Annotated in this window: 105 protein-coding genes, 1 tRNA gene, 1 other RNA gene and 1 pseudogene (1 of these 108 cut by a window edge); 63 read left to right on the forward strand and 45 right to left on the reverse strand. The window is 59.4% G+C overall.

Features of this window, described 5'->3' with window-relative positions; all coding sequences use genetic code 11:
• From R6X40_RS03400 to R6X40_RS03420, 5 genes are all read left to right on the forward strand, one after another.
• Nucleotides 1-711: the 3' portion of a fumarylacetoacetate hydrolase family protein gene (locus R6X40_RS03400; RefSeq protein ID WP_318410948.1), read on the forward strand. Its footprint begins 36 nt before the window's first position; 711 of the gene's 747 nt are visible here — the last part of the coding sequence; its start codon lies off the left edge, out of view; it ends in the stop codon at nucleotides 709-711.
• A 195-nt stretch (nucleotides 712-906) separates the two neighbouring features.
• Nucleotides 907-1782: a pantoate--beta-alanine ligase gene (panC, locus tag R6X40_RS03405; protein ID WP_318410950.1), complete on the forward strand. Its 876-nt coding sequence runs from the start codon at nucleotides 907-909 to the stop codon at nucleotides 1780-1782.
• A gap of 2 nt (nucleotides 1783-1784) precedes the next feature.
• On the forward strand, nucleotides 1785-2612 hold the full coding sequence (panB, locus tag R6X40_RS03410) for a 3-methyl-2-oxobutanoate hydroxymethyltransferase (RefSeq protein ID WP_318410952.1): 828 nt from the start codon (nucleotides 1785-1787) through the stop codon (nucleotides 2610-2612).
• A gap of 169 nt (nucleotides 2613-2781) precedes the next feature.
• On the forward strand, nucleotides 2782-3498 hold the full coding sequence (locus tag R6X40_RS03415; RefSeq protein WP_318410953.1) for an AzlC family ABC transporter permease: 717 nt from the start codon (nucleotides 2782-2784) through the stop codon (nucleotides 3496-3498).
• 2 nt (nucleotides 3499-3500) lie between these two features.
• Nucleotides 3501-3812 carry an AzlD family protein gene (locus R6X40_RS03420; protein ID WP_318410954.1) on the forward strand — a complete coding sequence of 104 codons (312 nt, stop codon included), beginning with the start codon at nucleotides 3501-3503 and terminating at the stop codon, nucleotides 3810-3812.
• 37 nt (nucleotides 3813-3849) lie between these two features.
• Here the strand turns inward: R6X40_RS03420 and R6X40_RS03425 are convergent, their stop codons facing one another.
• The 5 genes from R6X40_RS03425 to R6X40_RS03445 all read right to left on the reverse strand — a co-directional run bounded on the left by R6X40_RS03425 (nucleotide 3850) and on the right by R6X40_RS03445 (nucleotide 9178).
• The gene (locus R6X40_RS03425; protein WP_318410956.1) at nucleotides 3850-5685 is read right to left on the reverse strand and encodes an aminopeptidase P family protein; all 1836 of its coding nucleotides are present in this window, start codon (nucleotides 5683-5685) and stop codon (nucleotides 3850-3852) included.
• A 511-nt stretch (nucleotides 5686-6196) separates the two neighbouring features.
• Nucleotides 6197-7075 (reverse strand): 50S ribosomal protein L11 methyltransferase, encoded by an 879-nt coding sequence (locus R6X40_RS03430; protein ID WP_318410958.1) that lies wholly within the window; start codon nucleotides 7073-7075, stop codon nucleotides 6197-6199.
• 88 nt (nucleotides 7076-7163) lie between these two features.
• On the reverse strand, nucleotides 7164-8294 hold the full coding sequence (locus R6X40_RS03435) for an FAD-dependent oxidoreductase (RefSeq protein ID WP_318410959.1): 1131 nt from the start codon (nucleotides 8292-8294) through the stop codon (nucleotides 7164-7166).
• A 20-nt stretch (nucleotides 8295-8314) separates the two neighbouring features.
• Nucleotides 8315-8914 carry an SCO family protein gene (locus R6X40_RS03440; RefSeq protein ID WP_318410961.1) on the reverse strand — a complete coding sequence of 200 codons (600 nt, stop codon included), beginning with the start codon at nucleotides 8912-8914 and terminating at the stop codon, nucleotides 8315-8317.
• A gap of 105 nt (nucleotides 8915-9019) precedes the next feature.
• Complete coding sequence (locus tag R6X40_RS03445; RefSeq protein WP_318410963.1) at nucleotides 9020-9178, reverse strand: hypothetical protein; 159 nt, start codon at nucleotides 9176-9178, stop codon at nucleotides 9020-9022.
• Between the two features lie 265 nt (nucleotides 9179-9443).
• Here R6X40_RS03445 and R6X40_RS03450 point away from each other — a divergent pair, with 265 nt between their 5' ends.
• From R6X40_RS03450 to pncA, 3 genes are all read left to right on the forward strand, one after another.
• Nucleotides 9444-11417 (forward strand): methyl-accepting chemotaxis protein, encoded by a 1974-nt coding sequence (locus R6X40_RS03450; RefSeq protein ID WP_318411311.1) that lies wholly within the window; start codon nucleotides 9444-9446, stop codon nucleotides 11415-11417.
• Nucleotides 11418-11419: 2 nt separating this feature from the next.
• Nucleotides 11420-11884, forward strand: a complete 465-nt coding sequence (locus R6X40_RS03455; protein WP_113243302.1) for a chemotaxis protein CheW — start codon at nucleotides 11420-11422, stop codon at nucleotides 11882-11884.
• Nucleotides 11885-12146: 262 nt separating this feature from the next.
• A complete protein-coding gene (pncA, locus tag R6X40_RS03460; RefSeq protein WP_318410966.1) occupies nucleotides 12147-12806 on the forward strand; it encodes a bifunctional nicotinamidase/pyrazinamidase in 660 nt (219 codons plus the stop codon).
• On the opposite strand, the gene R6X40_RS03465 is transcribed toward pncA, so the two are convergent.
• The 3 genes from R6X40_RS03465 to R6X40_RS03475 form a co-directional block, all read right to left on the reverse strand.
• Nucleotides 12778-13275: a CreA family protein gene (locus R6X40_RS03465; RefSeq protein ID WP_318410967.1), complete on the reverse strand. Its 498-nt coding sequence runs from the start codon at nucleotides 13273-13275 to the stop codon at nucleotides 12778-12780. The two genes, pncA and R6X40_RS03465, sit on opposite strands and share 29 nt — an antisense overlap.
• Before the next feature lie 72 nt (nucleotides 13276-13347).
• The gene (locus R6X40_RS03470) at nucleotides 13348-14598 is read right to left on the reverse strand and encodes a GGDEF domain-containing protein (RefSeq protein WP_318410968.1); all 1251 of its coding nucleotides are present in this window, start codon (nucleotides 14596-14598) and stop codon (nucleotides 13348-13350) included.
• Between the two features lie 267 nt (nucleotides 14599-14865).
• Nucleotides 14866-15453, reverse strand: a complete 588-nt coding sequence (locus R6X40_RS03475; protein WP_318410970.1) for a dihydrofolate reductase family protein — start codon at nucleotides 15451-15453, stop codon at nucleotides 14866-14868.
• Nucleotides 15454-15831: 378 nt separating this feature from the next.
• Between R6X40_RS03475 and R6X40_RS03480 the strand changes: the two genes are divergently transcribed.
• The gene (locus R6X40_RS03480; RefSeq protein WP_318410972.1) at nucleotides 15832-16974 is read left to right on the forward strand and encodes a DUF2778 domain-containing protein; all 1143 of its coding nucleotides are present in this window, start codon (nucleotides 15832-15834) and stop codon (nucleotides 16972-16974) included.
• A 230-nt stretch (nucleotides 16975-17204) separates the two neighbouring features.
• Nucleotides 17205-18284 (forward strand): FecR domain-containing protein, encoded by a 1080-nt coding sequence (locus tag R6X40_RS03485; RefSeq protein ID WP_318411312.1) that lies wholly within the window; start codon nucleotides 17205-17207, stop codon nucleotides 18282-18284.
• 74 nt (nucleotides 18285-18358) lie between these two features.
• On the opposite strand, the gene R6X40_RS03490 is transcribed toward R6X40_RS03485, so the two are convergent.
• On the reverse strand, nucleotides 18359-20530 hold the full coding sequence (locus R6X40_RS03490) for an adenylate/guanylate cyclase domain-containing protein (protein ID WP_318410973.1): 2172 nt from the start codon (nucleotides 20528-20530) through the stop codon (nucleotides 18359-18361).
• A gap of 220 nt (nucleotides 20531-20750) precedes the next feature.
• Here R6X40_RS03490 and R6X40_RS03495 point away from each other — a divergent pair, with 220 nt between their 5' ends.
• Entirely contained in the window at nucleotides 20751-22553 is a 1803-nt protein-coding gene (locus tag R6X40_RS03495; protein WP_318410975.1) for a diguanylate cyclase, read from the forward strand.
• A gap of 205 nt (nucleotides 22554-22758) precedes the next feature.
• Nucleotides 22759-24255 carry a nucleobase:cation symporter-2 family protein gene (locus tag R6X40_RS03500; RefSeq protein WP_318410976.1) on the forward strand — a complete coding sequence of 499 codons (1497 nt, stop codon included), beginning with the start codon at nucleotides 22759-22761 and terminating at the stop codon, nucleotides 24253-24255.
• Nucleotides 24256-24495: 240 nt separating this feature from the next.
• Here R6X40_RS03500 and R6X40_RS03505 read toward each other — a convergent pair whose 3' ends face one another.
• Both R6X40_RS03505 and R6X40_RS03510 read right to left on the reverse strand, forming a co-directional pair.
• On the reverse strand, nucleotides 24496-26991 hold the full coding sequence (locus R6X40_RS03505) for an ATP-dependent helicase (protein WP_318410978.1): 2496 nt from the start codon (nucleotides 26989-26991) through the stop codon (nucleotides 24496-24498).
• A 103-nt stretch (nucleotides 26992-27094) separates the two neighbouring features.
• On the reverse strand, nucleotides 27095-27505 hold the full coding sequence (locus R6X40_RS03510; RefSeq protein ID WP_318410980.1) for a carboxymuconolactone decarboxylase family protein: 411 nt from the start codon (nucleotides 27503-27505) through the stop codon (nucleotides 27095-27097).
• A gap of 209 nt (nucleotides 27506-27714) precedes the next feature.
• On the opposite strand from R6X40_RS03510, the gene R6X40_RS03515 reads away from it, so the two are divergent.
• The 4 genes from R6X40_RS03515 to R6X40_RS03530 all read left to right on the forward strand — a co-directional run bounded on the left by R6X40_RS03515 (nucleotide 27715) and on the right by R6X40_RS03530 (nucleotide 37592).
• On the forward strand, nucleotides 27715-28938 hold the full coding sequence (locus R6X40_RS03515) for an efflux RND transporter periplasmic adaptor subunit (RefSeq protein WP_318410981.1): 1224 nt from the start codon (nucleotides 27715-27717) through the stop codon (nucleotides 28936-28938).
• Nucleotides 28935-32075 (forward strand): efflux RND transporter permease subunit, encoded by a 3141-nt coding sequence (locus R6X40_RS03520; RefSeq protein WP_318410983.1) that lies wholly within the window; start codon nucleotides 28935-28937, stop codon nucleotides 32073-32075. Before R6X40_RS03515 ends, R6X40_RS03520 begins: the two co-directional genes overlap by 4 nt.
• A gap of 226 nt (nucleotides 32076-32301) precedes the next feature.
• Nucleotides 32302-33711 carry an FAD-binding oxidoreductase gene (locus tag R6X40_RS03525; RefSeq protein ID WP_318410984.1) on the forward strand — a complete coding sequence of 470 codons (1410 nt, stop codon included), beginning with the start codon at nucleotides 32302-32304 and terminating at the stop codon, nucleotides 33709-33711.
• Between the two features lie 83 nt (nucleotides 33712-33794).
• Nucleotides 33795-37592, forward strand: a complete 3798-nt coding sequence (locus R6X40_RS03530; RefSeq protein ID WP_318410986.1) for an AsmA-like C-terminal region-containing protein — start codon at nucleotides 33795-33797, stop codon at nucleotides 37590-37592.
• A gap of 37 nt (nucleotides 37593-37629) precedes the next feature.
• Here the strand turns inward: R6X40_RS03530 and R6X40_RS03535 are convergent, their stop codons facing one another.
• From R6X40_RS03535 to ssrA, 4 genes are all read right to left on the reverse strand, one after another.
• Complete coding sequence (locus tag R6X40_RS03535; protein WP_318411314.1) at nucleotides 37630-37845, reverse strand: ribbon-helix-helix domain-containing protein; 216 nt, start codon at nucleotides 37843-37845, stop codon at nucleotides 37630-37632.
• Nucleotides 37846-37947: 102 nt separating this feature from the next.
• Nucleotides 37948-38151: a DUF4169 family protein gene (locus R6X40_RS03540; protein ID WP_318410988.1), complete on the reverse strand. Its 204-nt coding sequence runs from the start codon at nucleotides 38149-38151 to the stop codon at nucleotides 37948-37950.
• Nucleotides 38152-38176: 25 nt separating this feature from the next.
• Entirely contained in the window at nucleotides 38177-38701 is a 525-nt protein-coding gene (locus tag R6X40_RS03545; RefSeq protein ID WP_318410989.1) for an SspB family protein, read from the reverse strand.
• A 162-nt stretch (nucleotides 38702-38863) separates the two neighbouring features.
• Nucleotides 38864-39244: a transfer-messenger RNA gene (gene ssrA / locus R6X40_RS03550) on the reverse strand.
• A gap of 144 nt (nucleotides 39245-39388) precedes the next feature.
• On the opposite strand from ssrA, the gene R6X40_RS03555 reads away from it, so the two are divergent.
• From R6X40_RS03555 to R6X40_RS03595, 9 genes are all read left to right on the forward strand, one after another.
• A complete protein-coding gene (locus R6X40_RS03555) occupies nucleotides 39389-39697 on the forward strand; it encodes a DUF2853 family protein (RefSeq protein ID WP_318410990.1) in 309 nt (102 codons plus the stop codon).
• Nucleotides 39698-39801: 104 nt separating this feature from the next.
• Nucleotides 39802-40596: a thymidylate synthase gene (locus R6X40_RS03560; protein ID WP_318410991.1), complete on the forward strand. Its 795-nt coding sequence runs from the start codon at nucleotides 39802-39804 to the stop codon at nucleotides 40594-40596.
• A 62-nt stretch (nucleotides 40597-40658) separates the two neighbouring features.
• A complete protein-coding gene (locus R6X40_RS03565) occupies nucleotides 40659-41264 on the forward strand; it encodes a glutathione S-transferase (protein WP_318410993.1) in 606 nt (201 codons plus the stop codon).
• On the forward strand, nucleotides 41257-41772 hold the full coding sequence (locus tag R6X40_RS03570; protein ID WP_318410994.1) for a dihydrofolate reductase: 516 nt from the start codon (nucleotides 41257-41259) through the stop codon (nucleotides 41770-41772). Before R6X40_RS03565 ends, R6X40_RS03570 begins: the two co-directional genes overlap by 8 nt.
• Nucleotides 41773-41922: 150 nt before the next feature.
• Nucleotides 41923-43038 (forward strand): FtsH protease activity modulator HflK, encoded by a 1116-nt coding sequence (gene hflK, locus R6X40_RS03575; protein ID WP_318410995.1) that lies wholly within the window; start codon nucleotides 41923-41925, stop codon nucleotides 43036-43038.
• Entirely contained in the window at nucleotides 43038-43955 is a 918-nt protein-coding gene (locus tag R6X40_RS03580; protein ID WP_318410998.1) for a protease modulator HflC, read from the forward strand. Before hflK ends, R6X40_RS03580 begins: the two co-directional genes overlap by 1 nt.
• 8 nt (nucleotides 43956-43963) lie before the next feature.
• Complete coding sequence (locus tag R6X40_RS03585) at nucleotides 43964-44149, forward strand: DUF2065 domain-containing protein (RefSeq protein WP_318411000.1); 186 nt, start codon at nucleotides 43964-43966, stop codon at nucleotides 44147-44149.
• A gap of 3 nt (nucleotides 44150-44152) precedes the next feature.
• On the forward strand, nucleotides 44153-44539 hold the full coding sequence (locus tag R6X40_RS03590) for an ACT domain-containing protein (RefSeq protein WP_318411001.1): 387 nt from the start codon (nucleotides 44153-44155) through the stop codon (nucleotides 44537-44539).
• Between the two features lie 209 nt (nucleotides 44540-44748).
• Nucleotides 44749-46284, forward strand: a complete 1536-nt coding sequence (locus tag R6X40_RS03595) for a Do family serine endopeptidase (protein WP_412178310.1) — start codon at nucleotides 44749-44751, stop codon at nucleotides 46282-46284.
• Nucleotides 46285-46338: 54 nt separating this feature from the next.
• Here the strand turns inward: R6X40_RS03595 and R6X40_RS03600 are convergent, their stop codons facing one another.
• Both R6X40_RS03600 and serB read right to left on the reverse strand, forming a co-directional pair.
• The gene (locus R6X40_RS03600; RefSeq protein ID WP_318411003.1) at nucleotides 46339-46896 is read right to left on the reverse strand and encodes a GNAT family N-acetyltransferase; all 558 of its coding nucleotides are present in this window, start codon (nucleotides 46894-46896) and stop codon (nucleotides 46339-46341) included.
• Nucleotides 46893-47780, reverse strand: coding sequence for a phosphoserine phosphatase SerB (gene serB, locus R6X40_RS03605; protein ID WP_318411005.1), 888 nt, complete (start codon nucleotides 47778-47780; stop codon nucleotides 46893-46895). Before serB ends, R6X40_RS03600 begins: the two co-directional genes overlap by 4 nt.
• Between serB and miaA the strand changes: the two genes are divergently transcribed.
• Nucleotides 47779-48684, forward strand: coding sequence for a tRNA (adenosine(37)-N6)-dimethylallyltransferase MiaA (gene miaA / locus R6X40_RS03610; protein WP_318411007.1), 906 nt, complete (start codon nucleotides 47779-47781; stop codon nucleotides 48682-48684). The two genes, serB and miaA, sit on opposite strands and share 2 nt — an antisense overlap.
• Nucleotides 48685-48701: 17 nt before the next feature.
• Here the strand turns inward: miaA and R6X40_RS03615 are convergent, their stop codons facing one another.
• Entirely contained in the window at nucleotides 48702-50747 is a 2046-nt protein-coding gene (locus R6X40_RS03615; RefSeq protein WP_318411317.1) for an ATP-binding protein, read from the reverse strand.
• Nucleotides 50748-51068: 321 nt separating this feature from the next.
• Here R6X40_RS03615 and R6X40_RS03620 point away from each other — a divergent pair, with 321 nt between their 5' ends.
• Nucleotides 51069-52862, forward strand: a complete 1794-nt coding sequence (locus R6X40_RS03620; RefSeq protein ID WP_318411009.1) for an acetolactate synthase 3 large subunit — start codon at nucleotides 51069-51071, stop codon at nucleotides 52860-52862.
• Nucleotides 52863-52885: 23 nt separating this feature from the next.
• Entirely contained in the window at nucleotides 52886-53458 is a 573-nt protein-coding gene (gene ilvN, locus R6X40_RS03625) for an acetolactate synthase small subunit (RefSeq protein ID WP_113316728.1), read from the forward strand.
• 66 nt (nucleotides 53459-53524) lie between these two features.
• On the opposite strand, the gene R6X40_RS03630 is transcribed toward ilvN, so the two are convergent.
• Entirely contained in the window at nucleotides 53525-54370 is an 846-nt protein-coding gene (locus tag R6X40_RS03630; protein ID WP_318411012.1) for an aldo/keto reductase, read from the reverse strand.
• A 196-nt stretch (nucleotides 54371-54566) separates the two neighbouring features.
• On the opposite strand from R6X40_RS03630, the gene R6X40_RS03635 reads away from it, so the two are divergent.
• From R6X40_RS03635 to R6X40_RS03655, 5 genes are read left to right on the forward strand one after another with little or no spacing between them, the layout of a single operon-like run.
• Complete coding sequence (locus R6X40_RS03635; RefSeq protein ID WP_318411014.1) at nucleotides 54567-55160, forward strand: LysE family translocator; 594 nt, start codon at nucleotides 54567-54569, stop codon at nucleotides 55158-55160.
• Nucleotides 55161-55198: 38 nt separating this feature from the next.
• Nucleotides 55199-55996 (forward strand): hypothetical protein, encoded by a 798-nt coding sequence (locus R6X40_RS03640; RefSeq protein ID WP_318411015.1) that lies wholly within the window; start codon nucleotides 55199-55201, stop codon nucleotides 55994-55996.
• Between the two features lie 27 nt (nucleotides 55997-56023).
• Complete coding sequence (gene nthA, locus R6X40_RS03645) at nucleotides 56024-56650, forward strand: nitrile hydratase subunit alpha (RefSeq protein ID WP_318411017.1); 627 nt, start codon at nucleotides 56024-56026, stop codon at nucleotides 56648-56650.
• Complete coding sequence (nthB, locus tag R6X40_RS03650) at nucleotides 56647-57306, forward strand: nitrile hydratase subunit beta (protein ID WP_318411018.1); 660 nt, start codon at nucleotides 56647-56649, stop codon at nucleotides 57304-57306. The genes nthA and nthB overlap by 4 nt, the downstream gene beginning before the upstream one ends.
• Complete coding sequence (locus R6X40_RS03655; protein WP_412178311.1) at nucleotides 57293-57658, forward strand: nitrile hydratase accessory protein; 366 nt, start codon at nucleotides 57293-57295, stop codon at nucleotides 57656-57658. The genes nthB and R6X40_RS03655 overlap by 14 nt, the downstream gene beginning before the upstream one ends.
• Nucleotides 57659-57737: 79 nt before the next feature.
• Here the strand turns inward: R6X40_RS03655 and R6X40_RS03660 are convergent, their stop codons facing one another.
• The 4 genes and pseudogenes from R6X40_RS03660 to R6X40_RS03675 form a co-directional block, all read right to left on the reverse strand.
• A complete protein-coding gene (locus R6X40_RS03660; protein WP_318411021.1) occupies nucleotides 57738-58535 on the reverse strand; it encodes an anti-sigma factor in 798 nt (265 codons plus the stop codon).
• Nucleotides 58532-59086 (reverse strand): RNA polymerase sigma factor, encoded by a 555-nt coding sequence (locus R6X40_RS03665; protein ID WP_318411022.1) that lies wholly within the window; start codon nucleotides 59084-59086, stop codon nucleotides 58532-58534. Before R6X40_RS03665 ends, R6X40_RS03660 begins: the two co-directional genes overlap by 4 nt.
• On the reverse strand, nucleotides 59070-59444 hold the full coding sequence (locus R6X40_RS03670; protein ID WP_318411024.1) for a hypothetical protein: 375 nt from the start codon (nucleotides 59442-59444) through the stop codon (nucleotides 59070-59072). Before R6X40_RS03670 ends, R6X40_RS03665 begins: the two co-directional genes overlap by 17 nt.
• Before the next feature lie 106 nt (nucleotides 59445-59550).
• Nucleotides 59551-60650 (reverse strand): annotated as a pseudogene (locus R6X40_RS03675) (AbrB family transcriptional regulator).
• 217 nt (nucleotides 60651-60867) lie between these two features.
• Here R6X40_RS03675 and R6X40_RS03680 point away from each other — a divergent pair.
• A complete protein-coding gene (locus R6X40_RS03680; protein WP_318411026.1) occupies nucleotides 60868-61998 on the forward strand; it encodes an ATP-dependent RecD-like DNA helicase in 1131 nt (376 codons plus the stop codon).
• 3 nt (nucleotides 61999-62001) lie between these two features.
• Here the strand turns inward: R6X40_RS03680 and R6X40_RS03685 are convergent, their stop codons facing one another.
• Both R6X40_RS03685 and R6X40_RS03690 read right to left on the reverse strand, forming a co-directional pair.
• On the reverse strand, nucleotides 62002-62682 hold the full coding sequence (locus tag R6X40_RS03685) for a MerR family transcriptional regulator (RefSeq protein ID WP_412178312.1): 681 nt from the start codon (nucleotides 62680-62682) through the stop codon (nucleotides 62002-62004).
• Between the two features lie 350 nt (nucleotides 62683-63032).
• The gene (locus R6X40_RS03690; protein ID WP_318411030.1) at nucleotides 63033-64148 is read right to left on the reverse strand and encodes a hypothetical protein; all 1116 of its coding nucleotides are present in this window, start codon (nucleotides 64146-64148) and stop codon (nucleotides 63033-63035) included.
• 374 nt (nucleotides 64149-64522) lie between these two features.
• Between R6X40_RS03690 and R6X40_RS03695 the strand changes: the two genes are divergently transcribed.
• Nucleotides 64523-65275 carry a pyridoxine 5'-phosphate synthase gene (locus R6X40_RS03695; RefSeq protein ID WP_318411319.1) on the forward strand — a complete coding sequence of 251 codons (753 nt, stop codon included), beginning with the start codon at nucleotides 64523-64525 and terminating at the stop codon, nucleotides 65273-65275.
• A gap of 54 nt (nucleotides 65276-65329) precedes the next feature.
• Here the strand turns inward: R6X40_RS03695 and R6X40_RS03700 are convergent, their stop codons facing one another.
• Nucleotides 65330-66217 carry an SDR family oxidoreductase gene (locus R6X40_RS03700; RefSeq protein ID WP_318411032.1) on the reverse strand — a complete coding sequence of 296 codons (888 nt, stop codon included), beginning with the start codon at nucleotides 66215-66217 and terminating at the stop codon, nucleotides 65330-65332.
• A 210-nt stretch (nucleotides 66218-66427) separates the two neighbouring features.
• Here R6X40_RS03700 and R6X40_RS03705 point away from each other — a divergent pair, with 210 nt between their 5' ends.
• Nucleotides 66428-66778 carry a helix-turn-helix domain-containing protein gene (locus R6X40_RS03705; RefSeq protein WP_318411321.1) on the forward strand — a complete coding sequence of 117 codons (351 nt, stop codon included), beginning with the start codon at nucleotides 66428-66430 and terminating at the stop codon, nucleotides 66776-66778.
• A gap of 83 nt (nucleotides 66779-66861) precedes the next feature.
• The gene (locus R6X40_RS03710) at nucleotides 66862-68151 is read left to right on the forward strand and encodes an NAD(P)/FAD-dependent oxidoreductase (protein WP_318411034.1); all 1290 of its coding nucleotides are present in this window, start codon (nucleotides 66862-66864) and stop codon (nucleotides 68149-68151) included.
• Here R6X40_RS03710 and R6X40_RS03715 read toward each other — a convergent pair.
• Both R6X40_RS03715 and R6X40_RS03720 read right to left on the reverse strand, forming a co-directional pair.
• A complete protein-coding gene (locus R6X40_RS03715; RefSeq protein WP_318411036.1) occupies nucleotides 68094-69086 on the reverse strand; it encodes a helix-turn-helix domain-containing GNAT family N-acetyltransferase in 993 nt (330 codons plus the stop codon). The genes R6X40_RS03710 and R6X40_RS03715 overlap by 58 nt on opposite strands.
• A gap of 65 nt (nucleotides 69087-69151) precedes the next feature.
• A complete protein-coding gene (locus R6X40_RS03720) occupies nucleotides 69152-69871 on the reverse strand; it encodes an aspartate/glutamate racemase family protein (protein ID WP_318411037.1) in 720 nt (239 codons plus the stop codon).
• 174 nt (nucleotides 69872-70045) lie between these two features.
• Here R6X40_RS03720 and R6X40_RS03725 point away from each other — a divergent pair, with 174 nt between their 5' ends.
• Together R6X40_RS03725 and R6X40_RS03730 are read left to right on the forward strand one after the other, a co-directional pair.
• Nucleotides 70046-70510 carry an Lrp/AsnC family transcriptional regulator gene (locus R6X40_RS03725; RefSeq protein ID WP_318411039.1) on the forward strand — a complete coding sequence of 155 codons (465 nt, stop codon included), beginning with the start codon at nucleotides 70046-70048 and terminating at the stop codon, nucleotides 70508-70510.
• A gap of 108 nt (nucleotides 70511-70618) precedes the next feature.
• Entirely contained in the window at nucleotides 70619-71914 is a 1296-nt protein-coding gene (locus R6X40_RS03730) for an NAD(P)/FAD-dependent oxidoreductase (RefSeq protein WP_318411041.1), read from the forward strand.
• Between the two features lie 79 nt (nucleotides 71915-71993).
• Here the strand turns inward: R6X40_RS03730 and R6X40_RS03735 are convergent, their stop codons facing one another.
• Nucleotides 71994-73049 (reverse strand): SDR family oxidoreductase, encoded by a 1056-nt coding sequence (locus tag R6X40_RS03735; protein WP_318411043.1) that lies wholly within the window; start codon nucleotides 73047-73049, stop codon nucleotides 71994-71996.
• Nucleotides 73050-73145: 96 nt separating this feature from the next.
• Between R6X40_RS03735 and R6X40_RS03740 the strand changes: the two genes are divergently transcribed.
• Nucleotides 73146-74051, forward strand: a complete 906-nt coding sequence (locus R6X40_RS03740) for a LysR family transcriptional regulator (protein WP_318411045.1) — start codon at nucleotides 73146-73148, stop codon at nucleotides 74049-74051.
• A 3-nt stretch (nucleotides 74052-74054) separates the two neighbouring features.
• Here the strand turns inward: R6X40_RS03740 and R6X40_RS03745 are convergent, their stop codons facing one another.
• Genes R6X40_RS03745 through R6X40_RS03755 form a run of 3 tightly spaced genes read right to left on the reverse strand, consistent with a single transcriptional unit; the run spans nucleotide 74055 to nucleotide 75226 of the window.
• The gene (locus R6X40_RS03745) at nucleotides 74055-74414 is read right to left on the reverse strand and encodes a DUF4087 domain-containing protein (protein WP_318411046.1); all 360 of its coding nucleotides are present in this window, start codon (nucleotides 74412-74414) and stop codon (nucleotides 74055-74057) included.
• A 33-nt stretch (nucleotides 74415-74447) separates the two neighbouring features.
• Nucleotides 74448-74759 (reverse strand): hypothetical protein, encoded by a 312-nt coding sequence (locus R6X40_RS03750; protein WP_318411048.1) that lies wholly within the window; start codon nucleotides 74757-74759, stop codon nucleotides 74448-74450.
• A gap of 17 nt (nucleotides 74760-74776) precedes the next feature.
• Nucleotides 74777-75226 (reverse strand): hypothetical protein, encoded by a 450-nt coding sequence (locus R6X40_RS03755; protein WP_318411049.1) that lies wholly within the window; start codon nucleotides 75224-75226, stop codon nucleotides 74777-74779.
• Between the two features lie 274 nt (nucleotides 75227-75500).
• Between R6X40_RS03755 and R6X40_RS03760 the strand changes: the two genes are divergently transcribed.
• From R6X40_RS03760 to R6X40_RS03785, 6 genes are all read left to right on the forward strand, one after another.
• On the forward strand, nucleotides 75501-76151 hold the full coding sequence (locus tag R6X40_RS03760; protein ID WP_318411051.1) for a TetR/AcrR family transcriptional regulator: 651 nt from the start codon (nucleotides 75501-75503) through the stop codon (nucleotides 76149-76151).
• Nucleotides 76152-76199: 48 nt separating this feature from the next.
• Entirely contained in the window at nucleotides 76200-77219 is a 1020-nt protein-coding gene (gene ilvC / locus R6X40_RS03765) for a ketol-acid reductoisomerase (RefSeq protein WP_113316701.1), read from the forward strand.
• A 252-nt stretch (nucleotides 77220-77471) separates the two neighbouring features.
• On the forward strand, nucleotides 77472-78419 hold the full coding sequence (locus R6X40_RS03770; protein ID WP_318411053.1) for a glycine betaine ABC transporter substrate-binding protein: 948 nt from the start codon (nucleotides 77472-77474) through the stop codon (nucleotides 78417-78419).
• Complete coding sequence (locus R6X40_RS03775; RefSeq protein ID WP_318411055.1) at nucleotides 78416-79108, forward strand: L,D-transpeptidase; 693 nt, start codon at nucleotides 78416-78418, stop codon at nucleotides 79106-79108. The genes R6X40_RS03770 and R6X40_RS03775 overlap by 4 nt, the downstream gene beginning before the upstream one ends.
• A gap of 103 nt (nucleotides 79109-79211) precedes the next feature.
• A complete protein-coding gene (locus R6X40_RS03780) occupies nucleotides 79212-79541 on the forward strand; it encodes a hypothetical protein (protein WP_318411056.1) in 330 nt (109 codons plus the stop codon).
• A gap of 678 nt (nucleotides 79542-80219) precedes the next feature.
• Nucleotides 80220-81449: a PLP-dependent aminotransferase family protein gene (locus R6X40_RS03785; RefSeq protein WP_318411058.1), complete on the forward strand. Its 1230-nt coding sequence runs from the start codon at nucleotides 80220-80222 to the stop codon at nucleotides 81447-81449.
• Here R6X40_RS03785 and R6X40_RS03790 read toward each other — a convergent pair whose 3' ends face one another.
• The gene (locus R6X40_RS03790) at nucleotides 81450-83120 is read right to left on the reverse strand and encodes a M20/M25/M40 family metallo-hydrolase (protein ID WP_318411060.1); all 1671 of its coding nucleotides are present in this window, start codon (nucleotides 83118-83120) and stop codon (nucleotides 81450-81452) included.
• A 158-nt stretch (nucleotides 83121-83278) separates the two neighbouring features.
• Between R6X40_RS03790 and R6X40_RS03795 the strand changes: the two genes are divergently transcribed.
• Complete coding sequence (locus R6X40_RS03795; RefSeq protein WP_318411061.1) at nucleotides 83279-83695, forward strand: Lrp/AsnC family transcriptional regulator; 417 nt, start codon at nucleotides 83279-83281, stop codon at nucleotides 83693-83695.
• A gap of 15 nt (nucleotides 83696-83710) precedes the next feature.
• On the opposite strand, the gene R6X40_RS03800 is transcribed toward R6X40_RS03795, so the two are convergent.
• Nucleotides 83711-84760, reverse strand: coding sequence for an aldo/keto reductase (locus R6X40_RS03800; protein ID WP_318411063.1), 1050 nt, complete (start codon nucleotides 84758-84760; stop codon nucleotides 83711-83713).
• A 110-nt stretch (nucleotides 84761-84870) separates the two neighbouring features.
• Nucleotides 84871-86772 (reverse strand): CASTOR/POLLUX-related putative ion channel, encoded by a 1902-nt coding sequence (locus R6X40_RS03805; protein ID WP_318411065.1) that lies wholly within the window; start codon nucleotides 86770-86772, stop codon nucleotides 84871-84873.
• Between the two features lie 241 nt (nucleotides 86773-87013).
• Here R6X40_RS03805 and R6X40_RS03810 point away from each other — a divergent pair, with 241 nt between their 5' ends.
• Genes R6X40_RS03810 through R6X40_RS03820 form a run of 3 tightly spaced genes read left to right on the forward strand, consistent with a single transcriptional unit; the run spans nucleotide 87014 to nucleotide 90708 of the window.
• Complete coding sequence (locus R6X40_RS03810; protein ID WP_318411067.1) at nucleotides 87014-87994, forward strand: ABC transporter substrate-binding protein; 981 nt, start codon at nucleotides 87014-87016, stop codon at nucleotides 87992-87994.
• A 9-nt stretch (nucleotides 87995-88003) separates the two neighbouring features.
• Entirely contained in the window at nucleotides 88004-89698 is a 1695-nt protein-coding gene (locus R6X40_RS03815; protein ID WP_318411068.1) for an iron ABC transporter permease, read from the forward strand.
• On the forward strand, nucleotides 89686-90708 hold the full coding sequence (locus R6X40_RS03820) for an ABC transporter ATP-binding protein (RefSeq protein ID WP_318411069.1): 1023 nt from the start codon (nucleotides 89686-89688) through the stop codon (nucleotides 90706-90708). Before R6X40_RS03815 ends, R6X40_RS03820 begins: the two co-directional genes overlap by 13 nt.
• 4 nt (nucleotides 90709-90712) lie before the next feature.
• Here the strand turns inward: R6X40_RS03820 and R6X40_RS03825 are convergent, their stop codons facing one another.
• A complete protein-coding gene (locus R6X40_RS03825; RefSeq protein WP_318411071.1) occupies nucleotides 90713-91093 on the reverse strand; it encodes a DUF4189 domain-containing protein in 381 nt (126 codons plus the stop codon).
• 207 nt (nucleotides 91094-91300) lie between these two features.
• Between R6X40_RS03825 and R6X40_RS03830 the strand changes: the two genes are divergently transcribed.
• The 4 genes from R6X40_RS03830 to R6X40_RS03845 all read left to right on the forward strand — a co-directional run bounded on the left by R6X40_RS03830 (nucleotide 91301) and on the right by R6X40_RS03845 (nucleotide 94380).
• The gene (locus R6X40_RS03830; protein ID WP_318411072.1) at nucleotides 91301-92407 is read left to right on the forward strand and encodes an endonuclease/exonuclease/phosphatase family protein; all 1107 of its coding nucleotides are present in this window, start codon (nucleotides 91301-91303) and stop codon (nucleotides 92405-92407) included.
• Between the two features lie 20 nt (nucleotides 92408-92427).
• Nucleotides 92428-93165 carry an NUDIX hydrolase gene (locus tag R6X40_RS03835; protein WP_318411073.1) on the forward strand — a complete coding sequence of 246 codons (738 nt, stop codon included), beginning with the start codon at nucleotides 92428-92430 and terminating at the stop codon, nucleotides 93163-93165.
• Nucleotides 93166-93236: 71 nt separating this feature from the next.
• Nucleotides 93237-94154 (forward strand): PhzF family phenazine biosynthesis protein, encoded by a 918-nt coding sequence (locus R6X40_RS03840; RefSeq protein ID WP_318411075.1) that lies wholly within the window; start codon nucleotides 93237-93239, stop codon nucleotides 94152-94154.
• A 150-nt stretch (nucleotides 94155-94304) separates the two neighbouring features.
• Nucleotides 94305-94380: transfer RNA gene (locus tag R6X40_RS03845), tRNA-Lys, on the forward strand.
• A 124-nt stretch (nucleotides 94381-94504) separates the two neighbouring features.
• On the opposite strand, the gene R6X40_RS03850 is transcribed toward R6X40_RS03845, so the two are convergent.
• Together R6X40_RS03850 and R6X40_RS03855 are read right to left on the reverse strand one after the other, a co-directional pair.
• A complete protein-coding gene (locus R6X40_RS03850; RefSeq protein WP_318411077.1) occupies nucleotides 94505-95035 on the reverse strand; it encodes a ribonuclease H in 531 nt (176 codons plus the stop codon).
• The gene (locus R6X40_RS03855; protein WP_318411078.1) at nucleotides 95032-95805 is read right to left on the reverse strand and encodes an SDR family NAD(P)-dependent oxidoreductase; all 774 of its coding nucleotides are present in this window, start codon (nucleotides 95803-95805) and stop codon (nucleotides 95032-95034) included. The genes R6X40_RS03850 and R6X40_RS03855 overlap by 4 nt, the downstream gene beginning before the upstream one ends.
• A 249-nt stretch (nucleotides 95806-96054) precedes the next feature.
• Here R6X40_RS03855 and R6X40_RS03860 point away from each other — a divergent pair, with 249 nt between their 5' ends.
• From R6X40_RS03860 to R6X40_RS03870, 3 genes are all read left to right on the forward strand, one after another.
• Nucleotides 96055-97776, forward strand: coding sequence for an ABC transporter ATP-binding protein (locus tag R6X40_RS03860; protein WP_318411080.1), 1722 nt, complete (start codon nucleotides 96055-96057; stop codon nucleotides 97774-97776).
• A gap of 70 nt (nucleotides 97777-97846) precedes the next feature.
• Nucleotides 97847-98461, forward strand: a complete 615-nt coding sequence (locus R6X40_RS03865) for a DUF1236 domain-containing protein (protein ID WP_318411082.1) — start codon at nucleotides 97847-97849, stop codon at nucleotides 98459-98461.
• A 67-nt stretch (nucleotides 98462-98528) separates the two neighbouring features.
• Nucleotides 98529-98693, forward strand: coding sequence for a hypothetical protein (locus R6X40_RS03870; protein WP_318411083.1), 165 nt, complete (start codon nucleotides 98529-98531; stop codon nucleotides 98691-98693).
• A 22-nt stretch (nucleotides 98694-98715) separates the two neighbouring features.
• Here the strand turns inward: R6X40_RS03870 and R6X40_RS03875 are convergent, their stop codons facing one another.
• Nucleotides 98716-98946, reverse strand: a complete 231-nt coding sequence (locus R6X40_RS03875; RefSeq protein WP_318411084.1) for a hypothetical protein — start codon at nucleotides 98944-98946, stop codon at nucleotides 98716-98718.
• 195 nt (nucleotides 98947-99141) lie between these two features.
• Between R6X40_RS03875 and R6X40_RS03880 the strand changes: the two genes are divergently transcribed.
• Entirely contained in the window at nucleotides 99142-99381 is a 240-nt protein-coding gene (locus R6X40_RS03880) for a DUF6894 family protein (protein WP_318411086.1), read from the forward strand.
• Here the strand turns inward: R6X40_RS03880 and R6X40_RS03885 are convergent.
• The 6 genes from R6X40_RS03885 to R6X40_RS03910 form a co-directional block, all read right to left on the reverse strand.
• Nucleotides 99371-101422: an acyltransferase family protein gene (locus R6X40_RS03885; protein WP_318411088.1), complete on the reverse strand. Its 2052-nt coding sequence runs from the start codon at nucleotides 101420-101422 to the stop codon at nucleotides 99371-99373. The two genes, R6X40_RS03880 and R6X40_RS03885, sit on opposite strands and share 11 nt — an antisense overlap.
• A 275-nt stretch (nucleotides 101423-101697) precedes the next feature.
• The gene (locus R6X40_RS03890; RefSeq protein ID WP_318411090.1) at nucleotides 101698-102735 is read right to left on the reverse strand and encodes a sulfate/molybdate ABC transporter ATP-binding protein; all 1038 of its coding nucleotides are present in this window, start codon (nucleotides 102733-102735) and stop codon (nucleotides 101698-101700) included.
• 14 nt (nucleotides 102736-102749) lie between these two features.
• Nucleotides 102750-103634, reverse strand: coding sequence for a sulfate ABC transporter permease subunit CysW (cysW, locus tag R6X40_RS03895; protein ID WP_318411091.1), 885 nt, complete (start codon nucleotides 103632-103634; stop codon nucleotides 102750-102752).
• Entirely contained in the window at nucleotides 103624-104481 is an 858-nt protein-coding gene (gene cysT / locus R6X40_RS03900) for a sulfate ABC transporter permease subunit CysT (protein WP_318411093.1), read from the reverse strand. The genes cysW and cysT overlap by 11 nt, the downstream gene beginning before the upstream one ends.
• A gap of 6 nt (nucleotides 104482-104487) precedes the next feature.
• Complete coding sequence (locus tag R6X40_RS03905) at nucleotides 104488-105513, reverse strand: sulfate ABC transporter substrate-binding protein (RefSeq protein ID WP_318411095.1); 1026 nt, start codon at nucleotides 105511-105513, stop codon at nucleotides 104488-104490.
• Between the two features lie 193 nt (nucleotides 105514-105706).
• On the reverse strand, nucleotides 105707-105994 hold the full coding sequence (locus tag R6X40_RS03910; RefSeq protein WP_318411097.1) for a membrane lipoprotein lipid attachment site-containing protein: 288 nt from the start codon (nucleotides 105992-105994) through the stop codon (nucleotides 105707-105709).
• Between the two features lie 310 nt (nucleotides 105995-106304).
• On the opposite strand from R6X40_RS03910, the gene R6X40_RS03915 reads away from it, so the two are divergent.
• From R6X40_RS03915 to R6X40_RS03935, 5 genes are all read left to right on the forward strand, one after another.
• Nucleotides 106305-106865, forward strand: coding sequence for a DUF924 family protein (locus R6X40_RS03915; RefSeq protein WP_318411098.1), 561 nt, complete (start codon nucleotides 106305-106307; stop codon nucleotides 106863-106865).
• A 211-nt stretch (nucleotides 106866-107076) separates the two neighbouring features.
• Nucleotides 107077-109545 carry a mechanosensitive ion channel family protein gene (locus R6X40_RS03920; RefSeq protein ID WP_318411099.1) on the forward strand — a complete coding sequence of 823 codons (2469 nt, stop codon included), beginning with the start codon at nucleotides 107077-107079 and terminating at the stop codon, nucleotides 109543-109545.
• Between the two features lie 243 nt (nucleotides 109546-109788).
• Nucleotides 109789-112350: an FAD-dependent oxidoreductase gene (locus R6X40_RS03925; RefSeq protein WP_318411101.1), complete on the forward strand. Its 2562-nt coding sequence runs from the start codon at nucleotides 109789-109791 to the stop codon at nucleotides 112348-112350.
• A 311-nt stretch (nucleotides 112351-112661) separates the two neighbouring features.
• Entirely contained in the window at nucleotides 112662-112925 is a 264-nt protein-coding gene (locus tag R6X40_RS03930) for a hypothetical protein (protein ID WP_318411103.1), read from the forward strand.
• A 178-nt stretch (nucleotides 112926-113103) separates the two neighbouring features.
• On the forward strand, nucleotides 113104-113937 hold the full coding sequence (locus R6X40_RS03935) for a response regulator (protein ID WP_318411105.1): 834 nt from the start codon (nucleotides 113104-113106) through the stop codon (nucleotides 113935-113937).
• Nucleotides 113938-114267: the final 330 nt, after the last annotated feature.

Genomic DNA, 114267 nt, shown 5'->3' on the forward strand with positions numbered 1-114267 from the left:
GGCAAACTCGTCGTCGTCTCCAAGGATCTGACCCGCTGCTCGGAAGTCGGCCATATTGCCCGCACACTTCAGGCCGCGCTCGACGACTGGGCCCATGCCGGCCCCCGGCTGGCACGGGTTGCCATTGGCGTTGAGACCGGCGCGCAGCCGACCATGCGGTTTCACGAGCATGATGCCGCTTCGCCGCTGCCGCGCGGATTTTTCTGGGCCGGCGGCTCGGGCGGTTTTACCGGCCCCCGCGATACCATTTCCGTTCCGGACGGCGCTTCGAATGTTTCGACAACGGCCCAGCTCGCTGTGATCGTCGATGATCTGGACGTGCAGGTGGGCGCTGACGAAGCAAAGCAGGCCGTTCTTCTCGTTCTGCTTGCCAACGACGTCTCAGCCGCCGGTGCTGTCGTTGCTACGTCGTTTTCACCGGTGGCGGTCACCCCGGATGAATTGGACGACGGGGTGGATCTCTCCCTGATGGTCCGCCGGAGCGGCAAGCCGGTCGATGGTGGCAAGGGCAATGCGAAAGACTGTGCCGCTGCTGTGGCGGTTGCGGCGGGGAAGCGTTCGCTCGTCGCTGGCAGTATCGTTGCCACCGGCTCCTGCCTTGTGTCCTCGGCGCTCTCGCTTGGCGATACAGTCCGTATCGAGATGAACGACCGCACGGGTCATTCCATCTTCGGCGCGATCGAACAGAGGGTCGAAACCCGCGGCAAATAACCGCTCCGGGTTCTGGGGCAAGCCGGAACCCGATTTATCCTCAAGACAATTCTTGCCTTCAATTCTTGAATTGTCTTTTTGCACTGCACACGTTAGGAAAACCGCGCCGGGTTTCGTGCGGATGCTCGTTGCGAAAACTGGCAAGGCCAGCCGTCGTGAACAGGGCGGCATGCTTGCGGATTGGAGGATCCCGAGATGGAAACAATCACCACCATTACCGATCTGCGCGCGCGCCTGAGCGATTATCGCCGCGCCGGAAAAACCATCGGGCTCGTCCCGACCATGGGGTATCTGCATGTCGGTCACATGGAGCTGGTTGCCCGCGCACGCGCGGCTAACGACATCGTCGTCGTCAGCCTGTTCGTCAATCCCCTGCAGTTTGGCGCCAATGAGGACCTGACGAAATATCCGCGCGACCTTGCCCGCGATCAGGCGATGCTTGTTCAAGGCGGCGTCGATTTCCTCTTTGCTCCTGGTGTCGCGGATATGTATCCCCGCCCGATGGAAACCGTGGTCGATGTGCCGACGCTTGGCAGCGAACTGGAAGGTTCGGTGCGTCCTGGTCATTTCGCAGGCGTTGCCACTGTCGTCACCAAGCTCTTCAACATCGTCCAGCCGGACCGCGCCTATTTCGGCGAGAAGGATTTCCAGCAGCTGCAGATCATTCGCCGCATGGTCGAGGATATGGCACAGCCGGTCGAGGTGGTCGGTGTCGCAACCGTGCGCGAAGCCGACGGTCTGGCCTGCTCGTCGCGCAACGTCTACCTGACACCGGCGCAGCGCGCTGCTGCGGCCATCGTGCCGAAGGCACTCGATGAGGCCGGGCGGCTGATCGCCGGTGGCGTGACGGATGTGGCAGTGCTTGAAAAAGCGGTGATCGATTTTATCGGTTCTGAGCCTCTGGCGCAGCCTGAAGTGGTTGCCATGCGCGATCCGGAAACACTGCACGAATTGACGGAAATCGGCGAAAAACCGGTTCTTCTGTTGCTTTTTATCCGCTTCGGGAGCACGAAGCTGCTCGATAACAGGGTTTTCAGCCCAAAAACCACAAAATTTGCAAAGGTGGCGTGAGCATGAGTGTACAGGCAATAAAGCGGCGCCTGAGCCCCGGCAGCATCGAGGCATTGAAGGGCGAACGGCCGATCGTCAGCCTGACGGCCTATACGACGCCAATCGCCCGGCTGCTCGATCCACATGTGGATTTCATGCTGGTCGGCGATTCTCTCGGCATGGTGCTCTATGGTCTCGATTCGACCGTCGGCGTCACGCTCGACATGATGATCGCCCACGGCCAGGCCGTCATGCGCGGCTCTGAAAAAGCCTGCGTCGTCGTCGATCTGCCGTTCGGTTCCTATCAGGGATCGAAAGAACAGGCTTTCAACAGTGCTGCCCGTATCCTCAAGGAAACCGGTTGCAGTGCCGTGAAGCTTGAAGGCGGTGCGGAGATGGCGGAAACCGTCGATTTCCTTACCCAGCGCGGCATTCCGGTGCTCGGCCATGTCGGTCTGATGCCGCAACTGGTCAATACGATCGGCGGTTATCGCTCACTCGGCCGCAGCGAGAAGGAAGCGGCCAAGATTCGGCGGGACGCGAAAGCCATCGATGATGCTGGCGCCTTTGCCATCGTCGTTGAAGGCACGATCGAGCCGCTGGCCCGCGAGATCACCGAAACGCTGAGGGCGCCGACCATCGGTATCGGTGCATCGCCGGCCTGTGACGGCCAGATCCTCGTCACCGACGACATGCTCGGCATTTTCAGCGATTTCAAGCCGCGCTTCGTCAAGCATTTCGCCGAACTGGCACCGCAGATGTCGGCGGCTTTCGAGGCTTATGCCAACGAAGTCAAGGCACGCACGTTTCCGGGCATCGAGCATACGTTTCAGGTGAAGCCCAAGGGGTAAAACGCGATTTTGTTGCGATCCAGCGTTCGATCAGAAAATTGGATCACTGCATCAATCTTATTGAATTGTTCGATAGGCCCGCCGGGCCTATCTGTGCGTTTCATCATGAACGCATCTCGGCACATGTGACGTGGCCAAGGGCTGTCGTCGCTCCGGAAAGTTTCCTTCAATGACAAAAGACGATTTCTGGCAGGGCGTGCGTGGCGGTTTTCCCGTCATGGTGTCCGCAGCACCCTTCGGAGCGCTGTTCGGTGCGCTCGCGGTGGATAATGGATTTTCCGTTTTCGACGCGGTGTTCATGAGCGCCACGGTCTATGCCGGCGCCAGCCAGATGGTCGGTCTTGAGCTGTTTGGCCACAAGGTGCAGCCCTGGCTGATTATCCTGTCCATTTTCGCGGTCAATTTCCGCCATATCCTTTATTCGGCGTCGATTGCCCGGCATATCCGCCATTTCTCCGGCCTGCAGAAATTCTTCGCCTTCTTCCTGCTGGTCGATCCGCAATATGCCGAAACTGAAAAACGGGCCGAACGCGGCGAGCCGGTGACGTTTGCATGGTATCTCGGTTTCGGACTGATCATCTATCTGCCGTGGCAGGTGATGACGCTGCTCGGCGCGATCTTCGGGCAGATGATCGGTGATCCGAAGGCTATCGGTCTCGATGTGCTCTTGCCGATCTATTTCATGGGGCTGGTTCTCGGTTTCCGTAAGCGCGACAACTGGTTGCCGGTTGTCGCGGTCAGTTCGGTGGCGTCGATCGCGGCGATGCACTTCGTTGGATCACCATGGCATGTCAGCATCGGTGCAATCGCCGGCATCCTGCTTGCCGCCTGCATGCCATTGTCAAAACGGCATGAAGAACCGGTCACGCTGGAGCATGAGGTTTGATCATGGACAATGCTGAACACATGCAGTTGATCTACGTGATCCTTGCTGCCGCCGTCGCAACATTCCTGACCCGCATCGGCGGTTATGTGATGATCACGCAGATGAAGCGCATCCCGCCGCGCATGGAGGCGGCGTTGAATGCGGTGCCCGCAGCCGTTCTTTCGACACTGGTTGCGCCTGCATTTATCTCCGGTGGCTGGGATGTCGCAGTGGCCATGCTTGTTGCGCTGGTTGTTGGCCTGCGCTTTTCATCGCTCTGGATGTTGCTTGCCGGCTGGCTCGTGATCATGGCGATCCGGCATGTTGTAATGTAGTAAAAAGGCCCGCTCCTTGCGAAGCGGGCCTTTTGCTTTAGCGGCTGAGCGGCGCAGTTGCCGCCTTTAGCCAGTTTTGTACCGCTTCATCCGAGATCAACGGCAACAGCTTTTCCTGCGTTTCCTGATGATAACCGTTCAGCCAGGATAGTTCCTCTTCCGTCAGCAGCGCTGCGACGATCAGGCGGCGGTCGATTGGGCAGAAGGTCAGTGTCTCGAAACCGAGCATCGGCAGATCACCGCCCTCGACTTCGCTGGCTTCCAGCACATGGACTAGATTTTCGATCCGAATGCCGAAGGCACCGGGGCGGTAGTAGCCCGGTTCGTTCGACAGGATCATGCCGGATAGCAGTTCCTGCATCGAAGCGCGGGAAATGCGCTGCGGACCTTCGTGAACAGACAGATACGAGCCGACGCCGTGGCCGGTGCCATGGGCGAAATCGGCGCCCGCCTTCCAGAGCGCGATGCGCGCGAGCGGGTCGAGATCTACGCCGCGTGAGCCTTTTGGGAAGCGCGCGACGCTGATGGCGATCATGCCCTTCAAGACCAGTGTGAAGAAGCGGCGCTGTTCGTCCGGCACGGTGCCGATCGCGACAGTCCGGGTAATGTCCGTGGTGCCGTTGATATACTGGCCGCCCGAATCGATCAGGAACATGGTGCCATCGGCGATGGTCAGATCGCTTTCGGTGGTGACGCGGTAGTGCATGATCGCGGCATGCTCGCCCGCACCAGAGATGGTGTCGAAGGAAATGTCCTTCAGCGGGTTCTGCATCCGTTGGCCGACATTGACGCGGCAGGCTTCGAGCTTTTCGACGGCGGCAATCTCGGTGATCGTTCCGGGTTGCGTGCTGTCGAGCCAGGCGAGGAATTCGACCATGGCGGCGCCGTCCTGGAGGTGGGCACGGGCCGAGCCTTCAAGCTCAGCGGCGTTCTTGCGAGCGCGCGGCAGGCGGGCGGGGTCGATTGCCTCAAGCACCGTGCCGCCGCTGACGCGGATGCGTTCGGCGAGCGCGAACGGGGCATGATCGGGGTCGATCATGATTGTTTTGCCCGTTGCTGCAAGCGCAGCCACCTTGTCTTCGAACGATGACGGCGCTTCGAGGTTTGCCAGCTGGGTGAGGTAGGCTTCCTCCTCGATACCGGCCTTGCGCTTGTCGAGGAACAGTTCGGCACTGCCATCGGCATGGACGATAGCGCGGGCGAGGGGGTGCGGCGTGTGCGGCACGTCGCTGCCGCGGATGTTGAAGGTCCAGGCAATGGAGGACGGGTCGGTCAGTACGACGGCATCAGCACCCGCTTTGGCAATCTCTTGCGCCATCGTCGCAAGCTTGTCCTTGGCGAGAATACCGGAATGATCGAGCGGCTGGATCTTGACGCGGCCGAGCGGGGCGGCTGGGCGATCCTTCCATTGGCGATCGAGTGGATTGTGATCGAGAAACACCAGTGTGCCACCAAGCGGTTTCAGGGCTGCTTCAAGCTTGCGAACCTCGGCGCCGGTGTGCAGCCAAGGATCGATGCCGAGGCGGAAACCTTTTTTGCCGTTGTGCTCCAACCACAGATGCGGCGGTTCGCCGACGAGATCGCCGCCGGTAAACACGGTGCTGTCGACCTGCTCCTTGAGCTGGGTGACGTAACGGCCATCAACGAAGATAACCACCTGCTGCTGCGTGATCAGGGCAATACCAGCCGAACCGGTAAAGCCGGAGAGCCACAACAGGCGTTCCGACGAGGCGGGCACGTACTCGCCCTGAAACTCATCGGCCCGGGGAACGAGGAAGCCGTCGACATTCAGGTCCGCGAGCGCTGCGCGGAGTGCTGCGACCCGCTCCTTGCCGAATTGCGGGGTGGAGGTGACTTGAAAAGACTGGAACATGGGTTTTTCCTGCGATGGGAAGGAACCGGTACTGGGATCGCGCGGGGCGAGGCAGATCGATTCCTCAAAGGGTGCAGACACTCTAGCGGAAACAACCAGCGCTGCGAAAGCCCGTCTTTCTTGCTTGATTTTTGTTGAACGATTCGTTTGCGTTGTAGAACGTATGCATCATATGCATGGCACCCATGCTGCATTGCACCTAGACCGGTTTCAAGAATAGTCTATAAACCCAGTCAACGAACGCAGACGCAAATCTGTTGTTCACGCGAATGCCGTAAGGCAAAAGCTGCACAGTCTGAATATGGTTTGTCATCCTTCTCCTCCTCCCTCCGGATGGCTGATCTCAGATTGTGAAGAGTCCGCTTGAGCGCTCCTCCTCCTCAAGCTCGCGGACATGACCGGCTTGCCGGTCAGCGGGCGGTGCTTCGGCATCGCCTTCGTATTGAAAAGGCCGCTTGTCCATGACGGACAGCGGCCTTTTTCTTTTCCGAAACGTCAATTTCCTTTCCGCCTAGGGGCGGTCGAGATGGATTGTCACCCAGCCGTTGCGCCAGATGGTGCGGACATGGCGCAGATGCTGGCCGTTATAGGCCGAGAGCACCTTCCACCGCTGTGAGGCGAGGATGCCCGAGAGAATGACCGAGCCGCCCGGCGCCAGGTGGTTGGCAAGCTGCGGCGCCATCTTGATCAGTGGGCGCGCCAGGATGTTGGCGATGATCAGATCGAACGGGCCATGCGCGGCAAAAGCCGGTGAGTGAAAGCCGGGCGCAGTGACCGTGGTGACGCCAGTGGCGATGCCATTGCGTTTGACGTTTTCGGCCGCGACGCGCGTGGCGATCGGGTCGATGTCGGTTGCCAGAACCGGAACAGGCTTGATCTTGCGCGCGGCGATGGCCAGCACGCCGCTGCCGGTGCCGAGATCGAGCGCATTGCGGACCTTGCGGGCGCGCATGACCGTTTCGATCACTTCAAGGCAGCCTGCTGTCGTGCCATGATGGCCGGTGCCGAATGCCTGGCCTGCATCAATCTCGATGGCGATGTCGTTCAGCCGGACCTTGTCGCGGTCATGCGAGCCATGGACAAGGAACCGTCCGGCGCGCACCGGGGACAGGCCCTCCAGCGACTTTGCAATCCAGTCGACGTCTGGAATGACCTCACGCTCGATCTGGGCATCCGGAAACCGGTCGCCGACAACCGCGGCAAAACGTACTCGCATGTCGTCTTCTTCATCGAAGTCGAGATAGAGCGACGCTTCCCAGATGTCGTTCTTCTCGTCCATCTCCATGGTGGCGATAGCATAGCCCTCGTCCTCGAAAGCATCGGTCATCAGGTCGAGGAGGACTTCGGAGAGCTTTTCGGTCGTGGTGATGAAGAGGCGCAGGTCGCTCAATGTCTTTGTCCTTGTCGGCAAGTGCTTGCCGTGGGGACGGCTTGCGCGGCTCTAGCATGCCCGCGGATACGAGGTAAAGCGCAGCGCCCTATTGCGCGCCGGGAATCCAGGGCGGCGGCGGGGTATCCTGACCGGCAGCATTGCGAAGAAAGGCTGTCGTGATAGCGGGAATATGAGTGACCACGGGCAGCAGCAGTGATCGCAGCCCTGTCAGGATAGGGTTTTTCAGCGTGATGAAGGCCGTGTTGCGCCTGGTATCCTTGAGGACGGTTTTGACTGCCGGTATCCGCAGGCTGGAATAATCCTTTTCCCGCCCCTCCGATATCAGCCAGGCCAGCCAGCAGGCGTCCTCGATCCCGAGATTCATACCACGTGCACCGGCTGGCGAATGCACATGGGCGGCATCGCCAGCCAGAAACACATTGCCGCGGCTCATGGTCTCGACATGGCGGAAGCTGATCTTGAATTCCGAGCTCCACGTCCGCTCCTGCACCATGGCCGGATGGTCGATACGGGTCTCGAAATCCTCCTGCGTCGACAGATATCGCAACGTATCCTCGCTCACCGGTAAGCGGCCAAGCACACCGGGATTGAGGAAATTCATCTCGATGAAGCCGGTATCGACCGGTTGGGCATAGCGATAATCGGCGAGAAAAAACCGGGTCTCGATCGCATTCCCCGGAAAAGCAAACCCGAAGGCTTTCCGCACGGCGGAATGAGCTCCGTCGGCGCCGATCAGCATGTCCGGCTCAACCGTTTCCGCGCGGCCGTCCGAATGCTGAAGGGTAATCACCGGCTTTTTGACGTCACCGGACAATGACGTGAGTTCCGTAGACCATTCCGGAGCGATGCCGAAAGACGACAGTTTTTGCAGCATCAGCCGTTCCGTTTCGCCCTGCGGCAAGATCTGGATCGGGCAATAGTGGCTGCGGAAATTCTCGGTTTCGACAGTCGCCAGCGGTTTTCCGACGGACGATATCTTGAATTTCGTCAGGCGCCGGGCCTTGGCAAGGATCAAGGCGCTGACACCGGAGGCTTCCAGCAGCGTCAGGGTTCTGGCATTGACACCGAGTGCCCGGCTTTCGTGGATGGGTGTCGGCCCAGTTGCTTTCGCCACGAGGCGGGATTTTAAACCCCGCCGCGCCAGTTCGAGTGCCAAGGCAAGTCCGGTTGGCCCGGCTCCGGCGATCAGGATGGATTTTGCGCTGCCTTCACCCATCAGTCCCTCGCGACGACTGTCTATTTCTTGGTCAGGTTTTCCAGTTTCTTGACTGCGGTCTCGGGATTTTCCTCATAGGCGATCGTGCCTGAGAATTTGCCCTTGGAGTCGAGCAGGAACACCGATGCAGTATGATCCATCGTGTAGTCGCCGTCAGGTTTCTTTTCATCTAGCGGCACCTTCTTGGCATAGACCCGGAAGCCCTTGACCATTTCCATGACCTTGTCCGGTGGACCGGAAATGCCGGTAATGCGCTTGGAAACGTTGGACACGTATTGTCCGAGGATTTCCGGCGTGTCGCGCTCCGGATCGACACTGATGAAATAGGCCTGCAGCTTGGTGCCATCGGGATCGACTTTTTCAAGCCAGCCGTTCAGTTCGAACAGGGTGGTCGGGCAGACTTCCGGGCAATGGGTGAAGCCGAAGAACAGGGCTGTCGGTTTGCCGGTGAAAGCGGCCTGCGTGATCGGCTGCCCGGTCTGCGAAACCAGTTCGAAGGGGACACCGAACGGACCGGCTGCGATCTCCTCTTTACCCGTGGTCATCTGGTAGCTGATCCAGCCCAGTGCGGCTGCGACGACGGCAACGGCCGCCCAAAGAAAGATGCGTAGTGTCTTCATGATGATGTCCGCTCGAAATCTGCCAATTATTGCTGTTCAGATAGCGGTTTGGCGCGGGCCTTGCAAAACAATCACGCTGCCAGCGTCAAAATGCGGCAGGTTTGGTCAGAAACACCACGACATGCCGTTTTCGGCCATCGTCAGCAACATTTCCGGCCCCTGGATGACCCATCCGAGAAAACCGGCAACGCACAGAAGCAGGCCGATACCGCCAAGGGCGAGGATCATCAGGGAGTGCGGCTTTTTTCCATCATCGTCGTGCATGTCCTGACGATACCGTGCTGCCCTTCGCATGGAAAGCATATTTGTCGGATTTGAAGTGCCGCTTGTGCTCGGCCTGACCAGAATTTCACTATCATTTTAGCGAATGTTTAATTTGTGTTTGCCATGTTCTGTATGCGTGAAGGGGCATCAGTTCCTCTTGCTGACATGACGTCGCCGGTTTTTATCCAGTCCGGTTTTGCGCATCATCGCTCTCCCCAAATTGCGCGCCCACCGCTGCATTCAAGAACTGGATCAATGCCGCATGATGTCTCCTGCACGGATCGACCGCAAACTTTCCCTCAGCCAGCGGCTGGCGACGCTGGGGGTCGCCGCGTTTGTCGGCTTTGGCTCGATGCTCGCCGTTGGCTGGTATGAAAATTCACGGGTGGATCAGGCACTGGATCGCGCCATCATTGCCCAGGATGCGATCAAGAATGCCAGCGCCATGCGGCTCACAAGCGTCGAGCTGACCCTGGTGGCAATGGACGTCATCGTCGATCGCGGCGATCGCAAAGTGGCGCCGGAGCGGCAGACGCTGATTTCTGATTCGATTGCGATACTTCAAGCCGGAAAGCCGGCGGCGATGGAACTGGCGGCCTCCGTCGGCAAGCCGGAGATCATGGCGACGTTCGATGCCGATTTTGCCGAGATGACCAAGGTCATTCAGGTTGATTTGAAGACGATGATCGAGGATGGCGCGGCGCCTGAAGCCTTCGATGCGGTCGACAATGCGATCGACGGGGCTGGCGAGCGTATGACGACATCGCTCGGAAAGCTGTATGACGAGGCCGGGATTGCGCTTGGCGCCCGTGTCGCCGAAGCGACGGCCCGATCGGCCGAATCCATCCAGCTGCAGCTTGTCCTTGGTTCGGCCGCCATGATGTTGCTCCTCGGCCTGCTCTATTTTCACGGCAATATCCTTCGCCGCGGTGTCTTTGCCGTCCGCGACAGTATGCAGCGTATCCTTAGTGGCGATTATCAGACGGCCGTCGATGCGGTTGAGCGCGGTGACGAAATCGGCGAGATGGCGCGTTCGGTCGAGATGTTCCGGACCGCGGCCGTCGAAAAGCGCGAACTCGAACAGACCGCTGCAGCAAGCCGCAACGAAAACGAGACCGAGCGCGCGGCGCGCGAGGCGGCAAGTGCTGAAGCGGCTCGTCAGGTGCAGCACGCGGTCACCGCACTGGGGCAGGGGCTCAATCGTCTGTCCGATGGCAACCTGACTGCGACGATCGACCAGCCATTCCGGCAAGACCTCGAATCACTGCGTCAGGACTTCAACCACACCGTCGAGAAGCTTCAGGGCGTCTTGTCCAATGTTCAGGAAAACACCAGCTCTATTCAATCGAACAGCCGCCAGATGCGCGGTGCTGCCGACGATCTTGCCAAGCGGACGGAACAGCAGGCTGCCTCGCTCGAGGAAACGTCTGCCGCGCTGGATCAGATCACCGTCACAGTCCGCAGTGCGACGAAGCGCGCCGAGGAAGCCAGCCAGATGGTCGGCGAAACCCGCAACAATGCCGAGGAATCGGGCCGCATCGTCCGCGAGGCTGTCGAGGCCATGGCCCGGATCGAAAACGCATCGTCCGAAATCGGCAAGATCATCAACGTCATTGACGAAATCGCTTTCCAGACCAATCTTCTGGCGCTGAATGCCGGCGTCGAGGCCGCGCGTGCCGGTGAAGCCGGTAAGGGATTTGCCGTCGTCGCTCAGGAAGTTCGCGAGCTCGCCCAGCGGGCTGCCGGTGCTGCCAAGGACATCAAGGTGCTTGTCGGCCGTTCCAGCAGCGAAGTCGGCACCGGCGTCAAGCTGGTCCAGGCAACCGGTGAAGCACTCGGCCGGATCGGCACGGATGTGGTGCGGATCAACGAACACATGACCTCGATCGTCAATGCCGCCCGCGAACAGTCGGTCGGTCTTCAGGAAATCAACACGGCGATCGGCCAACTGGATCATATGACCCAGCAGAACGCCGCCATGGTCGAACAGACCAATGCTGCCAGCCATACCTTGGCGCAGGACGCTGAGGGTCTGACCGCTCTGATTGGCCAGTTCCAGCTCAGCGGCGCGTCTGCACGCCCCATCCACCAGCCTATTCGCGTCGCAACACCAGCGACCACGCGCCCCGCACCATCCCCCGCCAAAGCCCTGATGGGCAAGCTGGCGGGCGCCTTTAACAGCCCCGCGTCATCCGTGCCGAAAGCATCGGGTTCCGCCGAAAACTGGGAAGAATTCTGATCATGTCAAACGCAATCAAGCAGTCCGGTGCCTATCTGGAAATCGTTTCTTTCCATCTGGGCGATCAGGAATTCTGCATCGACATCATGGCGATCCGTGAAATTCGCGGCTGGGCACCGGTGACGCCGATGCCGCATACGCCGCCTTACGTTCTCGGCCTCATCAACCTGCGGGGCGCGGTGATCCCGGTCATCGACATGGCCTGCCGTCTCGGTATGAAGATGACAGAGCCGTCGGAGCGCTCGGCAATCATCGTTACCGACATCGCCGGTAAACTCGTCGGCCTTCTGGTCGAGCAGGTTTCCGATATGATGACGATCAAGAGCGAGGCTTTGCAGCCGGCACCGGAGATCATTCCAGAAGCGCAGCGCGCCTTCTGCCGTGGCATCGTTGCCCTGGAAAAGAGCATGGTCTGCTTCCTCAATCTCGATACCGTTATCGCCGACGAGCTGGCGCAGGCCGCTTAAGCCAGTCGCTTTGAACTGAAAAAGACGCCACCGGTGAACCGGTTGGCGTCTTTTTGCGTTTTGGCATCTGCGAGGTTTGCGAAATACGCCGACTGCATTGTGCGTTGCAGCAGTTGCGAATAGCATTCCTGTGCGAAGCCTAACTCTAAAGCGCGTAGCGATCCTTCAGATTCGCTCGCGCGCTTTAGGTCTTTGTTTTTACGCGTGTGGTTTGCGCAAATCCGCTGCGCACCTTTGCGCGACATGCTTTGGGAGATTGCCCGTGAAATGCCTGCTGCTCGTCGATATCCAGAACGGTTTTTGCTCCAGGGGAAACCTTGCTGTACCCGATGGCGAGGCGGTCGTGCCTGTTGCCAACCGTCTGATGGTTGAGGGCGGGTATGATCTGGTTGTTGCGTCTCAGGACTGGCATCCGGCAGATCATGGTAGCTTCGCCTCGCAGCATTCCGGCCGCCATCCCTTTGAAATGGGGACGCTTCACGGCAAGCCGCAGATGCTCTGGCCGGATCATTGCGTGCAAGGGACGGTCGATGCGGATTTCCATCCTGTGCTCGACATCAGCCGCATCGACTATGTGCAGCGCAAGGGCGAGGACAGGACTGTCGACAGCTATTCCGCTTTCCGCGACAATGATCGCGAGGCGCTGACAGGGTTGTCGAAATATCTGGTCGATGCCGCCATTGATGAACTGGATATTTGCGGTCTTGCAACAGACTATTGCGTCAAGGATTCTGTGCTTGACGCAATGCTGCTGGTTCCCGGTGTCCGCGTCCGCGTTGTTGTCGACGCTTGCCGGGGCATTGATCCAGATGGTGTGACAGCGGCGATTGCCGAGATGTCGGCAAAAGGCGCGCAGATCGTCACATCCGCTGAGGTGCTCAAGGGTGACACCGCTACTTCGGCGCACCTTTTTCCCAGGTAACCGGCTGTTCGAACAGCGGAATGGTCGAGATCGACATCTTGGCGGAACCGTCGGTCAATTCGCGCGAATGGGCGAGATAGATCAGCGTGTTGTTCTTCTTGTCGTAAACCCGCGTGACGACAAGCTTTTTCCAGATCAGCGAGAGGCCCTCGCGAAAAACTTCCTCGCCGCCTTGGTCAAGCTCGATGTCGCCGATCGTCACCGGTCCGGTCTGGCGGCAGGAAATCGAGTTGTTCGACGGATCCTCGAACCAGTTGCCGTTCTTCAAGCGGTCGATGACGCTGCGGTCGAAATAGGTGACATGACAGGTGATACCGGCGACCTTGGGATCGCTGACGGCATCGATGGTAATGTCATTCCCGAGCCAATCGACGCCGACTTCACCCACCGTTTCGGCTTTTGCTGAAAAGCCGGCAAGGCTTACTACCAGAAGAGCGCAGGCGCTGATGGAACGGATGGGAAGCGGCATTGTTGGTTCTCCGGATGCGATGCCAACTCACATAGGATGGGTTGACGGCAATGCAAGCGGCGAACGTGGAGATCAGCCCGTGTTTGACAAGGGCTGTGCCGGGCCGACGGTGGCGCGCATCTGGGCGGCCGCTCCGGCAAGGGCGCGGGCGCTCGCAACGGATGCGGCATGCAGGCTCCCGGCGATGCTCAGTCTGTCACGCCCCAATGCCTTGGCCTCGTAGAGCGCCACGTCCGCTTGCACCATGGCGTCCGCCAACGAGCCGCCCGGACTGACCATGGCAATGCCGATGCTGACCGTGAGGCTGATCTCTGTGCCCGTGTTCGCCCGCGCAGGCGTCGTTCTGACGGCGGTACAAATCGCTTCGGCGATCTCCGTCACATCCAAACGGCCGGTGCCGGCAAGGGCGATCCCGAATTCTTCGCCTCCCAGACGTCCGAGGATACCACGTCCAGCCAGCGTCTCGCGGACGATATGGGTGAAGTGCACAAGAGCGGTGTCGCCACCGGCATGGCCATGGAGGTCGTTGATCTGCTTGAACCGGTCGAGGTCCAGCAGCATGAATGCCGTCTGCCGGCCGGATACTGCAGCCGTCGAAGACATACGTTCAAATGTGGTCATGAAGGCGCGGCGTGACAGTGCACCGGTCAGGTCGTCATGGGCGATCATGTGGCGCAGGCTCGCGATCATCCAGCCATGCAGCATCAGGATGATGCCCAAAAAGAACAGCGGCGTGATCAGCAGACGTGCCACCAGATACGCCGTTGTCCAGATCGGCGGGTCAAGGATGTCGCCCACAGCATCCAGACCGGCCATGACTGTTGCGACCCGAAAGGCGTCAAGGCCGGCGACTAGGAAAGCCATGACACAGCAAAACAGCATGTAGGGACCGATCGCCCGCTCCCTTGGCCAATTGCGCAGGATGGTCGCGCCGGTGAGAAAGCATATCAGACTCAAAACGCCGGCGCCGACCGATATGCGCGCCGCATCATCGTCGGTGACATAGCTGAAGAACAGGAGCGCTGTGGTGACGCTGGCAAGGACAATGGCAACCGGCCATGCGTCGAGCGGCTTGCGGCCCAGGAATTGCTGGAAGCCTCTCAGCATCAAAAGACCGGCGGCAACCGCCAGTATCCCCTCGAGGATGGTGTGAAACCACACCGGCTCGATACTTTCCGCCATCGCGACAGATGCCGCGAGCGTTGTCAGCACACACGCGGCGCTGAAGCTGGCAATGCCCGGTACGCCGGTCTTACGCAGCGACAAGAGCACGGGAAACATGACCAAAAGGGAAATGACTGCAATGGCGGAAAGAAAGCTCATGGGCGCGGATTCCTGCCAAGTGGCGCTCAAAAAAATTGGTCCGTTCACACGGATAAGGCCGAATTCGTAATATCGGCGATTTAATTTTTTCAGCCGAAATTCGCTGCAATTTTAACCAAATGGGTTGCTGGGCCACAATTTCCACGGGTATCTCCGGAGTGGTCGCTCAAACTTGCCCGCGGGCCGTGAAAACGGTTTTTTGATTGCACTCGGGCGGCTCTCGCTGATGCCATTTTCACAGATGATTCGCAGGCAATATGCCGCCCTTCAAACTTGCCGATTGAACCGCAAATGGATCGCCAGCGGGCTCGATACGGCAGGCATCGCCTGGAGATGTGCGACATCCTGCAGGGTTTCGAACAGGCGCGTTCCCTGACCAAGAAGAACCGGAGCGATGTGAATGCGCAGTTCATCAAGCAAGCCGGCTTCGACGAACTGCCGTGCCGTCGTTGCTCCGCCCATGACGCAGACGGCCTTTCCGCCAGCTTCTGCCCGGGCTTTTGCCAGCACCGCCTGCGGCCCCTCGTTGACAAAGTTGAAGGCCGTTGGCCCCATCACGTGCTGGCCGCGCAAACGATGGGTCATGACGAAACAGGGCATGCCGAAGGCACCGTCTTCGCCCCATTCCGGTACGCCCACGTCATAGGTCGTGCGGCCGATGATGAAGGCGCCGGTTTGGGAGAACATCTCTTGCGCCGCCTGCTGATCGGTCTCGTTCGGTTGCTGCCCATCACGGCCGAACAGCCAGGCCTGCAGCGCGTCGCCACTCCTGCCGAGCGGGTGTTCATGGGAGGTATCCGGGCCAGCGGCAAAGCCATCAAGGGACAGGCTGATGTCGAGAAAAACATGGCTCATGTGAGCGTCTCCTTATTCTCGCCAAAAATAAAAGGTCTGAGACCGGACGCAAATGCAGCTTTTTGAGCTTCAGGTTGAATGCAAGCGTTGATGCGCCGGTGTTTCAGCTGATTGTCAGACCATGATGTCCTGGCGAGGGATGGCTGCCTTCTTCGCTTTTTTGCCTGCGGCAGGTGCCGCTCTCCTATGCCCACCTCGCTCCCTGATATTCTTGGAGCCCGTGTAAAGGAATTGGTTACCATACTTTGTCATTCTTTGGATCGACCGGCAGGCCCCGGCAAGCGCGCAGTTCAGCGCATCGTGGGCCTTGGACCGGCCTCGGCGGCAATTCGTCTTGTTGCTTTCCGATTGAGTAATGCGTTTCGGGTAACGAGTATCATGGCGTTTGCAGCAGAAAAATGCAGTCACCCCGCGTCTTCCGGCGGGGCGCGTCCCAGGCCATTATCACGGTTCCTTACGGTTGCGACCGTTGCCGGCATCGGCATTGCGGCCTCCGTCTGGATGGTCGCGACCTTCGCGGCGTTGCAGAATATGGGGTCTTCGCTGCCGTCCAACAAAGGTCCGCGGCTTGAGGCGTCACTGGGGCTCAACCCGATCATGCGCGCCGTGCCGCAACAGCGTGTCGTGCGCCTTTCCAAATTTTCGCGGCTCACCGTTTTGCCGCGCATGAACCTCGTCGCCACGGCCGCTCCGCAAAAGGGCATCGTTGCTGTCGCGATGGTCAAGCCTGCCGTGGATTTTGCCGAAAAGACACAGGTTGTGGCGCTGGCGAAGGCTGCTGCTGACAGAGGCGATGCTGTCATTACTGGTTCGACGCCGGTGACGGCCAATGCGCTCGTCGAGACCGTGTCGCTCAAGGAGCAGGGGCTTGGCAAGCCATTCAGTCTGGTCATGCCGGAACCGGCTTCGTCGCTGAACGGCATGTTGCCGGATCTCGGGCCGTTGCCACTGGCTAAACCGCGAAGCTTGGCCGATGCCGTCCGCAAGCCTGATGACAGGACCACGAAGCCGGCAGCCAAGGAGCTTGCCTACGCCAAGCCTGATTTCCCCATGGACGACGATAACGAGGTTCGCCCGGCGTTTCGCGGTAAAAGGGGCGTGGCCTATTACGATATCTCGGCGGGCGTGGTCTACATGCCGAGCGGCGAGAAGCTGGAAGCACATTCCGGTATCGGCAAGATGCGCGACAATCCTGACTATGTTCACGTCAAGATGAAGGGCCCGACGCCGCCCGGCACCTACAAGGTGACGATGCGTGAATCGCTCTTCCATGGCGTTGCCGCCGTGCGTCTGACGCCGGTGGATGGCGTAGCACCCCATGGCCGTGACGGCCTTCTTGCACACAGTTACCTCTTGAGAAACCGCGGCGATTCTCACGGCTGCGTTGCCTTTGAGGAATATCCCCGCTTCCTGAAGGCGTTCAAACGCGGCGAGATCACCCATATGGTCATCGTCAAGAGCATGAAGGGTTTCTCTGCACCCAAGCGCACCTTCGCCTCGCTGTTTTCCAAGGGCGCATAGACCGTCGAACTTCGATTTACGCCAGGATTTGACGATACCCATCACGGGCGCGAAACCTCAGGGCTTCGCGCCCGTGATGCGTTTTGCCGCCCAGTTCAGTCTTGGATGCCTGCAAAGTTCGGGCGGGGACGGCCACTGCCGCCAATTTCCGGGCCTCGCAGATCGGCCATTCAGGGATTGAAAGACAGGTAATTTAAGTTGTGCTAATGTACGGGCCTTGGGAGGGGGACATGTTTGCTCCTTATCGGGTAGGCGTCGTTGCGTTTGGTTTGCTGGCCGTCGGTGCAGCGCCGCTGAAGGCGACTGAGTCGATCGGCAAGGCCGTCGAAATCAAGACGGCAGTGACGGGAGGACGTGGTGACCTGTCGGTCGACGATCCGGTGTTCCAAGATGAGCGGATTCGCACGTCCAAATCGGGCCTCGGCCAGTTCATTTTCCGGGATGGCACCAAGCTCGCCGTTGGTTGGGGCTCCTCGGTCGTGGTCGATAAATTTGTCTTCGACGGTTCCAATTCTGTGAAGAAGCTGACGATCAAGGCGGCCAAGGGAACCTTTCGTTGGGTCAGCGGAAAATCCAACCACACTGCTTATGAAATTGTGACACCGGCCGGGACGATCGGGGTTCGTGGAACCGCATTTGATTTCTATATCGGAGGGGACGGCACAACGGCGATGGTCCTGCTCGGCGGCGCGGCCAGTTTTTGCGGTGCAGGCGGCTGCCGTCAGTTGACCCGGCGCTGCGATTACGTCATCGCAAAACCCAACGGATCGTTGACTGCAACGCGCCGGGTTGACCGCAGCGTGTTCAAGTCGTTGGGAAATGCCAGGGCGCTGCCCTTTCTGTCGGGCAATCAGAAGCTCTCCGCCAGCGGCGGCTACGGAGCTTGCGGCCTGGCCAGAGCCGATGACATTCAGCGCGATGACCTTAACCGCAGTGTTCCCAATCAGGTACGTCCAACGCAGCAGACACCCAACAAGCCGGAGAAGGACCCCAAGCCAGATAAGGACCCCAAGCCCGACAACGATAAACCGCACCAAGACCGTGACCCCGGCAAACATCAGGAGCACCACGACAAGGGGCACGACGAACATGAGCATCGCGGTGACCACGACAAACCCGACAGGCCGGATGGCGACCGGGACACGCCTGACCGGCAGCACGATGGCAAGCAGGGCGACCGCGATCACAACAGCCACGACGATAACGGCCACAATGACAAAGGGCATGATGACAACGGTCGCGATGACAAGGGGCACAGTGGCAGAGGGCACGATGATCAGAACCGCCATGACAGGGGCAAAGGCAATTGACGATGGCGAGCAGCGGGTATCGAGGGGAGGATATCATGCCGCGCCCACGCTCACCCTTGCAGACATAGGCTGTGTCAATTGATAGGCCCGCGCTTTTTTTGAGCTACACTGTGCGAAAAATGTTCTGTCCTGCGTGAGATGCGACGGTAGAAATCCGTCAAATTCACTGGCAAATCTGCCGCTTTCAACTTAGCAGCCCGCAGAAGTTTTCGTGTCGCCGGCGACCGGGAGGCGAGAGCGCCGATCATTTGTGCATGGATGTGTTTCAGGTCGCGAAATTCCTCCGATAAGGCGAGGCGTTCATCGCCGATGACGGCGAATGTCCGGGTCCGGGTACTCTTGCCCTTGAGCGGCAACGCGCCTGCGTCGAGCAGGGCGTATTGTGATGCAACGTTCGCCGTACTCTCCGACACGAGAATATCGAAGCCAACGTCCTTGCAGGCCGTCTCGATGCGCGCCGTGACGTTGACCGTGTCGCCAACGGCGGAATAGTTGAAATGTGTCTCCGCCCCCATGTTGCCGACGCAGGCGAGCCCGGTATGAATACCGATGCCGATGCCAACGCTATGCGCGGAGCCAAATCCAAAGGCGTCTTCGGCGTTGAGGTGCGCAAGGGTTTCCCGCATGGCCAATGCTGCGCGGACGGCCTTGCCGGGATGATCGCTGATATCGACGGGGGCGTTCCAGAAAGCCATGATCGAGTCGCCGATGAACTTGTCGAGCGTGCCTTCATTGGCGATGACGTGGCGGCTCAGCGCATCGAGAAAGGTGTTGAGGAAGCCAACGACTTCGGCGGGCGTCAATCGTTCGCTGATCTCGGTGAAGTTTCGAACATCGACGAACATCACCGTCAACTCCCGATCATCGCCACCCAGACGCAAGGCGCCCTGGGTATGCTCGATGCGGTAGAGCAGCGACGGGGAAAGGTAGTGACCAAAGGCCAGTCTGACTTCCCGGCGCTCCCGGTCAATCACCAGGAAGCGGAATGCGGTTGCCGCGAAATGCGTGATCGACCCGCTGATGATTGGCGCCAGCGGGTCGAACAGAAGCCCGCCATAGATGAAGGCGAACCAGGAGGCGGCGACAGCCAGCGCCGTGATCAGCAACCCGCAGGCGAGAGCCACCGCCGGGCTGACGAAGGTGGTCAGGAAGACCAGAAGGCTGCCTGCCAACGCGATGGACAGGATTTCCAGTCCATCGGCCCAATCCGGCCGCGACAGAAAATGCCCTGACAGGATCTGCTCGACGATCTGTGCCTGAAGCGAAACGCCGGGAACGTTCTCCCCCAAAGCGGTTGTCCGGATATCCTGCAGACCGGCAGCCGATGTTCCGATGAAGACGATACTGCCTTGTATGGCTGCCTCAATTTCGGACGTGGAACCACCGTCCGTCAGTATATTCCGCGCCGAAATATATCTGTCTGCGTTATCCCGGCTGACGTAGAGCCACAGCTCTCCCGCTGATGTCACCGGGATGACGAACTCACCAACCTTGATCTTCGTGATGGTATTTGCGACGTCGGGCGCATCGGCAAGCACATAGGTGGATGCCTCCTGCGCGACGCGCAAGGCCTCCAGTGCAAGGTTGGGATAGAGTTGATCACCGTCGCTCAGCAAGAGCGGAACGGTGCGCACCACAGCCGACGGATCGCCGGGATTGAGACTGATATGTCCAAGGCCGGCCGCTGCCGCCTCAAGCTGCGGCCGAAGGGGTGTCGCGCTCTGGATGCGGGGCGGTGCATGGAAGGGCGGTTCGCCGGTAAAGGCAAAGCCGGCCTTCATTTCGGGGCGGTAGTTCCCTTCATTCGAGAGCGCAAAGCCCAGGATGATGGGTTTTTCCGTCATTGACTGGGCGAAAATTTCATCGTTGTCCGGCAAGCGCGCAAGCAGCGACGGATCGATCCCCGGGACATCGCGAATGACGGTGCGTGGCGACAGGCGGTCCGGTTCCGAGAAGAGGATGTCGAATGCAATGGCTGCCGCTCCCATCTGCGAGAGCCTGTCTACCAGTTTGGCCATGCGATCCCTTGGCCAGGGCCATTGACCGAGCTCGCGCAGGGACGCTTCGTCTATATCAACCACGCGGACCGGCAGATCCTGAAATGCGCGCGGTGCGAGGCGCTGATATTCGTCGAACGCCACGTCGCGGGCCTGCATCATCAGCTGCGGATCGCTTGCCCGCAGGATCGTGAGGGCCGCGACGATCACAAGACCGACAATGACGCCAACTTGCTGCGCGCGTGTCATGAACAAGCCATCCGCCCCAGAGGTTCGGCCAGCCTAACACAACCGGTGCCGATGCGGAAAAGAGGCATATCTGACGCCTGTAGGGACCAATGCGCGCTGCCTGCTGGCAGAACGATAAGGACCATCGGGACCAGTCCCGTTCACCACGCGCAAGTATTGGGAATTGCCACTGCAGGCACTGTGCTTTAAGCCCGTTTTACACTCTTAACTGGCGGCTTTTATGCGAATCAATGCGATCACGAATTGGGCCTACGCTGTTACGGTCGTGCTGACAGCGCTTTCGGGTGGTGCGTTTATCCTGTCGACCAACAGCGCCAATGAGGAGCGTCTGGCGGTTGAAGAACATCTGGCGTTCGATACGCTCGCGGAGGAACTGGCGCTCGGAGCCGAAGAGCGAACCGACGAAGCCCGTCTCTATGTCATGCGCGGTGAAGAACGTCATCTGGAAGCGTTCCATGTCAGGGAAGGCGAGGAGCACCGTCGCGAGGCGGCCATCAAGAATGCCAAGGCTCAAGGGGCTTCATCCACCGAACTGGCAGCACTTGCAGAGGTCGAGCAGGATGCCGAGGCGCTGGACAAGATCGAGGCTGCCGCAATCGACACCTATCGGAACGGGGACCGGACGGCGGCACAGCAAGCGCTCTTTGGTGCAGAACACGAACGCCTGCAGACGGACCTGCTTGATAGTGTCGGGCGCTTCCGCGATCTGACCGCTGCCCGTACCGGCGCTGCGTTGATTGATGCGCGATTGCGTAGCGATTGGTTCGGTGTTGTCGCCAAGACGATGCTGGGGCTGACGGCGGCGCTATTCCTCGGCGTTCTTTATTTCGTGCTGAGGCGGCGCATTGCCATGCCTCTGATGCACATGACCGGCATCGTCACGCGGTTGGCAAAGCAGGATTATGCCGTGGAAGTTCCGCTGGATCAGCGGCGCGATGAAATCGGCGAGATGAATGAAGCCATCCATATTTTCCGAGCCAACGGGCTGGAGCGTGACAGGCTGGATGCGGAGCGTAGGCTCGATCAACAGACCAAGGATTTGATCCTGCAGATGATGCACCGGCTGCAGGCTTGCCAGACACAGGGCGAACTGGCCGATGTGGTGGCGCGGTTTGCACCGCAGATATTTCCCAATCTTGCCGGCCATCTCTATGTCCTCAACGAGAGCAGGACATTGCTAGCGACTGTCGGCAGCTGGCTCGAGCCGCAGAAATCAGCCGAATCCTTTGCCTCCAGTGCCTGCTGGGGATTGCGGCGCGGCCGCCCGCATCTGAGCAATCGCGGCCAGAGCGACATTGCCTGCCAGCATCTCGCTGACAGCAACTCTGCCGGTCTTTGCGTGCCGCTGACCGCGCAGGGCGACACGATCGGGCTTCTCTATTTCGAAGAACGGTCCGAGGCACTTGCAGAGGTCGAAACCTCGCGCCTTTATCTGGAGCTGATTGCCGAAAACATCGGTCTGGCCGTCGCCAATCTGCAATTGCGCGAAAAGCTGACCCATCTTGCCGTGCGTGATGCGCTGACGGGGTTGTACAACAGGCGTTGGCTGGACGAGACCCTGAACAGACACGCCCGCGAGGAGGCTGCAAATCCGCTCGTCTGCCTGATGATCGACATCGACCATTTCAAGCGCTTCAACGACGAGTTCGGCCATGATGCAGGTGATGTCGTCATGCAGTATGTGGCGCAGATCGTCATCGACGCGGTGGGCGAGGCAGGCAGCGCCTACCGCTTCGGCGGTGAGGAGTTCACGGTGCTTTTGCCCGGGATGACCGAGGCGGCCGGTTTCGAGTTTGCCGAACAGCTGAGGACCAAGATCGCAACAGCGCCCCTGTCGCATCGCGGCCGTATCCTGGGTTCGGTCGCCGTTTCCATTGGCGTGTCATCGGCTCCTGCGGGCGGCACAGTGCCGACATTGCTGACGCGGGCAGATGCTGCGCTCTTGAACGCAAAGGCCGGGGGGCGCAACATGACAGTGTCGGCGGCGGAATTGATCCTGGGTGACGTGCGGAATACGGCGTAGGGCTTTCTCCCGCCCGTCCGCAGGTGTTTTTCGAGCCGGTACAGGGCGTTCAAAAATCGCCAATGTGGCGGGCCGTTTCGTTCTAAACGCAAAAACACTTTCAAAAAAAACGCATACAGTCAAAAATCGGCAGCCCGCTATGGTTCCAAGACATGCATTCGGGAGAAATGCATGGAAGCATGAACGTGTTCTGGGAGGAGTGGTTTTGCTGCAGAGGAATGTTGAAACGGCGCAGGTGATCCGGCCGGAAGATGAGCGGCTGGGTGCAGGTGCGACTGCGGTCTATGGGCTTCAGCATGTGCTGACCATGTATGGCGGCATTGTCGCCGTGCCGCTGATCGTTGGCCAGGCCGCCGGTCTTTCGCCGGCCGAGATCGGCCTTCTGATCACCGCATCGCTGTTTGCTGGCGGTCTTGCAACGCTTCTCCAGACGATCGGCTTGCCGTTCTTCGGTTGCCAGCTGCCTTTGGTGCAGGGTGTTTCCTTTGCGAGCGTTGCGACGATCGTGGCGATCCTCAGTGGTGGCGGCGAAGCGGGCGGGCTGCCTGCGGTGCTCGGTGCGGTTATGGTTGCCTCGTTTGTCGGCTTGCTGATCACACCGGTCCTGTCGCGAATTACAAAATTCTTCCCGCCCTTGGTCAACGGTATCGTCATCACCACGATCGGGCTGACGCTGATGCCGGTGGCCGCCAACTGGGCGATGGGCGGCAACCGCAGTGCCCCGGATTTCGGCAGCGTAGCCAATATCGGGCTTGCGGCGCTGACGCTGGTGATCGTGCTTTTGCTGAGCAAGGTCGGAAATGCCTCGATTTCCCGGCTGTCGATCCTGCTGGCAATGATCATTGGAACGATTGCTGCCGTGTTCTTCGGCATGGCTGATTTTTCCAAGGTCGGAGAAGGGCCGTTGGTTGCCCTGCCATCGCTGTTTCATTTTGGTTTGCCGGTATTTCATCTGGCAGCCGTCATCTCGATGCTGATTGTTGTGATGGTCATCCTCGTCGAAACCTCGGCCGATATTCTTGCCGTCGGGGAAATCATCGAGACGAAGGTGGATTCCAAGCGGCTCGGCAACGGCTTGCGCGCCGACATGCTGTCGAGCCTGATCGCGCCGGTTTTCGGATCTTTCACACAGAGCGCCTTTGCCCAGAATGTCGGGCTGGTGGCGGTGACGGGGGTAAAGAGCCGCTACGTCGTCGCGGCCGGTGGTCTCATCCTGGTGACGCTCGGCCTGTTGCCGGTGATGGGGCGGGTGATTGCCGCTATTCCGCCATCGGTTCTCGGCGGCGCCGGCATCGTGCTGTTCGGCACGGTGGCTGCCAGCGGGATCCGGTCGCTATCAAAAGTCGACTACGGCAACAACATGAACCTGATCATCGTTGCCACCTCGCTTGGCTTCGGCATGATCCCGATCGCCGCGCCGCAATTCTACCATCACTTCCCGGCCTGGTTCGAGACGATCTTCCATTCCGGCATCTCATCCTCGGCGATCATGGCGATCTCGCTCAACCTGCTGTTCAACCATTTCAGGACGGGAAATTCGGACCAGCAATCGGTGTTCGTGGCGGGGACGGAGCGCAGCCTGCGCTACCAGGATATTTCCGAACTGCACGACGGCGACTATTTTCAGGGCGGCAAGTTGTTTGACGCTCAGGGTAACGAGGTGCCGGTCGTGGCACAGCCAGGGCGGATGAGCGCGCATTAGGCGAGTTACTGCTGGCTTTCGAGGGCTGCCCTGTCTTACAAGAGGTGAGGGCGGTTTGGGATCGTGCCCGCCAATGTGTATCCTCGGGGCAAGCCCGGGGATGACGGACGAGCGACCGCTCAAGGACGAGTGCTGGCTTTGCGCTTTTCCCGGAGGAGTTCTCTCATCCCGCTCTGCCTGTCACGCAAGGTCGTCACCCTCGGGTTCGACCCGAGGATCCACTCGCAGGCCGAACCGATCTCACACCTTCTCGACAAACCCGTCCAACACCCGCTTCTGCCCAGCCCGGTCAAAATCGATCGTCAGCTTGTTGCCTTCGATCCCGGCAATATTGCCGTTGCCGAACTTGATGTGGAACACGCGGTCGCCGACCGAGAATTTCGAGGGTTCGTCGATCTTTGATTTGGCGATCAGTTCGCCGTCGATGGTGCGGGCCTTCGGGCCGCTTTCACCATAACCGATGCGTTCGATCGAGACGCCGGAGCGGTTGCCCCAGTTGTCGCGGGTGGCGTCGGTCTTGTTGGCCTGGGCGCGTTTCCAGCCGGGGGTGGAATAGGTGTTGGCGAATGGCTCCTGCTTGTCGAAGCGCGATTGCCCGTAGCCGCCGCGATTGTAGCCGCCATAGGATTGTTCGGCTTCCGAGACTTCGACATGGGCCGTCGGCAGTTCGTCAAGGAAGCGCGAGGGCAGGGTGGATTGCCACAGGCCGTGGATGCGGCGGTTGGAGACGAACCAGATGTGGCAGCGGCGTTTGGCGCGCGTCAGGCCGACATAGGCGAGGCGGCGTTCTTCCTCCAGACCAGAGCGGCCGCCTTCGTCCAGCGCCCGCTGGTGCGGAAACAGGCCTTCTTCCCAGCCGGGCAGGAAGACGGTTTCGAATTCCAGGCCCTTGGCCGAATGCAGCGTCATGATCGAGACGGCGTCAAGCTCGGCGTTCTGCTCGACATCCATCACCAGCGCGATGTGTTCGAGGAAGCCGCGCATGCTCTCGAACTGTTCCATCGAGCGGATCAGTTCCTTCAGGTTTTCCAGCCGTCCGGGTGCCTCAGCCGATTTGTCGTTCTTCCACATGTCCGTATAGCCGGATTCTTCGAGAATGGTCTCGGCAAGCTCGGTATGTGGTGTGTTTTCGAGCAGCCCCTGCCAGCGCTGGAACATCGATACGACATCGAACAGCGACTTGCGCGGCTTGGGCTTCATTTCGTCGGTTTCGATGATATCGGCAGACGCTGCCAACATCGGTGTATCGCGCTTGCGGGCATAGTCGTGCAGGGCGCGCACCGTGGTGTCGCCAAGACCGCGCTTCGGAGTATTGACGATGCGCTCGAAGGCGAGGTCGTCGGCCGGCTGGCAGACGAGGCGGAAATAGGCCAGCGCATCGCGAATTTCGAGGCGCTCATAGAAGCGCGGGCCGCCGATGACTCGGTAATTGAGGCCAAGCGTGACGAAGCGGTCTTCGAACTCGCGCATCTGGAAGGAGGCGCGCACCAGGATCGCCATGTTGTTGAGCGGATGTTTTGTGCGCTGCAGCTGCTCGATCTCTTCGCCGACAGCGCGAGCTTCTTCTTCTGAATCCCAGGCGGCGTGGACCTGCACCTTGTCGTCGTTGGGATCGACGCGGTCTGTGAACAGCGTCTTGCCGAGGCGGCCTTCGTTATGGGCGATCAGATGGCCGGCAGCACCGAGAATGTGTTCGGTGGAGCGATAGTTGCGCTCCAGCTTGATCACCTTGGCGCCGGGAAAATCCTTGTCGAAGCGCAGGATGTTGTCGACTTCGGCACCGCGCCAGCCATAGATCGACTGGTCGTCGTCGCCGACGCAGCAGACATTTTGAGGGGTTCCCTTCGGCCGCTGGGCAAGCAGCCTGAGCCACATGTACTGCGCGGTGTTGGTGTCCTGATACTCATCGACGAGGATATAGCGGAACTTGTCGTGATATTCGCGCAGCACATCCGGATTGAGGCGGAACATGCGGATCGGATGCAGCAGGAGATCGCCGAAATCGCAGGCGTTCAGCGTCATCAGCCGTGCCTGATAGGCGGCGTAGAGTTCGCGGCCCTTGCCATTGGCGAAAGAGCGGGCGTCCCCTTCGGGGATTTCGGCAGGGCCGAGGCCCTTGTTCTTCCAGCCGTCGATCATCTGGGCGAACTGCTTGGCGGGCCAGCGCTTGTCGTCGATACCATCGGCCTGGATCAACTGCTTGACCAGGCGCACGACGTCGTCGGTGTCGAGAATGGTGAAAGAAGATTTGAGGCCAACCAGTTCGGCATGGCGGCGCAGAAGCTTGACGCCGATCGAGTGGAAGGTGCCCATCCACGGCATGCCCTCGACGGCACCGCCGACGAGGATGCCGACGCGCTCCTTCATCTCGCGGGCCGCCTTGTTGGTGAAGGTGACGGCGAGTATCTGGGAGGGGAAGGCGCGGCCCGATGCAAGGATATGGGCGATGCGGGTGGTGAGCACGCGGGTTTTGCCGGTGCCGGCGCCGGCAAGCACCAGAACCGGACCGTCGATGGTTTCTACGGCTTCGCGCTGTTCCGGGTTGAGACCGGAAAGATAGTCCGGCATCCGGTGCTGGTCGCGGGCCGCCATGGCGCGCGCGGCGATGCCACTGACCGGCGCCGGGCTACTGCTGCCGGTAGGGGCAGGCGGTGCTGGTTGCGGGCTTCCGCCACGCGGAGCGCGGGGTGCCGGCTCCTCGTCGAAGAAGGGAATATCGTCAAAACCATTGCTCATGCGGCTCAATGTAGTGATTCGGAGCCGAAAGGCCAGAATTCCGTTCTGCTTTTATTCCATCAAGTCCAGCTTCTTTGTGGAGACATTCGCTTTTCTGCCGCGATCAGGGCCGATGATCAGCATCAAAGGCCGGATCGACGGGGACCTGCAGGGCGGTCGCCAGCTGGTTGGTCTTGGCGGCAAGCGCAATGACGCGCAGCAGATCGGCGTGCTGTTCGGCCGTCATACCCTTGGCCTTGGCGGCAGCCGTATGCGAATGAGCGCAGTATCCGCAGCCATTGGTGACGGAGACGGCGATATAGAGCATTTCTTTGACGAGCGGATCGAGTGCGGATGGCGCGGCCATCACGGCTTTCACCTCGGCCCAGGTCTTTTCGAGCAGATCGGCATCGAAGGCGAGATAGTGCCACATGTTGTTGATGAAGTCGGATTTGCGGGTGGCGCGGATGTCGTCGAAGACGGCTTTGACGCGGGGATTGGATTCCGGGTCCTGGTGTTTTGCGATGGTGCTCATGGGTTCCTCCGATGAGCCGAAGTTATGGGCGGCACAGCGTCTTGTCGAGCGACGGGACGGCCAGACGAACGAAAAAGGGCTTTTGTTACAATTGCGTAATGATGGCATTCAAGCATTGCCTGCAGTGCAGCAAAAAGAGATAGTTGCCGCAATATCGGGGTTCGTGCGCCAGAAAGGCCGAAGCCTGCTTAATCAATTTGGAGTTTTGCATGCGGCTTTGGAAGCAGCTTTTGATCTGTCTGATCATTCTTGTCGTCGGCCTTGGCGTCTGGGTTCGCTTCGTGCCGGGTGCCGGCGCGATGCTGGCGAAGATTGGCGTTCCGGATCAACTGGTTGCCTATGCTGCAAAGCCTGCGGATGCTGCCAAGGATGGTGGCGGGAAAGGTCAAAATCAGGGACAGGGACAGAGCGGGCGCGGCCAAGGCGGCGGCGCGCCGCTTGTCGTCACACAGCCGTCCGATACTGCTGTTGTGAACGACAGGTTGAACGCGATCGGTAACGGCGAGGCCATCGTGTCGGTCGCAGTGACACCGCTTGCTGTCGGAAATCTGACGGAAATCCTGGTGAAATCCGGAGACCGTATCGAAAAGGGGCAGGTCATTGCCAAACTTGACAGCGACGAGCAGAAGATTGCCGCAGCTCAAGCCAAGGTAGCGGTCGATAGCGCCCAGGAAAAGGTCGAGCGCAATCGCAAGCTCGGCAATGCCGTTTCGGTTGCCATCCTGCGCGAGGCGGAATTTGCCATGCAGGCTGCCCAGTTGGCACTGCAGACGGCGGAGCTGGACCTGAAACGCCGCGATATCGCGGCTCCTTCCGGCGGCATCGTCGGCATCATCACCGCCAATCCAGGCGATTACATCACCACCTCGACGCCGATTGCCGTGGTCGATGACCGTTCGCAGATTCTTGTCGATTTCTGGGTGCCGGAACGGTTTTCCACCAAGATTTCCGTCGGCCAGGAGGTTTCGGCTAACGCAATCGCGCTGCCGACCTCGGAACTGTCCGGCGTCATCGATGCTATCGACAACCGTGTCGATCAGGCCAGCCGGACGCTGCGGGTCCGGGCGCGGATCGACAATCCCAATGATACGCTGCGGGCTGGCATGTCGTTTGCCGTCTCCGTACGGTTTCCTGGCGACAACTATCCCACCGTCAATCCGCTGGCGATCCAGTGGAGCGCCGACGGCTCCTTCGTCTGGCGCGTCGAAGAGGAAAAATCGCAGCGGGTTCCGGTCAAGATCATCCAGCGCAATTCCGACAAGGTGCTGGTGGACGCAGAACTTGCCAAGGGCGATGCCGTGGTGATCGAAGGCGTGCAGCGGCTGCGTGACGGCGGCGCAGTACGCCTTGCCGGAGAGCCGCGCCAGCAGAAGCAGAAACCGCAGCAGGCTGATACGGAACAGAAGGTTTCCGAGGCGGAGGCCGCGAAATGAGCGGCGGTTCCGGGCACAAGGGTTCCGGCGGCGCAGCCGGCTTCACAGCACTTTTTATCCGTCGGCCGATCTTTGCGCTGGTCGTCAACACGCTCATCATCGTCGCGGGTCTGGCGGCATTGAACGGCATCGAAATCCGCGAATTGCCGCAGGTCGACCAGCCGGTGGTTTCGGTCAACACACAGTTCGACGGCGCCTCGCCGGAAACGGTGGACCGCGAACTGACCTCGGTCATCGAGGGGGCCGTTTCGCGTGTGCAGGGCATCAAGGATATTTCCTCGACGTCGCAATACGCGCAGAGCCGCGTCACGCTGCAGTTTTCCGATACGACCGATATTGGCCAGGCTTCCAACGATATCCGCGATGCGCTCGGCCGCGTCAGCAACCAGTTGCCAGATGACGCCGACGAACCGCGCATCGTCAAGGCCGATGCCGACAGCCAGCCGATCATGCGGCTGGCGTTGACATCCGATACGTTGTCGATGGAAGACCTGACCCTTCTGGCCGAAAATGACGTGACCGACCGGCTGGCTGCCGTCGAGGGCGTTGCCGACGTGCAGATCAACGGCGACCAGGAAAAAATCTTCCGGATCGACATCAACCAGTCGAAGCTTGCCAGCCGGGGCCTGACGGTTGCCAATTTGCGCACCGGCCTTGCCAGCGCCTCGCTCGATGTGCCGGCGGGCTCGCTGACCAGCGCCAACCAGGATATTTCGGTGCGGGCCACCGCCGACCTGCAGACACCGGAACAGTTCGAAAATCTCATCCTTGGCAACAATGTGCGTCTTGGCGATATCGCGACCGTGACGCTTGGTCCGGATATCGGCACGTCATCGCTGCGCTCGGACGGGCGTCAGGGCATCGGCCTTGGTATCATCCGGCAAGCGCAGTCCAACACGCTCGATATTTCCGAGGGCGTGAAGAAGGCTGTGACCACCATTGCCGAAATCCTGCCGAAAGGAACGCAGCTCAAGGTTACCAGCGATGACGCGGTGTTCATCGAAGGCGCCATCCACGAGGTCGAGATCGCACTGGTCGCCTCGGTGCTGATCGTTACCTTGGTCATTTACATGTTTCTGCTCGATTGGCGGGCAACACTCATTCCGACCCTGACCATGCCCATCGCGCTGATCGGCACCTGCGCGGCGATCTACATGGCCGGTTTCTCGATCAACATCCTCACACTTCTCGCCATCGTTCTGGCGACGGGGCTGGTGGTGGACGACGCGATCGTGGTGCTGGAAAACATCGTGCGACGGCGAAGCGAGGGCATGGGGCCGCGTGCTGCTGCCGTGCACGGCACACTCGAGGTATTTTTCGCCGTTATTGCCACGACAGCGACGCTGGCTGCGGTGTTCGTACCGCTGTCGTTCCTGCCGGGGCAGACAGGCGGGCTGTTCCGCGAGTTCGGCTTCGTGCTGGCCTTCGCTATTCTGTTGTCTGCCTTCGTGTCGCTGACGCTCTGCCCGATGCTGGCGTCGCGCATGCTGAAACCCCATGCCGAGAACCATGGTCACACCGGCTTCATGGGCCGGATCGGTGCGTTCGCCGCTGCGTTTTACAAGCGGACATTGCGGGCGTGCCTCAATTCACCGCTGATCGTTTTCATGGTCGCCATCATGGTGACGGCCGCGGGTGGCGGCGCCTTCACGCTGCTGAAGTCCGAGTTGACACCGACCGAAGACCGGTCGCGCATCATGGTGCGGATCCAGGCACCACAGGGGGTGTCACTGGAATATACCCAGGCCCAGATGCGCCGGGTCGAGGATGGTCTGAAGCCGTTGGTCGACAATGGCGAGATCGCCAATGTCTTCTCCGTGTCCGGCCAGGGCGGGTCGGTCAATACCGGCTTTATGGTGCTGACGCTGGCGCCCTGGAGCGACCGCGGCCGCACCCAACAGCAGATCTCTGCCGATATCACCAAGATAACGGCGAATATCCCCTCGATCCGCGCCTTTCCGATCCAGCCAAACAGTCTTGGCATTCGCGGTGCAGGCAACGGTCTGCAGGTGGCGCTGGTTGGCAACGACTATGCGAAACTCGGCGATGCCGCCTCAAAGCTGGTGCGGCAGATGGAAGACAGCGGCCGCTTCGAAAATGTCCGCCTGAACTATGAGGCCAACCAGGCACAGCTGTCGGTGACGATCGACCGCGAACGGGCATCTGATCTCGGCATCGATATCGTCGGCCTGTCGGCAGCGCTGCAGGCAATGCTTGACGGCAACAGCGTGCTCGACGTCTATGTCGATGGCGAATCCTATCCGGTCAAGCTGTTGTCGACGACCAATCCGGTCAATGATCCCACCGACCTGCAGAATATTTTCCTGAAAACCGGCGATGGCAAGATCGTGCCAATGTCGACCATTGCTATGGTCGAGGAAAAAGCCGTTGCGCCGCAATTGTCGCGCGAGCAGCAACTTCGCTCCGTTTCGCTGTCGGCTGGCCTCACCTCCGGCATCGCGCTCGGCGATGCGCTGACCATGGTCGAGCAGATGGCCGAACCCTTGTTGCCGCCGGGATCGCGTGTGGTGCCGCTCGCCGAGGCTGCGACCCTGGACGAGAACGCCAACGGCATGTTCGTCACCTTCGGCTTTGCCCTCGTCATCATCTTCCTGGTGCTGGCGGCGCAGTTCGAAAGTATCGTCAGCGGCCTGATCATCATGTCGACGGTGCCGCTCGGGCTTGCCTGCGCCGTGTTTGCCATGCTGCTCACCGGCAATACACTCAATATCTACAGCCAGATCGGGCTGGTGCTTCTGGTCGGCATCATGGCGAAGAACGGCATCCTGATCGTCGAGTTTGCCAACCAGCTGCGCGATCGCGGAGAGGACCTGCGCTCGGCGATCGAAAACGCGGCGAATATTCGTCTGCGCCCGGTGATGATGACGATGATCGCCACGATTACCGGCGCGGTGCCTCTGGTGCTGGCGAGCGGGGCCGGTGCCGAGGCCCGCGTTGCGCTCGGCTGGGTGCTGGTTGGCGGTCTCGGGCTTGCAACCGTGGTAACGCTCTACCTCACGCCCGTCGCGTATCTGGTCATTGCCCGCTTTACCAAGCCGCAAATCGATGAGGAGCGGCGGCTGCAGAACGAGATGCAGCATGCTGAGACGTTGCAGCTGGCTGAAGCTGCAGAATAACTGGCTCGGCGGCGACCGGGCGTTCGCCGCCACTTTCTCTATTCTCCATCACAGCGGTGCATAGGCTATTTCTTCCCTGTGTCCGGACTGTCTCACTTTGTCGCAATTCTTTGCTAAACCCGCTAGGTAGCGGATGAGGTTCTGGACAAAGTGATTCCGATTTGCACAGTAGAGCGTTGAAATCTAAGAATTTCCGCGATGTTGAGCGATCGTTCGGGGAAGAGATATGGCGCTGAAGGCGATCAAGGCGGGTAACCGCAACGAAACCGGCATTAAAGCAGCCTTACAGCTGATGAGTGAGCGGTTCGGTGATCGATTCCAGACCGGCGAAGCCATCCGCGCCCAGCACGCCCATACGACCACCTATATTCCTGCTCAGCTGCCCGACGGCGTCGTTTTTCCGGAAAGTTCTGCCGAGGTCGAGGCGATCGTCGCCATTGCCAGCGAGCACGGCGTCCCGTTGATCGCCTTCGGGACCGGCTCGTCACTGGAAGGTCACGTCAACGCCCCGCATGGCGGCATCAGCGTCGATATGAGCCGCATGGACAAGGTGCTTGAAGTCAATGCCAGCGATTTTGACTGTACGGTCCAGCCGGGGATCACGCGGGAGGCGCTGAACGTCTATCTGCGCGATACCGGCCTGTTCTTTCCGATCGATCCAGGTGCCAACGCCTCAATCGGCGGTATGGCCTCCACCCGCGCTTCGGGCACCAATGCGGTGCGCTATGGTACGATGAAGGATAATGTGCTGGCAGTGACGGCAGTCACCGCAGGGGGCAAGGAAATCCGCACTGCGCATCGTGCGAAGAAGTCATCGGCCGGTTACGATCTCACCCGTCTGTTCGTCGGCGCGGAGGGAACACTCGGTATCCTGACGTCGATTACTCTGAAACTGCAGGGCATTCCCGAACTGATCGCCGGCGGCGTCTGCTCGTTTCCGTCGGTGGGCGACGCCTGCAATACGGTGATCCTCACCATCCAGTCGGGCATTCCGGTGGCGCGTATCGAGCTGCTCGACGCCCTGCAGATGAAGGCGAGCAACGCCTATTCGGGTTTGACCTTTCCCGAAGCGCCGACGCTGTTCGTCGAATTTCATGGCAATGCCGAAAGTGTCGCGCTGCAATCGAAGCAGTTTGCCGAGATTGCCGCAGAATTCGGCAGTTCCGAATTCAAATGGACCGCCAATACCGAGGAGCGCAATGCGCTTTGGAAGGCGCGGCACAACGCCTATTGGGCGCAGAAGAGCCTGGCACCGGGCCTGGCGATCCTTTCCACCGATGTTTGCGTGCCGATCTCGCGGCTTGCCGACTGCGTGGAGGCGACGCACGAGGATATTGCAGCACATGATTTGATCGCACCGATTGTCGGTCATGCGGGCGATGGCAATTTCCATGTCGGCCTTTTGTTTGACGACAAGGACGACGCCGATATTGCCAAGGCGGAAGCTTTTGTCGCACGGTTGAATGCCCGGGCGCTGGCCATGGATGGGACCTGCACTGGCGAGCATGGTATCGGCCAGGGCAAGATGCCGTTTCTTGAGGATGAGCTTGGCGATGCGCTGGATTTGATGCGGCAGGTGAAGCGGGCGCTCGATCCCGGTAACATCTTCAATCCCGGCAAGATTTTTGCCATGTGAAAATGATGGGTGGATGGTAAGGAGTGGTAGACGCCCATAAGGGCGCTATCTTCGGCGGTCGAATGGGATAGGGCTTTCAACTGGTGCTTTCGCGAATTCTGGTTTTTGTCGGTGGTCTTCTGGTCGTGGCGTTGTTTGCCGCGCTGATCGCGCCGATGTTCGTCGACTGGACCGACTTCCGCAAGGATTTCGAGCGCGAGGCAAGCCAGATCATGGGCAAGCCGGTGGTTGTCCATGGGAGCGTCGATGCTCGCCTCATTCCCTTTCCTTCGGTGACGCTCAATGACGTCCGTGTTGGCCAGTCCGAAACCGGCGAACCCCTGATCCAGGTCGAGCATTTCTCTATGGATGCCGAACTGGCGCCGTTCCTGTCCGGCGAAGCGTTGATTTTCGACATGCGGCTGGAGCAACCCAAGGCGAAAATCCGGTTGTTGCCGGACGGCACGCTCGACTGGGCGCGGGGCCGCAAGGCCTCCATTCCGACCAAGACCGTGATCCTCGAAAATGTCGCCATCACTGGCGGCCAGATCGATTTCATCGATGAACAGACGGGGCGCACCCGGCGCGTCACCGGGCTTGAGGCAGATCTTTCGGCCCGCTCCCTTGCCGGTCCTTGGAAAATGGAAGGCCGTGCGGCGCTCGACGGCGAAGCCGGCAGCTTTGCTTTTTCCAGCGGCGAGGCAGACGAAACCGGCACGCTCGGCTTGCGGTCGCGGCTGACGCCGGACAAGCGGCCCTTCGGCGTCGAACTCGACGGTGACCTGAAGATCGTCGATTTCAAGCCCGTCTATCAGGGTAAGTTCACCCTGACGGAGAACAAACCGGCCGAAGCGCAGAAGTCGCAGGATCAATCTGCGGCACTGCGGGTGACAGGCGGTTTCGAGCTGACCAATGAGCGCATTCGTGTTCCCGATTACCGCCTGGAGATCGGCCCCAAGGACGACCCGTATCTGGTCACCGGTGAGGCGACGCTCGACACCGGCAAGGAGCAGGAATTCCTGCTTCTGGCCGATGGTCAGCAGATCGATGTCAGCCGCATCGGTAATGCTGGCGCTGCCGGCAAGACCGGCCGCGATCCCGCGATTTCGGTGCGGCAGCGGCTGGCGGCAATCATGGCGATCGCTGCCGACATTCCGATCCCGCAGGTGCCGGGACGGGCGAGCCTCAAGCTGCCGGCAATCGTCATCGGCGACACCACCGTTCGCGATGTGCGCCTCGATCTGCGGCCCGACGGGGCCGGCTGGATGGTCGATAATGCGGTTGCTCAACTGCCCGGCCGCACGCAATTCGAAGCCAAGGGGCGGCTGCAGCTGACCGGGCTGCGCGCGTTTCGCGGCGAGATGCTGGTTGCGTCCAATCAGCCTTCGGGGCTGGCCACCTGGCTTGCAGGCTCTGTCGATCCAGCCATCCGCAAACTGAAGACTGCAGGGTTTTCGGCGACGGTGAACCTCACGGATACATTGCAGCAGTTTGAGCGGCTGGAGGTGGCAGCTGGTCCCGCCGTGCTGCGCGGCCGTATCGAGCGGCAGGCACCGGAGGGTGCACCGCCAAACCTGTCATTGCAGCTCAACGGCAACAGTATCGATCTGGAAGCGCTGCAGGCGCTGGCCGGACTGGTGGCGGGAGATGCCTCCATCGCGACGCTTCTGTCGCACACGATCGCGGCGGACCTTTCGGCGGATAAATTCTCCGCTTTCGGCGAGGATGCCAGCGATGTGCAGCTGGTAGCGACCTTGAAGAACGGCCAGCTGCAAGCCGAACGCGTATCGATCGGCAATATTGCAGGCACGCAGCTTGCCTTGTCGGGACGAATGAGCGGCGAAATGGCCGCGCCAGTGATTTCGGCCAAGATGAAACTGGCGTCACCGGACCTCACTCCATTCCTCAAGATGATCGAGCGTCATGCCGAAGCGCACCCGGCGCTGGAGCGGCTGGTAAAGAGCGGACCCTATTATAGCAACGCGGCGTTGGACTTGACGCTCTCTGCCGGCAGCCAGGACGGCAAGGCGCCGGTGACATTCGGTATTATCGGCTCGGCCAATGGCACCAAGATCGCTGCCAACTATCAGGCGCCCGATATCGCGCAGGCGCTTGCCGGGCAGGGTATTCTTTTGGAAGCCACGATGGAAAATCCGTCGGCGCCGGTCCTGCTCGGCCAAGTCGGTTTTGATCCCTTGCCGTTCGATGCGGATGAGAATGCTATCCTGTCGCTGAAGCTGCAGGGCGTCGATGGCCAGAAGGCCAATGCCGACCTGACCTTCACGACGGCGCGCACAGCCCTTTCGGCCAATGGCGATATCGATCTGTCGCGTGATAATTTTCTGTCCGGTCAATCGAAAATATCGCTCGAAAGCCGGGATTTCGAGCCGTTCCTGCTGTTGCAGGGGATCGGTCTGCCGCAGATGGGGACCGGCCTGCCGCTGGCGCTGAAGGCGGATATTGTTACCACGGCCGATGCCGTGACCCTGTCGGCAATCGACGGCAAGGCGGACGGTAACGCATTTTCCGGCACGTTTGCGATCGACCGGAAAACGCCGGGCAAGGCGACAGGACAGATTGCACTCGATACGCTGGATATGGCTTGGGTCGGCGAGGGTATCCTTGGTACCGTGCAGGATTCGGTTAGCGGAGAATTGTCTGCCTCGCCTGTGGTTCAGCCTGCCTGGAGCGGGTTCGATGTGGCCGTCGATGTCTCCGCCAAGCAATTCTGGCCAGGCGTCTACGGCGCGGTTTCCGGCATGTCAGGAAAACTTGCCTGGAAGGGTGACCAGATTTCGATAGACACGATCGCCGGCGACTGGCTGGGCGGCAAGATCGAGGGGCGCTTGCTGCTTGGCAATGGCGATGGCTCTGGCTTCTTCCAGACACGGCTCGACCTCAAGGATGGCGACCTGGCGGCTGCGGTCTGGAAAACCGGCGGCGCGGCCGTTGCCGAGGGAAAATTCGACCTGACGCTTGCCGTCGAGGCGTCCGGCAAGACGGCGCAGGCGATGGCTGAATCGGCAAGCGGCTCTGGGACGGCGACGCTGCGCGACACGATCGTGCATGGCCTGAACACCGCCGCACTGCCGGATGTCATGTTAGCTGCAGACCGCATCCAAGGCGATATCACACCGGCTTCGGTAACGCCGGTGGCCGAGAAGGTGGTGCTTTCCGGGCAGACGGCTTTGGGCGCCGTGACGGTACCATTCAGCATTGCAGGCGGCACCCTGCGGGCTCAAAATGTTACTGCGGGTGATGCTGCTGCCAATCTTTCCGGAAATCTGGAAATCAGCTTTCCCGACGAACGGATGACAGCTGGCGTTACCGTCGATTTCCGCCCGGGCGAGGAAGCGCTCACCGGCGCTGAAGCGCAGGTGAGCCTGGACTATGCAGGGCTTCTGCATTCGCCGGGCATGACGTTCGACGCCACTGATCTGTCGAATTTCCTGTCGCTCAGGGCTTTCGAGCGCGAGCGCCGCCGTGTCGAGACGCTGCAGGCAAACGTGCTTGAAAAACAGCGGCTGCGCCGCGAACTGACGCTCTACAAGGCCAATGCGGTCGAGCGCGAGGCGGCACGCCTGCGGGCTGTCGAGGAGCAGCGTCGGCGCGAATCGGCTGCGAAAGAGGCGGTGCGGCTGAAGGCTGAGGCGGACGCCAAGGCGGTGGCCGACAAGAAGGCCGCTGATGACGCCTCTGCCGCTAAAGCGGCAGAGGATGCGGCCCGGAAGGCAGATGAACAGAAAAGCCAGAACCTGTTGCCGTTCGATCCTACCGGTGATGTGATCCGGCGCGAAGAACTCGGCGCACCACAGCAAGGCACGGCACAGCAGCCTCCGGTTATCCAGACCCCGCAGCAAGGCCTTGATTTTGAAGCTTTGCCGGGTGTGCGGCCGCAGTAAACCCTTCGAATGCCCTAAGGCAGAACGTATACCGTTCTTAAATCTTGCTGGTTTTGATCCAGGTCAGGACATGAACCCTGAGCGCCGAAGAAAGATTGCTGCCGGCTGGCCGTCCATCATCGATCTCGGCAATGAGCTGCGCAAGCGGGATCTGGCGCGTATCGGCAATCGTCTTCAACTCCTGCCAGAACGGCTCCTCCAGCGAAAAGCTGGTGCGGTGGCCATGCAGCGTCGCCGAATGCTTGCGGATCACAATGCGCCTCAGAAAATGAATCATCTTTGTCTGAAAGTGATTCCGGAAATTTGGCTTATCTGTTGATTTTAAAAAGAATTGCTGGTTTTCGGGCGAAGGCGTTTATTCCGCGTCGTCCGTGTCAGCCGGTGTTTCGCGCCTTCCCTGGTCGAGCGCTTTGCTGGCCTTGTCGTTGATCGTCTTGGTCAGCTGCTTTTCGGCCTTCGTCCGCCCGAAGGAAATCCGGTTCTGATCCGCCGTCATGTCCTTCTCCGTCCGCGCCTTCTGTTTGCGGAACTGACGGAGATTGACGACGTCGCCGGTCATGATGAGCCTGTCCGAAGTTGGGTTTTCAGTTCTTCTTGCGGAAGGAATCCAGTGAAACCACCGAGCCGCCTTCTTTCTTGCCGTCATCGCCGGTCTTGGCGCTGGCTTCGGTATCCTGCTCCTCAGACTTTTCCGCCGTTGCGACCGAAACCGGATAGGCGGTGATTTCGGCAGTCGCTTCCTCGTCGAAGGCAGCGACGTCGAACTCAAGCTCGAAATTGACAGACGGGTCGTAGAAGCCGCGAATAGCGTTGAACGGGATGACCAGCTTTTCCGGCGTATCGGAAAACGACAGACCGATCTCGAACAGCGTTTCGGTGACCTTCAGGTCCCAGAACTGGTGCTGTACCACGATTGTCATCTGCTCGGCATATTTGGACTTGAGGTGCTGGGAAATGCGCACGCCCGGTGCGCCAGTCAGAAACGTAATGAAGAAATGATGGTCGCCGGGAAGGGCACCGGTGGCTGCGACTTCGATCAGGACCTTGCGAATGACGCTGCGAAGCGCATCCTGCGCCAGAATGTCGTAGCGGATATGGTCTTGGCCCATAAGATCCCCGTCTTTCTTGTAACTCAACTCTGTCACACTTATGCCATTTGCTCTGTACGCAGGAAAGTCCTGACATACGAGTCATTTGCATCATCTATAGACCATTTCAAGGCAACCGAGAAGGCGGCGTCGATGGGGAGAGGGTAGGGCAAAGATGGGAGAAGTGGAGGTTTCTGTTGCCAGGTACCTCCGAACCCCGCCCAAAGGTGCGACCCCTTAGGACTTGATTTGAAGTGTCACACTGCGATTAAGCAGCGAGACGAGCTTCCGCATAGTTGTCATTTGCAACTACAAGTTTAGCCCGATAACGGTGGTACAATGCCGAGCAAAAAGTCGATCTTTACACCCTTGTCGATCCTATTTCGCCCCCATCAAAAGCCGGTCTGCCAAATTCGACAGATTGGTCGTCACTGACCGGTTTTTGGTGGAGGCGCCGGGTACCGCCCCCGGGTCCAATAGGCTTATTTCATCGCCTGTTTATCGCCATATCCGTCCGAAGACGGCAACTGTCATATAGGTCCTAAACTGCGCCAAGAAAAGGGCCTTTTCGAAAATACAATCGGGTCTTTGCGCTCATCCGGGCCGGATGGCTCTTGACATGCTCGTCAAGCGTGAAAAAACTTGTGTTGCGCATCTTTCATCAGGAAAGCTGCGCGGCGTGAAGCCAAACCCGTGTGAGGAGACACCATGACGGATTATCTCGCAGATGTGAAAAAGTACGATAGCGCCGCCGACGAGGCCGTTGTGACCAAGATCGTCAAGCATCTGGGTATCGCATTGCGCAACAAGGATTCCTCGCTCGTCTCCGCCTCTGATCCAACAGAACTCGACAGGGTCAAGGAGAAATGGTGCGGCAAAAAGCTTGGTGTTACCGGAGCGGACGCCGACGCAGCCGTTGATGCGGTTGCCAAGACGATGGCGGGCGACCGTTCGAAGTCCCGCGTGACCTTCTACTACCTGGTGGCAAAACACCTCGGCAAGCTCGCGACGCTCTGATCGTTCGTGCCTTTTGAAGTCGCTTGGGGAAACCCGGGATTTACCGATTGGTTCGCCGCCGCCTTGCGCTTATTTTAGCGCAAAACGAATCGGCGGCGGACCCTATGAAACAGTATCTCGACCTTTTGCGTCATGTGATGGAGACCGGCTCAGACCGCGGCGACCGCACGGGCACTGGTACACGTTCGGTCTTCGGTCATCAGATGCGTTTCAATCTGGCCGATGGATTTCCGGTCCTGACGACCAAGAAGCTGCATCTCAAGTCAATTATCCACGAGTTGCTCTGGTTCCTGAAAGGCGACACCAATGTCGCCTATCTCAAGGACAATGGCGTCCATATCTGGGACGAATGGGCTGACGCGAACGGCGATCTTGGGCCGGTTTACGGCTATCAGTGGCGCTCCTGGCCGACCCATGACGGCCGTCATCTCGATCAGATCGTCGCCCTAGTCGAGGGCTTGAAGAAAAACCCGAATTCACGCCGGCATATCGTCTCGGCCTGGAACCCGGCTTTGATCGACGAGATGGCGCTGCCGCCCTGCCACTGCCTGTTCCAGTTCTATGTGTCCGACGGCAAGCTGTCCTGCCAGCTCTATCAGCGGTCTGGTGACGTGTTCCTCGGTGTGCCCTTCAATATCGCTTCCTATGCGCTTTTGACCCTGATGGTGGCGCAGGTCTGCGGCCTTCAGCCGGGTGATTTCGTCCATACGTTCGGCGATACGCACATCTATCACAACCATTTCGATCAGGTGCGCGAGCAACTGTCACGCACGCCGAAGGTACTGCCGAAGATGGTCATTAATCCGGATGTGAAGGACCTGTTTTCCTTTCGTTTTGAAGACTTTGAGCTCGTCGGCTACCAACCCGATTCACATATCAAGGCGCCGGTTGCGGTGTAACCGCAATGATGACACTGTCACCGGACAGGATGACCTGAGGTTGAATGGTCGAGGAGGACCCCATGCTGACGTTGATCCATGCGCCGCAGTCACGCTCGTCGCGCATTATCTGGTTGCTTGAGGAACTGGGCGCCGAGTATGAGATCCGCTATGTCTCCATTCGCCGCTGGGATGGCTCGGGCGGACCAGACGAGAACAATCCGCATCCGCACAAACAGGTTCCGGCCCTTCTGCACAATGGTGCCCTGGTCACCGAGTCCACCGCCGTCACCCAGTATTTGGTCGAACTCTATCCGCAGTCTGAACTCGGCCGTCCGCCGGGACATGCTGATCGCGGTGCCTATCTGTCCTGGCTTGCCTATTATGCCGGCGTGATAGAACCGGCCGGAAGCGCCTTCCTGTCCGGCGTTTCCGCCGGCAATCCGGCTCTTTTGAAAGTGTACGAGGACATGTGCATGCATGTGGTCGAGACATTGACGAAGCAACCTTTTCTGCTCGGCAATACGGTCAGTGCCGTCGATCTCCTGCTGGTCAGTGCGTTGACATGGATGCGCAAATTGTTGCCGGACAGTCCGGTGGTCGATCAATATATTCAGTCGATGATCGCACGTCCGGCGCTTGCCCGCGCCCGTGCCATTGATGCCAAGCCGGATGGATTTCATGACTGAGCCGAAACTAAGCATCGTCGTCGCCGTGTCCGCCAATGGCGTGATCGGCAGGGATGGCGGTTTGCCATGGCATTTGCCGAGCGACCTCAAGCGCTTCAAGGCGCTGACGCTTGGAAAACCTGTGATCATGGGCCGAAAGACCTGGGCCTCGATCGGCCGGCCGCTTCCAGGCCGTCCCAATATCGTCATTAGCCGCGACGCACTTTTCACGGCGGAGGGAGCGACTGTCGTTCAATCGCTTGACGCGGCGCTTGGTGAAGCACGCCGGCTGGCTGCTGATCTTGGTGTCGATGAGGTCTGCGTGATTGGTGGCGGCGAGATCTACCGTCAGGCGATCGGCTTGGCCGATACCCTGCACGTCACGACGGTGGCCGCCGAGGTTGATGGTGATACCCGGTTTCCTGCTATCGATCCTTCCGCCTTTGACAAGATCGTCGATGAACCCTTGCCGCAGGGCGAAAAAGACAGCCACGCCATGCATTTCTCGACTTGGCGCCGTAAACGCTGAGCAATGCTAACTATTTTGCCGGATTTACGGTGAAGTTGGATGCATCGCGTTGAAAGCGGTTCTGGACATACCTATAACGGATTCACATCATGGCCTGCGGCTTGTCCGCGGGGCATTGATCTCGGAATTTTTTCTATAGAAGAGGTATGAATGCCCTGGAGCAATCAGAACGGCGGCGGCGGTGGTCCTTGGGGCGGCGGCGGCGGTGATAACAAGGGTCCTTGGGGCCAGGGGCCAAACCGGCCGCGTGGCGGCGGCGGTGGCCGTGGCAATGGCGGCCCTCCGGATCTCGAGGAAATCTTCCGCCGGGGTCAGGACCAGCTGAAAAGCGTGGTTCCGGGCGGTTTTAATGGTGGCGTGTTCGCGATCATCGGCCTTTTGGTCGTCGGCTTCGTGCTGATGAACTCGATCTACACCGTCCAGCCGGACGAGCGCGGCGTCGAAATGCGTTTCGGCAAGCCGAAGGACGAGATTTCCATGCCGGGTCTGCACTATCATTTCTGGCCGCTTGAAACGGTCGAAATGGTCAAGATCACCGAGCAGCAGCAGAATATAGGCAACAGGGCAGGTGTCGGCGATCAGGCTGGCAGCGGCTTGATGCTGTCTGGCGACCAGAACATCGTCAACGTCCAGTTCTCCGTGCTGTTTTCCGTCACCGACCCGAAGGCTTATCTCTTCAACGTCGAGGATCCGTCCGACACGCTGCAGCAGGTTGCCGAAAGCGCCATGCGCGAAGTTGTTGGCCGCCGTCCGGCGCAGGACATCTTCCGTGATAACCGTCAGGCGATCGCAGCCGACGTGAAGACGACGATCCAGGCGACCATGGATACCTATGGTGCCGGCGTTTCCGTCAACACGGTCGCGATCGAAGACGCAGCACCGCCGCGCGAAGTGGCTGATGCGTTCGACGAAGTCCAGCGCGCCGAGCAGGATGAAGACCGCTTCGTCGAGGAAGCCAACCAGTACGCCAACCAGGTGCTGGGTAAGGCCCGCGGTCAGGCAGCGCAGTTGCGCGAAGAAGCGGCCGCTTACAAGGATCGCGTCGTCAAGGAAGCACAGGGTGAGGCGCAGCGCTTCATCTCGGTCTATGACGCTTATGCGAAAGCCCCCGAAGTGACGCGCAAGCGTCTCTATCTCGAAACGATGCAAGGCGTTCTCGGCAAGTCCAAGAAGGTCATCCTCGACGAGAAGAACGGCCAGGGCGTCATGCCTTATCTGCCGCTCAATGAAATCGGCAAGCCCGCGCAGTCGGGAGGGGCCCAGTAATGACCAATCGTCTTCCTTATATCCTCATCGGCCTCGCGCTCGTGCTGATGGCGGTCTATTCCTCCGTGTTCATCGTCAACCAGCGTCAGCAGGCTATCGTCGTGCGCTTCGGTCAGATCAAGGACGTCAAGACCGAGCCGGGTCTCTATTTCAAGCTGCCGTTCGCCTTCATGGACGCAGACCGGGTTCAGTATGTCGAAAAGCAGGCCCTGCGCTTTGACCTCGACAATATCCGCGTGCAGGTCTCGGGCGGCAAGTTCTATGAAGTCGACGCTTTCGTCGTCTACAAGATCGCCGATGCCCGCCGCTTCCGCGAAACGGTGTCCGGTGATCGTGCCTCGGCCGAATCGCGTCTTCGCACCCGTCTCGACGCGTCGTTGCGCCGGGTCTACGGTCTGCGTGGCTTCGAATCGGCACTGTCCGAAGAGCGTGCATCGATGATGCGCGAAGTTCGGTCAGACCTGAAGACCGACGCCGAATCGCTTGGCCTCAACATCGAGGATGTCCGCATTCAGCGCACCGATCTGACGCAGGAAGTTTCGCAGCAGACTTTTGAGCGGATGAAGGCGGAACGTCTGGCTGAAGCCGAACTGATCCGTGCCCGTGGTAACGAAAAGGGTCAGACCCGCCGCGCCGTCGCAGACCGTCAGGTTGTCGAGTTCGTTGCCGAAGCGCAGCGTGATTCGGAAATTCTGCGCGGTGAAGGCGAAGCCGAACGGACTTCCGTGTTTGCCGATGCGTTTGCCCGTGATCCTAAGTTCTTCGAGTTCTACCGCTCGATGACGGCTTATGAACAGGCAATCGGCAGCCCGGACACGACGCTTGTCTTGTCGCCTGACTCGGAATTCTTCCGTTATTTCAACAGTTCGGATGGTGCACCCAATCCGTCCAGCACCCAGCCCGCTGCAGGAAACTGATCAGCGAAATGAGTGACTTTCTGACGGGAATTGCTTTTTTCCTGATCATCGAGGGGCTAGTGTACGCACTGGCCCCTTTGGTTTTGGTGGAAATGGCAAAGCGTTTGCCCCATATACCGGAACAACAGTTGCGGCTGTTCGGGCTCGTATCCGTCGTCATCGGCGTCGCACTTGTCTGGTTGGTGCGAGGATAAGACATGACACATAAATTGCTCATTCGACTGGTGGACGCGGAATATGCGATCACAAGACTGACCATCGGAACGCCGCTGCCCGATTGGCTGCCGGGCGCAGGCTTTTGGGCCGTCTCGAGTTCACGCGAGGAGATGACGCTTGTGTGCCGTGCGGCGCGCATTCCCTCGAATATCCAGTCGTCCGGTGGCTGGCGATGTTTCCGAATCGAACAGCATTTCACCCTCGATGTTGCTGGCATTCTTGCCTCCGTGCTCAACCCTCTTTCCGAAGCCGGTGTCGGCATTTTCGCCAATTCTACCTTCAGCACCGATTACATCTTCATTATCGGCTCCGACCTCGACAAGGCTGTCGCAGCGTTGAAGGCGCATGGTCACGAACTGATGAATTGACGGGCTGACCCAGGCGTCCGTTGAGCCACTGACGAAAAGATGACTGGACGCGTCCCGAATCCGCCTTATCTTCGAACAGATTCTACGCCACCCTGCACGGCATAGAGGTTGACGAAAGCCAATCTCGCAGCTGTGATGCGGCTGCATGACGAACATTTTGCTGCCGGCCGCTCTTATGGCGGCGTGCCTTCCCAAATCGAGAGGACCCCATGGGCTTGTCCATCCGCGCTTCCTTCTTCCGGTCCGTCACGCTCGCCGCCAGTGCTGCTCTGCTGATGAATTCCGTGCCGGTCCTGTCCGTGGCACATGCCCAGACCAAGGCACCACTGCCGACCCAGCAGGGGCCGGAATCCGTTGCTGATCTGGCCGCAGGCCTGCTCGATGCGGTCGTCAACATTTCGACCTCGCAGAAGGTGAAGAACGACGACGAGGCGCCGATGCCAAAAGTGCCGGAGGGGTCGCCGTTCCAGGATTTCTTCGATGAATTCTTCAAGGGGAAGGGTGGCGAGGGCGGCAGCCGCCAGCGCACCGTCGATTCACTCGGCTCCGGCTTCGTCATCGATCCTTCGGGCATCATCGTCACCAACAATCATGTGATCGAGGGCGCCGACGATATCGAGATCAATTTCGCCAATGGCTCCAAGCTCAAGGCCAAGCTGATCGGCACGGACACCAAGACCGACCTTGCTGTCTTGAAGGTTGAGCCCAAGAAGCCCCTGGCCGCTGTTCCGATCGGTGATTCAAAGCAGATGCGCATCGGCGACTGGGTGATGGCGATCGGCAATCCGTTTGGCCTTGGCGGCACGGTGACGGTCGGCATCATTTCCGCGCGCGGCCGCAATATCAATGCAGGCCCCTATGACAATTTCATCCAGACCGATGCTGCGATCAACAAGGGCAATTCCGGCGGGCCTCTCTTCAACATGAAGGGTGAGGTCATCGGCATCAATACGGCGATCATTTCGCCCACCGGCGGCTCGATCGGCATCGGCTTCTCCGTTCCGACGGAGCTTGCGTCCAACGTCATCTCACAGCTTAGGGAATTTGGCGAAACCCATCGCGGCTGGCTTGGCGTGCGCATTCAACCGGTAACGGGTGATATTGCCGAAAGCCTGAAGATGGACACGCCCAAGGGCGCGCTGGTGGCAGGGATCATCAAGGGTGGTCCCGTTGATGGCGGCGAGATCAAGACGGGCGATGTCATCCTCAAGTTCGATGGCCGTGATGTCGTCGAGATGCGCGATTTGCCGCGTGTCGTGGCGGAAAGCCCGGTCGGCAAGGCCGTCGACGTGGTGATCGTGCGCGATGGCAAGGAAATGACCGTCAAGGTGACGCTCGGCCGTCTCGAAGACGGTGAAAACCTGGCCGAGGCGGAGGCGGCAAAAAACCCGCAGGCTGGCGAAGGCACCGATCAGGCCGAACCGCCCGCCGCCGAACTGCCGGCATCCGATGTCGTGCTCGGGATGAAGCTTGCCGTGCTCGATGCAGATAGCCGCAAGACCTATGGAATATCCGAGGATGTCGACGGGGTCGTCATCGCGGACGTGCAGCCGCAATCGGCAGCTGCCGAGCGGCGGATCACTACTGGTGACGTCATCGTCGAGATTGGTCAGGAAGCGATGAAGACGCCGGAAGACGTATCGGCGAGGATCGAGGAACTGAAGGCTGACGGCCGACGCAATGCGCTCTTGATGATCGCCAACAAGACCGGCGAACTGCGGTTTGTCACTGTGCGGATGGAATAGTTTTCTCGTCCATCGATGATAGTGGACATTGGAGGCGGGCTGAAAGGTTCGCCTTTATCGTGTCAGCCACTGCTCGCGGCTGATAGCGTAAAGCACGTGCTGCTGGAGATGCGGCGTGGTATCTGGCACCCGCGGATGTTTGAAGTCACGGCTCGGATCGTGACGCAGGCCGATGCGCTCCATGACGGCCGTCGAGCGCGCGTTGTTCGCCACCGCGAAGGAGACGATTTCCGCAAGACCGTGTTTTTCAAAGCCATGCTGCAGCATCGCTTGTCCCGCCTCCGTAACAAATCCTTGACGCCAGAAGCGGACGGCCATGCGCCAGCCGATCTCGACCGTACCATTCGGCAGATGCGGTTCCAGCTCGGTGCGTGCCAAGCCGAGAAAGCCGATCGGCTCATCAGTGTCCTTGAGGGCAAGGGCAAAGAACCCAAGCCCGGTTTCGTCGATCCTGGTGCGGACCTCGTCCATCAGGGCATCGGATTCTTCGCGCGGTCGCTGGCGCGGGAAGAATTCCATAACCTTTGGGTCGGCATTGATTTCGGCGAACAGCGGGCGATCCGTCTCCAGCCAGTTGCGGATGCGCAGGCGCTCTGTTTCCAGAATGATCATCGTACGAAGTCCGTCTTCCGGTAGCCCTGAATATAGAGGAGGGCGGTGAGGTCGGCGTGGTCGATGCGGATCTTGACCTGTGCGGAGACCATGGGTTTGGCATGCAGGGCAACGCCTGCACCAGCCAGATGCAGCATGCCGAGATCGTTGGCGCCATCGCCGACGGCAAGGGCATCAGCTGTCGAAATCCCGAGCCTCGTGGTGATGTCGACAAGGGCATCCACCTTGGCCTGCTTGCCGAGGATCGGCTCTGCGACAGTGCCGGTCAGATACCCGTCCTTCTCGATAAGGATGTTGGCGCGGTTTTCATTGAAGCCGAGCATCGCCGCGATAGGCCCGGCAAAGACGGTGAAACCGCCAGAGACCAGTGCCGTATAGTATCCCTTGGCCTTCATCGTTGCGACCAGTTCAGGGCCGCCTGGGGTCAGCGTGATGCGCTTTTCGATGACGTCGCCGACAACGCTGAGCGGCAGGCCCTTGAGCAAGGCAACACGTTCGATCAGCGCCGGCTCGAACGCGATCTCGCCGTTCATCGCCCGTGCCGTGATTGCTGCAACTTTGTCCTTCAGTCCGGCTTCGGCGGCAAGCTCGTCAATGCATTCCTGACCGATCATGGTGGAATCCATATCGGCGATCAGCAGCTTCTTGCGTCTCGTTTCGGCATTCTGGACGATAACGTCGATCGGCGCGTCGCCGATAACGCCGCGTAAGAGCGCTTCCTGCCAGTCTGGATTGGCGCCGTCTTTCAGCGCGATATCGCAAGCGACACCATCGGCCAGCCAGTAGAGACCGGATGCGTCGATTGCCGCAGCAGCCTCTTCGGCGAGTGCTGCGGTCAGGACGGGATTTGACGGATTGGCAACAAGCGTGGCAACGAAGGCCATGATGAAAAACCTTGAGATTGGACAGGACGCAATCCTGATAACCGGGCCGACCGCCAGCGGCAAGTCCGCTCTCGCCGTCGCGCTGGCGAAACAGCACAACGGCGTCGTTGTTAATGCCGACAGCATGCAGGTCTACGATACCTTGCATGTGCTGACGGCGCGGCCGTTCGAGGCCGACATGCAGGGCGTTGTGCATCATCTCTACGGTCATGTCCCGGCATCGCAGCACTATTCGACTGGTGAATGGTTTCGCGACGCGGTCGAGGTGTTGCAGGCCGTGCGTAGCGAGGGGCGCATCCCTGTTTTTGTCGGGGGCACCGGGCTCTATTTCAAGGCGTTGACAGGCGGGCTGTCGGACATGCCAGCTGTGCCTGCTACGATACGCGATGATGTGCGGGGACGGTTGCTGACCGAGGGGGCCGAGGCCTTGCATGCTACCCTTTCAGACAAGGACCCGGAAACTGCCGCTATCCTGCGGCCGGGTGATGGGCAACGCATTGCGCGGGCGCTGGAAATATTCGAGGCGACCGGCCAGTCCATCCGCATCTTCCAGGCGCGGCAGGGGCCAGTTGCCATTGACCCCGGCAAAGCCCTGAAGATCGTCGTGCTACCGGACCGGGCCTTGTTGCGCCAGCGCATCGACCGGCGCTTTGCTGGAATGCTGGAAAGCGGTGCTGTCGAGGAAGTGAAGGCTCTTCTAGCGCTCGACCTGAAACCGGAAATGCCTGCAATGAAAGCGATCGGCGTACCGCAGATTGCCGCCATGCTGTCTGGAACGATGAGCAATGCAGAGGTTGTCGAAACGTCGTCGGCAAGCACCCGGCAATATGCCAAGCGGCAGATGACGTGGTTTCGCAATCAACTGGATGATAGCTGGTTACGCTGGGATCCCGCGAGCGCATGATACCGGCGGCATTCTGACTACTTGCGGATGATGCTGCTCAACGGTTTTTTCAACAGGCTTTCGCGCAATGACGGCCGGGGTTGGTCTGGATTGGGCTGTGCGAAGCTTGGCGCAGGGCGGGGCGGTGTCCGGTAGGGATCCGGACGTGGCGGCGTTGTCTGTTCGTCCGACAACAGTTGGCTGCGGATCTGGTTGAACCGTTCAAGCTGCGGATTGGGCGGCTCGTTACGGGGCAGCATGGCGGGGTTATAAGGCTGGGCTGCCGCCGCTTCATGGTCTTCGGCGAGATCAGCCTGAAAGGCACGGATGTTGCGAAGGTCGTCATCCGCCGGAACGATATCCTGGTCGTGTCCGCCAACACTTGCCGTATAGGCGTTCTGGAAGCTTGAAATGTCCGGACCGCTCATTGCGCGCATGCGCGAGACGACATTACGGAGATCGACCGTATCCGGTGTTTCATCCGTTACCTTGACGCCGATACCGTTCGCCTTGGGCAGATTTTTCTCTTCAATGCGGGTAAAGCGCATGCGCATCGGTACAGCCACGGCCTCACCGAAGGCGATCGCCTCGCCATTGCCGATCGAGGAAATGAAGCTGGTGGTCGAAATCGACGAATTGGGGATGGCCGAGCGGATGATTTCCTGGTCGCGGTCGTTGGACAGCCGCATGGCAAACACGGTCGAGCACTGTGATAGGATGGTCGGATCAAGCTCGCCGGGACGCTGGGTGATGATACCAAGCGAAACGCCGTATTTACGGCCTTCCTTGGCGATGCGGGCAATGGCTTGGCGGGTCGGTACGAAGCCCAGGCTGACATCGGCGGGAACGTAGCGATGCGCCTCTTCGCAGACGACCAGCATGTGAACGCCGCCATTGCTCCACAGCGCGATTTCAAAGGCCATGCGGCAGAGCACGGAGGCAACTGAATTGACAACTTCGGATGGAATTCCGGCGAGCTGGAAAGTGGTGATCGGCCGGCCTTCGCCCGGAATCCGGAAAATCTTGGCGATCGTTTCCAGGATGGTATCGGTGATCGTGTTCGACGAGAACATGAAGTTATAGCGCGGATCGTTGATGGCGCCGATCACCTTCACTTTCAGGGAGCGCAGATGCGGCTTGTCGTTGCGGCCTTCGAGGCGCCCGATGCGTTCGTCGATCATCGCCAGCAGATCGGCCATGCGGTAGGGCACTGGTGTATCGGCGGTGAGCGAACTCTTTTCGCTGGTCCGGCGTGCCAGGCCGCTATCTGCCGAGCCTTTGAAGGCTCGCTTGGCTTCCGGAATGACATCGCGCAGGATGTCGAGTTCTTCGGGAATCGGCGGCCGGCCGCGAAATACAACCTCGGCAAACTCTTCCAGCTTCATCAGCCAGAAAGGCAGATCGAGATTGTCGGTATCGATGACCACAGCAATGTCGGGGAAGGCGGCGGCGAATTCGTTGTGCGGATCGAGGATCAGCACGCGCAGCTTCGGATCAGAAGCGATGGCCTTGTGCAACAGCAGGCTGACTGCGGTCGACTTGCCGACACCGGTTGTGCCAACGATGGCAAAATGCTTCGACAGCATCGAGGGCACATGAATGGCGGCGTCGAGGCTCTCGTCCTGGGTGAGTTTGCCGATGACGCACGTATCTTCCTTGCCGGTATCGTAAATGCGGGCAAGGTCGGCCGAGCGGATGCGATGGGCAATGGCGCCGAGATAGGGATACTGGGTAATGCCGGCGGAGAATTCCTCGCGGCCGTTCGGGCTCACATGGACTTCGCCCATAAGCTCCACTTCAATGCGGAAGGTATTGTCGAGTTCTTCGCCCCATTCATTGGTGGCTGTCTGCATGGAATAGACGAGGGCGACGACACGGTTTTCGCCGACCGTGATGGAAATGAGCCTGCCGACTGACCACAATTCGGTGAGCGATGTCTCGCCGTTTTCGGCAATGGCTGCAATCGTCGCCCGCGAACCGCTGCACGCAACAACGCGGCCGAGGAAACGGTTGCCCCGTTTCAGGGTATCGCGTCGATCCTGCTCTCCGGCGCTGATCGAAGAATGGGGCTCATTGTTCAGCAATAGGAAACCTCTGGTCACGAATGCGCCATATTACCGGAAGGGATTTAACAAGTTGTTTCTTGGACTTGAACGTGCTTTTTCTAATTTGAACCCGCTATGGTTGTTTTCGGGAAAGGCGTTGACGGAGCGGACATTTCTGTTTATCTATCGCGCCCATGATCAATACAGCAGTTATTCTTGTGGTGGGACGGCGCATGGGCAGGATGGTATAACCATCCGGCGATAGCCACCCATGCGCAAAACACGAGGCCCTCAAGGGGCCTTTTTTTATGCCTTCAAACACGATACAGCCAAAACGCGAACATGGACGGAAACAGGCCAATGAGCGGTACAGACAACCAGACGGACGCAAACCAGATGACAGGGGCGGAAATTGTTCTTCAGGCACTGAGGGACAATGGTGTGGAGCATATTTTCGGTTATCCGGGCGGTGCTGTCCTTCCGATCTATGACGAAATCTTCCAGCAGGAGGATATCCAGCACATCCTCGTTCGTCATGAGCAGGGCGCCGGCCACATGGCCGAAGGTTATGCCCGCTCGACCGGTAAGGTCGGTGTCATGCTGGTAACGTCCGGTCCGGGTGCGACCAATGCGGTGACGCCGCTGCAGGATGCGCTGATGGACAGCATTCCGCTCGTCTGCTTGACCGGCCAGGTCCCGACGTCGCTGATCGGCTCCGACGCTTTCCAGGAATGTGACACTGTCGGCATCACGCGGCCCTGCACCAAGCACAACTGGCTGGTCAAGGACGTCAACGAACTGGCCAGCATCATTCATGAGGCGTTCCGCATCGCCCAATCCGGCCGTCCGGGTCCGGTCGTCGTCGATATTCCGAAGGACGTTCAGTTTGCTACCGGCACCTATACGCCGCCGTCGGCTTCGAAGGTCCAGAAGAGCTATCAGCCGAAGCTCCAGGGCGACATGCGCCAGATCGAGCAGGCCATCGAGCTGATGAAGGGCGCGCGCCGCCCGGTCATCTATTCCGGTGGTGGCGTCATCAATTCCGGGCCGGAAGCATCGAAGCTGCTGCGCGAACTGGTCGAGCTGACCAATTTCCCGATCACCTCGACGCTGATGGGACTGGGCTCCTATCCGGCATCGGGCAAGAACTGGCTCGGTATGCTCGGCATGCACGGCACGTACGAGGCCAACATGGCGATGCACGATTGCGACGTCATGCTCTGCATCGGCGCGCGCTTCGACGACCGTATTACCGGCCGCCTCAATGCCTTTTCGCCGAACTCCAAGAAGATCCATATCGACATCGATCCGTCGTCTATCAACAAGACCGTTCGCGTCGATGTTCCGATCATCGGTGATATCGGCAATGTTCTGGAAGACATGGTTCGCGTCTGGCGGGCCTCCGGCAAGGATGCCGACAAGGCGCGTATGGCCGAGTGGTGGGAAAGCATCGTCCGTTGGCGCGGCCGCAACTCGCTCGCCTACAAGATGAACGACGACGTCATCATGCCGCAATATGCCATTCAGCGCCTGTATGAGCTGACCAAGCATCGTGACACCTACATCACCACCGAAGTCGGCCAGCACCAGATGTGGGCGGCCCAGTTCTATGGTTTCGAGCATCCGAATCGCTGGATGACTTCGGGCGGCCTCGGCACCATGGGCTACGGTTTCCCGGCAGCGATCGGCGTTCAGGTCGCCCATCCCGACGCGCTGGTCATCGACATTGCCGGCGATGCCTCGATCCAGATGTGCATCCAGGAAATGTCCTGCGCCGTGCAGCATAACCTGCCCGTCAAGATCTTCATCCTCAACAACCAGTACATGGGTATGGTCCGCCAGTGGCAGCAGCTGCTGCACGGCAACCGCCTGTCCAACTCCTACACCGAAGCCATGCCTGATTTCGTCAAGCTGGCGGAAGCCTATGGCGGCGTTGGTATTCGCTGCGACAAGCCGGCTGAACTCGACGCTGCGATCCAGCGGATGATCGATAGCCCGGCACCGGTGATCTTCGATTGCCGCGTCGCCAATCTCGCCAACTGCTTCCCGATGATCCCATCGGGCAAGGCACATAACGAGATGTTGCTGCCAGACGAAGCCACGGACGAAGCGGTCGCCAACGCGATCGACGCCAAGGGCCGCGCACTGGTTTGATGGAATAGGAAAAGGACACGATCATGAACGCACATCTTCAGCCGACCGGCTCCGCCTATTTCATCGCCAAGGAAACCGAGAAGGCGGAAAACCATACGCTTTCGGTTCTCGTCGACAATGAGCCGGGCGTGCTTGCCCGCGTCATCGGCCTGTTTTCCGGCCGCGGCTACAACATCGAAAGCCTGACGGTTTCCGAGACCGAACATCAGTCGCACCTGTCGCGCATCACCATCGTCACGCGCGGCACACCGCATGTGCTGGAGCAGATCAAGGCGCAGCTGGAACGCATCGTTCCGGTCCACCGCGTCGTCGATCTGACGGTACGTGCTGCCGAGCTTGGCCATGACCGGCCGATCGAACGCGAAGTGGCGCTGGTCAAGGTCAGTGGTCAGGGCGAGAGCCGGGCGGAAACATTGCGCCTTGCCGACGCCTTCCACGCCAAGGTGATCGACGCGACGCTCGAACACTTCATCCTCGAAATCACCGGAAAGTCGTCCAAGATCGACCAGTTCGTGGCGATCCTGAAGCCGCTCGGCGTGCTCGAAGTCTGCCGCACCGGCATCGCGGCGATGAACCGCGGCCCGCAGGGGATGTGAGATAGCCGTAGATTTGAATGAAGAGGGGCGCCATTGGCTCCCCTTTTTTTATTGCCGACGGTAAGCTCAGATCATCTCCAGCGGCATTTTCCGGCCAGGTGGAGGGAAGGCTTTGTTGAGGATGGCCAAATCGTCCGGGGTCAACTGAACCTCGACGCATGCCCGGTTCTCCCGGACGCGCTCAGGCATTGCTGTTTTCGGTATAACGATGACGCCGGGGTTGCGGATCAGGAACGCAAGCGCGACCTGTGCAACCGTTGCCTGATGTGCCTTGGCGATATGGACGAGGTCGGGATGGCGCATCAGCCGGCCTTCGTCGAGCGGTGAATAGGCCATGACCGGAACCCCGCGGGCCTGACTGTCCTTCAGGAGATCATATTCGATGCCGCGGCGGGCGAGATTGTAGAGCACCTGGTTGGCTGCGACATTGCCGCCATCCGGAACGCCACGCAGTTCTTCGATATCATCCGCGTCGAAATTGGAGACGCCCCAGGCGCCGATCTTGCCGGACTGGCGCAGCGTCTCGAACGCTTCAACCGTTTCCGCCAGACGATACCGGCCGCGCCAATGGAGGAGGTAGAGGTCAATGTGATCCGTGCCGAGCCGTTTCAGGCTGGCTTCACAGGCCTTGATCGTGCCGTCGCGGCTGGCATTGGTGGGAAGCACCTTGCTGACGACGAAGGCGTCATTCCTGCGGCCCTTGATGGCTTCGCCGACGATCCGCTCGGCGCCGCCGTCGGCATACATTTCGGCAGTGTCGATCAGCGTCATGCCGAGATCGAGGCCATGTCGCAGGCACTTGGCTTCCTCCGTAGCGCTCGCCTTGCGTTCGCCCATGTGCCAGGTGCCTTGCCCGATCACGGGGATGGCCTTGCCCGAGGGAAGAGATGTGGTGGGAATGGCGTCTTGCATCGGCATCCTCTTTCGGCAGCGTGTCCGACCCGTTGTATGAACGGTCGATGTCTCATTTATGGCGCATCGTGGCCGGGCAAAGGCCGTATGTCAAAACCCCAGATCCCAAGGGTTACTTCTTCTTGTCACCCTGACAAGTTTCGGGTGGTCTTTGAAAATAGGTCAATTATCCTGACCTAAGTATCGGGAGGACTTCATGCAGGCCGACACGCTTCTGGCGCTGTTTCTTTTTGCGTTCACGACATCGATTACGCCGGGGCCGAACAATATGATGCTGTTCGCATCCGGGGTGAATTTTGGTTTTGCCCGCACCATTCCACATATGTTCGGCATTGGCGCCGGCTTTCTATCTCTGCTGATTGCCGTTGGGCTGGGGTTGGGCGCGCTGCTGCATTCCGTGCCGATGCTCTACATGGGGCTGAAATTTGCCGGTGGTGCCTATCTCGTCTGGATCGCCTGGAAGATCGGCACGTCGCGGACGTTATCGGAGGGAAAGGCGGGGGCAGTGCCGATGACCTTTCTGCAGGCGGCCGCGTTCCAGTGGATCAATCCGAAAGCCTGGGTGATGGCCGTCACTGCGATGGCGACCTACACGTCGGAGCAAGCCTATGTCACGAGCGTGTTGATCGTCGGCGCCATCTTTGCGATCGTCAATGTTCCCAGCGTCTCGACATGGGCCGGTTTCGGCTCGGCACTTCGGCAATGGCTGTCTGAACCGGTCCGGCTGAAATGGTTCAATATCACTATGGCGGTCTTGCTCGTTCTCAGTCTTTGGCCGATGCTGAGATAGCGCGAACGTAGCCAGTTCAGGATGTTGGGGAGGGGAGCATGCCAGGCCTGGTTATCTTGACCGTTGACGGTCTGGCATTCGTGGCCGGTTCGCTTGTGATCGTCTTCGGTAGTTATTTCCTGGCGCGGAAATGCCTCCATCCGGGTTTGGAAAGCGATCGGACCCATGACGCGGCGGCAACCATCGCCGTGCGGATTGCCGCTCTGCATGGCTTGATCCTGGCGCTGGTCTATGCGCAGGCGCTCGGTGACTACAAGGGTATTCGCAACAACCTGATGGAAGAAGCGGTGGCAATATCCGATGTGTTCAACGATGTCGGCCGTTATGGTGGCCCGGTGGTTGCTCCCGTCCAGAAGGGGCTGGCGAATTATGTCGTTACCGTCGTTGGCGAGGAATGGGACATGCTCGGGCATCGGCAGGGCCTGTCGCCGAAGGCATGGACGCTCTGGAACGATGTTTATGAGCACTTGCTCGACCTGACACCGGAAACGGATAGGCAGCGGTTTCTGAGCAACAGGATGCGCGACCGGGCGGCATCAATCGCGCGGTTTCGTGAAATCCGTGAACAAACGGCGGCCGGGGGCTTCGAGGGGATGTTTTGGGCGCCGGCGCTTATCGGGCTCTGCCTTCTTTCCATCCCGTTCTATGTCTATCGTCCGAACCGGACGCATCTCTTCCTGCTATCGATTTTCGGCGCCTATTCAGGCGTCGTGCTCTTCTTCATTTTTGCTTTTTCCAATCCGTTCGGACAGCCGGGAGGGCTGGACCCTATAGCCTTCCAAAATCTGCTGCGCGGGGACATGGGCAGCGGCCTTCCGCCTGCCGCAGTAAACTGAAACCAGATCGCGATATTCGAGGATACCATGCACGATCACGATGAACACGATCACGGCCATGACAACCATTTTTCCGAGATTGAGGCCCGGGTGAAGGCGCTCGAAACCGTGCTGACGCAGAAAGGATTGATCGACCCGGCTGCGATCGATGTGATCGTCGATACCTATGAAACCAAAATCGGTCCGCGCAATGGAGCGCGCGTCGTCGCCAAAGCCTGGAGCGAGCCGGAGTTTGCCGACTGGCTGCGCAGCGACGCGACGGCGGCGATCGCGAGCCTCGGCTATACCGGGCGGCAGGGCGAGCATATGCGCGCCGTGTTCAATACGCCGGAAACCCACAACCTCGTCGTCTGCACGCTCTGCTCCTGCTACCCGTGGTCCGTGCTTGGCCTGCCGCCCGTCTGGTACAAGGCGCCGCCTTATCGCTCGCGGGCGGTCATTGATCCGCGCGGTGTGCTGGACGAGTTCGGTGTGACTTTGCCCGAGGGGCAAAAAATCCGTGTCTGGGATTCGACGGCGGAGCTTCGCTATATCGTCATCCCGGAACGCCCCGCCGATACCGAAGGTCTCGATCAGGAGGCGCTTGCCGATCTTGTCACCCGCGATTCGATGATCGGCACAGGCTTGGCAAAACTGGTTGGAGAGGCGCGATGAACGGTGCGCAGGACCTCGGCGGACAGCATGGCATGGGGCGGGTGGCCCCGGAGAAGGACGAACCGTATTTCCATGCAGAATGGGAAAAGCGGGCGCTCGGCCTGACGCTTTCCTGTGGGGCCTTCGGCGCCTGGAATATTGACGAGAGCAGGCATGCCCGCGAGAGCCTGCCACCCGCGACTTATCTTTCGGCCAGCTATTACGAAATCTGGACGCGCGGCCTGGAGACACTTTTGAAACGGCATGGCTTCGTTTCAGCCTCTGAGCTCGCTGCAGGCCAGATGCTCGACAAGGGCCGGGAGCCGAAGCGTATCCTGACGGCGGATATGGTGCCGGGCGTGCTGGCCAAGGGTGGCCCGTGCGATCGCGCAGTACCCAAGGGTCCGATCTTTGCCACCGGTGAACGGGTGCGCACGAAAAACTTCAACCCGGAGACCCACACGCGGCTGCCGCGTTATGCCCGTGCCAAGCAAGGTATTGTCGAGGCCGTGCAGGGCTCATTCGTGTTTCCGGATGATAACGCCCATGGCAAGGGCGAAAACCCGCAATGGGTCTATACGGTCGTTTTCGATGGCGGCGAAATCTGGGGTGAGGGCGCAGACCCGGCGCTCACCGTGTCGATCGATGCCTGGGAGAGTTACCTTGAACACGTTTGAACCATCACTGGCAGGATCACCCGGATTGCCGAAATCGCACGAGGGCGACCCGGTGTTTGCCGAACCCTGGCAGGCAGAGGCTTTTGCCATGACGGTGCGCCTGCATGAAAAGGGCGTGTTTTCCTGGAGCGAATGGGCCGAAGCGTTGTCGCATGAACTCTACAAGCCAGGCCGGCGGGCCGATGCGAGCGATTATTTCGATTGCTGGGTGGCGGCGCTTTCACGCCTCGTCACCGAATTGTCGATAACTTCGCAGGACCAGCTCGATCACCTGACGCAAAGCTGGCAGAGGGCTGCGGAAGCGACGCCGCACGGCAAACCCATTCTTCTGGAAAACGATCCGGAGCGCTGAGCCGCTGCTATAAAGTCTCGTTTATCGCTTGGCCGGGGCAGGCTGCCTTCGCACCCCGCCCTGCTGTTTCAGGCCGCTGTCAGGTCTCGAACTGCCGATAACATTCTTCGGCGATTTTCTGCAGCTTGGCGCGGCTGACTTCGCCGGTGACGGCGTATCCGATGGAGCCGTCGATCCAGTAGAAGGTTTCGAGAGAGCCTGAGGATTCAAAACGGAAACTGGTTTCGCCGTTTTCCGGGTTTTTGCCCAGGAGCACGGTCAGGCGCTGTCCGGCCGTGTCCTGATACATCAGCATCGCCCCGGCCTTGCCGTTGACGGGCAGGAGCCTGCCGCCGACAAGCGAGAACCCGAGACCTTTGAGGTCCGGTGCAACCAGCTTGTAGTCCAGGCGTTTTCCGAGCCAGTTGACCAGATGGTCCTCCTGATCGGCACCGACTTCGACCGGGTGGCGCTTCTCACTGGCATAGACGAGGAATGCTGTCTTGGATTGGCCAGGCAGGCTGTCGAATGCCGCTGCTGTTTCGATCCTCGCTGGGCTTCCAAGCAGTCTCTGACCATAGACGCCAGCCGCCGCACCCGACAGGAACAGCGTTAATGAAGCCGCGATAAGGGCGGCCTTGTGCCACAAGAAAGGCGATGATGTGGTAGCGTTCCCTGGAGCGCTCAAGAGTCTGCGGTCGCTTTCGCTGGAGTGCTCATAGCCTGAAAATGCAGCCTTCATCTCGGCGGCCTGTGCCTGCCACTGGCGGACCTCGGCTTCTTCTTCCGGATGGCTGCTCAACCAGAGTTCGATCTCGCGCTGGCGTTGCTCGTCGAGAAAGCCGTCGACATAGGCGTGCAGTTCGTCCTCGGTGACCGGTTTGTGCGCGTTTGTCATTTCGGTCTCCGGAGTGTCACGATATTGTTTTCGGCCAGATGCGCTGCCATCTGGCGGCGCGCGCGCGACAGGCGGGACATGACGGTGCCGATCGGGATGGCCAGCATGTCGGCAACATCCTGGTAGCCATAGCCCTCGATGACGACGAGCATCAGCACTGAACGATGGTCAGGGCTCAGCGCATTCAGCGCCTTTTGCAGCCGCGTCTTTTCCAATGGATCGCCCGAAACATCCTCTGCCGTCAGTCCCAGCGCATCATTGAACTCGACCGATGGATGCTGGGTCACGCGGCGGTGGCGGTCGCGGTAGAGATTGGTCATGATGGTGAAGGCCCAGGCACGCAGGTTGACGCCGCGCCATTGGCCACGGCGCACCAGCGCCTTCTCGACGCAGTCCTGTAGCAGGTCTTCACCGTCGCTGTCAGATTTGGCAAGGCTGCGGGAATAGCGCCGTAGCGACGGCACCAGTGACAGGATCTGGTTTTCGAACGTATCCGCAGAAGGGGGGCTTGCCCCCTTCACGCGGGTGTCCTGATCAGGGGCGTGCGGCATCCCAGACCTTTCCTACACCGTCGCCGGTGGCGTCGCCCTTTTTAGCGTCCTTGACCCAGAAATAGAGCGGCATGCCTTTCAGAGCCCACTGTTTCTTGCCATCCTTGCGCTCGACCAGGGTATAATCGCCGTCGGCCTTGGCCGACGCGTCGCTGAGAAAAGGCGGCCAGTTGGTGGCGCATTTATCATAGCAGTAGGACTCGCCCTTTTCATCCTTCTTGTAGGTGTAGAGGGTCATACCGTTTTCGGCGGCGACCACCTTGCCCTTGTCTGTCTCGACGGTCTGGACTGCCGGGGCGGCGAAGGCGGAGGCGGCGGATATCAGGGAGAATGCTGTAACGAGCGGAAGAAGTCTCATGGGATGTGTCCTCTCTGGAAATGTTCGAACGAACCGCCGTTTCAGCCGGTTCGACCATAAGACACATCTGGACCGCTTCTTATTCCCGCTCTGGGCAAAAGAAAATTTATCGCGGCTTTATCGCCTTTGAGGCAACGAAGCGGGCGAGCGAGGGGCCGATCGCCATGATCATTAGTAACCGTGCCGTCTGCAGTGCCATCACAAAGGGTACGTCGACATTGCTGGAGGCGGCGATGATGGCGATCGAATCCATGCCGCCCGGACTGGTGGCAAGATAGGCCGTCAGCGGATCGATGCCGGCGGCGTGCACGAGGATGTAGGCAAGCAGCCCGGAAAAGCCGATCAGGACGAGAATGGAGATGACCGTCGGTACCAGCGCACGGCGGGCATGGGCAAGAATGGGGCGGGTAAAGCCAAGCCCGATGTTCCAGCCGAGCATGGCATAGCTCAACGCCAGCAGCCATTCGGGGATCTCGATGACCAGCATGCCGCTGACGCTGAGCGCAGAACCCAGAAGAAACGGCACCAGAAACACACCGGCCGGAATGCGCAGCCATTTGCCAAGACAGCCGCCAACAAGGGCGAGCGCAAGCGTTTCGACGAACGGGACGAGATGGATCGGTCCGAACCAGACGATTTCCGGGCCGGGGCCATCAATTCCGGCCCAGTAACGCGCGACGATCGAGGCGGCTGCGGCAACGAAAACGACGCGCAGATATTGCATGAAGGCAACCAGCCGGACATCGGCCCCATAGGCATCGGCCATCACCAGCATCGAGGTGGCAGCGCCTGCCGACGAGCCCCAGATCGCCGTGGTGCCGGGCAGGATGTTGAGCTTGCTGATGACGAAGCCGCCGAGCGTGCTCATGGCGATGACCGACAGCACGACGGCGAGGAACAGTGGCCAGTTTGAAAAGAAGGTCGTCAGAATGCCGGGACGGATGGTTTCGGCGATCATCGTGCCGATCAGCGCCTGCGCACAGAGAAAGGCGGGTCTCGGCAGCCGGATGGTGCCGCCATTCATGCCGACGATGGCGCCAGCTACCATCGGCCCCATCAACAGGGCAGCCGGAATGCCGGTCAGTTCGAGCCCGCCGGCAAGGATTGCAGAGAGCAGGAGAGGAAGCCCCATTGCATCGGGGCGGTCCAGCGGCCGATACCCGAAGCTGAGGGAGCGGACGGGATTTCGGAAGGTTCAGGCGTCACGTTGGGCACTTTCGAATTGCAGAGGAGGCAGCGCTTGGGAGGCGCACGGCGAAACTGTTATCACGGGCGATAGTCCTGCGATACGCGATCGGTGTGGCACTTTCTTGCGGTATCGCGTGCTTTGGAGAGAAAATTTGAAGCGGATGGTAGCGCCGTGAACCGTGGATGAGCACCGCAAGACGCGACACGCTGCCCCGAATCGGGCAATAGAACAAACATGGAATTCGCACCGCAACAGGATGAGGCCCTCAAGGCCGTTTCACGCTGGTTGAAGGAAGGGCGCTCGCCGCTGTTCCGGCTGTTTGGCTATGCCGGTACGGGCAAGACGACGCTCGCCCGGCATTTTGCCGAAAATGTCGATGGCGAGGTTCTCTTCGCCGCCTTCACCGGCAAGGCGGCGCAGGTGTTGCGCTCCAAGGGCGCAAAGAACGCTCGAACAATCCATTCGCTGATTTACCGGCCGCGGGGCGAGGAAGAGGTTTCGGACGAAGAGACCGGCAAGACCTCTATCGCCCCGATGTTCTCCATCAACCGGCAGTCGCCTGTTGCCAAGGCGGCGCTCATTATCATCGACGAGTGCTCGATGGTCGATGAAGCGCTCGGCCGCGACCTGATGAGCTTTGGCACGCCGATTCTCGTGCTGGGTGATCCGGGCCAACTGCCTCCGGTCTCGGGCGGCGGTTATTTCACCAATGAGGAACCGGATTACCTGCTGACCGATATTCACCGGCAGGCGCGTGACAATCCGATCATCCAGCTTGCCATGCATGTGCGTGAAGGCAAGGAGATCATGCACGGCGATTACGGCTCGACGGCCAGGATCATCTCGAAGAACGAGGTGACGCAGAGCCTTGTGCTGGATGCGGATCAGGTGCTGGTCGGCACCAACAAGACACGCAAGCGCTACAATATGCGCCTGCGTGAGTTGAAGGGATTTGCCACCGAGTATCCGCAATCCGGCGACAAGCTCGTCTGCCTGCGCAACGATCCGGCCAAGGGCTTGCTCAACGGCTCGCTCTGGCAGGTGATGACCTCGTCGAAGGAAACGGTGAAACCCGGCATCAACCTGATGATCCGCCCGGAAGACGACGACATGGATCGCGGTGCCGCGAAGATCAAGCTGCTGAAGACTGCCTTTGAAGACGTTGAAGGTGAGATTCCGTGGTCGACGCGCAAGCGTTATGACGAATTTGACTATGGCTATGCGCTGACGGTGCACAAGGCCCAGGGCTCGCAGTGGAACAACGTCGTTTTGTTCGACGAGAGCTGGGCGTTTCGCGATACCCGTGAACGTTGGCTCTATACGGCGATCACCCGCGCGGCCGAGACATTGACGATCGTGCGCTGACGCCTATTCGGCGGACACAAATCCCATCAGCACGGCTTTTGCGACCGCTTGGAAGCGGTTGTGGCCGTTGAATTTGCGGATGATATCGGATTCCAGCGTCAGGACGGCTGTCAGGTCCATGTCCATCATCGTGGCGATCCGGTTTGCGGGGTAACCTTCAGCCATGAACACGAGGCACTTCGTCTCGATCGGCGAAAGATGGATGGGTGGCAGGGCTGTGCGCAGCGGGTTGTCGCCATCGGCGGCCGATTCCAGCAATTCGCTGATCCGCTGCATCTGGCGCCGCAGGATGGATTGCTGGGCTGCGAGTTCCCGTTTTCGCGCGTGTAGAGCATCTTCGAATATGCGCGCTGCATGCTGCTGGCTGGTCGCGGTGCCGAGCGCCGTCATCAGGTCCTGGACAGCCGCGATCGGCATGTCGATCTCACGGCAGGCATTGATGACGGTCATGCGCCGGATGTCTTCAAGCCCATAGACGCGCATCGGCCCCATTCTATCCGCCGAGAGCAAGCCCTTTTCCTCATAGAAATGCAGGGTTCTGTGGGTGACGCCGAAGGCATCTGCCATATCAGCTATGCCGACATGGTGGTCCGCTATTGTTCCCGGCAAGGGGAGATGGGGAAGAAAACCGGGCGATTGCCGGCTACCGGGTGGAGAAGGATGTGGTTTTTCCCGTTCTCGCATTCTTTGACATAACCCCGCTGGTTAAGCTGCGGGAGACATATCCTGGAGACAGCAATCCGCCTGTGGCGCATCAAGACGCGCTACGTGTCTCCTTGGGCTGCTCGTCGATGTCATGCACGCCATCCCGGCGGGAAGGATACTCGCAACCATCGTGCTTGCCTGATGAGCGACCAGGCCTTCTCCCACTTGCATTGCTAGAGTACACGCGCGACGCGAAGATGAACAGTTAGTAACTTTAGGGGTGGAATCTAAGCTTTTTCAACGTTTTCTACCGCTTCTCGCGGGGAAATACTATTTTTCAACGCGATTTATCACAGTTCTTGTTCAGCTCATTAAAGCTGGCACACCAACTAGCGAATTAGGGTCAGGGGCAGGGCGCCTGCGTTGATCACGAATTTCAGTTTGCGCTGATGATTGACAGACAGTTTTTCCTGGCAGGATTTGGCCTCCTGGAAAGCCTCGCGGGTCTGCTGGTTACGGTAGGTGTCGGTCAGCACCATGCATTCCATCAACGGACTGTCGATCTGCGTCGCACTGGCATAGCGGAAAATATTGCCGTCCGAAGCCAGGACCTTGGCCGCAAGCGCAAGGCTTTCATAGAGAATATCGGCTTCGCTCGCCAATTGCGCGCCAGCGATGACTTGATCATAAAGAATGTCTGCCGAGGCATCGTTCTTGATCAGAACACGAAGTCCTGCCGGTGATTTCTGCGGCAATATGGAAATGGTAAAAGCCAACGGCTCTGAAACCGGGCGTGCTGGCCGTTTCCACAGCACAGCGCCAGGCACTGCTGCGATCGTGCGGTAATGCGATGCGGCATTGCGGAACGAATCGGCAAAGCGCGCCGCAGTTCCGCTGCGGGGCCACTGCGAACGAACCGTTATCTTCGGCAGGTCATCGGCAAATTTGCGTTCAAGCACTGCGCCGTGCAGGCTCGATTGCGCCGGAATGTTGACGCTCATCGCCGGTGACGACAACGGAACGAAAATCAGCAGCGGCAAGACCGACAAGACTGCCAATGGCGAAGACAGGGGAGCCGGCAGCCAGGAGAAACGCCTTTTTGCGGCCCGGCGCGGCGATGCGGGTGCGCGGCCCGTATCTGACGACAGGGCCACAGGCATCCGCTGGCGCCTATATTCAGGTACATAGGTTCCCTTTGGGATATCTATGCGCCAGGGATCCTGTGCGCCTTCGCCGGCGTAATAGGCTGTAAGTAACTTTCGCAGCTTGCCGGCATGGACACGCACCAGAGGGTCGCTATCGGCATTGAAGGCCTGCGGACGATCGAACACGTCAATGCCGATCGTGTAGCCCTTCAGTTGGTGCCCGGTGCCTTCCATCTCCTTGCCGACGACGTATTTGAGAAAGGCACGTAGACGCTCTGAGCGGGAAAAAAGCGTGCTCGACAGGACGCCGTCAAGAGCGCGACGGATTGTCTGATCGTCTGGTCTCTCAAGCTGAGCCATTATCGTGATCTCCCCGAAAACACCATCGAGATCAACGCTTCCCTATCGGAAGCGAGTGGCGATTGGACGGTGTCAGGGCAAATACAAGGGTTCATCGGTTCCGGCTTGGATGATTCTAAGGGTTTTCAGCACCGCCGCTCACCGTTTGGGAGTGCATGGCCTGTACTGTGAGTCTCTATTAAATCGAAGTTTTATTGGTTTGTCAGGTGTTGCATTCATTTAACGTGAGTTTTGTCTGAAATAAAGGCGCTGAGCAGTTCCCGGACGATTATTGTAACGGAGACACTTTCTCCGTTGCAGATTTGTTGCGGGGGGGAGGATGAAACGCTAGAAAGGGCACCGTAATGACGGCGGTATCCTTGGAAGGTGCTGAAATGGCTGCGAAACTCTCCGTAAACCTGAATGCGATCGCCATGCTGCGAAACCGCCGCGATCTTCCCTGGCCGTCCGTTACCGGACTTGGTCAGATTGCGCTAGAGGCTGGTGCCAGTGGCCTCACCGTGCATCCGCGGCCCGATCAGCGCCACATCCGTTTCTCCGATCTGGCACCGATCCGCGCGTTGATCGACGATCTCTATCCTGAGACTGAATTCAACATGGAGGGGTTTCCGAACGAGGAATTCCTGCAGCTTGTCGAGCGCCATCAGCCGGAGCAGGTGACGCTGGTGCCCGACGACCCGGCTCAAGCGACGTCGGACCACGGATGGGATTTTCGCAAGAACCACAATCTGCTCGGCAATGTCGTCGGGCGATTGAAAAAGGGAGGCTTCCGGGTGTCTCTGTTTGCCGATGGCGATCCGGACCTTGAGGCGCTCTTGATCGCCAAAGAAGCCGGTGCCGACAGGATCGAACTTTATACCGGCCCCTATGGTGGCTGCTACGACGATCCCGAGCGTGGTGCGGTGCTGCTGGAGGAGCTGGGCAAGACTGCCGATCTAGCCGCGACGCTGGGTCTAGGGGTCAACGCCGGCCATGACCTGACGGTTGCCAACCTGCCTGCGCTGGCGGCGCGGATTTCCAATCTGGCCGAAGTGTCGATCGGCCACGGCTTGACAGCCGATGCGCTGGAATACGGCATGGCCGAAACCGTCCGCCGCTTCTGCCGGGCTTGCGGTCAGGACATCTGATATTGTCTGGAGTAGATGGCAGAAGGGCTCCGTTTTTGCGGAGCCCTTTGTCGTTTAGCCGAGCAGGGCAGACTTGCTTGCAGCCAGAAAGTCTTCCAGTGTGGTGAGTGCTTTACCCGAAAGCTTGCCCGCATCGGCTGTCACCATGTCGATATGGCCTTCGCGGGTGTTGGTGTCGAATGAGACGACGACCGGGATGATGAAGTCGGGAAGTCCGGCCGCGTTCAGGCCGCCTGCGAGTTGCTCGTCAGTGACGTGGACGACCTCAAGCGGCTTGCCGGTCGCCGTCGAAACGAGTGCTGCGATGTCATCCACTGTGTGCTTCTTTTCGCCGGTCAGCGTGTAGGTGGCATTTCCTGTCGAGCCGGATGCGAGTGCGTTCGCAGTCGCCTTGGCGATGTCGGCGCGTGCGATGTGGGCCAGTTCTCCCTTTCCGGATGCGCTGTACCATTTGCCTTCACTCAAGGCATGCGGCAGGGCCATGAACAGATTTTCCATATACCAGCCATTGCGCAGGATCGTGTAAGGGATGCCGGTGGCCTTGATCGCATTTTCGGTGCCGAGGTGATCCGGCGCGAAGGGGATGACCGAGGTTTCCGGGTTGGGCATCGAGGTGTAGAGGATATGCTTGGCGCCGGCCCGCTCGGCGGCCGCGACGGCGGCGAGATGCTGGCGCAGGCGCTTGCCCGGTTCATCAAGGGCATCGGTGGAGATGATCAGGATGCGGTCGGCACCCCTGAAGGCGGTGTCCAGCGAAGCGCCATCGTCGAAATCGGCAGTGCGGGTCTGGACGCCCTTGGCGGCATAGTCGGCGAGCTTGTCGGTGTCGCGGCTGGTGGCGATGATATCTGCCGGTGCGACTTTGCCGGAGGCCAGCAGTTCGTCGAGGACGAGGCGGCCGAGCTTGCCGGTTGCACCGGTGACGAGGAGAGTTTCGGACATGATGGTTCCTTTGTTTGTCAAAAGACGTCGGTTTGTTGCCGAAGCATCCCGTTTGAGATATGGTTCCTAAATGAGACCTTCTCTAATTTCGTTATCTGGAAACGGATGTAAAGGAGGCAGTATTTTCTCTGGTGGTTACGTAAAGGGAACCGACTTATGAATAAAATGACAGTCAAGGCAGAGGGCGAGCAGGCGATCATCGTCGCGGGCATGGTGTTTTCAGGGCACGATTGCCCGGTACGCGACGTCGTCGACAATATAGGTGGCAAGTGGAACACGCTGATGATCCTTGCGCTGGCTGACGGTCCGATGCGCTTTTCGGCTTTGCGGCGGCTGATTCCCGATATTTCCCAGCGCATGCTGACCCAGACGCTGCGCGACCTGCAGCGTGACGGTTATATCGGCCGGCAGGTCTTCCCGACCCAACCGCCCAGCGTCGAATACAGCCTGACCCCGCTTGGTCAGTCCTTTTTGGTGCTGGTCAAGGGGCTGGTTCACTGGTCGGTGGAGCATCATCAGGCAATCCGTGCTGCCCGTGTCGCGTATGACGCAGCCGCGTGACACCATGACGGCTTTTATCAGCTGGACGGTTCGTCGCGGCCGCTGGTAGGGATGTGCCCGGGACGATATCCGGACAGGCATTGATGAAACAGCTCGATATTGGCGTGGTTGGAGCGGGACCTGCAGGACTGGCAGTGGCGCTTTTCCTGTCACGCGCCGGTCATCGGGTGGAAATCCTCGAACGCTTCGATACACCGGCACCCGTCGGCTCGGGCCTCTTGATGCAGCCGACGGGCCTGACGGTTCTTGCTGCTCTCGGCCTGCTCGACACGATCCAAACACTTGGCAACCGCATCGACCGGCTACATGGCGCCGACGCTGTCAGCGGCCGCACGGTTCTCGATGTGCGCTACGATGCGGCAGCGGGCGGGCGCTATGGGCTGGCGGTTCAACGGGCGGCTCTTTTCAACACCTTGCATGATGCAGCGGTCGCCGATGGCATCACCATGCGCACGGGCATGAATATCGCCTCGGCCGCGCAACGTAGAGATCGCGCCGTGTTGAAGGATCAGGCGTTGCGGGATGTTGGCGACTACGATCTGGTCATCGATGCGAGTGGCGCGCGCTCGGTGCTGGCTGCGGGGTCGCTGCATGCGCCCAGCATTCGCGAGCTGACCTATGGCGCCTTCTGGGCGACGTTGGATGGCGCGGGCGCAGATTATGATCAAACGGCACTGTCTCAGCGTTACGACAAAGCCAAGGTGATGATCGGGCTCTTGCCGGCCGGACGTGCGACTGTTGGCGATCCCGACAAGGTGGCGTTCTTCTGGAGCCTGAAAGTTGCCGATGTCGATGCCGTCAAGGCGGCGGGGCTTGATCGCTGGAAGTCTGTGATCCGGAATTATTGGCCGGCGTGTCAGCCGTTTCTCGACCAGATCGGCGATTGGGACCAACTGACGCTGGCACGCTATGCCCATCGGACCACGCTGCCACCCCATAGCGGCAATGTGGTATTCATCGGCGACAGTGCGCATTTAACCAGCCCGCAATTGGGGCAGGGCGCCAATATGGCGTTGCTCGATGCGGCAGCACTCGGCCATGCACTGGCCAATTCCAGCGATATTGCCACCGCTCTGGCAGCCTATGCCCGCGCGCGGCGCAATCATGTGCGGCTGTTCCAGATGCTGTCTCTTGCCTTCACGCCGTTCTACCAGTCAGATTCAACCGCGATTGCCTGGGTGCGAGACCGGCTGGTCTCGACAATCGCCAAGGTGCCGCCGATGCCGGGTTTGTTAGCTGCGATCGTTGCGGGCACGGTGATCGATCCGTTCAAATCCGCCGGGTTGACGGAACATGACTGGCTTTCCTCGCCGCATCAGGCCGACAGGGCATTGCCGGTGGTTGATGCTATTAAATCCAGCGCCCAGATCTGACCGATGAGGTCCTTGCCGAAGGAATGGTGTGCCTCTTCATTCTCCAATGTGAATCCGGCGGCGACATAGATACGGCGGGCGGCGACAAGAATGTCGTTGGTCCAGAGTTCCAGCCTTTGGTAACCGGCGTTTTTGGCAAAGCCGATACATTCGGTGACCAGCCTTGAACCGAGACCTTGCCCGCGGGCGGCGGCGTCGACGTGCAGAAGGCGCAGCTTGGCGGTCCCTTCGCTGCTGCCTTTGACAAGAAAGATGCTGCCAAGGAATATGCCGTTGCGTTCGGCGATCCAGCAATGTTCGCGGGCGGGATCGAAATTGCGGATGAAGGCGGCGCAGATTTCCGCGACCAATGCCTCATACTCGCCATTCCACCCATAGGCCTCAGTATAGGCCTTTGCCTGGCTGGAGATGACCATACCCATGTCGCCGATCTTATGTGGCCTGATGGTGATGGGAGCGGCGTCGCTTTTGCCGTCGGACAGCAGAGCCTGCACTGACGCCATGGCCGCGCCGAGGTCGTGGCGGTCGTCTTCGGCGATCGGTTCCAGGAGAGCGACGATGCGTTGGCGCGAGCGCTGCGCCAGGTCGATGGCAACGCCGCGTCCACGCAAGGTCAATTGCAGCAGGCGGCCACGGCCGTCGGCAGGGTCTCTGGTGGTTTCGAGAAGGCCGGCATCGCTGAAGGCTTTGAGCATGCGGCTGAGATAGGCGGGATCGAGCGAAAGCTCCTCTGTCAGCCGGGATGCCGATGTGGTGCCATGGGCTGCGAGTTCATAGATCACGCGCGCTTCGGTGAGCGTATAGGGCGTGTCCATGAAGGCGCGATCGAGTACACCGATCCGGTTGGTATAGAACCGGTTGAAAGCGCGAACCTTCTCGATCTCGTCGTCGCCGATTTCGGCAAAGGCCGGGTGTGACAATGCTGGGTTGGACATGGCATTCTCCTTCGAATGCCATGATCGCAATTTATTTGACTGAGTCAAGTATTGTTGGGCTGGCCTCAAGCGGCCTGCTTGCCGTCCTGTGACACGCCTTCAAGGGCGAACGCGACGGCTGCATCAGCGTGGATCGCAGTCGAATCGAAGCCGGGCAGAGGCAGGTTTTTCGGATCGAGAATCAGGCAGATCTCGGTGCAACCCAGGATGATGGCATCCGCACCGTCGTTTTTCGCCCGCTCGATGACGGCCATCAGTGCCTGCCGTGAGCTGTCAAGGATGATACCGGCGCAGAGCTCATTGAAGATGATATCGTGGACGAGAGTGCGATCCTCGGCATTCGGTACCATGACATCGACGCCATCGGCAGCCATGCGGTTGGTATAGAAGCCATGCTCCATCGTGTAGCGGGTGGCGAGCAGCAGCGGCCGCTTGATGCCGGCGGCCTTCATCGAGGCGGCTGTCTCGTCAATGATGTTGATCAGCGGCACGGCAATCGACGCCTGAACCTGGTCGGCGATCAGGTGCATCGTGTTGGTGCAGATCAGAACGCAGCCGGCGCCTGCGGCTTCGAGCCCTTGTGCGACCTCGGACAGGCGCTTGGCGGCGTCGTCCCAGCGGCCAGCCTTCTGCAGATCGACGATGGTCTGGAAATCGACGGAATGCAGCATGACCTCGGCCGAATGCAGGCCGCCCAGCCGCTCGCGCACGGCCTCGTTGATCATCCGGTAATAGACTGCCGAGCTTTCGAAGCTCATTCCACCGATGAGGCCGATCTTGCGCATGATGCTGTTCCTGTTCCGCTCGTGTTTTTTGATACAGTGATTGTCGCCGAGGTGATGCGGAAAGAGTTCGCTTTGTTGGGTGACATTGCGGCCATTTGCGCGTATTTTTTGCACGATTTTAATTTTAGGCGCAAATATTTCTTGAATGCGTTGAGGTATCGGGGAGAACAGGGCGTGCTGGACGAAAGGGACCGGAAGATTCTATCGTTGTTGCAGGAGGATGCCAGCCTGTCGGTTGGCGATCTCGCCGACAAGGTCAGTCTGTCGATATCCGCCTGTTCGCGCCGTATCCAGCGGCTGGAGGAGACCGGCTATGTCGCCCGCCGGATCGCGGTTCTCGACCGCGACAAAATGGGTGTGCCGACCACGGTCTTTGCGTTGATCAAGACGGCGCACCATGCCGACGACTGGATCGACACCTTTCGCAAGGTGATTGCCGATATTCCCGAGATCGTCGAGGCGCACCGGCTGACCGGCAATTACGACTATATCCTCAAGGTCGTCCTGCCGCGTGTCGAGCATTATGACGTCATCTACAAGCAGATCGTCCGCAAGGTCGAACTGTTCGATGTCTCGGCCTCGATCTCGATGGAAATCCTGAAGAGCGGCATGTCGGTGCCGGTGGAGTATGCGCGGTAGGCGGCATTATGGATGCCGTGTGGGCCTGTGCACGGGTGCCATGCCGAAAGCGCAGTTGTGTATCGGTGCGAGAGCGTAGACGTTGTACTCAAAACAGGAGATACGATCATGCCGCAGGAGAACCTTCACCATGTCGTCGTTGTCGGTGGCGGGTTTGGTGGCCTGCAGCTGGCCAAGGATCTCAAGGGCGCGCCCGTCAAGATCACCCTGATTGACCGGCGCAATCATCACCTCTTCCAGCCATTGCTCTATCAGGTCGCAACGACACTTCTGGCGACATCGGAAATTGCCTGGCCGATCCGGCGGATGTTTCGTGACCGGCCGGAGGTCACCACGCTTTTGGCGGAGGTGGACAGTGTTGATCCTTCGGCGAAGACGCTGACACTGACAGGTGGCGAGACGATCGGCTACGATACGCTGGTGCTGGCGACCGGGGCGACGCATGCCTATTTCGGCCGCGATGAATGGGAGCCTGTTGCGCCGGGGCTGAAGACGCTCGAGGATGCCACCACCATTCGCCGCCGTCTGTTGCTCGCTTTCGAGCAGGCCGAGATGGAGACCGACCCCGAGGCGCGCGACGCGCTTTTGACGTTCACCATCGTTGGTGCGGGGCCGACCGGCGTCGAGCTCGCGGGAATCATCGCCGAGCTGGCGCATGTCACCTTGCCGCAAGAATTCCGCAATATCGATACGCGCAAGACCCGGGTCATCCTCGTCGAGGCGGGGCCACGGGTGCTTGCGAGCTTTGCCGAGGAACTGTCTGCCTATGCGCAGAATGCGCTCGAAAAGCTCGGTGTCGAGGTTCACATCGGCGAGCGGGTGACCGAATGCTCAGCGCGAGGGGTGATGATCGGCGAGCGCTTCATCGGCAGCCGGACGATCGTCTGGGCGGCCGGTGTTCAGGCCTCACCTGCCGCCGCATGGCTTGGCGTTGCGGCTGACAGGGCAGGCCGCGTCATCGTTGAAAAGGACTTGAGTGCGCCGGGGCTGGCAAATGTGTTCGTTGTTGGCGATACCGCGTCTGTGATCCAGGAGGACGGCAAGCCGGTGCCGGGGATTGCACCGGCCGCCAAGCAGCAGGGTGCCTATGTGGCCAAGGTCATCAAGGCGCGGCTGGCGGACAAGCCGGCGCTGCCCACCTTCCGCTATCGTCATCAGGGCAGTCTTGCGACCATCGGCCGGCGGTCGGCAATCATCGATTTCGGCAGGTTCAAGCTGAAAGGCGCCTTGGCGTGGTGGATCTGGGGTATCGCTCATATCTACTTCCTGATCGGTACGCGCAGCCGGTTTGTCGTCGCCTGGAGCTGGCTTTGGATCTATCTCAGCGGCCAGCATACGGCGCGGTTGATCACCCAGAAAGAAACCCTGCAGACCACGCCATCGGACGGCGGTGAGGGCAGATAACCACACCGCGTATGGCTTACACTCCGGCCACCCGGCGCGGGATCGACCGCCCACCCGGATGGCCGAAGGCATTGTTCGATTACGGAATGATCCGCTGTGCGCGCATCTCGCGAAACACCGACAGGAACATCTCGGCGGTCTGCACATAATCATGGAACCCGAGCCTGCGTGCCTTGGTGCCATCGGCGAAGAAATCATAGTTCCAGCCGAACACCGCATCGCCAAAACCCCAGGAGGAGACCACATCATAGGGGTGGTCGGCGAGCCCGTATTTTTCCTTCATTGTCGACCAAAGTACCGCCTTGTCGGCCATCACCACGTTGAGCGACATCGGTAACGGTGCAGCCGTCTCCATCTCGAAGAAGCGGGCGATCTTCGGCCACATCTCGTTCCAGCGGAACAGGTCGCCATTGGTGATGTTGAAGGCCTGGTTGGCACAGTTCGGATTGGTGGCCGCCCAGACGGTTGCCCTTGCCAGAAGGCCTGCGTCGGTCATTTCCAGCAATGTATCGAAAGCGCCGGGTTTGCCGGGGAAGCGCAAGGGGATCCCGAGTTCCTTCGACATCGAGGCATAGAGGCCGATCACCATGGCCAAATTCATCGGGTTGCCAGTGGCGACGCCGATAACGACAGAGGGACGCAGTGCCGACCAGGTCCAGGATTTGCCCTGCTGCTGACGCTGAAGAAACGCCTGCTGGTCCATGTTGAATTCCGGCGGCATGTGATTGTCTTCGTCTTCGCGGGCTGGCGTCTTGAAGGGACCGAGATGGGCGCCATAAACTTTGTAGCCCTGCATCAGGCTGACATGGGCAAGGTTCGGCGCTACGCGTTCGATGGCGGTGACGACGTTGACCAGCATGGCGAGATTGGGTTCGACCAGTTCGGCCCAGGTCGGACGGTCCTGATAGGCGGCATAGAAAATGTGAGTCACGTCCGTGAGATCGGCGAGTTTGTTGAAGCAATCTGCCGGGTCGAGCAGATCGACGGATATGTGTCTGATCTTGTCCGTCGAGGTGCCGCCGCGGCGGGAGAGACCGATGAGCGACCAGTCATCCAGTGTTTCGAGATAACGGGCGAGGTTGCCGCCGATGACGCCCTGTGCGCCGACGATGAGGGCGGTTTTGCGCTGGTTCATGACAGTCTCCTGATGTGTCGATGTATGAGATATGGACGCGCAGCGATTTGAGAACTAGACAACGATGAGGCACAGGATTTGTGAGGTGGAGGCACAATGGCGCGGCTGGATATCAATCGCTCCGGCGAGATGGAGGTGTTCGTACGGGTGGTCGATCTCGGCGGCTTTTCGGCTGCAGCCCGTGACTTTGCCATGACGCCCTCGGCGGTGAGCAAACTGGTGACCCGATTGGAAAGCCGGTTGAATGTGCGGCTCGTCAACCGCTCGACGCGTAAGCTGCAGCTGACGCCGGAAGGCTGCCGCTACTACGAACACGGTGTTCAGGTGCTGGCCAATCTGGATGAAGCAGAACGGGCCGCTGCTGCTGACGATAGCCCGACCGGGCGTATCCGCGTGAGCGCCAATGTGCCTTTCGGCCGCCACATGCTCTTGCCGGTCCTGCCGGACTTTTTAGCGCGATTTCCGGAGGTCTCGCTCGACCTGTCGCTGACCGATCATGTTATCGACCTGTTGGAAGACCGCACCGATGTCGCCGTGCGGGCTGGACCACTCAAGAGTTCGACGTTGATGGCTCGAAAATTGGGTTCAGTAAAACTGCATATCGTCGCTGCACCGGGCTATATCGAGCGCAAGGGCCTGCCAAAACATCCGGATGATCTGGCCGCGCACAATCTGCTCGGACCGAACTATGTCCGTGCCGGCGGCGGCTGGCCGTTTTCCGTTGATGGAGTTGAGACGACGATTAAGCCGACCGGGAATATTCAGGCAAGCGACGGTGAAGCACTGCGGGAACTGGCACTGGCGGGCGCCGGGCTGGCGCGGCTTGCCGAGTTTCAGGTGGCTCAGGATTTTGCCCGTGGCGCGCTGGTGCCGGTGCTGGAGGATTTTACGGCATCAGACAGTGAAGACGTGCACGCAATCTTTCTCGGCCAGGGCGGCCATATGCCAGCGCGGGTGCGGGTGTTTCTCGATTTCCTCGCCGAGCGCTGCCGCGTTGGCTAAGCGTTATTGCGGCGGCGAGAGTTTGCCGTCGCTTTCGCATTTGGCAAGCGCCAGCTGCCGGAACGACCGGATCCCGGTGATCGAGCCCTCGGCTTCGTCGGTTTCAACCGACAGGCAGGCGCAGGCGTAACCGTAATTGCCATTGGTCTTGACGTAGTCCCGCTCGGAGATATCCGGGATCAGCTCCATGCCAGGAGGACCTTCTCCGCCGCCTTGAGTCATGATCGTCCAGCTGCCATCGGCATCATCCAGCCACCAGTTGGCGGGTGTCGGGTTTTGTAGCCAGCCGCAGCGGGTTTCGGCTGCACGCAGCGGCGAGGCGGCAGCAAGACCGATCAATAATGTTGCGATGGCGCGCTTCATGGACAAGTCCTTTGCCGGGCAGGCGACGGAAGTTCAGGGTTTCAGGCGCTTGCAATCGAACGTGTCGCCGCTTGCCATCGACAGCCATTGCATCGACGTTTTCGTGACGCTGGAAAGGCCGATCTGATAGCCCTTGTCGAAGGAGAGGATGTAGTTGCCGTCTTCCTTTTCGACCTTGCGGATGGGCATCGGTCCCTCACCGGAATCATAGGTGTCCTTGGTGAAACTGAACGTGGCGACGCCACAATCCCATCGGCCGGTATACGGAGCTTCGCCGGCGGCAAAGCCGGGCACTGCCGTTACAAGGGTAATCGCGGCTATGGCTACGATGACGTCAAGGCGCATGGCTTCTTCCTCGCCGGTTAATTGTTGATGCTGATCACGGCCCAGTGGGACGAGCTGCAATCGCCGTTGTCGCAGACATTGCTCATCCAGACCGCACCATTCGCCAGCATCACGCCGTCGCTGTTGACGAAGAGCTGGCCGAAGGTCTGGCCGGCAACGGCGTCCCGGGTGTCCTGCGTCACCAGCGTATCGAAATTCTCGATGAAATCGTCGGCGCTTTGGATCTCGTAACTCTCGCCATTGGCGGCGACCCGCAGGGGATATTCCGCAAGCCCGGCGATCGTTGCGGCATCACTGTTGCCCATCGCTTCCACCAGGCTGAGGAGCGGCTCGCTGAGGTCTCCGGCATTGCCATGCAAGGATTCGATCCGGTTGTAGACTTCCTCATCGGATTGAGCGGCAGCGGCAATGGGGAAGAAAGCAAGAGAGGCTGAAAGGAGCAGAGCGACTGTACGCAGGCGGGGCATGAAAACTCCGGGATATGGGGTGTCTGAAGCCACACACTAGCTGACCACATCTTGAAACGGAACGGGATCGGATTGCGTGGCGGTGTCCATTTTTGGTGTTGGTGGCGGTTATTCTCTTTACGTTTGGCGGCGCGTAGATATTCGCGATGACGAAGCTTCGTTTTTACCCATCGACTGCTTGCCAAATTCCTTCGCCAACAGGCTTGACCGGTTGCCGGCTTTACGGCATAAGCGGCGAACCGTACCGTACGGTACTGTGAATGGAGATAATTTCTTGCAGCTTGCCGCCCACCCACATCAGCCGGACTATTCGCCGCGCCAGAACGACGTTCTGGATAGCGCGCTGCGTCTGCTGGTCGATGGTGGCGAAAAGGCGCTGACGACGGCAAGCGTGGCGCGCGCCGCCAACTGCTCGAAGGAAAGCCTGTACAAATGGTTCGGTGATCGCGACGGCCTGCTGTCGGCGATGATCGGCTTTCAGGCCAGCAAGGTGCGGACGTTCGACGATACCGCCGAAACACTGACGGCTGCTACGCTGCAAGAGCACCTGGTGCTGTTTGCGCGCGACCTGCTTGAGGTTCTGGCCGGTGACGTTTCGCTGGCGCTCAACCGGCTTGCGATCGGACAGGCGAGCCGCGACGGCTCCAAGCTCGGCTCGATGCTGCAGGAGCGCGGCCGTCGTCAGATCGGCAAACGGGCGGGAGTGTTGCTTGAAGCGGGGCGCGATGCCGGGCTTCTGGTGTTCGGCGACCGTGATGACGCCTATGATACGCTGTATGGCCTGATCGTTTCCGATCTGCATCTGCGTATGCTGCTCGGCGAGGACAGTGGGCGCATGGTCAAGGATTTCGGCCGTAGGGCGGAAAAGGCTGTTTCGGCCTTCCTCCGCCTCTACGGCAGTGAAAAGAGTTCGGCACAGTCCTGAGGGCGGCCGGAAGAGTTTTTAAAGACAAGCAAAGGGAAGGAAATTACAATGCGCGTCTATTACGATCGTGATGCTGATCTCAACCTCATCAAGTCCAAGAACGTCGTTATCGTTGGTTACGGTTCGCAGGGCCGCGCCCATGCGCTGAACCTGAAGGATTCGGGCGCCACCAACGTCGTCATCGCTCTCAAGGCCGGTTCCGCAACCATCAAGAAGGCTGAAGCCGATGGTTTCAAGGTCATGACCGTTGCCGAAGCCGCCAAGTGGGGCGACCTGTTGATGATGGCAACGCCTGACGAACTGCAGGCCGACATCTATCGCGACGAAATCGCAGGCAACATCCGTGATGGCGCTGCTATCGCTTTCGCACACGGCCTTAACGTGCATTTTGGCCTGATCGAGCCGAAGTCGACACTCGACGTCGTCATGATCGCACCGAAGGGCCCGGGCCATACGGTTCGCGGCGAATACCAGAAGGGCGGCGGCGTTCCTTGCCTCGTTGCCGTTGACAAGAACGCATCGGGCAACGCGCTCGATCTCGCTCTCTCCTACGCTTGCGGCGTTGGTGGCGGCCGTTCGGGCATCATCGAAACCAACTTCAAGGAAGAGTGCGAAACCGACCTCTTCGGCGAACAGGTCGTTTTGTGCGGCGGTCTCGTCGAGCTGATCCGCGCTGGTTTCGAAACCCTGGTCGAAGGCGGTTATGCGCCTGAGATGGCCTATTTCGAATGCCTGCACGAAGTGAAGCTGATCGTCGACCTGATCTATGAAGGCGGCATCGCCAACATGAACTACTCGATCTCCAACACGGCAGAATGGGGCGAATACGTCTCGGGTCCGCGCATCATCACGGCTGAAACAAAGGCCGAAATGAAGCGCGTCCTCACCGACATCCAGACCGGCAAGTTCACCTCCGACTGGATGCAGGAGTACCGTTCGGGTGCAGCTCGCTTCAAGGGTATCCGCCGCATGAACGACAACCACCAGATCGAAGAAGTCGGCGCCAAGCTGCGCGGCATGATGCCTTGGATCGCCAAGAACCAGCTGGTCGACAAGGCCAAGAACTAAGTCTTAGCCGATCATCTGAAAGTTGGAGCCGGGGCATGTCCCCGGCTTTTTCATTTTCGCGCAATTCTCACCCGTCATGAGGGCGGTGGAGGCTTCCGGACAAATCTGGGTAACGGCACGTTGACGGGCGCCAGAGAATTGGTGCATCGTAGTGTCTCTAAGCGTGCGCTAAATAACTATCAGCACCATCACTCGCCTTCGCATCTATTCTGCAGTCGTATGTCATTCGGGATGATCTATTCGGAGGATATCGTGAGCATAACCGTGCGTGTCCCTCTGCTGGCGTTTGCCGCAGTTCTTGCGGCTTTGCCAGCTGTGGCGGCAGATCTTGTGATCGCCATGCCGAACTGGCCTTCCGGCCAAGCGGCGGCGAACATTCTGAAAGTCGGCATTGCCAAGAAATTCGGGCTGGATGCCGAGGTCAAGACGCTCGGTACGATGAGCGCCTTCGTTGGGCTCGATAGCGGTGATGTCGATATCCAGCCGGAAGTCTGGCAGCCGAACTTCAACGATCTGGTCAAGAAATATGTGACGGACAAGGGCGCCGTGACGCTTTCGTCCCGCGCCGTTCCCGCTTGGCAGGGGCTTTGCGCGACGCCGGAGGCAGCGGCAACCATCAAGACGATTGCTGACCTTAGCGATCCCGAAAAGACCAAGATACTCGATACGGATGGCGACGGACGCGGCGAACTGTGGATCGGCGCCCAGGAATGGCTGTCCACGGGGATCGAGCGGGTGAGGGCGAACAGTTATGGTTATGCCAACAATCTGACGCTGGTCGAGGCTGAGGAGGAAGTCGCGATGGCCGCAGTCGATGCCGCCGTTGCCACCGGCCAGCCGATGGTCTTCTACTGCTATGCGCCGCATCATGTGTTTGAGCTTCATCAACTTGTGCGCATCGAGGAACCTGCGCACGACCCGGCGAAATGGAAAATCGTTTCGGCGCAGGACCCGCTCTGGGTCACCAAATCGAGTGCGACCACCGCTTGGGATGCCGCCGAATTCCGCATCGCCTACGCGACTGCTTTTGGCAAGAAGCACCCCGACGTCGCGAGTTTTCTTCAGCATGTGGACTTTTCGCCGGAGGAAGTGACGAAGATGAGCTACGCGCTCGAAGTCGAACGTCAGGTTCCCCTCGAGTTTGCGACCAAATGGGTCGAGAGCAATTCCGCACGCGTCGATGGGTGGGCCAAACAATGACAGGAACCCCTGGAGTTTTCCGCGCATTCTTTTCAAGGAACCGCAAGGTCGGCACCGTGCTTTTGGCGGCGGGATTGTGCCTCGGGCCGCTGGTTGCTCTCGCGCAGACGCAGATCTACGATGCGAACACGCGCAAATGGGTCGATTTCGACAAGAAGACCGCCCGCAAATATTATTCGCGCAACAAGCAGCCGCCGGAGGCCTTTCGCCGGCAAATGGTGACGTTCCGCACGGCAGAGCCACCCGGCACGATCATTATCGATGGCAACCAGCACTTTCTTTACCTGACCCAGCCGGGCGGACAGGCGATCCGTTACGGCATCGGCGTCGGCCGCGAAGGGTTCGGATGGGCAGGCATCGTGCGGGTCGGGCGCACGGCGGAATGGCCAACCTGGACGCCTCCGGCTGAAATGGTAGCGCGGGATGCGAATGCGGCCAAATGGGCAGGCGGCATGCCTGGCGGACCTGACAATCCGCTCGGTCCGCGGGCGCTGTATCTCTACGAAGGCGATCAGGACACGATCTACCGCATCCACGGCACCGTCGAGCCCTGGACGATCGGTCTCGATGTCTCGTCCGGTTGCATCCGCATGAACAACGAGGACGTTATCGATTTGCATTCGCGGGTCGCGATCGGCGCCAAGGTGATCGTGCTGATGCAAGGGGCCGCACTCTACAAGGGCGTTTGAACGCCGTACGGCTTGAAAAATGGATTGGGGAAGGCATGAACCCGTGAAGCTATTCGCACGGGAAACGGCAACAGGGGAGGACGTGGATTTGCCGGCGATATCGATGAAGATGGGTTTTGCGCGCACTATGATACTGGTCTCGGTGCCTGTGGCATTGCTGGGCGGCTGCCAATCAGCGCCTCCACCGCAGGATATGGCACGCACCAGCCTGCAGACGGCACCGGCCGATCTCCAGCTGATCTGCGCCAACGCGGCCGCGACCAACGCAGGCACAGACGCGAGCAAGGTTCTCCCCATCAGTTCACGCCAGGTCGATGCGACGACCTTTGCCGTCGACCTCGATGCCGGCGGGCGTAAGTTCAGCTGTGTCGTTGACAATGCCGGGACCGTACGCTCCATCGGCCCGCTGACGACACCGCCAGCAGCTCAATGATCTGACCATAGGCGAGGGGTGGTTGCACTCGGATCGGTGTGATTCCGTGGAGGTCGCCATACAAAACCGGCTGTTGCCGGTGTTGCGTTAGTTTTGTTTCAAAGCAAAATTAGAATTTTGCACTTGCGTAATACTCCGGACTCTAAGCATAGATGTGGTGAAATCTGGCTGTTCTCAGCGAATTCATCTATAGAATTTGGAATATTCCGGTTTTTGCGGTATTCTGTCCGTCAGGAGGATACTGCAATGACAACATTCTTCTATCACTTCGCTTTGTTCGACGTCTTGATCCTGGGAGCAATCGTGCTTCTGGTGGGCTTGAGTATGTTTGGGCATCACGAAGCATAGTTTCGGACATGAACCTTGGAAGGTGACGACGAAGCGGCCGGCGTTTTGCCTTGGTCGCATTCCCACCGTGCGCCGGAAACGCTGGCGAGCGTAATGCGCCATTGTCGGTTTCCAACGCTTTCGTCGCATGGCTGGTCAGGACCTCATGCGCTTCCTCGTGTTCCGTTGCAATGAGGTGTGGGCGGAGCAATCTTTGACCGCCTTCAGTCGTCGCACGCTGTCGAACGGCCGCAGAAAATGCCGTTCCGCATCAAAGCATAGGTCAGTATTGTTGACTTAATAAGCGCGGCATGATGTGCTCCGGAAAAAGCATAATCTGAGGAAACGTCCATGCTTGATTGGGAAAATATCTTCGCGACGCGGTCTTCGCGAATGCGCGCTTCGGAAATCCGCGAACTGCTGAAACTACTGGACCGGCCGGACATCATCTCCTTTGCGGGCGGTATTCCGGATCCGGCGCTGTTTCCGGATCAGGAATTCAAGGCCGCCTATGCCGATATCTTCGGTGGTCCGACGGTCAGTGCAGCACTGCAATATTCGGTCAGCGAAGGCTACCTGCCGCTGCGCCAATGGCTCGCGAAACGCATGGAAGCCATCGGCATCCCCTGTGAGCCGGAAAACATCCTGATCACCTCGGGTTCGCAGCAGGCCCTCGACTATCTCGGCAAGCTGTTCCTTTCGCCGAACGATACGGCGCTGGTGACCTGGCCGACTTATCTTGGCGCACTACAGGCCTTCAATGCCTATGAGCCCGCCTATGATCAGTTGTCGCCTGCCGGCAACCGCACGCCGCAGACCTATCGCGATGTGGCGGCAGAAGCCGGCGGCCGGGTGAAGTTCGCCTATATGTCGGCCGAATTTGCCAACCCGACTGGCGAAACGCTCGATCTTGCTGCGCGTGAAAAGGTTCTCGACCTTGCCGAGGAACTTGATATCGCTGTCATCGAGGACGCTGCCTATCAGTCGCTGCGCTACGACGGCGAAGCCGTTCCGCCGATGCTGGCGCTGGAAATTGCCCGCAAGGGGTCGATCAACGACACCCGCACGATCTATTGCGGCAGCTTCTCCAAGACGCTGGCGCCCGGCCTCCGTGTCGGTTTCGTGGTTGCGGCGATGCCGATCATCCGCAAACTGGTGCTGATGAAGCAGGCGGCCGACCTGCATTCTTCGACCATCAACCAGATGGCGATCTGCCATGTTGCCGAGCGCGGTTTTGACGCGCAGGTGAACAAGATCCGCGCTGTCTACAGCAAGCGCCGCGATGCCATGCTGGCAGCGCTCGGGAAATACATGCCGAAGGGCGTCAGCTGGACGGTTCCGGAAGGTGGCATGTTCGTCTGGCTGACACTGCCTGCGGGCATGGACGGAGCCGATCTCCTGGCGAAATCGCTGGTGTCGGCAAAGGTCGCCTTCGTGCCGGGCAAGGCGTTCTTCGCCGATGGTTCCGGCGCCAATACGCTGCGTGTCAGCTTTTCCTGCGCGGACGAGGCGATGATCGAAGAGGGCATCTCCCGCCTCGGCCACCTGATCGGCGAAGAGGCGGCAGCGATTGCCGCCTAACTAACCTTCATCTACGAGGCAGGCGAGAGTCGCCTCGTAGATCACATCGGGCAACACCTCAAACGTATAGGGCATATGGACGCGTTCCCATTTCTGATGGTAGTCGCGCCCCCATGGGCCGATATTGACCACCGGATAGGACAGAAGTGCGTCCGATGCCTTGTCGACGAAAGCCGAGCAGGGGGTGTTGCCGGACAGAAGCTGTGTTTGTCCAACAGCCGGACGGTGTCCGAAAAAGCTCATATCCGAAATGCCGGCAAAGAATTGTTTTGCCTTGATGCTTGTCCCATGGCGTTTCGCGCATGTTTCGGCAGCGGACATCATATTCCGTTCAAACGCTTTTCCATTGTCGCCAGCGCTGTCCAGATGGACGCGCGGGTAGTGCAGCGTCGAGAAGCCGACGATGACCAGCGGACCTTCGAGTCCGGCCTCGGCAAGCGTTGCCGCGACGACCTGGCGGGTGGTGGATAGCGGATCTTCGCCCGTGGACAAGGATTGCTCAAGTGTCTTCAGCCGGTCAGCTGCGGCCTGTCCGCCGTGGGAGATGGCAAGTTCGTGCAGTTCGGCGTAGGTGAGGACCTGTCCGTCATAAGCTTCTGCCCGGCCTGAGCCCTGACGCTCGAAGAAGGCTTTTGCATTCCGCGTCTGCGCATCGAGCGCCGTGCGCAAGGCCGTCGCGGCGAGCGCGCGAAACTCGGTGAGAACGTCTTCCGGCGTGCGCCGGTGCGTCAACCAGTTGAACGACAGCCAGACATGGGCTGGTGTCGTCACTTCATAGCCATGACGCACATCCTTGGCTTCAAGGCAGACCGGTGCCGGTGAAATCTCGCCATGGGCCTCGTCGCAAAGGGCGCTGTTCATTTCCATGGCGCGCATGATCTCGGCGCCGATCAGGTGGGCGCTGACGCCATCGAAGGCATATCCGGCATGGGTGGGCCGCCCAGCGACGAAGGCGAACGGCGAAAACTTGCCGACCGAGCCGAGATAGACGGCGCGGCCTTCCTCGCCATCGCCATCATCACCGCTGGCATCCAGGTTGATGCCGCCGATAATGTCGAGATCGAATTTTTCGGCAATGGCGGGCAGTGCGTCACGCAGGGCGCGCATGCCGCGCGAGCGGTTCTCTTCGTCCGGCGTGGCGACGAACAGCAGATTGCCGGGCGGCTCGTCCAGTTCGGCAAAACGCTCAAGGGCGGCGATCCCTGCAGCAAGGCCGCTCTTCATGTCGAGCAGGCCACGGCCAGCAAGGAAATTACCGGTCATGAGATCGGTCAGCGCCTTGTCTTCGGCTGGATTGCGGGTTTTGGCCGTGAGCTCGTCGATCAATGCCTTGGTCAGGGTTTCCGGTTCGCAGGCCAACGATACCAGCGAGCCGTAATTGGCGATCGAAACAGTATCGAAATGTCCTGCCAGGACCAGGCATCGCCGGCCTTTGCCGCGCACCAGCGCCAAAACATTTTGCCGAGTGGGGGAGCCATGGGTATCGAGCGCCAGCAGGTTTTCCGGGTGCTTGCTGAAATGGGGCGTGCCGCCAAGAAGCTCCATCAACCGGCCGGAGAAAGCGGCTTCGTCGTCGCTTTCCGTGACACTCGGCCACCGGGTCATTTCGAGCGAGAGTTCGCCGGTGCGCGACAGGCTGTTACGGAAGGAGGAGCGGTCGGCAGACGGCATTTCTGGCAATCCTCTAACGATTCGAACGAACCCCTTTGATGAGGCTGTCGAACTCTAGCGGGCCGCCTGATAAAGCGAAATGGCAATAATATGGAAATTTGCTTGATGTTTTGAGCAAAATGATAGGCTATGGCAGCATATTGATAAAAGGAAAGTCGATGGACAGCACCGACCGCCGTCTGCTCGCGATTCTCCGGACAGATGGCCGTGCCTCCGTCTCGAAGCTCGCGGAACTTCTAAAGATATCGCGGGGCACCGTTCAGAACCGGATTGACCGGCTAACCACCGACGGCGTCATCGCCGGCTTCACGGTGCGGATCGCCGCAGCGGAAGATCCGCATGCCGTGCGCGCCGTCATGCTGATCGAGATCACCGGTCAGAAAACCGTCTCCATTGTTAAGACATTGCGCGGCATTCCGGAAATTCGTGCCCTGCACACGACCAATGGAGCCTGGGATCTCGTGGCAGAAATCCAGACGGAAAACCTCGCTGAATTCGACCGCGTCCTGCGCCATGTTCGGGCGCTGGACGGTGTGTCGAAATCGGAAACGAGCCTTCTGCTGACGACGATCTGAAGGGGACTTCCTGCGTCAGGTGTGTGGTCCGAGCAGCGACAGGTCCGCTTCGCTCAATCGGTCCTTGGCGGTCCGAACCTGGTGCCAGTAGGGGTAGAGCACTGGCGGCAGGCTGACGGAGTCGAGGCGTTCACGTTCTTCGTCGGTCAGGGCCAGATCGGCACTGGCCAGATTATCCTTGAATTGCGCCTTGGTGCGGCCGCCGATGATTATGGAGGTGACGCCCTTGCGGCCGATCAGCCAGGCGAGCGCGATTTGCGCGGCAGAGACGTTGCGGCTTTCGGCGATATCGACGAGGGTATCGACGATATCCCAGAGCCGGTCCTCGTCGCGGATCGGCGGTTCGTCCCAGCCGGCCAGCTGGCGCGAGCCTTCCGCCGTCTTGTCGCGCCGATGTTTGCCGGAGAGAAGCCCACCGGCAAGCGGGCTCCAGACGAGCACGCCGAGCCCTTGATCGATCGAGATCGGCAGCAACTCATATTCCGCGTCGCGCGATTCGAGCGTGTAGTGAATCTGCTGGCTGACGAAGCGCTGGCGATACTCGGTAGCGCTGACGCCGAGCGCCTTCATGATATGCCAGCCGGAGAAATTCGAGCAGCCGATATAACGGACCTTGCCCTGGCGCACGAGCATGTCGAGCGCTTCCATCGTCTCTTCCAGCGGCGTCTGTCCGTCCCATTCGTGCAGCTGGTAGAGGTCGATGACATCGGTCTTCAGGCGCTTGAGACTTGCCTCACAGGCGCGCACCAGATGATGGCGCGAGGAACCGGCGTCGTTTGGGCCGTCGCCCATTGGGAAGCGGGCCTTGGTGGCGATGAGCACGCCGTTCTTGCGCTTGTTGCCAATGATGTCGCCGACGATCTCTTCCGACGCGCCGTTCGAGTAGACATCGGCGGTATCGATCAGGTTGACGCCAGCGTCTAGACTCATGTCGATGAGTTTTTTCGCCTCGGCAACACCGAGGTCACCGACGGTCTTGGCCCAGCCCTTGCCGCCAAAAGTCATGGTGCCGATGGTCAGTGTCGAAACCTTGAGGCCAGAGCGGCCAAGAAGACGATATTCCATGATGATGTCCCGATTCGTTTGACGTGCGCAGTGCAAACTAAGCTAGTCGCGGACCATCAAAAGGAAAGAGGCGGCCGAAAATGGCCGTCCTCCGGTTCTGCCGCCCTCGTTCAGTCTTTCGCCAGCACGATGATGCGGTCGGCTGCACTGTACAGCAGCTTTTCGGATTTCGACGGGTTGACCGTTACGCCGCCGAGCTGGCGCTGGTTGCTATCGCCTTCGCGCTGGCGGCGGTAACCGATTGCGACTTCGCCGCGGCGGAGCGCAGCAAGGCAGAGCGTGTAGAATGTGACGGGTTCACCGATGGCGACATAATCGCTGACCGGCCGCATGTAGATTTCCGAACCGTCCTCATCGAGAAGCTCGTCGAAGATTGCGGCCATGCGCTCGTTCTCAGAGGCTTGTGCCAGCATCAGACTGACCAGCTTGTTGCTGACGACGAAATCGTCGGCGCGGGTGACTTCGGCCAGCTCGCGGTTGCGCACGTCGGTCATCTCGCTGACGACGCTGATATGGCGGCCGGCATGCTCGGCAATCTTGCGTAGCTGCAACAGCGTCACCAGGGTACGAGTGTCGGCCGGCTGCGGCGCCATATGGTCGCTGTAGCCGAGAACCAGCACGTGATCGTAGCTTGGAATGTCCAGCGCATCGAGCTCGGCGCGGTTGCTGGTGTCGATGACGCGGTAATCGACGGACATGTTGCCGTTGACCACCTTGAGGGCCGCGATTTCGTCCTCTAGCTCTGGCGTATCAGCGGCAATCGTCAGCAGCGAACCCGGCGCGACGTAGCGGGACAATTCGAAGGTAATGATCGGGCCGCGACGATTCCAGCCGAGAAGCAGGGTGCGTTCCGGGCCTTGCTCGCGTACCTGCACGGGAAGGATGGCGTCCTTCTCGATGTGAATGTCATTGCCGCCGGATTTGATGGCGGCATCGTCCTCGGCAATGATGATGGCGCGCTCGCCCGGCTTGAAGATGCGGCCCGGCGGCGGGTTAAGGTGAACCTTGCCATCATCGTCGCAAAGGCCAATCAGCGTCGATGTCTCATAGGCCATGACGGATGCGGCAAAACTCTTTCCGGTAAGATCGGGCTGTTCCAGCGTGTAGATTTCGCAGCCGTCAAAATCGAGAAGTTCGGAATAGACGGCGCTCAAGCCCGACTGACGGCTGGAGTGCACGACGATCCGGGAAATCAGGTCGTCGGCCAGAATGAGCTGCAGTTCGTTGCCGCCGACGATGCGGGCAACCTCGGCGTTCTTGCTGTCGCGGATTTCTGCAGCGATCTGATAGGGTTTGGCGCGGCGGTTGGGCGCGTTCACCAGTGCCAGCACGCTCTTGATCACTTGAGAATCCGGATCGTCGCCTTCGGGCGACAATACGATGACGGAGCGGGAGGTTTCCGGATTGACAATGTTCAGGTCATAGAGATCGGTCGGGTCGCCGCTGCGGCAGATGATCTTGGTGTTCTTGAGACTGGCCACCTTGGTGGCAATCTCGTCCTCCATCTCCACCTTGTCCTTGCTCGCCATGATGACGATGCGCGGTTTCTTGCGGCTGCTATTGGCGATGACCAGTTCGGAGATGACGTCGAAGATCGAGGGTGACCAGTTGAGAATGATCGTGTGGTCGTTTTCCAGCACCTTCGAGCGGCCCTTGCGCAATTCTTCGAGCTTGTTTTCGAGGCCTGAACTGAGAACGCCGATGAGAGCCGAGAAGACGAAAATGCCCGCGACCGTGACGAACAGCGACACGCCGCGAAAGCCCCAACCGGTATCGCCACCCATCGTACCGGCATCGAAGGTCCGCATCAGCGATTCCCAAGTGCCTTCGATAAAGCTGACGGGTTCGCCACCTTCCGGTGCGATCTGGGTGATGGCGAGAAAGGCGCCGGCGACCACGATAACAATGAGCGAAATGACGGTCAGCCAGCCGATCAGCGCGATTGCTCCTCCGGCCATGCTCTTGTCGAACTCATAGCGCAGCCGTGCGCCCCATGTCGTACTTTTGCTCATCGATTTTTCCTTGGCCCCGCCATATGCGTTTCGCTCGGATCGCAGATATTACTAATATATTCAACAGGTTTAGGCCGCTGAGTGCGAATGCACCCAGTAATGTTCATCTGCTCATCCGGTATCTATCCACATCACGCTTGTGGCGGGCTGTTTATTCTCCGCCAACGGCCTCGCGGTGTCATATCCCTGTCAATTGCGGGTACTATCCATCGGTCCATCTGTTCACTTGGGATCAAGACCGATGAAGACTTTGCTTGGTGCGTTTACCGCGCTCGTTGCCGCCAGCCTCATTGCCGTTTCGGCACACGCCGAAAATCTGGTGCTGTACACCAGCCAGCCAAATGAAGACGCGCAGGCGACCGTCGATGCTTTCAAGGCCGCCAATCCGGGCGTTGATGTCGAGTGGGTGCGCGATGGCACCACCAAGATCATGGCCAAACTGATGGCTGAGATCGAGGCCGGAAATCCGGTTGCCGACGTGCTTCTGATCGCTGACACCGTGACGCTGCAGCGGATGAAGGAAGCTGGCCAGCTGCTGGCTTACAAGTCGCCGGAAGCGGCCAACTACGACGCAGCTCTCTATGATGCCGATGGCGCCTATTACTCAACCAAGATGATCACCACCGGTATCATCTACAACACCGCGGCATCGATGAAGCCGGCCGGGTGGAAGGATCTGGCCAAGCCGGAAGCCAAGGGCCTGGTGACCATGCCGAGCCCGCTGACCTCGGGCGCTGCCCTGATCCACGCCCAGACGCTGAGCGGAATCGATGGTTTCGGCTGGGACTATTACAAGTCGCTCGCCGAGAACGGTGCCACCGCTTCGGGCGGCAATGGCGGCGTGCTGAAGGCGGTCGCCACCGGCGAGAAGGCCTACGGCATGGTTGTGGATTTCATGGCGATCCGCGAAAAGGCCAAGGGCGCGCCGGTCGATTTCGTCTTCCCGGCTGAAGGCGTCAGCGCCGTGACCGAGCCGGTCGCGATCCTGAAGACAGCCAAGAACGTTGATACGGCCAAGAAGTTCGTCGATTTCCTCCTGTCCGAACAGGGCCAGCAGGTTTCCGTCAAGCTCGGCTATATCCCGGCCCGCAATGGGGTTGCCCTTCCGGAAGGTTTTCCGGCACGCGATAGCATCAAGGTGCTGCCGATCGACGCGGCCGCTGCCGTCAAGAACTCGGAAGGCGACCTGAAGACGTTCTCCGGTATCTTCGGTACCAACTGATCGGTTCCCATGCCCAGACACTCTGCCAATCGAAGCAGCCAGCCCGCCTGGCTGCTTCCTTTCGTCGTCATTGCCGTCTGCCTGTTGAGCGGGTTGCCGCTGGCACGGCTGCTTTATGCCGGATTGCGGTTTTCGCTCGAGGGCAGGGCCACCGGCCTTTTTTCGGAATCTTCGACCTGGTTTGCAATTCGTAACACGTTGATCACTGCGACCGGTGGCATGGTGATTTCCGTTCTGCTCGGCGCGACCTTTGCCTTCGTGGTGACGCTGGCTGATATCCGCGCAAAAGGCTTTTTCAGCTTCGCCTTCGTGTTGCCGATGATGATCCCGCCGCAGGTGACGGCGCTCGCCTGGGTGCAAATGTCGGGTCCGGCCAGTCCTTTGTTGAAGACGCTCGGTATCGCGCCGCCACTTGGCAGTCCACAGCCGCTCTATTCGCTCAGCGGCATCGCGCTGCTGCTGGGTGTCCAGCATGCACCGCTGGTGTTTCTGGCTTTGAAGGCAGGGCTTGCCGCGCTGCCACGCGATGGCGTCGAGGCGGCGCGTCTGGCGGGTGCGTCTCCGATGCGTGTGTTTCGCGATATCATTTTTCCGCTGGCCATGCCGGGCCTGATCGCTGGTGCCGCGATTGCTTTCGTCTCCGGTGTCGGCAATTTCGGCATTCCGGCCATTCTCGGAATTCCCGCGTCGATCTTCGTGCTACCAACGCTGATCTACAGCCGCCTCTCGAGTTTTGGGGCAGGCACGTTTGCCGAGATGTCGCAGCTTTCCATGGTGATCGCCGTCATCGCCGGTCTTGGCCTGGTGATCCAGCAGCGGGCACTGAGGGGCAGGGATTATCGCATTATCGGTCTCTCCAGCCAAAATGCGGCGTTTTCGTTCGGCGCATGGCGGTTGGTCGCCGAAACCGGATTTTCGCTCATCCTGATCTTCGTTCTCGTTGCACCGCTTGCAGCACTTGTCGCCAGTTCACTGGTACCTGCCTATGGCGTGCCGTTGAATTTTCAAACCATGTCGCTTGGTGCATACAGCGAAATCTTGTTTCGCCAGTCGGTTACGCTGACGGCGTTTGCCAATTCGCTGTTCCTGGCGGGGACAACGGCGTGTGGATTGTTGCTGTTCACCGTTCTCACCGCCTATCTGCTTGCCCGCCGTCCGGGAAAGCTCGCCAATATCATCGCCGGTCTGATCGAAATTCCCTATGCGCTTCCGGGGATCGTGTTGGCCGTTGCCTTCATCCTGTTGTTTGCTGCACCGCTGCCGCTAGTCAATATTTCGATCTACGGGACGATCTGGATCATCCTGATCGCCTATTTCTCCAGTTTCTTCGCCATCAGCCTCAAGCCGGTGGTGAGCGCCTTTCTGCAGCTGGATCCCTCGCTTGAGGAAGCCGCCCGGCTTTCCGGCGCAGGTTTTGGCCGCCGTATGCGCGACATTCTCGTTCCGCTCATTGCACCGGCGGCGGGCGCCTCCGTCATTCTTGTCTTCCTGATTGCCTGCAGCGAGCTGACGGTCTCGGCGCTGCTGTGGTCGGCGGGCACCCAGACGCTCGGTGTGGCGATCTTCAATCTCGACGACAGCGGCAGCTCCGATCTCGCCTCGGCGCTATCCGTGCTTGTCGTCATCATGGTGGTCATTCTGATGCTGCTCCTAGAACTGCTGGCGAAACACCTTCCGAGAGGCGTGCTGCCATGGCGCAATTGATCCTCAACCATCTCAGCAAGGATTTTGGCACCGGCCGTGCCGCTGTCTCGGATGTCTCTCTGACCGTCCGCGAGGGGGGCTTTCTGGCGCTGCTTGGGCCATCGGGCTGCGGCAAGACGACAGTGCTTCGAATGATCGCCGGTTTCGAGCAGCCGACAGATGGATCGATCATGCTGGGCGAGCGCACGCTTGCAGATGCCAGCGGCGCGCTGCCGCCGGAAAAGCGCAACATGGCGATGGTGTTCCAGTCCTATGCCCTTTGGCCGCATATGACGGTTGCTCAAAATGTCGGTTATCCGCTGAAGGTGCGGGGCATCACCGGTCCATCCTGGGAAGCCCGGGTCAAGGACGCTCTCTCGGTCGTCCGGCTCGAAGAGTACGCCGATCGACGCCCGGCCGATTTGTCCGGCGGCCAGAGGCAGCGTGTGGCGCTGGCCCGTTGCCTCGTCACGTCGCCGGACGTGGTCCTGCTGGATGAACCCCTCGCCAATCTCGACCGCCATCTAAAGGCGGCGATGGAGGAAACCTTTCGGGAGTTCCATGCCCGGTCCGGCGCGACAATGATTTACGTGACCCACGACCAGGGCGAGGCGATGGCGCTTGCGACCGACATTGCCGTGATGTCCGAAGGGCGATTGATGCAGGTCGCCTCACCGCAGGAGATTTACGCGCGTCCGGAGGGACGGGTGGTCGGCGGGCTGGTCGGGCAGGGCGCCATCCTCGACCTGCCAGTGCCGGATCACGGGCCGCGTCTGCTCTCCTGGCCGACGGTCGAGGCGGCTTTCCGTCAGACAGCGGCCCCGAGCCGCCCGGTTCTCGTCCGTCCAGAACACGTGGTTGCCGATCCCGGCGGCATCATGCTGCAGGTGACTTCCTGTGTGTTCGAGGGCGAGCGGTTTTCCCTTTCGCTGCGCACGGCAGGCGGGCAGAAACTACGGGCTTATTCTACGCGCGCCATGGACTGCAATGTTTTGCAGCCGTTCGTGATCCAACAAGGATGGCTCCTGTGAACTCTTAGTTTGCGCCCGAGCATTGCCAACGGACGATCCGGCAGCCGTAGGAACGAGTGGAGCAGGCGGCGAGCGCGGCGCGTTGCGCTCGTCGGCTTCCTGACGCCCAGTCAGCGCCCCAACCGTCCGGCCCGCGTGCGACAGCACCGCAGCCATTCTTGAACCAGATGGCAACCCGGCAATCGTCGGCATTCCCGAAGCAATGCGACTGTGCCACCCGTTCAGCCTCCCGGCGGGAGTTATAGTCGTGCGACCAGCCAGTCGCCCCGGTCTCGGGCGACAGCGAGATCGCTCCGAAACTGTCGGCATGGCTCATGGCTGCGCTGACGCCGAGGAAGGCCAAAGCCGATATCACAGTTCTGGCGTTGTGTTTCCAGTTTGACATTCCGTTCTTCTCCATAGGCCTTGCACCTGTCCGGCCGATCTTGCGAATGGGAAACGGCCTATCAGGATCGATTATTCGCAAGGATTGGATCACCCCAAAAATGGTGTCGAAGCAGCTGTTACGCGGCAGCGAGCAGATGGGGAGAAAGGCATTCGACTTTTGCGCCCGATTGTCTAAAGTCGCGCCGATTGCATCCGGAAACTGCTGATGACCCTTCGCCTTGCCACCTTCAATATCGAAAACCTGATGAGCCGGTTCGATTTCTCCGGCTTTCGCAACCACCTCAAGCAGGATCGCGTTCTCAGGCTCTTCGACGTCAAGAACGAGGCGGAATACCAGCGGCTGGAGGAAGCCCGAACCATCGCCTATACCGATGACACCAGGCAGATGTCAGCGCTCGCCATTGCCGATTGCGACGCCGATATTCTGTGTCTGCAGGAAGCCGACAACATGGTGGCGCTGCAGGCCTTTGAATATGGCTATCTGTTCCGCATGGTCGGCAATGGCTACCGGCAGAAATATCTGATCGAGGGCAATGACAGCCGCGGCATCGATGTTGCCGTTCTGGTGCGTGAGGAAACCCGCGATGGCCAGAAGATCGAGTGCGTCGATGTCAAATCGCATGCCGCCGTCACCTATGCCGATTTCGATCTCTTCAACGATGCACTGGCTGCCACCAATGTGCCCGGCGACCGTATTTTCAAACGGGATTGCCTGGAACTCGATTTCCGCATTGGCGGCCGGCCGTTCACGCTGTTCGTCGTGCATTTCAAATCGATGGGCCCGGCCCGCGACGGGCTCGACGGGCGCACGTCCACGATGCCGGTACGATCAGCCGAGGTCGCCGCCGTCCGCCGCATCGTAGAGAACCGCTTTGGAGCGGATAATCTGGATGGCAAGATGTTCGCCATCTGCGGCGACATGAACGATTATCAGGAGCGAGTCGATGTGCTCGGCGACCGGCGCGCAGGCTACAGTTTCGTGCCGCGGCAGGAAGCGGAGAGCGCGCTTGATGTGCTCAGTCATGATGGCTTCGTCGAAAACGTCATGCGCCGGCGTCCGGAACTCGACCGCTGGACCCTGTTCCACAGCCGTGGACCGGAAGAGCGGCACCTTTGCCAACTCGATTATATATGGCTGTCAAAAGCGCTGGCCGAGCGCAACCCGGCCAGCGTGCCGGAGATCATCCGTGGCGGCCAGCCCTACCGGACGATCTTCCCGAAGGGGCAGGAGGTCGAGCGCTATCCGCGAACCGGCTGGGACCGTCCAAAGGCCTCCGATCATTGCCCGGTCGTCATCTCCCTCAACGTTTAAACCTTGCGAGGCGGAATTCCATGTCGCAATCGACAAGCAGTTTTTCCGAATGGCCTGCTGAACGGCTGATCTTTCCCGTCAGCCGCATCGAAGTGCGGGTGAGCGACGAGCCGCATCCCTTTTGCCTATCCCGCCAGACGGAGATCGCTGCCAACTGGGACAGGGAGGTATCTGCCAATCCTGCGCTCTTCGACGGCCGCATGCTTTTGATGCGGGCGATTGAACTACGGCATGGCGTCGTTTCGGGCGAGTGCCATGTGGTTCCGTTCTCGGCGTTTTTGCTGTGGCGCAAGACCCGCCCGGCGGGGGCCGCCGTTCATCTGTTCGGCCTCGCAGTGATTGTCTCCTCCGATGGTGCCGTAATCGCTATCCGCATGGGGCAGCACACCGCCAATCCCGGCCGGGTCTATTGTGCGGCAGGCTCGCTGGACCCGGACGATATTCGTGAGGGATATTGCGATATCGACGGCAATATGGCGCGCGAGGTGCTGGAGGAAACCGGTTTGTCGCTGTCGGACGCCAAGACCGTGTCCGGTTTCTATGGCCTGCATGGTCAGGACGTCGTCACGCTGTTTCGTGTCTATCATTTTGCAGAGACTGCTTCGGAGTTGATCGAGGGGATCGCGGCCCATATCGCTGCCGATCCCGAGCCGGAAATCGATACCGCTCTTGCCATTCACACCGCCGATGCTGCGCAGCACCCTTATCCACCCTTCATGCCGCCGGTGTTGGAATGGGTTTTCAAGTCGATGCAATGACGCTTTTGCGCTTGCCGCCAGCTATCTGCCATGCAAGGTCTGATAGCTGAAAACTGCAAAGGGAGACCACCTTGGCACGTCGCTATGCAATCTACGACGTTTTCACCGCCAACAGGCTGGAGGGAAATCCGCTCGCCGTTGTCTTTGACGGCGATGGCCTGAGCGACGCAGCGATGCAGGCAATTGCCGGCGAGTTCAACCTGTCGGAAACAGTGTTTTTGCAAAAGCCGCAAAAAGCGGGGCATGCTGCGAAGCTGCGAATTTTTACTCCCGGTTATGAATTACCCTTCGCCGGCCATCCGACGGTTGGGGCGGCGATCGCGCTCGCCGAAGACGGGCGCTCCTCTGCCGGTGAAGACTACGATCTCGTCCAGATGCTTGAGGAAAACGTCGGCCCGGTGCGCTGCGCCGTGCGCGGCAGGTCGGGGGAGGCGACCTTCGCCGAATTCGATGTGCCGCGCAAATCAGTGCGGCTTGATGCGAAGTTCGACCGGCAGGCGATTGCGGATGCGTTCAGCCTGAAGGCAACACAGATCGGCTTTGAAAACCACGTGCCATCGTTCTGGAGCGCTGGGGTGCCCTTCGTGATGATCCCCGTTCATGACGTCAGTGCTGCAGGCGCCGTGGAGTTCGATCCGGCCCTCTGGGAGCAGATCACGCCCATCGCCGAAGGGCGGCTTGCCGCTGCCTATCTCTACTGCCGAGGTGGGGTCAATCATGTCGCCCGCTTCCACACCCGCATGTTTGCTCCGGCCATGGGCATTGTCGAGGACCCGGCGACGGGCGCTGCAGTCGCTGCCTTTTCCGGCGCCATCCACTGTTTCGACCAGTTGATCGACGGGCATCATCCGTTCCTGATCGAGCAGGGCGTCGAGATGGGGCGTCCGTCGCTGCTGCACCTTCACATCGATGTCTCCGGCGGTGAAATCGGTACGGCCCGGATCGGTGGGCAAGCGGTGAAGATTGCGGCCGGTGAACTTTATCTTTGAAAAACAGCCTCTAAACAGCCCACACACATTTTTTTGAGAAATCCGAAAGAAAATCGCCCGAGGAACTAGACAAGCCCGGCGAACCCCATTATACGCCGCATCACACCACAGCAATGTGGTTCTAGAGGCCGCAAACGAAGCGGTTCTGGCGGGTGATTAGCTCAGTTGGTAGAGCAGCTGACTCTTAATCAGCGGGTCGTAGGTTCGAACCCTACATCACCCACCATTCTCTCTTTTACAGTCATAGCGTTGATTTGATTTGCCTTCGGGCAGGTCACTCTTCGCTTGTGGCTTTGGACTCCAATTTCCCCTCTGCAGCGATATTCGGTTTCGGCGGTAGCCGGTAAAGATCAAGCGCTGCGTTTTTCCATCGAAAGCCGCCCTTGGTCGGCACGTCTATCCGCGAGTTCGTTTCCAGCGATGCCGGAATGGCCCTTGCACCAGGCGATCGTCATCAGGTCGTTGTGCTGAAGCTGATGGTCTATGGCTTTCCAGAGTTCCGGATTGGCGATCGTCCGGTTTCGAACCTTGGTGTTCGCACCGATCTTTTTCCAACCGTTGTTCTTCCAGATAGGACGCCATTGGTTGCAGCCTCTGACCGCGTAGACGGAATCCGACCAGATGACCGCGGGGTCACATGCTGCATGGCTGTTGATCCACGCTGCCGCCTGCAGCAGCGCAGTCAGTTCCATTGCATTGTTGTCGGTATCCCGTATGCCACCGAAAGCGGATTCTATCTCCACGGCATCGCGATAGGCGACGAATGCCCATCCGCCATATCCGGATCCGGGTTCGAAGCAACCGTCGGCGAAGACATGTAAGCCGTGTTGTATATCCGGCGAGGCAGCTGGATCGAACTGCAAGGGGATGTCTATGCTCATGACGGGAATAGCCGGATACCCGTCAGTTCGGCGAGTCTGTCCATAAGCCTGTCTTGAAAGCGGGGGTCTACTATTTCTGAAGCAGGCGTCTGTTGCTGGCGGTGATGCCAGTAGCCGCCGCTGACCTGTGCCGCCGGTTCTTGGCTGGCGGCAAGCCACGTCTGGGTTTGGTGCCCCATTTCAAGGTCATCCGGGGCGCCTGCACCGCCCATCTTCGTCGGCACCCAGCCGGGATCGACGGCGTTGCTGATGATATCAGGCCAATGGCGCGCGACAGCGGCGGCGAGGGCCGCCACGTAAAATTTGCTTTCGCTATAGGCCTGGCTGGCGTTCCAGTTCCGTTGTGTCCAGTCGATATCGCTCGCGCTTCCGTCGGCGCTTCTGTGCATTCCGCTGCTGAGGTAAACCAGTCGGTTCGGACGGGCGATCAGTGCGGTGAGCATATAGGGGGCAAGAGTATTCACTGCGAGCGTTCTTGCATGCCCTTCGGGCGTGTCGCCGCGGCTTGAGCCAAGATAGACGCCCGCGTTGTGAATGACTGCATCCATGCGCCCGATCGCGTTCACCTGACTGGCAATGTATCGCGTTTCCTCGGCGCTGCTGAGGTCGCCAATGACAATACCGGCAGTCCGTGATGAGAGCGCGGTCACGGCAGACACCCGCGCTTTGGAGCGGGCGTGAAGCACGACCTCGTGTCCCTCGGCCAAAAGCGCGCGCGCCGCAGCAAGGCCAAGGCCATCGGTGGAGCCGGTGATGAAGATACGAGCCATGGGATACTCCTTCGTCCGAAAGTAGGCTGGAAGGGATACCAGTCCGGGACCGAAATATGAACTCGTCACGCATGGCAAAAAAACTTGTCTTCTTTCATCAACTTTTTGTCGTGACGCTTGCTGTTCCAATCGAACGGATTAAAAGAGGCGGCATCGATCAAGGGCATTACCCGCCCACGCGAAGATTGTTCTGCTTTACCCTTGCGGCCAAAGCGCTTCGCACTTGAACGCTGACAAGGACATCAAAGCATGCGCGCTCTCGTCGCCCGTTTCTTTTCGTACTACCGGCCGCATCGGCGCCTGTTCCTGCTGGATTTTTCCTGCGCGGTGACCTCCGGGCTGCTGGAGCTGGGTTTCCCGATTGCCGTCAAGCTGTTTATCGACGTGCTGTTGCCGACAGGGCAGTGGGGGTATGTGACGGCGGCTTCGGCCGGCCTGATGGTGATCTACCTCGTCAATGGCGGGCTGATGGCGATCGTCACCTATTGGGGCCATATGCTTGGCATCAACATCGAGACCGAGATGCGGCGCAAGGCGTTCGACCACCTGCAGAAACTGTCCTTTGGCTATTTCGACAACCAGAAGACCGGCCATCTCGTGGCCCGGTTGACCAAGGATCTGGAGGAGATCGGCGAGGTTGCGCATCATGGTCCGGAAGACGTGTTTATCGCCATCATGACGCTGATCGGCGCGTTCCTGCTGATGTTCTCGGTCAACCCGAAGCTGGCATTCATCACTGCGCTGGTACTGCCGCTGACGGCGTGGCTGACCACCCGCTATGGCGGCCGGATGACGCGCAACTGGCAGGCGCTCTACAATCGCGTCGGCGATTTCAATGCCCGGATCGAGGAAAATGTTGGTGGCATCCGCGTGGTGCAGGCATTTGCGAATGAGGACCACGAACGCGGGCTGTTCGAAAAGGACAACCAGCGTTACCGCAAGACCAAACTCGATGCCTATCGGATCATGGCCATATCGACGACACTGAGCTACCTCTCCATGCGTCTCGTCCAGATGGTCGTGCTGGTGGCTGGCAGCTATTTCGTGCTGAAGGGAGAACTGACGGCCGGTGGTTTCGTCGGGTTCCTGCTTCTGGTCGGTGTGTTCTTCCGCCCGGTCGACAAGATCAATTCGGTCATCGAGACCTATCCCAAGGGCATTGCCGGTTTTCGCCGTTATATCGATTTTCTCGATACGCGCCCCGATATCGCCGACCGGCCGGGTGCCCGTGATGTCACCGGGCTGAAGGGCAATATCCGCTATAACAAGGCTTCCTTTGGTTACCGGGAATCGAAGGCGATCGTGAATGATCTCACCATCGACATCCGTGCGGGTGAAACGGTGGCTTTCGTCGGGCCATCAGGCGCCGGCAAGACGACGATCTGCGCCCTCCTGCCGCGTTTCTACGAGGTGACGGGCGGTTCCATTACCATCGACGATATCGACATCCGTGACATGAGCCTGCGGTCGCTGCGCAATCATATCGGCATCGTCAGCCAGGATGTTTTCCTGTTTGCCGGGTCGCTGCGCGAAAATATCGCCTATGGCCGGTTGGACGCCAGCGAAGACGATATTGTGGAGGCGGCCCGCAAGGCACGGCTCGAAGGCGTCATTGCCGACCTGCCGCAGGGGCTCGACACGGTTGTCGGCGAGCGCGGCGTGAAACTGTCGGGCGGACAGAAGCAGCGTCTGGCGATTGCCCGCATCTTTCTGAAAAATCCACCGATCCTGATCCTCGATGAAGCGACGTCGGCGCTCGACACCGAAACCGAGCGTGCCATCCAGCAGTCTTTGGCGGAATTATCGAAGGGAAGAACGACGCTGGTTATCGCCCACCGCCTGGCGACGATCACGCAGGCCGACCGTATTCTTGTCGTCAACGAGGGGGTGATCGTCGAGGATGGAAGTCACTCCGAGCTCCTGAGCAAGAATGGCCTCTACAGCCGTCTCAGCCAGTTGCAGGCCGGGTAGGACGCGCGCTGCAAGGGAACCTTGGCGACGGTCGGGCGTTTTGTGTCCACTGTTCAACAAGGAGAACAATATGCGCTGGATATCAAAGCCTTTGCTCGCAGGTGCGATGCTTCTGACGGGAACCGGCTTGGCTTCGGCCGGTATGATGGCAACAACGGCAACTGACTTGACAGTCTATGCCGGACCGGGAGCGGACTATCACTCCGTCGGTATCGCCACGCGCGGCAGTAGTGCTGCCCTTGACGGATGCCTTGAAGGCGAAAGCTGGTGCCGGATCGATGTCAACGGCCTGCGTGGTTGGGTTTACGCGAAGGAACTCACGGTCGATTACGATGGCGCGCCTGTCATCATTCAGGAACGACGCGCTGATCTCGGGGTTCCGGTGGTCACCTACGAAAAGACCGTGGTCGTGGACGGCCCTGCTTCGCCGGCGCCCGGCGATGAACTGATCGGTACCGTCGATAGCAGCGGGGCGATTGTGCCACCGCCGGAGGTGCGGACCTATATCGATGGTGCTTCGATGGATGCCGTTACGTATGACGGCGAAGTGGTTGTCGGCGCGACGGTGCCTGCTGACATGGTCATCACTCAGGTGCCCAACTACCAGTACAGCTATGTCCGCATCAACGATCGGCCAATGCTGGTTGATCCACAGAGTCGGCGGATTGTATATGTCTACGAATAAGCTGAACGCAAAACAGGCCGCGCTATGCGCGGCCTGTTTTGGTGTTATCCTGGAGCGGAGCTAAACGATGACCTCTCGTACCCTTATGGTGGGCGTCATCTGCGTCGTCGTCGGATCGATCCTCAGCATCCTTGTCGTCCAATATTATTCGCCGAATGAAGGTTCAAACAGTACGACACCGCCTGATCCGCTGGTCGTCGCGCCGGAAAATGCGGCCGAGCAGACGAAGTAGCAGTCGGTTGGTTGATCAGACGTCATGCACCGATTGCAAAATCCTGCCGCAGTGCTGCTTCACATGCCCTTGTTAGGACTGCGGGATCTCGCTCGCCGCTCTGATAGAGGCGAACGACCGCTGCTGCACAAATCTGCATGTCGGCATCCGAACTCGCAGTCTGATGCGTCTCGCAAAACTGATCGAAAACCCGCCGCAGCGCATCGATATCCTCAGAGCAGAGAGCATCGGCATGCGGATTGAAATAGGCCATTGTTGTTCCTCCTTTGAGGATGGAAGCTCTGTCCGGCCTCCGTCATTGCTGAAAGGACGGCTGTTATGGCTGCAGTTTAGCGCGATTTGAATTTGGCGCTATTCACTAAGACATATGTTGACGTGCCACGAAAATTTTTTTGTCAGGCAACCTTTTGCGTTTTCATGCTTTTTCCCCACACACGGGAAAAATGCCATGGCCGCGTTCTATTTCAAGGTAATCGACAATGACGGCACAATTCCGGCCGATGATCCTTTTGACTTTCCGGATCTGATAGCAGCCATTCGCCAGGCAAAGATCGTGCTGGCTGAAATGGCACTCGACGGACTGCCGGAAGATCCGGTCAAGGCCCTCGAAATCGAGGTGCTCAATGCAGATCACAGGCCCGTCGTCAGGATGAAGCTCGAGTTGCAGATTCAGTGGTCTACTGCGTAACCGGTGCAGCGTTGCTGCTTCCTGCTTCAATAGCCTGAACGGCTTTCAGTATCGCTGGAACCACCAGCCGGGCACCTGGATTGGATGGGTGATTGTCGTCGATATAAAACACCTTTTCCGCACTCAGGCTGTTGATGCAGCGATCTTCAAGGAAGCTGTTGCAGAAGTAATCGGCGGGGCGGACGCGGAAAAGGTTGGGATGCGAAATCGCATCGAAGGCTGAGATGACCGCAGCATTCCGTTGCTGGTATCGGTCAAAGCGCGTACTGAATTCCAGGTTCTCAATCCCCGACATCGCACTTTTCGCAACGATGCCCGGAACATTCCATCCAGCCTCTGGGATCGGGTAGACGAGCACCACGTTATGGCCAGAATTGAGATAGGCCCGGATGTCATCAACATATTGCTTCAGCACCCGCGCCTTGCGCGCTGGATCATCCTGTTTGGCGTTCTCGTCAAGCCGGTCGAGCAGGTCGATATAGGTGGGCTGCAGCGGTTCGACACCGCCTTCTCCATTGTCGAAGTGTGACCCATCGACATAGAGGCTCCACCGGTTCGCCATGATGATCGTCTGAATACCGCTCTTGCGGATGTAATCCTCGATGCCCGTGAAGAACGGGTTGCAGTGGAGTTTGTATTTGGGATTGGTTACATAAAATCCGGAAAAGCCGACACACGCTGAATGCGCCATCACATAGAGATCGACATTGGCAGCATCAAAGCTGCGAAGCGCCTCGCCACCAAGGGCCCCGGCATGCGAATCGCCGATCAGGATGGTCTTGCTGCTGGTCGAGTGTTTCGTCAGGCAAGCCCTGACGGGATGGGGCAGGGAGGTTTCGCCTCTGTTGAACAGGCAGGTGTCCATGACGGGATCGTGATGTTTCTGTTCGGCAAGAGCTGCCAATGCAGTTTGCGGCAGGCGGAATTCCAAGCCGTGGCTTGACTTGCCATACAAGCCGATGCCGATGAACAGCAGGGCCGTGATGCCGCTCGCGCCGAGGATGCGAGCGGGCGTCGGCAGAAGCCGCGCCGTGCCGTTTCTCCGGAACGGCGCCTCGATGAACCGCCAGGACAGATAGGCAAGACCAGCAGAGGCAAGGGCGAGGATGATCATCAGCAGCGGCGACGGTTCCGCGATGCTGCGGATGCGGGCGAAGGCAAAGACCGGCTGGTGCCAGAGGTAAAGGCTGTAGCTGATCAATCCGATGCCGACCATCGGGCGCGTCGAGAGCAACCGCGCTGTCAGGGTGCCTGGCCCTGCAAAAAGGATGATCAGCACGGCGCCCATAACGGGGACAAGTGCGTAGAACGAGGGGAAGGGCGTCGCCTGATCGTAGTCGAAGATGGAAAAGACGATGATGGCCAGTCCAACGAGCGAAAGAATGTTACTCTTATACTGTTTGCCACCGGCCAGCAGAAAGGCGCAGAGAGAGCCCGCCAGCAATTCCCAGGCCCGTGTGTGCGGCAGGTAGAAATTGGTGGTCTCGAAATTGACCGAGCCGTATTGCGCAAGGAGCAGACTGGCAAGCGCCGCAGCAGCAATGGTAGCGATCAACACGCGCCGTCCAAACCGCCATATCAGCATGACGAAGAGCGGAAACAGCATGTAATACTGTTCCTCGACGGCAAGGCTCCAGGTGTGCATCAGCGGTTGCTCTCCCGATGCGGACGCGAAATAGCCGCCGCCTTCGTGCGAGAAAAAGAAATTGGAGCGGAACAGGCAGAGTGCGATGATGCTGCGGGCAAAGCTTGCCATCTGCTCCGGCAACATAAAGGCCCACGCAAATGGCAGGCAGCACAACAGCACGAAAAACAGCACTGGCAGGATGCGGCGGGCCCGGCGCTCGTAGAACTTGAGCAGCGAGAATTGACCCTTGTCGCATTCCGAGATGATGATCGAGGTGATCAGGTATCCGCTGATGACGAAGAAAATATCGACACCGACAAAACCACCACTGAACTGCTGGAACCCGGCATGAAACAGCAACACAGGCACCACGGCGACCGATCGGAGGCCGTCAATTTCGCGTCGATAGTTCATGGCTGGCCCCGGCGAGATCCAAATGGCTGGATACGTTCGCAGGATGCGACGGGTTGACGGCGCGGATCAAGCCCGTCTTTTGAAAAGGGAAAAAACCAAGAGCATATGTTGCCGGCAGGTGCTTTTTTAGCATCGCCGCAGGTTCTGAAACAAGAGAACATTGCTCTGGCACTCAAGATGCGTTCGGAAAGCACAGGAGAATCATCGAGAGCGTTGTCATTGCCTGGCGCTGGCGGGGGCTTTGCCGCTGCAAGCCTCCGCCAGATCTGTTGTCTTTAATCCCGGAACAGTTTCCAGCGAGTCGGGCGAAAAGCGATTCGTGAATTGTCGGACGTGACTTTTTCTGGTGGCAGTTCGATCTCGACGCGGTTGTTGGCGGCACCGATGTCAAGTTCGACATGGCGCGTCCCGGCAACGCGGCGGGTCACGGTGACGAGGCCCGTGATGCAGCCGCCGTTACCATCGAGCAGTTCGATATCGTGCGGGCGGAAATAGAGCTGGGCGGGCCCGTCGGCTTCACCCTGTGCGCTGACGCCAATTGAGCGATCCCCGATCCAGAGCTGGCCGTTTTCGACGCGCACGGGCAGGATGTTCGACTGACCGATGAAGCCGAAGACGAAAGGTGAATTCGGCGTGTCGTAGATTTCGTCCGGCGTGCCGATCTGTTCGATCTTGCCCTTGCTCATAACCACGACGCGGTCGGCGAGTTCCAGTGCTTCGTCCTGGTCGTGGGTAACGAAGACTGTGGTGTGGCCGGTGCGGTCATGGATTTCCCGGAGCCAGCGGCGCAGCTCCTTGCGCACCTGAGCGTCGAGGGCGCCGAACGGCTCGTCGAGCAAAAGCACGTTCGGTTCCACCGCCATGGCGCGGGCAAGGGCCACGCGCTGGCGCTGGCCGCCGGAAAGCTGTGCCGGGTAGCGCTTTTCAAGGCCGCTGAGTTGAACGAGATCAAGCAGCTCAAGCGCCCGCTTGCGGATGTCGGCCTTGGAGGGCCGGCGGCCGGCCGGGCGGATCGTCAGGCCGAAGGAGACGTTGTCGAGAACGGTCATGTGGCGGAACAGGGCGTAGTGCTGGAACACGAAACCGATATTGCGCTGCTGGACAGTCTTGCGCGAGGCATCCTCATTGCCGAAATAGACCGTGCCTTCGGTTGGGCTTTCCAAGCCTGCAATCAGCCGCAGCAACGTCGTCTTGCCGGAACCGGAGGGCCCAAGCAGGGCAATCAGTTCGCCCGAACGGATATCGAGTGAAACGTCGTTCAGCGCCGGAAAGCGGCTGAATTCCTTGCGTATGTTTTGAACGCGAACTTCCATAAAAACGTGACCTTTCAGTGCCGGCGGCTGGCTGCGATCTGGGCGCTGTACTTCATTTCAAGCAGCGATTTCAGAACGAGTGTGACAAGAGCCAGCAGGGCGAGAAGCGTTGCGACGGCAAAGGCGGCAACGAAGTTATATTCATTGTAGAGAATTTCCACCTGCAGCGGCATGGTGTTCGTCAGTCCGCGGATATGTCCGGAGACCACCGAGACCGCGCCGAACTCGCCCATGGCGCGGGCGTTGCAGAGGAGAACACCATAGAGCAGGCCCCATTTGATGTTGGGCAGCGTGACATACCAGAAGGTCTGCCAGCCGCTTGCACCCAGAGACAAGGCAGCCTCTTCATCACTGGTTCCCTGTTCCTGCATCAGCGGGATCAGTTCGCGGGCAACGAACGGGAAGGTGACGAAAACGGTCGCCAGAACGATGCCGGGTACGGCGAACAGGATCTGGATGCCGTGGCTCTGCAGCCATGGTCCGAGCAGACTATGGGAGCCGAACAACAGAATGAACACCAGGCCGGATATGACCGGCGATACCGAGAAGGGCAGGTCGATCAGGGTGGTGAGAAACGCCTTGCCCTTGAATTCGAACTTGGCGATCGCCCATGCGGCCGCGATGCCGAACACAAGATTGAGCGGTACGGCAATCACGGCGACAAGCAGCGTTAATTCGATCGCGGCAAAGGTTTCGGGATCTGAGAGGACGGTCAGGAATTCTCCGGGTCCGTTGCGCAGGGCTTCCGTGAACACCGCCGCGAGCGGCAGCACGAGGAAAAGCCCGACGAAACAGAGCGCGAGGCCGATCAGCGTATAGCGCGCCAGCCGGTGTTCCGATGTTGCGACGCGGACCAGTTCGGTGTTTCCGGTGCCGGCGGTTGTTCCATCATGCGCCATAACCGTACCTCCTTCTGCTCCAGGCCTGTATCGTGTTGATGATCAACAGCATGACGAAGGAGATCATCAGCATGATTGCAGCGATTGCCGTCGCTGCTGGATAGTTGAACTCTTCCAGGCGGATGACGATCAGCAGAGGGGCAATTTCCGATATATAAGGAAGGTTACCGGCGATGAAGATGACGGAGCCATATTCACCGACGCCGCGGGCGAAGGCCAGCGCAAAACCTGTCAGCACCGCTGGTGCGAGCCCCGGAAGCAATACGCGGCTGATGGTCTGGAAGCGATTGGCGCCGAGCGTGGCGGCGGCTTCTTCAACCTCCTTGTCGATCTCTTCCATAATCGGTTGCACGGTTCTGACAACGAAGGGCAGGCCGACGAAGACCAGCGCGAAGACGATGCCGATCGGTGTGAAGGCGATCTTGATGCCGAGCGGCGCTAGAAGGCTACCGATCCAGCCGTTCGGCGCGTAGAGCGTCGTCAGCGCGATACCGGCAACAGCGGTCGGCAAGGCGAAGGGCAGGTCGACCATGGCGTCGATGATGCGCTTTCCCGGAAACCGGTAGCGCACCAATACCCAGGCCAGGATGACACCGAAAACGACATTGATCAGGGCTGCGGCGAAGGCGGTGCCGAAACTGATGCGCAGGGCGTTGACCGTGCGCTGGTCGGTCGCGAGCGTCCAGAACGTGCCCCAGCCCAAAGAGCTCGAGCGCCAGGCAAGGCCGGAGAGAGGAATGAGAATGATGAGTACGAGCCATGACAAAGTAACGCCGAGCGCCAATCCGAATCCCGGAATGACGCTCGGCTGTCTGAATTGCCACAGCGAAGCTGTGCGTGCGGTCATATAGTTTTATTGTCCCGGCTTGTAGATCTGGTCAAACAGCCCACCGTCCCCAAAATATTTCGGCTGAGCTTCCTTCCATCCGCCGAATTCGTCAATAGTGACGAGCTTCACATCGGCAAATCGTTTGATGTCATTCGGATCGGCGACTTCAGGCTTGAAGGGGCGATAGTAGTGTTTTGCCGCGATCTTCTGACCGACATCCGAGTAAAGGTATTGCAGATAGGCTTCTGCCACCTTGCGTGTGCCCTTGGCATCGACATTGCCATCGACCAGCGCTACCGGCGGTTCGGCCTTGATCGAAATCGTCGGGGTGATGATGTCGAATTTGTCGGGCCCAAGTTCTTCAAGCGACAGATAGGCTTCGTTTTCCCAGGCAATCAGGACGTCGCCGAGACCGCGCTGCACGAATGTCGTGGTTGAGCCGCGTGCACCGGTGTCGAGGACGGGAACATGCTTGAACAGCTGCGTCACATATTCCTGCGCCTTGGTGTCGTCTCCGCCGTTGGCTGCGCGTGCCCAGGCCCAGGCCGCCAGGAAGTTCCAGCGTGCGCCGCCCGAGGTTTTCGGGTTCGGGGTGATCACCTGGATATCGTCCTTGATCAGGTCGCCCCAATCCTTGATGCCCTTCGGGTTGCCCTTGCGCACCAGAAACACGATCGTTGACGTGTAAGGGGCACTGTTGTTGTCGAGTTTGGTCTTCCAGTCCGCCGGGATCTTGCCGGTTTCCTTGGCGATGGCATCGATATCGGCTTCAAGCGCCAGCGTCACGACATCAGCCGCCAAGCCGTCGATGACAGAGCGCGCCTGCTTGCCGGACCCACCATGTGACGTCTGTATCGTCACAGTCTCACCCGTATCCGCTTTCCATTTTTCAGCGAAAGCAGCGTTGAAGTCCTTGTAGAGTTCGCGGGTCGGGTCGTAGGAGACATTGAGAATCGTCGTATCGGCAAAGGCAGCACCCAGTCCGCCGATCTGGATGCTGGAGGCGAGAAGCGCCACCGTCAAGAATCTCGTGAGTTGTTTTACGCGCATGTCCACCTCCGTTGTTAGCAGGCATACTCTATTCATTAAGTGGGATATTATAACGCAGAACTTTCCCTTTCGGGGATCAGCCGGAGAAAGTCCTGCCCCCGTCAGCTGCCAATCCCGAAATCATTTGCTTCATACTGGCGATGACGATCCGTTATCGGGAAGAAGTTACCACGCCACTGCCGATCGCGGAACGTCAATCGTAGGGGAAACCGATAAAGCCACGGCGGCGCGCCACCAGCTTGAGCGAGCGATCGGGCATGACCATGTAGGTCTCTTCGATCCGTTCGCCGTAAGGGCCGTAGAAATTATTGTGCAGGGTGCTGCCGACCGGCGCTTTCCTGAGCTTGGTGCGGGGCTGGCCGCCATAGGTAATGCTGCCGGGGATCGGGTCCGGTCCGCGGTAGGATCCACCATAGGATTGCGTCTCGACGCAGGATGTTAGAAACAGGGCGGCAAGGGCCGCAACGATCATCTTTTTCATTGTCGAACTCCCAACCGGGATCACCTGATCCCATCCCTCTTTGACATAACGTTTCTGCAATGATTTTCCAGCTTGTCGGTGCAAGCTCGCCTGTCTAGCCGTTCAGGTGGCCCTGAACCTGCTCGACGACAGGACGGAGCACAGTGAATGGAGAATCGGTAACAGCAGCAGCACGCGACAGGACGGCATCGCAAATGCGCCGGAGGCTGTTATCTGCCGTGGTAACGCCGAAATTGCATGTGAAACAGGCCGCCAGTATGGATCGGGCGGTATCGCCGGTCTGGTGGGTGATTGAAGAGGAAAGAGAAATATGGCGGACACTGTCGGCATATGTACACCGGAAGATGTTTTGTCGTTCTGGTTCGACGAGTTGCAACCGCAGGACTGGTTCAAGCCGCACCCGGATCTCGATAGCCAATGTGAACAGCGTTTTCGATTGACGCATCTGGAAATGGCGCGCGCCCTGCCGCCTGAATGGTTTGCCACGCCGATACACCGGCTTGCCACAATTGTTCTGTTCGACCAGATGCCGCGTAACATGTATCGGGGTACGCCGCTTGCCTTTGCGACCGACGGTCTTGCCTTGCGGGAGGCGACCCGCGCACTCGAAGCGGGGGCGGATAGCGACCTTTCTGTCGATCAGCGCGTTTTCCTTTATCTCCCGTTCGAACATTCAGAAAATCTTGTCGACCAGACACGTTCGGTGGCGTTGTTCACGGATCTGGGCGACGCGAATTATCTGGATTATGCCATCCGGCACCGCGAGGTTATTCGCAAATTTGGCCGGTTCCCGCATCGCAATGCGATTTTGGGGCGTGTTTCCACGCCGGCAGAGGTCGAGTTTCTCTCTCAACCCGGATCAAGATTTTGACCTTTGCGGGCGCGAACAGATGATAAGACATCGGAAATCCGATTTTACATCTGACTGCGGCCCGGCCTATGGAATGCCAAATTGTCCGCGCCACGCCCCGATTCTGTTCCGGGGCGTGGTCTGCCGGAAAAGGGATATGTGATTGCCGATGATGTCGAAACTCTTTGCCGCCATTTTGTGTTTGGGGATGTTCGCCGCATCCGGGGCTGTCATGGCACAGGAACCGGCCGGTCAATCCGCGCCGCAACCGGTCGCGGCGGTGGCGAGCCCGCAGGCACAGGCGGCCGAGCAGTTGGAAGTGGCTCGCAAGAACCTGGCGAGGCTCACCGATCAGACAAACAACGCCAAGAATGACGATAGCCGTCTCGCCGAGTTGAAGGTCGAGGTCGATGCGGCGGCCAAGCAGATCATCGCGATATCGGTGGCCACCCGGCCACGCCTGGACGAAATCAAGGCGCGTCTTGCCGAGCTTGGCGACCCGCCGAAGGACGGTGCGGCCCCAGAGGCTGACGTCGTTGCGCAGGAACGCAAGCGCCTTCTTGCCGAGCGAGGCGAAATCAATGCGCTGACGGGAACGGCCGAAGACCTGTCGGTTCAGGCAACCAAGCTGTCCAACGGTATTACCGCCACGCGACGCGCTCTGTTCAGCAACACGCTGCTCAAACACACCGACATCAACGGTTCGATGGTGATGGACGCCATCGCTGCGATCAGCATGGAGAGGCAAGCCTTTACCCGGACCGTCGGCAGTTGGCTGACCTTTGCCTGGAACTTCAAGCGCCTGCAGTTTCTCACTGCTCTTTTCCTCTCGCTTTGCGCGGCTTTCGTCCTGCATGCGGTGACGCGCCGGGTGTTTTCCCCGTTGATCGATCGCGAAACGCTGGGCGAAGAGCCGGGATACATCACACGTCTCTCCGTGGCGTTCTGGTCGACAATGGTCCCGACCATGGCGACGGGCGTGTTTGCGGCCACCAGTTACTTTTTTCTTCAGGTCTTCAAGGTCCTGCGGCCTGATATTGCGCCGTTCATTTCGGCGACGCTGGCGATCAGCGTCGCCCTGATGTTTGTCTCGACGCTGTCAAATGCCGTTCTGGCGCCGAAGCAAAACGCCTGGCGGCTGGTCAGGGTATCCGATCACGGCGCGCGCCTGTTGGTGCTGTCGATTTTCGCCATGGCTGTTGTCAACGGTCTGGATTATCTGGCGGGCACGATCAGCGAAATGCTGGGCTCTCCGGTCGTCTTCACCGTGGTCAAGAGCCTTGTTGCAACGATCATCATTGGCCTCATTCTGATGGCGATGTCGTTGATCAAGCCGATCGTTCCGGCGGGGGAAACGCTGGACGGCCAGGGCAGGCCGTGGCCAAGGGCGGTTTCATTGCTGTTCGTTCTCACAGGCGTCGCCCTCATTCTTGCGACACTGGCGGGCTATGTCGGGCTTGCGCGCTTCATCGCCACACAAATCGTCATGACCGGTGCCATTCTGGTGACGATGTACATCGGTATTCTGACCGGCAAGGCTGTTGCCAAGCAGAATGCGCTCGCCGACACGGTGGTCGGCCGTTATCTCGAAAAGCGTTTCGGGATGGAACAGGTTGCGCTGGACCAGACCGGTTTGGCCGCAGGACTTGGGATCTACGTGCTGGTGGTCCTGTTCTTTATCCCCCTGATCTTGCTGCAATGGGGTTTCCAGATCGCCGATATCGAGGCGTGGGCTTACCGCATTTTCACCGACATCAATATTGGCAGCATCAAGATCTCGATCGTTGGCATCCTTGCCGGTGTCCTGCTGTTCGCCGCTGGGTATGTAGTGACGCGCTGGTTCCAGCGCTGGATCGACGGCAATGTCATGGCCCGCAGCCGCGTCGATACCGGGGTTCGCAATTCCGTCAAGACCGGTATCGGCTATCTCGGCATCGGCCTTGCCGGTCTGATCGGCATCTCTGCGGCAGGGTTTAATCTGTCCAACCTGGCGCTTGTTGCCGGTGCGCTATCCCTCGGCGTTGGTTTCGGCCTACAGAACATTGTCTCCAATTTCGTCTCGGGGCTCATCCTTCTGGTAGAGCGGCCTTTCAAGGTGGGAGACTGGGTGGTCACAGGGACCACCGAAGGTTTTGTCAAGCGCATCTCCGTTCGGGCAACCGAGATCGAGACATTCCAGCGCCAGACCATCATGGTGCCGAACTCGCTGTTCATCAACGCCTCGGTTGGCAACTGGACGCACAAGAACAAGCTCGGCCGGTCGGATATTCCTGTAACCGTCAGTTATAGCAGCGCGCCGCGCCAGGTGATGGACACCCTGCTGAAAATTGCCGCCGCGCATCCGCTGGTGTTGAAAAATCCGCAGCCATTGGCCGTCTTCTCCGCCTTCGGCGATGCAACCATGACCTTCGAATTGAGGGTTTATCTGGCCGATATCGTCAATGGCACCGGTGTGCGCAATGATCTTCGGCTGGCGATCTACGAACAGTTCAAGGAAGAGGGGCTCGGCGCACCCTTTTCGAAAGAGGAGCTGGAGCCGGAAGCGCCGCCGCCTGGACCCGAGACCGATGCGCTCACACTCCAGGCTGATGCAGCAGGGCCAGCCGAGGTGCCATCGCCGCTGGAAGACACTATCCGGCGCAGCGGAACGCAGCGGCGCCCGCGCCGGGTGACCGTTGAGACTGTGGGCGACAGAGACTGATTCCCTGCTTTACACTGCGCGCAGCGGCGGCCGGTCTGTATAGGTCGGTGCCGCCGTTCCTCGGCATCGATTTCTGTTTATTGCAGAGCAAAGAATGCATCTTTCCAGCTGACACCGGCCCTGCCAATTGATGGACTGCATGGCGCTGGTCGTGCAGCACGATGATTATGTCGTAGACAGGCTCTAGTGTCGGCGGCGCAAACTCTAAAATCCGGTTTCAGTATTCAATCAGGGTCGTGGGCTATGGCAGAATTTCCGCAAAAGGCGAAGGTCGTTATCATCGGGTTGGGTGGCATCGTGGGCGCGTCTATCGCCCATCATCTCATCGAGCGCGGATGGGACGATATCGTCGGCATCGACAAATCAGGCATCCCGACCGACATCGGCTCGACGGCACACGCGTCCGATTTCTGCTACACGACCAGCCACGACTATCTCTCGGTCTGGACAACGCAATACTCGATCGATTTCTACGAGAAGATGGGCCACTACGCGCGCATCGGCGGTCTCGAAGTGGTGCGCACCGGCGACGATACCTGGATGGAAGAGATCAAGCGCAAGCTATCCTCCGCCAAGGCTTTTGGCACCCGCGCGCATTATGTTTCCCCGCCTGAAATCAAGAAGATGTTCCCGTTGATCGAGGAAGATCAGGTGATGGGTGGCATGTTCGATCCGGATGCCGGCCTCGTCGTTCCGCGTTCGCAGACTGTTGCCGGCAAACTGGTGGATGCTGCCGAAAAATCTGGCAAGCTGCAGATGTTCGGCAATACGCCGGCTCAATCGCTGATCGTCGAGGGTGGCCGCATCAAGGGCGTCGTCACCCATCGCGGTACGATCATGGCCGACCACGTTATCGTCTGCGCCGGTATCTGGGGCCGGTTGATTGCCGAAATGGTCGGCGAAGATCTGCCGGTCATGCCGGTCGATCATCCGCTGACCTTCTTCGGCCCGTACAATGAGTTCGAAGGCACGGGCAAGGAAATCGGCTTTCCGCTTCTGCGTGACCAGGGCAATTCCGCCTATATGCGCGACACTGGCGATCCGAAGACCACCGAAGGCGGCCAGATCGAATGGGGGTATTACGAGACCACCAATCCACGTCTCTGCCACCCGCGCGACATCCTCGAAAAGCACCAGGCGCGCCTGTCTCCCTCGCAGCGCGACCTCGATATGGAGCAGATTCTCGAGCCGCTCGAAAAGGCGATGGAGCTGACGCCGATCCTCGGCGAGCTTGGCTATAACGAAAGCCATTCCTTCAACGGGCTGTTGCAGGTATCGGCCGCCGGTGGCCCATCCTGCGGCGAGAGCCAGAAGGTCCGCGGTCTCTGGTATTGCGTGGCTATCTGGGTGAAGGACGGTCCCGGTTATGGCAAGCTGATCGCAGACTGGATGACGGACGGCCGCACTGAGATCGATCACAACAGCATCGACTATTCCCGCTTCTACCCGCACCAGTTGACGGAAGAGTTCATCGAGGGCCGCAGCTACGAGGCCGCCCAGAAGATCTACTTCCCGGCCGTGCACAACCGCGAGCCTTATGCTTCCGGCCGTGGCGTCAAGCGCTCGCCCTTCCATGAGCGCGAAAAAGAGCTCGGCGGTTACTTCATGGAGCTTGGCGGCTGGGAGCGTGCGCATGGCTACAAGGCCAATGAGCATCTGTTAGAAAAATACGGTGACAAGGTTCCGGTGCGCGAGAACGAGTGGGACAGCCGTCATTTCTGGCGCGTCTCCAACGCCGAGCATCTGGCGATGACCGACGATTGCGGCATCGTCAACCTCTCACACTTCCACATGGTCGATATCGAGGGGCCTGATCATGTCGAGCTTCTCGAATGGCTGTGCGCCGCAAAAATCGGTGGCGATGGCAATATCGGCAAGGGCATCTATACCCACTTCCTCGATGACGAGGGCATGGTGCGTGCCGACTTCACCGTCATCCGCATGGCCGATCGTGGCCGGTTGATCAACGGTGCCGATGCCGGCCCGCGCGACTTCCACTACATGAAGCGCATCGCGGAAGATCGTGGCCTCGACGTCACCATCACCGATGTGACCGAGAAATTCATCACCATCGGCATCTGGGGGCCGAACGCCCGCGACACGCTGAAGAAGGTCGTTGCCGATCCGGCCGGGCTCGATGCGGAAAATTTTGCCTTCGCCGCCATCAAGCAGATCGAGATCGGCGGCAAGTCCGTCACCGCCTTCCGCATCTCCTATGTCGGCGAGCAAGGCTGGGAGCTGCATATGAAATACGAGGACGGCCTCGCCGTCTGGGATGCGCTCAGGACAACCGGGGTCATGGCCTTCGGCGTCGAGACCTACGCGAATTCACGCCGCATGGAAAAGAGCCTGCGGCTGCAGAACGCCGATCTGCTCACCCAGTACAACCTCATCGAAGCCGATCTTGCCCGTCCGAAGGTCAAGGAAGCCGACTTCCGCGGCAAGGCCAAGCATCTGGAATACAAGGCGCGCGACCATCAGCCGGCGATGCTCTGCACGTTGCTGATGACCGAAAACACCGACAAATCCGGTGTGAAGCGTTATCCGCTCGGCAACCTGCCGGTCATGGACCCGGAAACCGGAGACGTGCTGATCGACGATCTCGGCCGCCGCTCCTACACAACCTCCATCGCGTTTGGCCCGACCATCGGCAAGAACATCGCGCTCGCTTACCTGCCTCATGCCTACTGCCAGATGGGCCGCAAGCTGAATATCGAGTATTTTGCCGAGACTTATCCGGTCGAGGTTGTCGGGATCGGCTACAAGCCGCTCTATGATCCGGAAAACCTGAAGCCGAAGAGCTGATTGTTTGAGGTCTTCTGAATAAGCCCCCGGCGCACCCCTCAATCGAGCGGGTGCGCTTTTTTATGTCTAGGTGCCGAACATTCTGAGTTTGCGGAATTGGACTGTTTTATCCGCAGGGCTGGCGGTTCGCAGATGAACGCCGGTTATCCTCATCATTCAGCCTCTATTCAGCCGTCGCGTCATATTTTTCATGCAATTCCTCCGGCGTGCGTTAGTCTGATGCGGGGTGAAGAGGCATCTTGTCCGGTCCAGACCTACCGTCTGGCGCGCGAAATGCCAAAAAAGGGGCGGCGCAGAAGCGCTGATGGGCAATGAAAACATTCGTAAGTGCATGTGTTCTGACTATCGCTATCGCTCTTCCTGCATGGTCCGCGACGGTGACCAACAAGGATGCCGACGCTGCGGTGCTTGTCGTGGTTGAAGGCGAAAGCCGTATGGAAGTCGCCATCAGCGCAGGTGGTACTGAATCGATCTGCCCGAGTGGGTGTTTCATCACGACACCGAGCGGCGATCGCATCGGCCTGCAGGGGGATGAAACCATCGAGATTCTCAACGGATCGGCCGTCGTCAAATAAGACTGCGCCTGGGTGGTTCGACTGTCGAAATGCCACCTGTTTCCGTTCAGCCAAGGCGGGCTTTTGCCCGTCTTGCTTTTAGCGGTATGCGACCTTCTATTTCAGCAGGTGATTAACGACTGCGAAAACCTTTCTGGATAGCTTGACCGCGGGGACAATCTTTTCAGATAGGCAATCAATGTCATTTTTTGGCGTGTCCGGAATGTACTATTCCGGTGAATCCTTGCAGCAGCATCGCATCGTGCTTGCCGAAGATTCCAATCTCTTCTCCGCCATGGTCTCCAAGAGGCTGAAGGAACTTCTCGATATTGATGTGATCGTTTGCCGCGATTATGACGATTTGCAGTTTTCGATCGAGAACGCCTCCTTCCCGGCGACGCTGGCCATTTCCAACATCAATCTGCCCGGGGCCGAAAACGGCGAGGCCTTGTCCTATCTGATCGATATGAGCGTACCGACGATCGTCTTTACCGGCACCTTCCAGGAAAGCACCCGCGAGACTATCCTTGCCAAGGATATCGTTGACTATGTCATCAAGGACAGCGTTTTCGCTGTCGATATGCTGGCGGAATCCGTCTGCCGCTTCCTGACCAATCACAAGCACCATGTGTTGATCGTCGATGACAGCCCGACGGCACGCGCGCTTTTGACAACGCAGTTGAAGCGCTACAATTTCCGCACCAGTTCGGCCGAGAGCGGCGCTGCTGCACTTGAATTGCTGAAGAAGCATCCGGATATTGGTCTGGTGATCACCGATTACAACATGCCGGATATCGACGGTTTCGAACTGACCCGCCGTATCCGTAGCGCCTATGGCCCGCATCAGTTGCGCATTATCGGCGTGTCGTCTTCGGCAAACCGGCTATTGTCGGCGCGCTTCCTGAAGGCGGGCGGCAACGATTTCATGCTGCGTCCATTCGTCAACGAAGAGTTTTACTGCCGAGTGAACCAGAACCTCGACACGTTGACCAAAATTCAAACTCTAGGCGCCAAAATTGCAAAGAAAGCCTGAGTGGATTGTTGCATTGCTAAATTAGAATTTTAGGTCGCCGGAAATGTGACATTTTTGTGTTTCCGGCGGCAAAATTTGATCATTCGACCTGATTGTTTAACCAAATCGCAAGTGCATGCCAGTTGAATGCAGGGGAGGGACAAGGGGTCTCGCTCTGCTTCGGCAAGGGCGACTATCCGCATAAAGATAATATTGTGAGAGCCTGCGTCTGGTGACAGAAACGCCCTTGGCTCACTATGGGATTGATAGGACGTGAGCTTTCGCAAGGCACCGGCGCGGGGAACCCATATCCAGAAACATTCGGGTAAACGGATGCTTCTGGTCGAGGAT

Source organism: Rhizobium sp. PL01 (genome assembly GCF_033447125.1).
GTDB lineage: Bacteria > Pseudomonadota > Alphaproteobacteria > Rhizobiales > Rhizobiaceae > Pararhizobium.

Coding starts and splice junctions, on each gene's coding strand:
- ilvN (WP_113316728.1), top strand. CDS start 52,886: ATGAACGCACATCTTCAGCCGACCGGCTCCGCCTATTTCATCGCCAAG.
- R6X40_RS03475 (WP_318410970.1), bottom strand. CDS start 15,453: ATGAGCCATGTTTTTCTCGACATCAGCCTGTCCCTTGATGGCTTTGCC.
- R6X40_RS03690 (WP_318411030.1), bottom strand. CDS start 64,148: ATGGCTCAGCTTGAGAGACCAGACGATCAGACAATCCGTCGCGCTCTT.
- R6X40_RS03925 (WP_318411101.1), top strand. CDS start 109,789: ATGGCAGAATTTCCGCAAAAGGCGAAGGTCGTTATCATCGGGTTGGGT.
- R6X40_RS03705 (WP_318411321.1), top strand. CDS start 66,428: ATGGTGTTTTCAGGGCACGATTGCCCGGTACGCGACGTCGTCGACAAT.
- R6X40_RS03630 (WP_318411012.1), bottom strand. CDS start 54,370: ATGCAAGACGCCATTCCCACCACATCTCTTCCCTCGGGCAAGGCCATC.
- ilvC (WP_113316701.1), top strand. CDS start 76,200: ATGCGCGTCTATTACGATCGTGATGCTGATCTCAACCTCATCAAGTCC.
- R6X40_RS03465 (WP_318410967.1), bottom strand. CDS start 13,275: ATGCCGCTTCCCATCCGTTCCATCAGCGCCTGCGCTCTTCTGGTAGTA.
- R6X40_RS03820 (WP_318411069.1), top strand. CDS start 89,686: ATGGCGCAATTGATCCTCAACCATCTCAGCAAGGATTTTGGCACCGGC.
- R6X40_RS03715 (WP_318411036.1), bottom strand. CDS start 69,086: ATGTCCAACCCAGCATTGTCACACCCGGCCTTTGCCGAAATCGGCGAC.
- R6X40_RS03450 (WP_318411311.1), top strand. CDS start 9,444: ATGTCTCCTGCACGGATCGACCGCAAACTTTCCCTCAGCCAGCGGCTG.
- R6X40_RS03685 (WP_412178312.1), bottom strand. CDS start 62,682: ATGCGAGAACGGGAAAAACCACATCCTTCTCCACCCGGTAGCCGGCAA.
- R6X40_RS03750 (WP_318411048.1), bottom strand. CDS start 74,759: ATGCGCCTTGACGTCATCGTAGCCATAGCCGCGATTACCCTTGTAACG.
- serB (WP_318411005.1), bottom strand. CDS start 47,780: ATGGCCTTCGTTGCCACGCTTGTTGCCAATCCGTCAAATCCCGTCCTG.
- R6X40_RS03905 (WP_318411095.1), bottom strand. CDS start 105,513: ATGCGCGTAAAACAACTCACGAGATTCTTGACGGTGGCGCTTCTCGCC.
- R6X40_RS03805 (WP_318411065.1), bottom strand. CDS start 86,772: ATGAGCAAAAGTACGACATGGGGCGCACGGCTGCGCTATGAGTTCGAC.
- R6X40_RS03480 (WP_318410972.1), top strand. CDS start 15,832: ATGGCGTTTGCAGCAGAAAAATGCAGTCACCCCGCGTCTTCCGGCGGG.
- R6X40_RS03720 (WP_318411037.1), bottom strand. CDS start 69,871: ATGCGCAAGATCGGCCTCATCGGTGGAATGAGCTTCGAAAGCTCGGCA.
- R6X40_RS03800 (WP_318411063.1), bottom strand. CDS start 84,760: ATGGAATATCGTCTTCTTGGCCGCTCTGGCCTCAAGGTTTCGACACTG.
- R6X40_RS03555 (WP_318410990.1), top strand. CDS start 39,389: ATGACGGATTATCTCGCAGATGTGAAAAAGTACGATAGCGCCGCCGAC.
- R6X40_RS03545 (WP_318410989.1), bottom strand. CDS start 38,701: ATGGGCCAAGACCATATCCGCTACGACATTCTGGCGCAGGATGCGCTT.
- cysW (WP_318411091.1), bottom strand. CDS start 103,634: ATGGCGCATGATGGAACAACCGCCGGCACCGGAAACACCGAACTGGTC.
- R6X40_RS03580 (WP_318410998.1), top strand. CDS start 43,038: ATGACCAATCGTCTTCCTTATATCCTCATCGGCCTCGCGCTCGTGCTG.
- R6X40_RS03670 (WP_318411024.1), bottom strand. CDS start 59,444: ATGAGACTTCTTCCGCTCGTTACAGCATTCTCCCTGATATCCGCCGCC.
- R6X40_RS03870 (WP_318411083.1), top strand. CDS start 98,529: ATGACCTCTCGTACCCTTATGGTGGGCGTCATCTGCGTCGTCGTCGGA.
- panC (WP_318410950.1), top strand. CDS start 907: ATGGAAACAATCACCACCATTACCGATCTGCGCGCGCGCCTGAGCGAT.
- R6X40_RS03565 (WP_318410993.1), top strand. CDS start 40,659: ATGCTGACGTTGATCCATGCGCCGCAGTCACGCTCGTCGCGCATTATC.
- R6X40_RS03540 (WP_318410988.1), bottom strand. CDS start 38,151: ATGACCGGCGACGTCGTCAATCTCCGTCAGTTCCGCAAACAGAAGGCG.
- R6X40_RS03825 (WP_318411071.1), bottom strand. CDS start 91,093: ATGTCAAACTGGAAACACAACGCCAGAACTGTGATATCGGCTTTGGCC.
- R6X40_RS03850 (WP_318411077.1), bottom strand. CDS start 95,035: ATGAGCATAGACATCCCCTTGCAGTTCGATCCAGCTGCCTCGCCGGAT.
- R6X40_RS03755 (WP_318411049.1), bottom strand. CDS start 75,226: ATGCCCCGCCTGCGTACAGTCGCTCTGCTCCTTTCAGCCTCTCTTGCT.
- R6X40_RS03415 (WP_318410953.1), top strand. CDS start 2,782: ATGACAAAAGACGATTTCTGGCAGGGCGTGCGTGGCGGTTTTCCCGTC.
- R6X40_RS03510 (WP_318410980.1), bottom strand. CDS start 27,505: ATGAGCACCATCGCAAAACACCAGGACCCGGAATCCAATCCCCGCGTC.
- R6X40_RS03790 (WP_318411060.1), bottom strand. CDS start 83,120: ATGCCGTCTGCCGACCGCTCCTCCTTCCGTAACAGCCTGTCGCGCACC.
- hflK (WP_318410995.1), top strand. CDS start 41,923: ATGCCCTGGAGCAATCAGAACGGCGGCGGCGGTGGTCCTTGGGGCGGC.
- R6X40_RS03830 (WP_318411072.1), top strand. CDS start 91,301: ATGACCCTTCGCCTTGCCACCTTCAATATCGAAAACCTGATGAGCCGG.
- R6X40_RS03885 (WP_318411088.1), bottom strand. CDS start 101,422: ATGAACTATCGACGCGAAATTGACGGCCTCCGATCGGTCGCCGTGGTG.
- R6X40_RS03440 (WP_318410961.1), bottom strand. CDS start 8,914: ATGAAGACACTACGCATCTTTCTTTGGGCGGCCGTTGCCGTCGTCGCA.
- R6X40_RS03810 (WP_318411067.1), top strand. CDS start 87,014: ATGAAGACTTTGCTTGGTGCGTTTACCGCGCTCGTTGCCGCCAGCCTC.
- R6X40_RS03815 (WP_318411068.1), top strand. CDS start 88,004: ATGCCCAGACACTCTGCCAATCGAAGCAGCCAGCCCGCCTGGCTGCTT.
- R6X40_RS03585 (WP_318411000.1), top strand. CDS start 43,964: ATGAGTGACTTTCTGACGGGAATTGCTTTTTTCCTGATCATCGAGGGG.
- R6X40_RS03455 (WP_113243302.1), top strand. CDS start 11,420: ATGTCAAACGCAATCAAGCAGTCCGGTGCCTATCTGGAAATCGTTTCT.
- nthA (WP_318411017.1), top strand. CDS start 56,024: ATGCACGATCACGATGAACACGATCACGGCCATGACAACCATTTTTCC.
- R6X40_RS03785 (WP_318411058.1), top strand. CDS start 80,220: ATGCTTGATTGGGAAAATATCTTCGCGACGCGGTCTTCGCGAATGCGC.
- R6X40_RS03700 (WP_318411032.1), bottom strand. CDS start 66,217: ATGTCCGAAACTCTCCTCGTCACCGGTGCAACCGGCAAGCTCGGCCGC.
- R6X40_RS03515 (WP_318410981.1), top strand. CDS start 27,715: ATGCGGCTTTGGAAGCAGCTTTTGATCTGTCTGATCATTCTTGTCGTC.
- nthB (WP_318411018.1), top strand. CDS start 56,647: ATGAACGGTGCGCAGGACCTCGGCGGACAGCATGGCATGGGGCGGGTG.
- R6X40_RS03855 (WP_318411078.1), bottom strand. CDS start 95,805: ATGGCTCGTATCTTCATCACCGGCTCCACCGATGGCCTTGGCCTTGCT.
- R6X40_RS03570 (WP_318410994.1), top strand. CDS start 41,257: ATGACTGAGCCGAAACTAAGCATCGTCGTCGCCGTGTCCGCCAATGGC.
- R6X40_RS03795 (WP_318411061.1), top strand. CDS start 83,279: ATGGACAGCACCGACCGCCGTCTGCTCGCGATTCTCCGGACAGATGGC.
- R6X40_RS03930 (WP_318411103.1), top strand. CDS start 112,662: ATGAAAACATTCGTAAGTGCATGTGTTCTGACTATCGCTATCGCTCTT.
- R6X40_RS03935 (WP_318411105.1), top strand. CDS start 113,104: ATGTCATTTTTTGGCGTGTCCGGAATGTACTATTCCGGTGAATCCTTG.
- R6X40_RS03835 (WP_318411073.1), top strand. CDS start 92,428: ATGTCGCAATCGACAAGCAGTTTTTCCGAATGGCCTGCTGAACGGCTG.
- R6X40_RS03740 (WP_318411045.1), top strand. CDS start 73,146: ATGGCGCGGCTGGATATCAATCGCTCCGGCGAGATGGAGGTGTTCGTA.
- R6X40_RS03640 (WP_318411015.1), top strand. CDS start 55,199: ATGCCAGGCCTGGTTATCTTGACCGTTGACGGTCTGGCATTCGTGGCC.
- R6X40_RS03665 (WP_318411022.1), bottom strand. CDS start 59,086: ATGCCGCACGCCCCTGATCAGGACACCCGCGTGAAGGGGGCAAGCCCC.
- R6X40_RS03695 (WP_318411319.1), top strand. CDS start 64,523: ATGGCTGCGAAACTCTCCGTAAACCTGAATGCGATCGCCATGCTGCGA.
- R6X40_RS03435 (WP_318410959.1), bottom strand. CDS start 8,294: ATGGGTGAAGGCAGCGCAAAATCCATCCTGATCGCCGGAGCCGGGCCA.
- R6X40_RS03780 (WP_318411056.1), top strand. CDS start 79,212: ATGAAGATGGGTTTTGCGCGCACTATGATACTGGTCTCGGTGCCTGTG.
- R6X40_RS03635 (WP_318411014.1), top strand. CDS start 54,567: ATGCAGGCCGACACGCTTCTGGCGCTGTTTCTTTTTGCGTTCACGACA.
- R6X40_RS03505 (WP_318410978.1), bottom strand. CDS start 26,991: ATGAGCAATGGTTTTGACGATATTCCCTTCTTCGACGAGGAGCCGGCA.
- R6X40_RS03775 (WP_318411055.1), top strand. CDS start 78,416: ATGACAGGAACCCCTGGAGTTTTCCGCGCATTCTTTTCAAGGAACCGC.
- R6X40_RS03600 (WP_318411003.1), bottom strand. CDS start 46,896: ATGATCATTCTGGAAACAGAGCGCCTGCGCATCCGCAACTGGCTGGAG.
- cysT (WP_318411093.1), bottom strand. CDS start 104,481: ATGACCGCACGCACAGCTTCGCTGTGGCAATTCAGACAGCCGAGCGTC.
- R6X40_RS03745 (WP_318411046.1), bottom strand. CDS start 74,414: ATGAAGCGCGCCATCGCAACATTATTGATCGGTCTTGCTGCCGCCTCG.
- R6X40_RS03490 (WP_318410973.1), bottom strand. CDS start 20,530: ATGACACGCGCGCAGCAAGTTGGCGTCATTGTCGGTCTTGTGATCGTC.
- R6X40_RS03915 (WP_318411098.1), top strand. CDS start 106,305: ATGGCGGACACTGTCGGCATATGTACACCGGAAGATGTTTTGTCGTTC.
- R6X40_RS03420 (WP_318410954.1), top strand. CDS start 3,501: ATGGACAATGCTGAACACATGCAGTTGATCTACGTGATCCTTGCTGCC.
- R6X40_RS03920 (WP_318411099.1), top strand. CDS start 107,077: ATGGCACAGGAACCGGCCGGTCAATCCGCGCCGCAACCGGTCGCGGCG.
- R6X40_RS03735 (WP_318411043.1), bottom strand. CDS start 73,049: ATGAACCAGCGCAAAACCGCCCTCATCGTCGGCGCACAGGGCGTCATC.
- R6X40_RS03730 (WP_318411041.1), top strand. CDS start 70,619: ATGCCGCAGGAGAACCTTCACCATGTCGTCGTTGTCGGTGGCGGGTTT.
- R6X40_RS03525 (WP_318410984.1), top strand. CDS start 32,302: ATGGCGCTGAAGGCGATCAAGGCGGGTAACCGCAACGAAACCGGCATT.
- R6X40_RS03710 (WP_318411034.1), top strand. CDS start 66,862: ATGAAACAGCTCGATATTGGCGTGGTTGGAGCGGGACCTGCAGGACTG.
- R6X40_RS03880 (WP_318411086.1), top strand. CDS start 99,142: ATGGCCGCGTTCTATTTCAAGGTAATCGACAATGACGGCACAATTCCG.
- R6X40_RS03590 (WP_318411001.1), top strand. CDS start 44,153: ATGACACATAAATTGCTCATTCGACTGGTGGACGCGGAATATGCGATC.
- R6X40_RS03875 (WP_318411084.1), bottom strand. CDS start 98,946: ATGGCCTATTTCAATCCGCATGCCGATGCTCTCTGCTCTGAGGATATC.
- R6X40_RS03425 (WP_318410956.1), bottom strand. CDS start 5,685: ATGTTCCAGTCTTTTCAAGTCACCTCCACCCCGCAATTCGGCAAGGAG.
- R6X40_RS03520 (WP_318410983.1), top strand. CDS start 28,935: ATGAGCGGCGGTTCCGGGCACAAGGGTTCCGGCGGCGCAGCCGGCTTC.
- R6X40_RS03660 (WP_318411021.1), bottom strand. CDS start 58,535: ATGACAAACGCGCACAAACCGGTCACCGAGGACGAACTGCACGCCTAT.
- miaA (WP_318411007.1), top strand. CDS start 47,779: ATGATGAAAAACCTTGAGATTGGACAGGACGCAATCCTGATAACCGGG.
- R6X40_RS03485 (WP_318411312.1), top strand. CDS start 17,205: ATGTTTGCTCCTTATCGGGTAGGCGTCGTTGCGTTTGGTTTGCTGGCC.
- R6X40_RS03680 (WP_318411026.1), top strand. CDS start 60,868: ATGGAATTCGCACCGCAACAGGATGAGGCCCTCAAGGCCGTTTCACGC.
- R6X40_RS03620 (WP_318411009.1), top strand. CDS start 51,069: ATGAGCGGTACAGACAACCAGACGGACGCAAACCAGATGACAGGGGCG.
- R6X40_RS03595 (WP_412178310.1), top strand. CDS start 44,749: ATGGGCTTGTCCATCCGCGCTTCCTTCTTCCGGTCCGTCACGCTCGCC.
- R6X40_RS03470 (WP_318410968.1), bottom strand. CDS start 14,598: ATGAGCTTTCTTTCCGCCATTGCAGTCATTTCCCTTTTGGTCATGTTT.
- R6X40_RS03890 (WP_318411090.1), bottom strand. CDS start 102,735: ATGGAAGTTCGCGTTCAAAACATACGCAAGGAATTCAGCCGCTTTCCG.
- R6X40_RS03560 (WP_318410991.1), top strand. CDS start 39,802: ATGAAACAGTATCTCGACCTTTTGCGTCATGTGATGGAGACCGGCTCA.
- R6X40_RS03495 (WP_318410975.1), top strand. CDS start 20,751: ATGCGAATCAATGCGATCACGAATTGGGCCTACGCTGTTACGGTCGTG.
- panB (WP_318410952.1), top strand. CDS start 1,785: ATGAGTGTACAGGCAATAAAGCGGCGCCTGAGCCCCGGCAGCATCGAG.
- R6X40_RS03860 (WP_318411080.1), top strand. CDS start 96,055: ATGCGCGCTCTCGTCGCCCGTTTCTTTTCGTACTACCGGCCGCATCGG.
- R6X40_RS03910 (WP_318411097.1), bottom strand. CDS start 105,994: ATGAAAAAGATGATCGTTGCGGCCCTTGCCGCCCTGTTTCTAACATCC.
- R6X40_RS03445 (WP_318410963.1), bottom strand. CDS start 9,178: ATGCACGACGATGATGGAAAAAAGCCGCACTCCCTGATGATCCTCGCC.
- R6X40_RS03865 (WP_318411082.1), top strand. CDS start 97,847: ATGCGCTGGATATCAAAGCCTTTGCTCGCAGGTGCGATGCTTCTGACG.